Here is a 115343-nt window from a genome sequence, read left to right as displayed (position 1 = left end):
ACAACGCACTGCACCCTGACCAAAAATAATCAAACTGCGGGTCAGGATATTAGCCCCTTCTACGGTAATACCAATTGGAGTGCCCTGATAACCTCTGCCTAAATAATTATTAGGACCAAGACAAATCCCTTTTCCACCATGAATGTCCATACCATCACATGCCAGTTGTCGAGCACGCTCGGTGGTATGATATTTTAATATTGCTCCAGCAACGGAAGGTTTTGCACCATGATCTATTGCCGCTGCCGCCATGGTTAAAGACGCATCAATAATATAAGTATTCGCCGCTATCCGAGCTAAGGGTTCTTCTATCCCTTCAAATTTGCCAATAGATTGATTAAATTGTTTACGAATTCGTGCATAGGCCCCCGATGCTAAAGCAACTGCCTGAGCACCACCACTAGCACTGGAGGGTAAAGAAATAGCTCTACCCGCACTAAGACATTCCATTAACATGCGCCAGCCATGACCGGCCATTTCTTCTCCACCGATCAAATAATCCATAGGGATAAATACATTCTTACCCTGCGTAGGACCATTTAGAAATCCAATATTTAAGGGGAAATGTCTACGCCCTTTAGTGACACCCTGGGTATCTGCGGGAATAAGAGCGCATGTAATACCAATATCCTCACCTTTGCCTAACAAGTTTTCAGGATCAAACATTCTAAAGGCTAAGCCAATAACTGTAGCTACAGGGCATAAGGTAATGTAACGTTTATTCCAGTTTAAACGCACCCCAAGAACCTGCTCGCCATTAAACTCCTGACGACAAACAATCCCTTCGTCGGGAATTGAAGCAGCATCAGAACCTGCATTGGGTCCAGTTAAAGCAAAACAGGGAATTTCACGTCCATCTGCCAGGCGAGGCAAATAATAATTTTTTTGCTCTTCTGTTCCGTATTTAAGTAGTAATTCACCTGGGCCCAAGGAGTTAGGCACGGATATGGTAGTCGCCGCAGTAATTGAGCGACCATAAATTTTAACCAGGATAGACATTTGAGCAGTAGCAGAGAATTCCAGACCACCATAGCATTTAGGAATAATCATCCCTAAAAAACGATTTTCTTTGATAAACTGCCAGACTTCCGGAGGCAGATCAGTTCGATTATGAGTAATATCCCAATCATCAAGCATCGCACAGAGTTCATTCACGGGCCCTTCGAGAAATGCTTTTTCTTCCTGGGTTAAAGAAACAACCGGCGCTTTTCTCAACAATGAAAAATTGGGGGCTCCACTAAATAAATCTCCTTCCCAACTGACAGTGCCCGCTTCCAAGGCCTCTCGTTCAGTTGAAGACATTGCAGGCATTGCTTTGCTCACTACTTTAAACAAATGCTTGGATAATAATTCCCTTCTTAGTGGTTTTATGGCACCTAAGACTAAAATAATTTCTATAGACCATATCAGTATCTCGGTAAACAATCCGGGTGAGCCATAGCGCATGACCAAAGCAGTAAATAACGAAAAACTGATTGCCCATATTGAAATTGAAGCTTGCCGGGTTAATAAAATCCCTATAGCCACTATTGTCGCAAGTATTAAAATAGCGTGTAACACAGCCCTCTCCTTATTATCTGCCAACCCGATTTAACACCAGGCATTTATTTAAATTATAGTGCATCCACAGCAGCTATTATCTGTTGAGCAACAGCTTCCGGGTACTCCATTGGGAATAAATGAGTGCCCTTGGTTTTAAAACATTTTATCTTAAAATGGTTTTTCATATAACGCACATCCATTCTATCAACCACAGAACTTTTGTCACCATATATCAATACAGATGGGGTTAATAGTTTCCCTTTATATTGGGGAATAATATGGGGGATGGTGCGGTAAATTTGATATTCAATATGTCTATCAAAACGTAAGTAATACCCGTTTTCTTTATACTCCAAACCATACGTGATGTAATCATTCAAACATTCATCGGTAAAAGTTTTGAATAAGTCACGAGTCCTTAGGTAACGAATCAGTTGATCGTGATTTTGCCAATAATCCCTTCGTCCTTTAGTTCTGAGTGCTGGAGTAATACGATCGATAACACCTAGAGATTTTGCCAGTTTCACCATATTGGATTTAAAAGGACCAATAAGCGGAGAATCCAACATAATCACGCCTTTAAATAATTGCGGCTCTTCTATTGCAGCCAATAAACTTAATACTCCTCCTAAAGAATGCCCCACGGCGATTACAGGTTGTTGTGCTTGTCTTTTAATACTGGCAAGAACTTCTTTAACTAGATTATGCCAATTTTCACTTACAGGATACAAAGGATCATGGCCTATCCTATCTATATAACAATAATTAAATCTCGCCTCCAAATGATCTAACATTTGCTTATAGCAGAGTGAGGGAAATCCATTGCCATGAGCAAAATGGATTAGCTCTCTCATAAGTTCGCCATCCGAGTACTTTCTGCTTTCAATGAATACACGGCAAAACTAAAGTATAAGGTAATGAGGACCAATAAAATAAAACCAAGTCCAGGGAATATTGCATCAAGAGTTAACAACGACATTAAAACCAAGAGCATGGGCGTTGTAGCAACAAGGAATAATCGACTGGACTGCATAAATGAAATTTTAAACGAAAAAAAGATATTCGAAAAAACTTGTCCCAAAAATGCAAGCACTAAAAAAATCACGACAAACATGGAATAAAACATGGCCACGACTATGGGATAAATCATCAATTCCGATGCATATTTCAACCCCATCATATTATTTTCTTCGACTATTTTTTTACCACTGAATACAAAATTCGTTCCTTCGCCAAAAGATTGAGATAAAGGAACGCCTGGATTAAGTTCCGTCGTATTTGAGCCAAACAGTTGGGGGGTTGGTATTTTAAAATAAATTTTGTCTTTATTAATGAGAATATTAAGATAAGGATATTCTGGGCCAAATTTATCTATTTTTCCCGTCGTATCTACAATTAAAACTACCTGATTTTTTTTATTTTTAACAAGGTAAGGCATGGGTTTATCCAACGATGCTTTTCCATTTTGGACATAAACGGGGGGCAATAACAGCAAGGGTTCAATAATTTGATCATTAAAAGATTGATTTAAATTAATACTCATTCTTACCGCAAATGGAATAGACAGTACGGCAATGGCTAATAGAAGATAGAGTATTCCAAGACCGCGCCAACGCTTGCCTACATCAACATACAAACGTCTTGAATAAAAGGACATATAAAGTGCCTCCCAATAACGATAGACAGGAGCATCAATTAATTTTAATTTATTCTTTGCTTTAGCCACGCCATTCTCCAATACGTTTACCTGTTTTCTGATGAAATACATGCAATTTTAATTTAGGTAGTTCAACATGTATTTTTCCATTTGCCAAAGGATGATCTGCTGGAATACGCAAACTAAGTCGTTCTTCATTTTTAATGCACTTAGCCTGGATCAACTTATCTGCTCCCATATCATCAATAAATTCAACTTGAAGCTCAATACCTTGCTGATTGTTCTCAGAACAGAGCTGAACATGTTCCGGTCTGATGGCCAAAATTAACTGGCTATTATCTGCAGGATCTTCTGTCCATTCGGGAGCCGCATAATGAACTCCTAAACTGGATTGAATAGTGTTAGTCTTTTTATCAAATGTCCCATTAATAAAATTAATGGGATAATGCCCTGTAAATCCTGCCACAAAAAGAGTGGCAGGATTTTGATAGAGCTCTTGCGGTGTTCCAATTTGCTCAACCAGCCCCTGATTAAGCACTAAAACCCGTTCCGCCATAGTCATTGCTTCTGTTTGATCATGGGTCACATACAGACTGGTTGTATTAAATTGTTGATGTAATCTTTTTATTTCATGACGCATTTCTGTTCGCAATTTTGCATCTAAATTAGATAGTGGTTCATCAAATAAAAATACTGCAGGGGAACGCACCATAGCTCTTCCCATGGCGACTCTTTGTTTTTGACCACCTGAAAGAGCTTGGGGTTTCCTCTCCAGATAAGGAGTTAACTGAAGTAATTTAGCCACATCTGTAACCCGCTGGTTAATCTCTTTATTGCTAAAACGTCTCATTTTTAATGCGTAAGCCATATTGTCAAAAACAGTCATATGCGGATAAAGAGCATAATTTTGAAAAACCATAGCCATATCTCTTTTGGCTGCAGGAAGCTCATTGACGCATTGATTATTGATCTTGATTGTTCCAGAACTGATTTCATCAAGTCCCGCGATTAATCGTAATAAGGTCGACTTACCGCAACCAGAAGGACCAACCACCACCATGAACTCACCCTTTTTGATGCTTAAACTTAATTTATTCAAAATGGTTGTTGGTCCAACATGTTTTGATACGTCTATTAAATCAACAGTTGCCATGCTACTTTAATCCTTTTTCAAACCACCGTTGCATCACCATAACCACCATACAGGGTGGAATCAGAGCAATCAATGCGACGGTCATAATATAATGCCATTCTGGAACTTGATCCGCGACCCCCGCCAAATATCGAATGCCCATCACTATAGTAGCCATTTTGGTTTCTGTAGTAATGACCAGAGGCCATAAATACTGATTCCACCCATAAACAAATAAAATGACAAATAAGGCGGAAATTTGAGTTTTGGATAAAGGCAAAACAATATCGAAAAAAAAGCGTACGGGGCCTGCCCCATCCAATTTTGCTGCATCAACCAACTCCTTGGGAATGGTTTTAAAAAACTGCCGAAATAGAAAGGTCCCTGTAGCTGATGCGAGAAGAGGCAAAGTTAATCCTGAAAATGAATTCAATAATCCAAACGAGGCAACCACTTGAAAAGTAGGAACAATCCTTACTTCTACGGGTAACATCATGGTGGCAAATATAAATGCAAAGCACCACTTCTTAAAAGGAAAATCAAAATAAACCAAGGCAAAGGCAGAACCTAAAGCCAGGATGATTTTGCCAAAAGCAATACCAAAAGCCATCAACAAGCTATTCAATAACATAGAGGTAATCGGTTCGCCTCCAGTAACCGATAACCCTTCCGTCAATACGGTTTTCATATTTTTAAAAAAAGAAGAGCCCGGAAGAAGTGGGAGTTGCGATTGCATCATTGCAGCACCTTCATTACTCGCAGCAACTATTGCTAAATATAAAGGTAATAGCATGAACATAATAAATAAAACTAATAATCCATGTGATAACACGCGATTAATAAATAGTTTCATTCGTAATGAACCTTTTTTTCCAGATATCTGAATTGCAGCAAAGAGACTACCCCAACAATGGCCATTAATAATACTGATTGAGCAGATGAACTGCCCAAATCCATTCCTACAAATCCATCTTCATATACTTTATAAATTAGATTAGTAGTACTGTTACCCGGTCCGCCATGAGTCATTACTTGAATAATACCGAAGGTATCAAAAAAACCATAGATGAGATTCATAATTAAAAGAAAAAAGGTGGTGGGAGATAATAGAGGCATAATGATTTGCCAAAAACGTTGCCTGGGAGAAGCACCATCAATAATAGCTGCGTCAATTAGGCTCTGTGGCACCGCTTTAAGGGCGGCAAAATAAAATAAAAAATTATAGCTAAACTGCTGCCAACTGGCCGTCAAAATAACGACCAACATGGCTTGATGTGCATTATTTACATAATCAAAATGAATACCTACAGACTGTAACGCCTGAGTCATCCATCCTAAGGTTGGGTGACATAAAAAACGCCACAGGATAGCGGCCACGGCCGGGGCGATGGCATAAGGCCAAATCAACAAGGATTTATAAATACCTTGGCTTTTAACCCGATTACGTACTAAACACGCCATAATGAGCCCCAGACTCATGGTAAAAAATGTAACACTAATCGCGATAACGAAGGTAACCCAAACTGCTTTGGCATATGCGGGATCAAGGAATAAATCAAAAAAATTGGTGAGTCCAGCAAAATGCTGATGCAAGCCAAAAGCATCGCTATAAAAAAAAGATTGCCTCAGAGCACTGCAAGCAGGCCAAATAAAAAACACGACAGTGATAAAAAGTTGTGGAACTATAAAGAGCCAAGCATAGAGACTTTGGTGATTAAATTTAGCCATTAGCCAACCATATAGCGATTAATGATGTATTAGATTAGGATTTACCAACCATTCAATCTTTTTAAGAAATTTCTAATTCAAATAGTTAATTAATCTAAATGCTTATAAAAATTTTCTGCTTCTAGTTTGGCAGGTTTCGTAAATTCTATTCACTACAGCACTTCAAAATAAGATTATATAGCGATTTTCGATAATTATGCGAGCTCTAAACGAGTTAATGTAGTATAAATTATTTAAGATATCTTATGCACCTTCTCGCCTAATAGCTCATGTTTTTTACAATCGAGTTTCTGAGCCTTTAAGGTAGCTAATTTAAAAGTAATGGCTTTGTCTCTGTTCAAATAGCTTCGAACTTAACCGGAGGAACAAATTTTGCGATACATACACATAGAAAATCCAGGTGCGCACAGCCAATTAGTTATTGCTGAAGGACCTTCTCCTAAATACAGTGATTCGCAAATTTTAGTACAAGTCAGAGCAACGGCATTAAACAGAGCAGATTTAATGCAACGATATGGTAAATATCCGCCACCAGCAGGTGAATCAGATATACCTGGCCTTGAAGTAGCAGGCGATGTGATAGAGGTAGGTAGAAAAGTCAGTCAGTTTAAACCCGGAGATAGAGTTTATGGTCTCGTTGGCAGCGGGGCCTATGCTGAATTGTGCCCTGTTGATGAATCACTGGCTCATCTCATTCCACATAACTGGGATTATACGCTTGCGGCGGCTTTGCCTGAGGCACTAACCACGGTTTACGCCACTCTTTTCGATCTGGGCTCACTGCAACCCGGACAAATTCTGTTGATTCATGGAGCAGGGAGTGGTATCGCTTCCCTGGCAATTCAAATGGCAAAGCTCACTAAAGCAACAGTGATTACCACTGTAGGCAATAAAAACAAGATTGATAAAGCCTTGGCTCTTGGCGCTGATCAGGTAATCGATTACAAGGAAAATGATTTTGAAGACTTAATCGAGGAGCAAAGTATTGATCTGATCCTTGATTTTATTGGTGGAGACTATTTTAATAAACACCTTCACCTTCTAAAACCTCAAGGTAAATTGATCCAAATTGCCTGTCTTAAAGGAAGTACTGTTGAATGCAATCTGGCCTTAATCATGCGTAAAAGGCTGCAGATTACGGGTTTTGTTCTCAGGCCACAAAGCATGGAAGAAAAAAACAGACTGTGGCGCTTAGCCCATCAACACTGGTTTAATGATCTAATAAATAAAAATTTTGCCCCTATTATTGATCGTGAATTTAAATTTGAGGAAATCGAACAGGCTCATCAATACATGCAGTCCAGCGAGCATTTCGGAAAAATTGTGGTTCACATCAGTTAAATAAAGGAAAAAACGGAATCCAGCTCCATTTTACTGAGTAGATACTGTCTTTTAATGGAAATTTCTCTTACATTAAAAGACAGTATCTACACCTTACCCTAATTTTTATTTCTAGGTTGAAGGCGATTACTTCTTACCTTAGCTGGTTCTTGTTCAAATAACTCAGGGTGTTGCTCTTTATATGTAATATAGGTAGCTAAACTTGGCGATCCCGCTAAAATTTTATTGATACTAATATCATCTTTAATATGAATTTTTTTGCTTTGTTTTATTACCTCAATAACTCGTTCTTGTACGCTTTTTAATAATGTTTCGTTATTTAAATGTTTAAAGAAATCCGCAAAAAAGAATAAAATGTCGAGTTTTTTGATTTTAGAAATTCGGGCCTGTATCTCAATCACTGTCTCTTCATATGAGCCACTTTTATCGTTATATTTCGTATAAATATCTATAATCGACCGCCCTATCTCATTATCTAAGAATTGCTTCGCTTGATCCCCTATACCTTTAACAGGTAACAACTGCAATAAGAGGAATATGCCATGAGAAATATCCTTTGGATAAAATACTCCATGTATAAAATCTACTGCCTGATCGAATTTTGCTTGTAAATGACCTTGGCGAATTGCCGTTTCAAGATGTTTGTGGTAGTTGTCATTCTCAAACTGAAGTTTTGCGTTTCTAGCCTCTTTATATGAATCTTCACCGGCTAAAAATCCGCGATGGGTTAAGTAATATTTTGCATTTTGCATCGTTCCGTGTGGATGATCTTTTACGTTAACAACGGTGAGATCAACTCCTTCTTCTTCTAATAATGCTAAAAATGCCAATAGTTGTTTCTTATCGGGTTTGTAATGTCCACTGAGCAAATTTATTTCAATAATCTTACCTTTCTCAATTCTAAGTGCCCCAGCACATAAAACTGGCCTCCCTCGAAAAAAAGATGAATGATGAAAATTGGGGTCTAATACGGTATTCGGATCGCTTGCATATAACTGTAAATCGGGGGATAGCGCAAATATAGAGTAACCAGATTGGATATTTAAACCAATTGACCTCCGGGTATTAAATAAAAGTCCATCATTACTATAAACAAGACCGTCCTTAAAATGGAGTTGATAGTGGATTATGTTATCTAAATAGATAACACTGGACATGCTCTGTAAAAACTCTCTTAAGCTTAACACGCTACCTTGATAAAAAGGCTCAGGTGCGCTTATCCATGATGCTTTCTCTTCAGCTCCTGCGTATTTAAACTCCGGGAAATACTCATCCTCGAGTCGCTTGACCGGTAACTTGGTAGGATTAGCTGGATTCGATATGAAAAACATACTTAGCAATTTCCATCGTGCTTTCGCCACGGTTTGACCGTATTTAGATAGCTCCAATAGTTCTGATGCATTTTTTTCTAATTGTAAAATTTGATGAAGGGTGGGAAATTTCGTTAAAAGTTGCAAATAGCGAGGATCTTGCTCATTAAGAAAAGATGAGCGCTCTTCAATTGGTATAGAAGTAATATAATCCTCACTAAGGTCAATTATCTTTTCAAGAATATCAACATTAATAATTGTTTTATCCGCACCGCTATTATCTTCATTATAATCATTGCTGTTATTATATTGAATAATGAGCTCATTTAATCTAACACTGATTTCAGGTCGATCCTCATTAATCGATAACATTTTTAAATTCTTTGGCATATTTTCTACCCTTTCTACAATTTATATAAATTATATACCAAGTAGAGCCAATATTAACCACAGAGATAATTTTTGACTATATGAATATTTTAGGCTTTTATTTTTAACTTTAACTTTAAAGTTCGCTCCAATAACTGGGTATAGATAGGCTGATTCCTGGCTAATTGCATCACCGTTGTTGAAGTGATACAGGTAATCATCAAGGGTAAAATTAATAAATAGTTTTGGGTCATTTCCACCACTAGAATCACTCCTGTAATCGGAGAACGTACTGTAGCCGCGAACAAGGCTCCCATGCCAGCAACAGCAAACATTCCAGGCTGGATAGAAAAATCCATAGTCATCCAGTGAAAGAGGTGAAATGCAGCTAAACCCAGCAAAGTACCTAGAGACAGCATAGGAGCAAAAATACCCCCTGGTACACTGGTCGAATAAGAGAGCATCGTAGTAAAAAATCTAATGACCAATAAAAAACATAAAACGTTAACACTGGGTGACAAAGTTAATGCCTGATTAATAATACCGTAACCGGCACCAACTGTTGGCGGGTACAAATACGCTAAATAACCAACCAAAAGGCCGACCAGTAACACATAAGCTAAATGGTGCCTGGGCTCTAATTTATCTAACTGTCTCAGAGTCCACATTAATACTATATTAAACATCAGCCCCACCAATCCTACTACAATACCAAAGACAAAAAACAACCAGAGTGACGACAAACTGGGTAAATCAAATAATTCCATTTTAATGGCAGGTTGTGAGCCAACACAAAGATTGAGCGTTATGGTGGCCGTAACACAAGTAATAACGACCATTTTAAAATTGGTAAATGAGTAATTAAACTGATTTCGCATTTCCTCCATGACAAATAATACTCCCGCTAAAGGAGCATTAAATGCTGCAGCCAAGCCCGCTGCTGAACCTGCAGCGATTAAAGTATCGCATCGATGGCGCGTCAGATGAAACAGCTCGCCAATCATTGCTCCTAAATTACCGCCCATCTGTATTGTAGGTCCTTCCCTACCCACAACCATTTTGGAAGAGATGGCTAAAATGCCTGAAAAAAACTTTACCGGAATTAAACGCCTCCAAAAAATAGGCCTGAGATGTAACAAAGTACCCTCAATTTCAGGAACACCGCTTCCCGAGGCTTCCGGAGCTATATGCTTCACAGAAAGCCAGGCTACCAAGACCATCAACATGGTTAAAACTGCCGAAATCAGTCCTACCGGCCAGCCATGATCCTGAACAAAAGTGAAAAAAGAACTCAATAAGACATCAAACTTTGCAATAGCTAATTGAAATAAAGAAGCGATTAAACCGGTTAATACTCCCAATAACACCGAAAGAGTATACAGCATCAAGACTTTTTTCCTCATTTCACCATCCGCATCAAATTAGTAATGATTTTTATCCCAGCCTGGTTGAGTAAAGACAATATGGTTTCGGGATGAAATTGAACAGCATGTATTGGTAAATGATGATGGGAAATAGCCATTACCACTCCATCTTCACTCATAGCGGTGACGGATAACTCTTTAGGCACTGTTTCCAATCTGGCATAAAGAGAATGATAGCGGCCCGCCTTAAACGTTTTTTCTAACCCGGCAAATAACCCATCGGAATCCAAAACATTGATCATTGAAGGTTTACCGTGCATTGGGTAATCAAGTACGTCTAAAACCCCGCCGAAATATTCAACAATCCCTTGCAATCCCAGACATACCCCGAATAAAGGAATACCTTGCTGAATTATTGCATCAATGGTTGCGGATAATTTAAAGTCACTGGGCTTACCAGGACCAGGAGATAAAACCACTAAATCGTACTGATTTTCTTTTAAATAATTTAATGCTTTATCAAAGCGGATTGTAGTAACGTCAGCGCCGGTCTGGCGAATATAATTCGCCAGAGTATGCACAAAAGAATCTTGATGATCGATAAGTAATACTCTTTTACCCTTTCCTGTTAAAGGTAACGCAGCAGCATTATCCAACCGGCCTTTTGGCTCGACTTTTTGGAGCATATCTAAAAAAGCAGAGGCTTTTAAGCGAGTTTCTTGTTCTTCGGCCTCAGGAATTGAATCATAAAGCAAGGTGGCCCCGACACGAATTTCAGCAATTCCTTTCTCTATACGTACTGTTCTTAAAACCAATCCTGTATTTAAATTACCATCGAAGCCAAACCATCCCACGGCCCCTGCATACCATTTACGTGGTGATTTTTCATGCTGCTCTATAAAATTCATCGCCCAAATTTTAGGAGCTCCGGTAACGGTGACTACCCACATATGCGTTAAAAAAGCATCAACGGCATCAAAGCCCTCTCTTAAAATACCTTCCACATGATCAACGGTGTGGATCAAACGAGAGTACATCTCAATCTGGCGTCTGCCTATCACTTTAACACTGCCTGCCTCACAAACTCGCGACTTATCATTTCTATCCACATCGGTGCACATAGTCAGCTCTGATTCTTCTTTGGGCGAATCAAGTAAAGTTTGGATATTAAAAGCATCCTCAATTGCATCAGCACCGCGTTTAATGGTTCCTGAAATAGGACAAGTTTCTACTCTTTTTCCCTGCACACGTACATACATTTCAGGTGAAGCACCAACCAGGTACTCTCCTTCTCCTAAATTAATAAAAAACCCATACGGCGATGGATTAAGACGACGCATTTGACAGAATAAGCCAGAAGGCTGCTCCGTATAATGGGTATAAAAAGTCTGGCTGGGAACTACCTCGAATAAATCGCCACAAGCAAAGCGTTCTTTCGCTTTATGCACTACTTCAGCATACTCACCCGGGGCATGATCGCAACTCTTATCAGGCCTATTGGATGGCTGATAAGGTTGATAAATACCCTCTCTTGCCAATGATTGAGTTGATTTACCTTGATATTGAAAATCATATCGCCTAACAAAAGCCTCTTCTTTGCGATGATTCACAATAAAAATCTCATCAGGTAAATAAAGAACCATTTCTCTTTGTGCCAGCTCTCTCTTCTTGTGTTGAGGCAAATCTTCAAATTGATGGATTAAATCAAAACCAAAAGCGCCATATAAACCTAAATGAGAGTCCTTTTCCGATTTTAAAAAAGCAAGTAATAGTCGAATAATACTGAACACAGAGGGTTGATGACTTCTTTCTTCTTCACTAAAGACTTGTTCTGAGGCTTTAATTTTAATCTGGCAAAATGCGGCGGTGTTCTCGAGTATTTCTAATCCTGTCTGAGCAATCAACAAGGGATAAATAAAACCCAGCAACACTTCACCACGTTGATTTAAAGCTTCCAAATTAACGAGATTCTGCTTACAAACAATAGCCAACGGCGGATTATAAAATCCCAAGTCCCAACAAGTATAACGCCCTGGATATTCAAAGCTGGAGGCAAAAAGAGCACCTCGTTGTGAATCAAGACTCTCAAGAAGAGACTCTATCCCCTGTTGATAATCCAGAGACTCCTGAGATAACTCGACATGAACTCCACCTTGCGTTTTATACTGTTGCAGCATAGATAACATACTCTATTTAATTGTTAATAACTGCCAATCATTCTACTGAAAAACCGGTCTAGTGCAATGTACTACTTCATTTTTAACGCGATCTCGATATAATGAGTCACTTTCTCTTGGAATGCCACTATGACTATTTCTCAAAAAGACTTAGAAAAAATTGCGCGTTTAGCTTATTTGGATACTGAATCTTCAGACTCTTCCCGGTTAACCCATGAAGTCAGCGCCATCATGGATTTTGTGGATCAATTACGATCAGTGGAGACCAAGAATGTAGCGCCACTTTTTCATCCTTTCGCTTTACATCAGCGCCTCAGAACAGACGAAGTAACCGAAGAGGATTGTATTGCTGAACTGGAAGCCATGGCGCCGGTGTTTGAAGACAACTTGTATTTGGTGCCTAAAGTCATAGAGTCGGATAAATAATTATGGAACAACTTTCGCTTACTCAATTATCCAAAGCCTTACATCAAGGCGAAATCTCCAGTACTGAATTAACGCAACACTATATTAATAAAATCCATGCCAATAGCGATCTCAATGCATTTATCAGTGTAGATGAAGAGTATGCATTAACCCAAGCTTATCAGGCAGATAAAGATCTAAAAAACGGTCAGGGAAAAGTGTTCACTGGAATTCCCATGGCTCTTAAGGATTTGTTTTGCACCACAAAAATGAAAACGACTTGTGGCTCCAAAATGTTGGCTAATTTTTATGCCCCTTATGACGCAACTCTGGCTATTAAATTAAAAGAAAAAGGAGCAATACTTCTTGGTAAAACCAATATGGATGAATTTGCTATGGGTTCTGCCAATGAAAACAGTTATTTTGGCCCAGTAAAAAATCCATGGGATAAAGAGCGCGTTCCAGGTGGTTCTTCAGGCGGTTCCGCTGCTGCCGTTGCGGCAGGTTTAATTCCCTTTGCTATTGGTTCTGATACCGGGGGATCTATACGCCAACCCGCGGCCTTTTGTGGTATCAGCGGCATTAAACCGACTTATGGCCTGGTCTCTCGTTATGGCATGGTTGCCTATGCATCAAGCCTGGATCAAGCAGGCCCCTTCGCTAAAAGCGCTGAGGATCTTGCTCTTGTTCTTCAAGCCATAGCTGGTTTTGATAAACACGACTCTACTTCCGTAGACACCTCTATCCCTGATTATAGTGTCGAAATCAATAAACCTTTCAATAAATTACGCATTGGTTTACCTAGCTGCTTTTTTCAGCCAGAGGTAGATCAAGGAATACAAAAAGCCATTCGTGAGGCCGTGAAACTCTTTGAGAGTCTAGGCGCTGAAATTGTTGAAATGGAACTAAAACTTCAACCATTATGGGTCCCCTGTTACTATGTTATTGCCTGTGCTGAGGCCTCCTCCAACCTTTCTCGTTATGATGGATTACGATTTGGTCATCGCAGCTCCAAAGCATCCAGTTTAACTGAATTAATCACTAGCTCCCGTAGTGAAGGCTTTGGTATTGAAGTCAAACGCCGAATTCTTACCGGAACCCATGTTTTATCGGCTGGATATTTCGATGCATATTACCTGCAGGCTCAAAAAATCAGACGCTTGATTCAAGAGGAGTTGGCAGAAAAACTGAACTCAGTAGACGTTATTTTAGGACCTACAACCCCAACTGCCGCCTTTAAACTGGGGGAAAAAATAGCAGATCCCATCCAAAATTATTTAGCTGATGTATTTACTGTAGCAGCAAATCTGGCGGGTTTACCAGCCCTGTCCATACCCACAGGACATGATAATAAGCTACCCGTAGGACTGCAATTAATGGGTAAGCATTTTAGTGAGGGTCGCTTGCTCAATATAGCTCATCACTACCAATTACACACCAGCTGGCACTTGGCCAGTCCAAACGAATAAAGGTGATTTTATGGAATGGGATACCGTCATTGGCCTTGAAGTTCATGCCCAATTAAAAACAAAATCCAAACTTTTTTCAGGCGCCTCAATAGCCTATGGTGCTTCTCCCAACACACAGACTTGTTTTATTGATGCCGGTTTACCTGGGGTACTTCCGGTATTAAATCAGCAAGCCATTGTAATGGCCATTCAATTCGGTTTAGCCATTCATGCAGATATTAATGACCTATCTATTTTTGAAAGAAAAAACTATTTTTATCCGGACTTGCCTAAGGGCTATCAAATTAGCCAGTTTCAGAAACCGATAGTCAGTAATGGCCAATTAATCATTAAACTTGATGATGGCAGTGAAAAAGCGGTTGAAATTGTCCGCGCTCATTTAGAAGAGGATGCAGGGAAATCCTTACATGAAATGCATGCTAATTTTACGGGTATCGATCTCAATCGAGCCGGAACTCCACTTCTTGAAATAGTAACGGCTCCCTGTTTGTATTCTGCTGAAGAGGCAATTAAATATTTAAAAACCTTACATCAATTAGTGCGATTCCTGGGAATTTGCGATGGCAACATGCAAGAAGGATCTTTTCGTTGTGACGTTAATCTTTCATTAAAACCAAAAGGTTCACCTGTACTGGGTACCCGAACGGAACTTAAAAATCTAAATTCTTTTCGCTATATTGAAAAGGCAATAGCCTTTGAACGGGCAAGACATGAGGATTTATTGGAAAGCGGTCAGCAAATTATCCAAGAAACTCGTTTGTATAATCCTGACACCGACTCCACTCACTCCATGCGCGATAAAGAAAATGAAAATGATTACCGCTATTTTCCTGATCCTGATTTATTACCCATCCAGGTCACCCGATTTCAAATAGCAGAAATTAAAAACAGCTTGCCTGATTTACCTGAAAAAATTTACCGTGAATTAAAAAACACCCCTTCATTAAATGATGAAGACATTAATTTTATCCTGTCCTCGCCAGCCGCTTATCAATTTTATAAAGAAGTAAAATCATCCAGTCATGCCACTGATAAAATAATTATCAACTGGTTGAAAGGCCAATATGCCGCTGCTTTAAATGAACATAATTTAACTTTTGAAGCTCCGCCAATATCCGCAAGAACCCTGTCTAATCTCCTGAATAAGGTGCAAGACAATATTATTTCTTCCAATATTGCCAAAAATATCTTTACTATGCTTTGGAATGGCGAAGAAGATGTTGATGCAATCATCAAACGCGAAGGCTATCAACAAATGAATGATAGTTCTGCTTTAGAAGAAATGATTAGAGCGGTAATTCAACAATACCCCGAACAGGCTGCTGAATATAAAGCAGGAAAAGAAAAACTCCTGGCATTTTTTGTGGGGCAAATAATGAAGCAAACGAAAGGACAAGCTAATCCTGAACAAATTAATGTCCTATTAAGAAAAAATCTATTATAAAGTATTCTTATCAAAAAATTACAAGACTTATGAACGAAATGGCTCGAAGCGAGCCATTTCCGCCCATGAACTAAAAAATTTGCCCAAAAACATCTATTTAACTGGTGCTTTTAATTTTGATACCCCCAAGTCTCCCTATCTTCAAATAAAATACTCCAATATGACTATAATTAATACAGCTTATTTCTTTATAAAAATGCTAAGTGAGCTACTGTATGACTGAGAAAAAGCATATCAATTTAGCAAGCTTGAGTGAGGCTGATGAAAAGTTATTACTATTACTTTTCGAGCAACATAATGAAACAGTAGGACGCCAAGTTTTTGGATAAGGCAACAGAAGCCCTTCTTTTGGATTAGTAATCCTGAACAAGAATTTAGAAGTGCATTGGTCATGAATAAAATACCGGGTAAAAGACTTGATGAAGTGATGGCAAAAATTGGTGATTTAACCAATAAACAAAAATTAAATCTAGGCAGATCTTTATTAGAATGTTTAGTGGAACATGTGCATACCAAAGGTAACGCGCACCGAGACTTGCAAAATCCTGATAACATACTGACAGATATCCAGGATCATGCGATTATCAATTTTATTATTGATTTTGGTGTAGGTCGAAGAAATAGCCATCGAGAAACAATAGATTCATTACAAGTACAAGATACATTTTATATTTCACGGTATGTGAACACTTGCCTAGAGTCGTATCTCAATAATGTAGATGATAAGAAATTGAGTCCCGCTCTTCGAAAAAAAGCCGATGAATTTCTTTTGATTACCAAGGACTGGGATCAAGTTGAAAATTTATCAAGCCAGGAAATATTAGATATGTTTGTGGATATATATAATGAATTAATTCCCCCAGCAGAGACGATGGGTTTAAATTTTTAAATGTCTACTAAGAAATCACTGGCACCGAGACCTATATTTAACCATCACTTGTACCAGGAAATTTTTTGAAAAAAAAGAGTCGGTCGATAAGCCGGGTTCTGTCGTGAGCAACCATTCATCTGGGACATACGTCACCATATGCCTCAAGCAACCTACCCGAATCCCGTACGGGCCGCACGTTATGACTTTGCAGTCAAATGGATTCCTATTTGGTCTTGCTCCGGGTGGGGTTTTCCCTGCCACGACTGTTACCAATCGCGCGGTGCGCTCTTACCGCACCATTTCACCCTTACCCGCTTGTTACAAGAACAAGCGGGCGGTATATTTTCTGTGGCACTTTCCGTAGGTTCACACCTCCCAGGCGTTACCTGGCACCCTGCCCTATGGAGCCCGGACTTTCCTCCCTTTGTTTTGAAACAAAGAGCGATTGCCTGACCAACTCTGGGAACGATAGTAACAGAGTGCCCAGCTAAAGACCACAAATAACGTTGAATTAATGCTGAAAAATTTCTGGAAGAAACCCAGGCTTAGAGATAATCACTAACTTAGAAATCACGAGTACCAATAAACTCATCATCAAAATAACGCTTCAATTTAGTACGTAAAGTACCGCGACTTACACCAAGAACTCGAGCAGCTTTTGATTGATTGTAACGAGTTAATTCCATAACTGTACGAAATAAAGGCGCTTCTACTTCTTCAACAATTAATTGATATAAGTTCAAATTGGCATCTTTATTACCAACGCTGGCTAAATAACCTTTAACCGCGCTAATAACTTGATGCGAAAGTGCCTCGTTACCTTGCACCACTTCTTGCATTACTGCATTCATTTTAATCTCCTAGTACAAATTAATGAATAATTATTAGGCCCAGTAATAACCCGCACCGAACACCATGTCCGATATAATATCAAATATTCCAAAGAGTGTAAACATTGTTTCAATGATATTCATTTATTAAGGGAAGATTAAGGAAAATTATTGTATCATTTTCGAGAGGATTGTAAAAATAATTGTATGATTTTTTTAAATATTTTGACTAAATAATACTATAAAATAAGAATGAATTAATTATTGACTATAAAGGTAAAGATTTAAGCAGAAAACATCAAAAAACGCATTGAAATCTCACGATTATTCTTAAAATAATCTTTATTGAATGTTAAGTTGAGTCCTGTAGTCGTCAAGCCTGAAATATTGTCAACTTTCTCAAATATAGTCCATAATCCTGGCTCAGGAAGACACCGTCATCCTGAGCGAAGCGGGGGTTCTCCATTTGTGGGTACAGTGTTCCTCCCAGGAGATCTCTCGCGAACGCTCGAGATGACGTGGTGGGGTTCCGGATTATATGACTCGTTCGCGATAGAAAGGATTGGGAAATACACCGTCATCCCGAGCCAAACGAGAGATCCACTTGCGGGCACAGTGTTCATCTCTGGAGCCCTCTCGCGAACGCTCGACGACTTGGTGGGGTTCCGGATGATATGACTCGTTCGCGATGGAAAGGATTGGGAAATACACCGTCATCCCGAGCGAAGTGAGGGATCTCCACTTGCGGGCACAGTGCTCATCCCCGAAGATCTTCGCGAACACTCGAGATGACGCGGTAGAACTCGGGATGGCGTGGTAAGGTAAATGCAAACGTTTTAACAATCATCCAACAGTAAAGCTCTCGCCACAACCACATTGACCTGTTTGATTTGGATTATTAAAAATAAATTTAGAGTTAAATCCCTGCTTTACATAATCAACCTGCATATCCTTAAGAAATGGATAGCTTGCTTTATCAATGCACACCAGATAATCCCCGGATAAAGGCATGATCATATCTCCTTCCAGAGGAATTTTTACATAATCAACAACATATGAAAATCCCGAACATCCTGTTTTCTTGACGGATAAACGGACACCCACATGTTCTGCATTTTTAGCTAAATACGAAATCAAGTGGTTTTTAGCTGACTCACTAAAACTAATTCCAGGTTTTTCTGTAGTATGCTGTATTACGACGCTCATGATTTATAATCCTCTAATTTCTTCTTCATTAAAGTCACCACTTCTTTATAAGCATCCTCAACTTGTAATGCAATGGGATACTGGTGAGTCGGTATTTCCAATTCTTTAATCAATGTCTGGTAGTTGATTAAAATAAGACTTCCTAATTCCTTGCCCTCGGTATGTCGACACAACCATTCAAGAGCTGCAATGACATAGGGATTTCCCGTTGCTCGGAAACAAGCCTTATTAACCAATGCGTTTTTAGTACATTGCAGATACAATTCTATTTTAGTGACACTCTGATTGTTTTGACTGCTTCTAAAATGCACCGTTAAAGGAGAAGCTAAATCAATGACGCCTACATGTTTCGGCAGAAAAAAACAATCCTCTACTATTTCATTATACATCTTTATTATACATCATCGTGGTGATATTTCATGCAATCGCTTTACTTGTGAACAGATTATAGCAATAGCTTGCTGAATTTGCTTCTCCTCGGTAAAACGTCCTATTGCTAATCGGATTGAACTTTGCGCCAATTCGTCAGACAATCCTAATGCTTTTAATACATAAGAAGGTTGAATACTGGCAGAGGAACAGGCCGAAATTGTCGATAGAGCTAATTCTCTTAAAGCCAACAGTAAAGAATCCCCATCAATCCCCGCGAAGCTCATATTCAGATTACCCGCAAGTCTCTGGTGCCCGTGTCCATTCAACTGAATTCCCGGTAAATGTCTAATGCCTTCCCATAATTGATTGCGATAATTTAAAATGCGGACTTGTTCTTCCTTGCGTTCACTTTCCGCTAAAGAAAATGCCGTCCCCATACCCACAATTTGATGAGTGGCCAAAGTTCCTGAACGAAAGCCACCTTCATGGCCTCCTCCAAAAGTCTGCGCTTGTAAACGAATTCGTGGTTTACGACGTATGTACAGTGCGCCTATACCTTTGGGGCCGTAATTCTTGTGGCCAGAAAAAGACATTAGATCCACCGAAAGCTGATGCAGATCGATCTCGATTTTGCCAGCACTTTGCGCAGCATCTACGTGAAAAATAATCCCCTTATTACGGAGTAATTCACCTATTGCAGCTATATCCTGAATGACGCCGATTTCATTATTAACATGCATAATGGATACTAAAATTGTATCTTGACGTAGCGCCTGTTCCAGTTTTTGAATGTCCAACAAGCCGTCGGATTGAGGATCAAGATAGGTCACTTCGAAGCCTTCTTTTTCCAGCTGATGAAAACTGTCCAGTACCGCTTTATGTTCGGTACTCATAGTCACTAAATGCTTTCCTTTATTTTTATAAAAATGGGCAGCACCTAAAATCGCCAAATTATCCGACTCAGTCGCACCCGAAGTAAACACGATCTCCTGCATGGATGCGTTGATTGAATCAGCAATTTGCCCACGAGCTCGTTCAACAGCCAAAGCCGCTTCTTTACCGTAAATATGGGTTGTCGATGCGGGATTACCAAAATGTCCCTCAGGTCCTAGATATTTTATCATCTGCTCCACTACGCGTGGATCAACTGGCGTTGTTGCCATATAATCAAAATAAATCGGCCTATTGATCATCCTAATCGCTCCTGCCCTTTTTGCTGGCCCACTCCAATGATTTTTGCACCTGACTTAACATCCCTCTTAAAATACTGACTTCCATTTTTTCTAAATTGGTTCTATTAAATAATCGTCGGACCCTTTGCATTAAACGTCGTGGATGTGCAGTTTTCAAAAATTTAATTTCAATAAAGACTTCTTTTAAATGCTCGTAAAACTGCTCTATCTCATCTGCAGTAGCATATTCATCAGAACGCATCGTCACTTCTGCTTTAGGTGATAACAATTTCATACGCAACTCATAAGCAACAATTTGTACGGCCTGGGCCAAATTAAGAGAGCTGTAGTCAGGATTACTCGGTATATGAATATGATAATGACATTTTAGTAGTTCTTCATTAGTTAGACCAGCATGCTCTCGACCAAAGACAATGGCGACCTGGGTATGATCTGATTGTTGACTCACCAATTCAGCACTGGAGGATGGAAGTAAACCGGGCAAAGACAAACCACGAGGTCGTGCGCTGGTTGCCAATACTAATTGACATCCCGCTAATGCTTCTTCCAAAGTCCCAGTGACCACAGCCTGTTCTAAAATATCATCAGAGCCAGCTGCCATTTCTTTAGCTTTATAGTCAGGAAAAGATTTTGGCGTAACCAGGTATAGAGAATTCAAACCCATGGTTTTCATTGCTCTTGCTGTTGAACCGATGTTACCAGGATGAGAAGTAGAAACTAATACGATACGAATGGAACTTAACTTCATAAAAAAACTTATATTTAATACAATATCTAACTATATCACAGCATTTATTGATTAGACTTCTCTCTGAATAAAAAAAATGTGGTAGAATCGCTGGTTTTTTAAATAAAGAGTATATTCATGGAACCACTTTTAAATATTGCAGTGAACGCCGCACGGCAAGCAGGCGAAATAATTATCCGTCACATGGAGCAAGTGGACCGTCTAAAAATCACCGCTAAAAACGGTCATGAGTATTTTAGTGAAGTGGATATCAAAGCAGAGCAAGCGATCATCAATTGCATTCATAAAGCATATCCGGGGCATGGAATCCTTGCCGAAGAAAGCGGTGTTCAAGATGGTGATGGAGAATCAATATGGATTATTGATCCTCTTGATGGAACCTCCAATTATTTACATGGCTTCCCTTTTTTCTCAGTATCTATAGCCTTGAAAATTAAAAATAGAATTGAACATGGAGTAGTTTACGATCCGCTTCGTCATGAATGCTTTGCTGCCAGTAGAGGTAGAGGAGCCCGCTTAAACGATAGAAGGATACGCGTCTCAAAACAAACTCAGCTTAGCGCCTCCCTTTTAGGTACAGGTGTTCCATTCCGAGATGTGGCTTTAGCTCAACGGTATTTACCCACTTTTGAAGCCTTATTGGGTAAATGTGCCGGGATAAGAAGAACAGGCTCTGCAGCCCTTGATTTGGCCTATGTTGCAAGCGGTCGACTGGATGGATTTTGGGAGTTTGGTCTGCGTCCCTGGGATATAGCTGCAGGTTCTTTATTAATCAGGGAAGCTGGCGGATTGATCAGTGACTTACAAGGAGGAGATGATTTCCTCAAAAACGGAGATACAGTTGCCGGAACACCCAAAGTATTTAAATCGCTCCTGCAAACCATCTCTCCTGCTCTAAAATAATCTACTTATTAGCAGGTGGCTTGGCCGCCTGCTAATGAATAACATTAAAAAAAATTTTAATTTGCTCTAGTAGACCATGTATATGGTCTTCATCCTGCGAATCCGTTAACCCGTTGCAAACTCCCAAGCACTCCATTCTCCTTAACCCTGACTATGATTTAACTGCTACACTCTACTAAAATGAGTCTATTGAATTTAATATTATTTTTCTTTCTTAACACACAGGACTAATTGGAGGAAAATTCCAATGAAGAAATCTACTTTACTTTTACTCGTCCTATTAGGGATGTATGATTATAAAATTTTTGCAGCCAATTTCACCCTTGAAAGTCCTGCATTTAAATTAAATACGATGATTCCGGCGCGATATACCTGTAATGGGGATGACCAGTCGCCACCTTTAACCTGGCAGAATGCTCCGGCTAATACTCAGTCATTTACTCTTGTTGTTGAAGATCCGGATGCACCCTCCGGAGTATGGACTCATTGGGTTTTGTTTAACATACCCCCTACTGTCACTCAACTGGTCGCTGGAAGCTCGGTTCCTGAAGGCTCTTCCCATGGACAAAACAGTTGGGGCAGTCCTAATTATCGTGGCCCCTGCCCTCCTTTTGGAGCGCATCGTTATGTTTTTAAATTATATGCTCTGGATACTTTATTAAGTCTTGATAATGGCGCAACCAAAGATGAAATACTGCGAGCAATGACGGGACATGTTATTGGTAGTGCCGAATTGGTCGGGCTTTATCAAAAATGAAATGGTACTGGTAGCATAAGCCATGTGGTAATGAGAACGCCACCGGACTGTTTTTTATCGTCAAACAAAATTGCGGCATACGCGTTAAAATAAAAACAGCGTATGCCAATCAAAGAATTTAAGGGGTAATTGCGCGAACGCAACGCACACCACGTTGCTCAAACTTATCATCAGGCCCCTGCTGAGTTAGACCACCGGTAGCAAGTATTTGTACCCATGCCCCGCCAGTAGGATTAGAGGAAGCCTCTGTAGAGGACCAATAGACACCCAAAAGATTATTGATAGCACCATTGTCGATCAAGTTTGATTGCATGTTTTGCAGCGTCGGTGTGACCTGCGTCCCACAACCGCTTCCACTCGCAGTAGCATCGTATCCCATTTCACAAATAGCCGGTAAATACCAGTCCGAATAGCCGTCAATTGGAATCTTACACTGCCCAGCTGCATAAAAAGATAAATTAACAGCAGGATAAAAAGCCACAATTACCCCAGTATTACAAAAACCCTCTGTATTCCCATTACAAGGTGGGGCAACGGAGGTTTCCAAGATGCCGGGTATATTATCGTTAGCTACATCACCGCTGGTTCCGCCATTCCCGTTAGAACTCCATATAACTCCTGTCATAGCAGAAACCTGATCCTGAAGTGTCGCAACTTTCCCACCAATACTAGTAGTATTTGGGGTAGAATCATTAATAGCAAATACATAACCCGATTGATACATACTGCCATAAGTGAGAATATTTATTGTCTCTGTTAATGTATTGGTATTATCGCCGGCAACAGTAAGTGTAATGGGCGTCGGGTTATTAACCCCCGGTGGAGCGCTAGGTGTTGAACCTGGTGTAATCATCAACACGCACGTATCACCCGGTGCAATCGTGGCGCAAAAACTGGGCGCTATAGTGGTGCCTGCTGGAAATGCTGGTGATAAATTTAAGTTGACATTGATTGCGGCATTCGGGCCGGTATTTGTAATGATTATTTTTCTTGGCTCACCATTGGTTGCAAGTGCCAAAGTTGATACACTAGCGGTTAGTGTCGCTGCACTCAGTGCAGCTGTCCTAATGTCCAGATTCTCGCGAGAATCGGGTTGATAGCATTGGAGTGGGTTACCCTGTTGGCAGATTACTGGACCACTAGTAACGTTGTGCTGTAACGCATTGGCGGTTACAGTCAAAGTAAGGATGCAAGATTCGTTATACCCGATTGGAAACTGTTGAGTCGCATTCAAACATTGCCAACTTGCACTAATACCGGGAATAGGTGTCATTACCAAGGTATGAAGTTTTCTGGAATTATTGGTGACCAGGTACTTAATAATTGCACTGCCATTGGCTGAAAGTAAAACATGGGAAGGAAAGTGTTCTTTATCTGCTTGGGTAATGGACCATAGAGGAGTTCCTGCGTTACTAATCGTCATAAAAGAAAAAACCACCACGCTCATCAACAGCTTAATTATCCATCGACTCCGGCTCATTATTGTTTTCTTCCTTGTCAGTTTTTATTTAAAAATTATTACTTATGACCTCGTTAAACTATATTAATAACATGGCCATAAACAGAATTTATTACTGGCCTTTAGTCTTTTTTATAAAGCTAATAAACCGTTTTTCTCTAATTTTTAAAAAAGGCTAAAGTCCAACAGATTATATGAAAAAATAAATAAAGAATAGCCCCAAACAACAATCACTTAGGTATAATTATTCTGTAAAAATTCTTATAAATTACAAGAGGGAATTAATGGAGTTAAAGTCATGGAGCAACAATCCTTAATCAGATTATGGCCCCATCGAGAATAGACTTATTATCTTAATTATCTTAGTCCTGGTTTAATTCCCAGACTTAGCGGCAGTTCATCGGCCAGAGCAGTGCCCAGATTTTTAGTGACTCGCTCAAAAAGATTTTGTTTGTGAGTATAATTAACAAGACTGTCTATTTTAATTTTTTCACGAGCTAACTGCCCACTACTGGCCAACCCATCAATTAACCCCATGGTCAACGCCTGCTCACCAACCCAAAAAAGTCCTGAAAAGGTATCCTTATCAATATGCAACCGGTCCCCTCTTCCTTCTTTGACTCGATTAATAAATTGCTGATGGATTAAATCAAGCATGACCTGGAGTTTTTGTTGCTGTAACCCATTAGGAGGAGAAAAAGCATCTAAAAAGCCTTTATTGGCTCCAGCAGTTTGCAATCTCCGAGTTACACCGACTTTATTCATCAAGTCAACAAAACCAAAACCGTTATAGACCACTCCTATAGACCCAACCATGCTGGAAGGACTGGCATATATTTCATCGGCGGCAACAGCAACGTAATAGGCTGCTGAAGCACACAAATCCACACAAACGGCATAAGTTTTTACTTCAGGGTGTTGATTTTTATAGTATTTTAAAGTGCTGTACATGTATTCAGCTTGCACAGGACTACCGCCAGGACTATTAATACGAATGATTAATGCTTTTAATCCTGTATTTTTATATGCGCTATCTAGCCCCTGGGCAAAGTCATCAGCATTTGCGCCTTTAGTATCAAAAATTTCGCCATTAATATCGATGAGACCTACATGAGATTTTGAATTGGAGCCCGTATCTTCATTTCCTACAAAAAATAAATAGATGCCCACGTAAGCAATAATTAATAAAAAAATAATTCGCATCACCCAACGCCATCTGCGCTTTCTTTTTTGCTCCTTCATATAGTCAATAATAATTTGGTTTAACAAAGCTTGGGAATCGGTATTCGAATTCGGAGGTAATTCATTATTCATGATGATCACTTGAAATTTAAAAAATAATCCTCATTTTACGGTAGGTAGACAAGAATTAATACCCTAATAATTATAATAAGGCTTAAGCTATGAGAATGGATAAACTGACCTCAAAATTTCAAATGGCGCTCGCCGATGCTCAATCCCTGGCACTCGGAAGAGATAATGGGTTTATAGAACCTGAACATTTAATGAAAGCCTTGTTAGATCAACAGGGTGGAAGCTGTAGGCCATTACTTAGCAAAGCTGGAGTCAATATACCTTTACTAAGAACGCTTATAGATCAATCCTTAGAGAAACTTCCCAAAGTATCTGGTACTGGAGGTGATATTCATATTTCGAACTCCCTGAATCGCTTACTTAATCTCACCGATAAATTATCCCAACAAAGAAAAGATAGTTTTATCTCTAGCGAGCTATTTGTTTTGGCCGCAATCAGCGAGGACAGTTCTCTTGCTAAGATGTTAAAGCAAAGCGGCGGGGATACAAAAGCCATAGAAAAAGCAATTAATGAATTGCGCGGTGGTGAAACCGTTAACGATGCTAATGCAGAGGAGCAGCGACAAGCCCTGGAAAAATACACTCTGGATTTAACAGAACGAGCTGAACAAGGGAAATTGGATCCGGTTATTGGTCGTGATGATGAAATACGACGCACCATTCAAGTCTTGCAAAGACGGACTAAAAATAATCCTGTGTTAATTGGTGAGCCTGGCGTAGGCAAAACAGCGATAGTCGAAGGTTTAGCCCAAAGAATTATTAATGGAGAGGTTCCTGAGGGACTAAAAAATAAACGGTTGCTTTCCCTGGACATGGGCGCACTTATAGCAGGGGCAAAATTCCGTGGTGAATTTGAGGAGCGATTAAAAGCGGTCCTTAATGATTTGGCAAAGCAGGAAGGTCAGATTATTTTATTCATTGATGAGATTCATACCATGGTTGGGGCTGGAAAAGCTGAAGGCGCCATGGATGCAGGCAATATGCTTAAACCCGCTCTGGCACGCGGCGAGTTACATTGTATTGGCGCGACCACCTTAGATGAATACAGACAATATATTGAAAAAGATGCAGCCCTTGAACGACGGTTTCAAAAAGTTCTGGTCGATGAACCTAGCGTTGAGGATACCATAGCCATCTTACGTGGTTTGAAAGAACGTTATGAAGTCCACCATGGAGTAGAAATTACCGACCCGGCAATTGTAGCTGCTGCTACTTTATCACATCGATACATTAGTGACAGACAATTACCAGACAAAGCCATCGATTTAATTGATGAGGCGGGAAGTTTAATTCGCATGGAAATAGATTCTAAACCAGAAAGTATGGATAAGCTGGAGCGTCGATTGATTCAATTAAAAATAGAACGAGAAGCGCTTAAAAAAGAAAATGATGAAGCTTCCAAGAAAAGACTTCAGGATTTACAACACAGCATTGATGAGCTGGAACAATCCTATTCTGATTTGGAAGAAATATGGAAAGCTGAAAAAGCAACCATGCAAGGGTCTACTCAAATTAAAGAAGCCCTTGAGCAGGCAAAACAGGAAATGGAAACGGCCAGAAGAGCAGGCGACTTAAGTCGTATGTCTGAATTACAATATGGGCGTATTCCTGAACTTGAAAAAAGACTAAGCCAGGTTGCTGCAGAAGATGCCATGGAAAACAAATTGGTGCGCAATAAAGTAACTGAAGATGAAATCGCAGAAGTAGTTTCCAAATGGACTGGAATCCCGGTAGCTAAAATGATGGAAGGGGAAAAAGAAAAACTGCTTAAAATGGAGGAAGTGCTGCATAACCGACTCATTGGCCAAAATGAGGCAGTCGATGCTGTTGCCAACGCCATCAGACGTTCAAGAGCCGGGTTATCCGATCCTAACCGCCCTATTGGCTCCTTCCTTTTCCTGGGACCTACGGGGGTCGGTAAAACGGAATTATGTAAGGCATTAGCTTCATTCCTTTTTGATACTGAAGAAGCCATGGTGCGTATTGATATGTCCGAATTCATGGAAAAACATTCCGTTGCTCGATTAATCGGAGCTCCTCCTGGATATGTAGGCTACGAAGAAGGCGGCTATTTGACCGAAGCCGTAAGACGCAGACCCTATTCTGTTATTTTACTGGATGAAGTAGAAAAAGCTCACTCAGATGTCTTTAATATACTTCTCCAGGTAATGGATGACGGGCGCTTAACTGACGGCCAAGGACGTACTGTTGATTTTCGCAATACAGTCATTGTCATGACCTCCAATTTGGGTTCTCAGCTTATTCAAGAAATGGGTAGCAAATTCAACTACGATCAAATTAAAGAAGCGGTTATGGAGTTGGTCAGCCAACATTTTAGACCTGAATTCATTAATCGTATCGATGAAACAGTGGTATTCCATTCCTTAGCAAAAGAACAAATTGCCAAAATAGCGGCAATCCAAATAGCCTATTTACATAAACGTTTAAAACAACAGGATATCCATCTTGATGTCTCCCCTGAAGCTCTTGAACACTTGGCGGAAGCGGGATTTGACCCTGTTTATGGAGCAAGACCGTTGAAACGTACTATTCAACAAAAACTGGAAAATCCATTGGCTCAGGCCTTATTAACAGGAAAATTTAAATCTGGAGAAACAATTAAAGTAACTTATAAAAATGGGGTATTGGAGTTTAGCGCTCATTAAGCTTGGCTATCACCATGAGGTATCGTCAGTGGTACCTACTTCTTCTCTCCCGCCGCAGGCTTGTGGCGGGATTGCTGCTCGAGGCTAAAGCTTGATACCCTGAGCATCCAAGTCATCCTCCAAATTGTGAATCGGAGTGTACAGTCGCTCTATAAGTGCAGGCAAGTCGACTCCAGTCCGCGTTTCATCCAAGGCTGTCAAGGCTGCCAAATTCGATGCGATGCACTTTTCTACGTGCATGGTTGGCTGCCCCACGCTTAGCGCATTGTGCCACCTCATCTCAAAGCCCACCGCATGGTAAATTCCAAAAGATGATCCAAGACCAACCAATGATTCCGACCAAAGTTGCAATTCAGTCGAGTCCCAGCTATAGACTCCAAGCAGACGCGTCAACTTGGGTTTCGCAAAATTTGTATTATCCCAAAAGGCTTCTTCAGGATCGCAATAATGATGGCGTATGTGTGCCGGAATCAGAGTCTGAACCAAACCAACGACAGTGCACCAGTGCTCTCTTCGCTGTTCCTCTGACCAATTATTATGATTCGTTACATAGGTGTTAAGAGCTGTTTTTAAGGACTGTAAATTAAAGTGACGTTCATTCTCATGCCACTCTCCCTTTAATTTATAGACCAGGCCTTTGGCCATTAGCTCTTCATATTGGCGCACCAACTCAAGTCGAATCTGTTCGCCTTGTTCATTTTTAGGCAGACAATCGAGCATCATATTGGCCATATAGCGTACGTCTTTAGCCCACATCGCATGTTGCAATAAAGTGATGCTGTTAAATTCTGCTCCTGAAATATCTCTTAAACGGCGAGATACGAGTAAGTCTTCAGGATGGTCTTTTAGTATAGACTCCATCTCCTCTTGTGCCCCCCAAACCAGCCAGAGTGAATAGTACTTGTATCCTTAAATCAGGACGTATTTTAAGTAGGCTCCTGATTTGTGCAATATTCCCTTCAAAAGCGTACTGGGTTAATCTGGCCAGGATGCGATTGGTTTGTATGACGTCCGTACGAAAGAGTGGAAAGTATCTCCTGCGAAGACTTTTTGTTTCTTGAAGCTCATCAGTTTTATCTAAATGACACGAAATAAGCGTTACGATGTCTTTAGGTAATATGTCGTCTAAGGAAAACTCTGTTGTCTCTTTTGTCATAAAACAACTCCGGTAAAATCAACCTCTAATTGTACATTATTTATACGCAAATATCGAATTCTTGTGTGATGGACGGTAGCGTGCGATTCCATTAGCTCGTTACGTGCTTGCTTGGAGGAAACCGGTTTTACAATGCTGGCTTGCAATTGGGGCATATAATTGCTGGTATTGAATATCATTAAAACATTACGCGACAACTACAAGTTATCCACAAATTGTGTGTATATCTTTGTGAATAGCCTGTATAACTACATGTATAATAAGCCTCAAATAGCCTGCTTTATTAGTTATCAAGTTGCTTATAGTCCTCAATTTCATGACCATATAAATTCACTGTGAATTTTACTGGTAATTAATGATTAACTGTTTTAAATTATTCGAGTTTTAACAATAATAATTAAAATGGAATGATTTACTCAATTATGAAAAAAATAACCCTGCTCTCTCTAATTTCTGCCTTATCTTGTAGCGCTCTTGTCCATGCCGGTGGTATGGGAGATCAACCTTATTCAAATGCTGGCTTTATCGCACTTGAAGGTGGTTACACCATGAATACAATTGATAATTATAATTTTAATATCGTTGGATTCAATCAGGCTTTAGCATCAATTAAAAGCTCCCAACATTATACTGGAATCCTATCTGCCGGAATGCTTTTTATGATGGACGATCTATTTGCTGTGACTAGTGAATTAGGTTGGGGCTACTATGGTCGGACTACTCTTAAACCCGATTTCACAGGATTTGGTGATTTAACCATGCAGCATACTTTGACCGGTTTTGATGCGCTTATAGGCATTGGCTACATCCAACCCAATTATAGCCTTTTCCTAAAAGGAGGCGCTTTAATACAAAACATGCAAATTAAAACTTCAGTTGCATTCGCTGATCCAGCCTTTCCGCTGATAACTGGCTTTACCTCAAAGGTCAATCATACCGCGGCGTTACCTGAGATAAAACTAGGCGCTTCTTACAATTTTGATAGTAATTGGTCATTAACTGGCGCCTATATTTTTGCTTTGGGTTCTACTCCTAAAACTACAGGATTCCTTGACGCCGCTACCTTGGCCAGCAATTTGAATTCTAATAATTTGAATCCGACTATAAATGCCTTAGTCTTAGGAGTTCAATATACTTGTTAATTTGAGGGAATAAGATCGAAATCCGGTGATCTCAGCTCACCGGATTTATTTTTTATTGACCACTTCCCATTCAATTACTAGTGCCTGTTCCATTACCTGAGCCAGTACTGGTAACTCCACCTAAACCATTAGCCGTACCTGTTCCATTGCCCGAGCCAGTGCTATTGAAGCCGCCCAATCCGTTAGCAGTACCTGAACCATTACCAGAGCCCGTACTATTGAAACCGCCCAACCCATTAGCAGTGCCTGTGCCATTGCCTGAACCAGTACTAGTATTATCGGCTATTTGATAGTTTATCTCGTCAGAAATTCCTCTGTCAGGGGCAGCCGCACTTACAGAAGATAAAGCAAATAGTGCTATTAAAACTAAAAGGCTTTTTTTCATAATTGCTCTCCTTATTTTCCTATTATGAATAATGCGTATAGTTTTCATGAAGTATGAGACTTACTCATAATAAAATCTCCTTAAGCTTGGACATTTGAAGACATGGGCAGTTGAGTTTTCAAAAACTTCCACCTCAATTGTTTTTTGATGTAAACCAAGCATCCCTTATATTAAGAATAGTCAATTTTGAGGATGCAAGAAGACAAGATTGGGCATTTATTAAGATCCTCATGACTCATGCTGAGTTTTCAATTTTTTTTGAAGTAGCTTATCAAACAGAATTCGTTTTTCTTCTGACAATTCAGAACGACGTAGTACCATCATTTCTTCCATAGTACCTTGCACACAATCTGGCGACAAACGATCAACGATTAATACGCCATTTAAATGATCGATTTCATGTTGAATGACCCGAGCATAAAACCCCTGCTCCACTCGTTGGTGATGCTGTCCCGACTCATCAAAGTAACTCAATTTAATTTCGTCAAATCGAGGCACCTTACCTGCTTTATCGGGCACAGAATAACAAGCCTCAAAGTCATATCTAATACGGGTACCTGGAACGGCCTCATATGAAGGGTTAATCATCACATGCATTGGATAAGGACTGACATTCTCTCTTAAAAGCGCGGCGTCCTCGGGTATATAAATAGCGAGGATCTGCTTTGGGTAATTGACTTGGGGAGCGGCAAGCCCTACTCCGCTTAATTCATTCAATTTATTTTTCATCGCCTCAATCAAATCAAGATCGGTTTGATTGAGAGGAAAGTGAACGGGTTGCGCTTGCGATTTTAAAACATGGAGATACTCAGGTTGTTCTATATTGACTATAGTTAAAGCGGATACAGTTGAGTTGCTCATCAAAAAGCCTAATATTAAAAAATATAAATACTTCATAATTTAATCGACTGTTACTCTTATTGCAAACAAACCAGACCTACAGTTAATAATGCCACCTCACCACTGCCCAATATTAGGTGCTGACATCCATGGTTCTTGCCTGGGTAAGGATTCGCCCTTTTGTAATAATTCAATGGAAATATTATCTGGTGAGCGAATAAAAGCCATATGGCCGTCTCGAGGTGGCCTGTTAATTACTATACCAGCTGCTTGCAGCCTTTGGCACGTATCATAAATATTATCCACGCAATAAGCGAGATGACCAAAATTACGCCCACCGGAATACTCCTCAGGATCCCAATTATAAGTTAACTCTATCATTGGCCCCTTTGAGCGCTTTACTTGCTCTATATCTCCTGGAGCTGCCAAAAATATTAAAGTATAACGTCCTTGTGCATTTTCAGTTCGCTTTACTTCAACTAAACCCAACTTATTACAATAAAAATCAAGAGAAACTTCAATATTTGTAATTCTGACCATAGTATGTAAATAATTCATTGCTTTTCCTTAATACGAATTAAACTTTTATATTTGAAACACCTTAAACAGCAATTTTTCGTTCCCCCAAGTCTCTTTACGTTGATACTGGATGGTAAAACCAAGAGTCTCTGTATAAAAAAAGAGGCTTTTTTTAATGTTTGAGCAAGAAAGTTCCGGCGTCAAACAGGTAGTCAAACGTTTATCACTCATGACAATCACAATCTATGGCTGATGAGACCTTATAGTACACCTGACTATTATCATGAATCAATTTACAAAATACCGATGTTAAACTAGTAAAATACTGTAGTAAAAAATTTACCAGGCAAAACTACCCTAAATCAAAATTAGCATCTATACTGTTAAGGGTTTTAAACTTAACTAAGGATAGTATCATGAAAAAAAATCTATTATGGATTGTTGCAGTTACCTTCTCTTTCGTACTCGGTCAAACAGCCTTTGCCAACCACTGCGGTGAAGGAATGAAGAAAATGGTTGCAAGTTTTCAACTTGACGCAACTCAAAAAGCTAAAATTATGCCAATTCTTGATCAATTGAAAACAACTATGCAAGCAAATTGGGCTCAAATTAAAGATATCCGTATGCAAATCAACCAGCAAATTCAATCTGATAATATGGATCAAGCAACTGTTGATGGCTTAATTGATAAGAAAACAAAATTGATGAGCGATATGATGAAAGCGAAAGTTAACGCTAAACATCAAATGTATATGCTTCTTAACCCACAACAAAAAGCTTCCTATCAAAATATGGTTAAAAAATGGCAAGATAAAATGGCCAGTAAAGCTGAAAGTTGCAAAGAACAAAGCCAAGATCAGGATCAAGAATAATTTATTAAAGCCCGCAGGTAGAGAGAGCTTCCCTACCTGCATCTCGATTTAATAATTATGTATAATTATTTTTCTGCCTCGATAAATAAAGCCGTAACACCACCTTTTCACATATTTAATGTTTGCCTGTCTTCAGGAGTGCCGGCACGCTCCTCCAGAGAAGCCGAATTAGTTTCTTCCGCACCAGCAAATTTCTGAGATGAACATATCTTTCCTTTCATTCTGATGATCTGAGAAATCTTATCCGCGATTAACTCCATACTGGCCGCGCCTTTCTTAGACTCCATTATCTGTTTTACTATTTTATCCCAATGCATATCCTCAATGTCTTTCTGACTGACAGATGATTTTTTAGACACCTCTAGATAGGTTGCTATTTTACCCCAAGGCATATCCTTAATGTCGTCCATACTAGTTGATGTTTTTTTAGACAAATCCAGATCTTTTGCTATTTTATCCAAAGACATATGCCAAAGATGACTATCAATTTCACCAGTCCAATCCTGATTTAGATAGAGATCATTATCTGAGCTTCGAATTTTAGCTGTATGAGGAACCTTATTAAACTCAGCATCTGCAATTAATGATTTAATTACTTTCCATACAATTTGTTGAGCAATTTTTTGGTATAAGGCATCAGGCACTGTATGTTTTTTGCCAAGAGATTGATTTGCATTGGTAAGGAATATTCTCACTGTATTGCAAAGCGAAGAATAATCGCCAATATTCATTCTTTTGTCAGCAAGTTGGACATGCAACTCATCAGTTAACATTTTATTGTCTCGTTCCACCTCACCTGATTTAATCAATAATGCTTCCAGGCAGCCAAACAATTCCGTAAGACGTTGAACGCACTTAGGATCTTTTGTGAGACATTCCTTAAATGAGGCCAGCATCTTAATGGCTTTAGCAGATAAGAAGTCTATGGAACCTAACTCCAAGGGCTGGGATTCATCAAACAGAACCAACCAGTCCAACATCATTAAACGAGCTCGGTCTTTTCTTACTTCATGATTCGCAGCATGGTAACGAGGCATATTGGCACGGAATTTACGATGCCGCTCTTCGTCAGATAAGACCTCATATTCGGTTAGTTCTTTATTAAAAGACTCATTAGTCATCGCATTTAATACAGCACCACGGAAATATTTAAATAACTCCTGCAAAATTTGGGGAGTTAATTTATCACCCTGTTCTTTTTTCCACTGCTGATATGCGGGATCCAGTTCCTCTTTAAGTACTTGCTCTATAAGGATAATGATTTCTGATTTAATTGGGCAAATATTATCGTTAAGAAGGTACTGATTATTTTTATAAAAAGAAGATTCATTTCTTAAATAGATTTCCGCTCGCTCTGAACGATCTTGCTCGGTTTTTTCCATAAAATAACTCTTATATCCCACCGTATCGCCCCACAGGCCAGGATCTTCTCGTTTAACGATTAAATCTTCCAAGAGTATGGATTCATAAGAGTTTTTGGATTGTCCAAACATAGAGTAAGGCGAATGACTTGGTTTTTCAGAGACTTGAGATTTACTGGAATTTAAAGTCTTACTTGATGTGGAGCGTGGCGGTTTCTCTTTTGGCACTACAGACGCCCCTGCACTGGGAGAAATAGGCACAACAGGATGCGTCTCATTAATCGAACGCACACTGATTGCTCCTCCCCTGTTTGGTTCTTTTGAATCAGAATTGTGAAACGGGGTATTACGCGTCGCCTCCCGATGCGCATCCAATAAAAGCTCTCTGCCAAACGATTTAGATTTAGACAGAAGCCGCTTTGATTGATATGTTTGAACAAAAGAAGCAAAGTCTTCAATAATTGCCGATTCTGCAGTAAGCGTTATTCCAAGATATTGTTTGCCGTTTAATTCCCGTAAAACAGCGTGACTGTTTTCAACTTTTTCTGTAGTGAGAAACGTGCATATGGCTCTATTGGTTTTTTCATCATAGTCCCAAACGAGTGGGGCACTATTAAAAGTTATATCAGGAAAATAGATCTTCATAGGAATCAACGGTATAAATTGGGGGATTTAAAAGTATTCTTTAACTGCTATATGGTCAAGCATTTTTTATAGTATTAATACTCATTGTATTGAAATAATTTTTTCTCTATTTTTTTCAAACATCACTTTTTTTTGAGTTACAAGCACGAGTTAGCAACTATAAATAAGGCCTAAAATCATGGGCCCTCAAAAAGTGCAAAGACAGTACAAATAGGCTCCTCTTTTTCCGAGAGGAGCCTATTTCAAGGATTAAGAGCGATCATAATACAAAGCAATCAACTCCTTACTAGAAGAACAGCCCAAAAGCTCCATTGTTTTTGCAATAGTACCTTCTACTGTTCGATAAGAAATCTTCAAATCACGGGCAATTACTTTGGAAGTTTTTCCTTGGGCCAATAGTTTAAGACATAGAGCCTGCTGCTCAGATAAATGCACAGGAGTGTGCAGCTTTTTATGAAAGTGCACTAAATCTTTTTTATCTAGAGTTAAATTGACGTCTACTGTTTTTGCCTCTTTATCCTTTAATACGCTGTCGATAATACTAAGTACATGTTTTTCAAGGGCGCTGTCGTCACTATCAACAGTCATGCTGCTAAGATCTTCATAAAAACCATCGCGCTCCTTATGGAATTTATCAAAAAATACCTTAAGATCGGCTATTGGTAATAGTGACGCCGAATTGCGCGCGGTGCGCTCTATTTGAATGGGTGTACTGACATCCAAAAAAACGACAAACTCCGATGATAATAACTGGCGATTTTTTTCACTACAAGCAATGCTGCCATCAGTTGCTACAACAATATTCTCTTTTTTCAATAGAGCAGCCAATATTTCAGATTGACACTCATAAAAAGCCTCTTTCCCCTGATTACCCAGTATTTCATTCAAGTCACGCCCAATATTAAATTCCAATCCAAAATCAGCATCAATAAACTGCCAGTCAAGTTTTTCAGCTAAGGTCTTAGCAACCAGTGCTTTGCCGGCTCCAGTCTGTCCGACAATAAAAATACGTTTATAGTGACTCATGTTAGAATGCTCCTGATACTTGGTAACAGTACTGAGATTAGTAATGTTTGTATTACGATTAACGATACATTTATTATACAAACACACACAAATAACAACAATACGTATAAATACTCAGCGCTAAGCAACAAAAAATGTACAGAATGGGTTGCAATAACTAACAGAATCTACTCAGAAGACAAACGATAATTAGCTCTATAAAATAGCAAATCTTGGATAATGTTCCCATGGTCCATTTTCACGAGTACATTCACTTACTTTAGCGAGAGGCGGCCCCTGTTTTAACCAGTCATAAAATTGCTCCAGTTGACTGTCTATCCCACATGCAAACACTTCTACCCTACCATCGGATAAATTACGCACCCATCCATTGATGTTTAGTTTTTCGGCTTGCTCTTTAGTAGTGGCTCGAAACCATACTCCCTGAACTTTACCAGAAATATAACAGTGCATACACAACTGTTGCGTCATAGAAACGTTCCATTAATTTGGGTTATGACACAATAATATAAACTATGGTATAAATAATCCAGAAACTAATTCCCTGATGAAATGATTATTGCTATTGTTGTAATTTTATACTTCCCCATTAAAAGCGCCTATGACTTACCAAATATCATTTGAAACGAACCCAAATCCCGATGACCTCCAAGTGCTGGGCAGGGGTATTATGGACTATGCTCTACAAGTAAAAGGTCATAATCCTATTGATTTTTTTACTTTTTTTATTCGTGATGAGCAAAATAAAATTTTAGGGGGATGTTCGGGCTGTAACCTTTACGGTTGCCTGTACATTGATCAACTCTGGTTAATCGAACACCTAAGGAATAAGGGTTTAGGCACAAAACTGGTTCATGCCGCCGAACAATTTGGAAAAGAAAAAGACTGTACCTTTGCAACGGTGAATACTATGGATTGGGAAGCGCTTGGTTTTTATAAAAAACTAGGTTTCAAAATTGAATTTGAACGTCATGGATTTAAAAAAGACTCGGTTTTTTACTTTCTAAGAAAGCCTCTTCTTTAGAAAAAAAACCAGGATGATGTGCCCCCAAATCCAGGGTAAAACCGTAGCCTGGCGGCTTGCAGCCGGGCTACATTGTAAAACTTATAGAAAACATTTATTTCAATTGAACTGGAATTCGCTGCCCCATAATCTTTATTTATTTTTGGAAGGTTCTTAATGAAGTTGTTCAAAAAAAATTTCTATCCATTGTTGCTATTGGCAATACCTCTTACCCTGACTGGTTTGCTTCAATCTTCCACCTATTTTTTTGAAACTATATTTTTGGCTCGTTTAGGTTCTGAAGTATTAGCTGCAGGGGCACTGGTTAGCTGGTTATTCGGTACCTTCCTGGTCATCCTCATTGGAATATTAGGCTCCATAAACATCCTGGTTGCCCATAAATATGGGGAAAAAGACAATGAAGGAATCTCATTAGTGGTGCGAGATGGTATATGGCTAGCTATTATACTGGCCATTCCTTCATTTATTTTATTTTGGAATTTATCCCCTATATTCATGCTACTCGGACAAAATCCTGCTGTAGTTCAGCTTGCCGAGGCTTATTTGCACGCCTTGGCGTGGGGGCTATTACCCAATTTCCTAATGTTTGCCCTACTGCAATTTATTGTGGGTTTAGGACATGCACGAGTCCTTTTAGTGTTTAGCATTCTTTCTGTCTCGCTTACTGTTTTTCTGAGCTTCGCGCTTATTTTCGGTAAATGCGGATTTCCCTCCCTTGGAATAGCAGGAGCTGGATGGGGAACCTCCATCAGTTACTGGATTTCCTTTTTTTTCTTGACCACCTATGTTGTATTTAACAAACAATATAGAGCCTATCTACACTCTTTATTAACTCCGACGAAACAATCTTATGTAATGGAATTATTTAAAATAGGTACCCCTATGGGGCTCATGTACTGCGTTGAAGTAGGATTTTTCTTCGCCTTAACGCTAATAATGGGTTCTTTAAGCAGTCAATTACTGGCGGCGAATCAAATTGTTTTACAATACATGGGCACTTTAATGTCGCTCATTTTCTCTATTGCGCAAGCAGTAACGGTACGTATGGGGCATTTATTAGGGGCCCGGGATATAGCGTCAGCAGAACGAGCCTGCTATGTTGGTATTTGCTTGTCTGCTTTTCTCATGATCATCATAGGCATTTTATATTGGAGTATTCCTTCGACGTTAATTTCAATTGATTTTGATGTCCGCAATGCTAATAATTTTGAACTGGTACATCTCGCAACCCAGCTGTTATCTGTGTGTGCGCTATTTCAACTATTTGAAGCCATGAGGATAGCTCTTTTTGGTGCCCTGCGCGCGTTGAAAGACACTCGTTTTACTTTACTCATCTCTATTATTAGTTTTTGGGGTATTGCCTTACCTATTGGATACCTGCTAACAACTCGTTTGAATTTCTATGGAACAGGCCTTTGGTGGGGAATGGTATTAGGTGCCAGCGTCAGTGTCCTATTACTTTTCTGGCGATTTAAATTAAAAATTAGAAATAACTACCCTGAACAATTCACTTAAACAATCTTCTATACAATATAATTCGGATTAATGTCTTTGGGTGCTCTAATCAGCCCATCCCCAGAAATTTCCAATTCAGATTCTTTTGGAGCAATTTAATGAATAATAAAATCAACATTGACATTTTTCAGCAAGATGAATTTTATGATATTAGCTTTTCAGATTTAAAACTGGATGCAGCAGAGCTAAAAAATAAACTATTTGAAAATTGCACCTTTACCCGATCCAGTTTCATTGAAACACTGTTTCACTCCTGTAAATTTGTTGATTGTGAGTTCAAGTTATGTAATCTAAGTTCTGTTCAATTTAAATATACTTCGTTTTCTGATACTGTTTTTGATGAATCTAAATTAATTGGAATTAACTGGACCCAAGCCAAGTGGCCTAATATAAACTTAACCAGCCCAATCAAAATTTATAAATCCAATATAAGCCACTCGAGTTTCTTTGAATTAGAATTGAGAGAAATTATCATTGAAGAATGCAAAGCTCATGACGTCGATTTTAGGGGATGTGATTTATCCAATGGAATTTTTATATTAACCGATTTCCAAAACAGCTTGTTCATGCACAGCAAACTATACGCGGCAAATTTTATGGAGGCCATTAACTATAACATCAATCCCAAAGAAAATGATATTCGTAAAGGAAAGTACTCCATGCCTGATGTAATAAATTTATTACATCACTTTGAAATTGAAATAGAGGGTATTTAGAACAGACGTCGAAAGCCCCTTTACCACCGGGTCCCACTGCGCCTTTTTTGGGAGTCCATTTATATTGACAATGACATTATTGTTCACTTAAGCTAGCAACGTATAAATTTTGTTATTTATATAAATATCAGAGAATAAACAAGTATGTAACCCTGCGTGTACCCGCTTTACTTGGAGTAATCTCAGTCTGAGCATAGAGTGTGCCTGATAAGAAGCTTAAAGTGCTTAACAGGAGAATGTGTTTTAAGTACAAAACAGGGAAGAGTATGAAAAAATTAGTTTTATTTTGTTTTATATTTGCCGCCACTAATATTTTTGCCCAGAAAGTGGCCACCGTATTATCTACATCGAATAGGGTCGTTGCTAGCCACAATGGCACTACCCGTACCCTCTCCCGCGGTTCTTCACTAGAACCTGGTGATGCAATTCAGACTTCTGAAGGTGCGCAAGCTAACATCAAGTATTTAAATGGTACTCTGGTCAATATTGGCCCAAAGAGTAATTATAAAATTCTGGCCTACTCCCCTAATCCAAAGGATGTTCAAATTAAAGCGGAGCTAAGTACAGGCGTCATTTTTTCAAAAACAACAGGAAAAACCAAAGAAACACTTAAAACTCCGGTGACGGCTCTTGCAATACTAGGAACAAAATATGCTGTTGATGTGAAAAGTAGACGTCAAACCTATGTAAATGTGTCTGAGGGACACGTGAAAGTAGGCGATGCGATTTTCGGCCCAGGTAGCAGTATTCTGGTAACACCTCAGGGTATTACCAATGCGCAATTCCCTCCGGACGTAAATCTGACAGACGAAAACAATAGCCTGGATTCGGAGGATTCAGGTGACTCAGGCGAGGCAGGTGATTCAGGCGAGGCAGGCGAAGAGACAGCGGAAGTAGAAGCCGGAGGGATAGAAGGAGAGGACGCTGTTGGGATGGAAGAAAATGTTGGTCTTGAAGACGTAAGCCCCCCATCAGGTGGTGAAGAAATAGTTGGATTATTGGATACAACTCTCGTTGTACCGGAAATAGGTGATGAGGAGTTACAAACTGAGCATGGTAATGAAATCGTTTTTCATTAAAGAAAAATAATTCATATGAACCAGTCACCAACGTAAAACGCGGATACTCGAAAAAAAGGAACCTGGAATTTATGAAAAAACAATCCATAGTGCTATCGATTCTTTTAATATGGAATTGGACGTTTACCTATGCAGGCTCCTCATCTTTATTGCGTAATGATTCGCCGCAGAAGAATAAAAAAAGCTCTTCTGAAAAAAACAAGGGTTTTGTAAAACAAATAGTTCCCAAATTTTTGTATACTTATTTAGATTTTAATTTTGATTCAACACAGGGAGATAATTTTAATCGTTTTCAAGGATTCTCAAACCTTTATGCTGCCGGAGCAGATCATATTAAGTTAGCTCATAATTTTTTCGCAGGTCTTTATTTATTCAGGATTGATACGTATGTTCAATCTCAGGTGGTCTTAGCTCCTGCTGATCTCATACTATCAAAACAGGACATTAAAAATAACACCCTTTTTGGACACCTGCTGAAAGCCTTTAATCAACATTTTTATATCGATTTAGCCGGTGCCTATGGACAAAACAATATATCCAGTCAAACATTATTAACGCCCACACCTCACCTGGGACTATCCCATAGTGTGAATCATAATTGGTTTTCCAGTATCAATGGGATATATAAATACAATTGGAAAAAAATGACAACGAAATTAAGCGTTGGAGGTTTGTATAACCAAGTAGTTTCTGATAAAAAATATATAACCTATCCCGATCAAGACATCCCAGTTCAAACAGTAAAACCATTAACAAACAAGGTGGTTTATATTTTAGAAAGTTTAGAGTTGGGATATAAATTTACCCCTGCAATGACCCCTTTTATTAATGGTGGATTAATCCAGGTAGCCTCTTTTAAAAACAGTCGCGAAACGATTAACATTGCTAACATTCTCGGCGCAGTTCCCCAACTGCAAATGAATAAAAATGCATTCAGAATAGGGGCTGGTATCTCATTTAAACTCAAACAGCTCACGCTGCGACTGGAACAAAAATACTATAATGCAGCGGGAACCTTTACGAGCAATGACACCTTGGTAAGTTTTAGTTATCAATTCAGTTAAACGATAAATTCTCTCAAATCAGCTATATTAAATTAGAGGCTGTTGAAAATTGGTTTTTCGACGGCTGGGAATTGAGACAGTCGAGATCGAGGTATTACCTGGATCCGTTCGGCCTGAAGAGCACTGCCATAGACTTAAGCCACTTTTCCGTCATCCCGAGAAGTTTGCATGAGGGCTCTCCTGAAATTGGCATGAGCCACATTTTGGAGATCCTTCGCTTCGCTCTGGATGACGTTTCTTAAATCAATGGCAGTGAGCCTGAGGATGAGGTAAAGCCCCTTCTCGGAAGCAGTGTACTGAAGCAGAACTGATGGTTTTATTTAAAAAAGGATAATTATTCGTGTCGAGAAAACTTCCTTTGGGAATTAAACTGACGAATACTCAATTCATAGAGATTTTCCTTGGTCTTTTCTGCACTGTTCTTTTACTTATCGTAGCCCTCTTTAACATCCCGTTTATTTCAACTTTTATTAAACAAATGGATGGTAAAATTTATGACCAATTTGTCAGCTTGAATTGGCACTCTCATCAGCAAAATCCACGCGTGGTCATCATTAATATTGACGAATACTCTGTACAAAAAGAAGGGAGATGGCCTTGGCCTAGAGATAGAATGGCGCTCTTGGTTTCCAAATTGAAACAAGCTGGGGTAGTAACCATTGGTCTGGACATAGTGATGTCTGAAGCTGAGGTCAATTATGCTCTTGGACTAAAAAAGAAGCTAGAACAGTTAGACCCAATACCCTCACCAGAACAAAAAAAACTGATGTATACCCTGGAAACAATTGCGCCTAAAATTGACAATGATCAAATTTTTGCTCAAACATTATTAGATCACAACGTCGTATTAGGCTTTTTATTTCAACATGAAACCGATGTAAAGAAGGGAGTACTGCCCCCTCCTCTAAATTATCAAAGCAATATCCCAATTAAGGAAAATCAGCCTCCTTTATCTACATTTGAAGGGTACAACGGCACCTTGGATTTATTTCTCAAAGCCTCCACTCAGGCCGGATTTGTCACTAACTTTCCCGATACCGACGGGATTGTGAGACATGCGCTAGTCTTGGCACGTTACAATAATAAAATATATCCCAGCCTGGCCCTAAAAATAGCAATAAATTATCTCCTGGTGGAGAATACTGAACTGTTAATCCATGACCAAAAAATTTATGGCATACAACTGGATGGCACTTTTATTCCGACCAATTCGCGTGGTCAAATCCTTATTCCATTTTTTGGGGGGCCGGGTACTCTGGATTATTATTCAGCAACAGACATCTTACATGACAAAGTAGATAAAAAAGAACTGGATAGTTCAATCGCAATCATCGGCTCGTCCATGACATTACTGGCTGACCTCCATGACTCTCCGGTTGCTCCTTTGTTTCCAGGTGTTGAAATGGTAGGAAATATAGTCCAAGGCATAGTAGGACAACAATTAGCATCCGAGTATTCCTGGCGTACCCCACAAGGCATAATTCTGCTAATTTTTTTCGGGGTTCTTTTTTCTCTTATTTTTCCTTTTGTAGGAATACTCGGCAAATTGCTCGTCACGCTAATCAGTATCTTTCTAATTTTCAGTGCTACTTTATTGTTATTTGTATTTAAAAGCTTTTATGTTTCTTCAACCTTATTGATAACGCTAATAATTCTTCAAGCCCTGATTAATTATGCCTACTCTTATATTATAGAACGGCGACAAAAACGCCAAATCAATCAGCTATTCGGCCAATACGTCCCGGAACAATATGTAAAAGAACTTATCGAGTCCCCAGAACAATACAGTATGGAAGGCCAAACCCTTAATATGACCGTGCAATTTGCCGACATACGAAACTTTACCAGCATCAGTGAAAGCCTGGATGCCGTGGGAGTGAAACATTTATTAAATACGTTTTTCACCCCTATTACCGAAATCATTTTCAGTTATCGCGGTACTATTGATAAATACGTGGGTGATATGATCGTAGCTTTTTGGGGAGCGCCCATCGCTGATGAACATCATGCCTATAATGCCATTATGTCATCTCTTAGCATTTTCCAGCACTTGCCAGAAATTAATGCCAAAATGAAAGAAAATAACTTACCCCAAGTGAATATCGGACTCGGTTTGGCAACAGGACTAATGAATGTTGGCGATATGGGCTCAGAGTTTCGTCGCGCCTATACGGTGCTTGGAGATACAGTTAATCTGGCCTCTCGTTTGCAAGACCTCACCAAGTTCTATCAAGTAGATATCTTGGCGAACGATACTGCTCGCTTCGAAACTGATACCTTTCTCTGGCGAGCCATCGATAAGGTCTCTGTTAAAGGTCGAAAAACCGCATTAACCATCTATCAACCATTGGGTCTTCTTTCAGAAGCCTCTCCAGAAATACTTAATGAACTGGAAGAATATAATAAAGCGCTAATAGATTATTATGCTCAAAACTGGCTTGCTGCCGAAATAAAATTTACTGAGCTTCACTCCCAAAACCCAGAACTTTATCTCTATCAGCTTTATCTTGAACGAATTTTAATTTTTAAAAAGACCCCTCCACCTAAAGACTGGGATGGAGTTTATGCGCACTTGCATAAGTAATTAAATTAAGTATACGCATTCTAAAAAACCTCTTTTTTCCAACGAAAGATCTCCCTGACGGCTATTTCAAAAAACAAGCAGATCCAACTGGAACGATTATATCGATTGTTAACTTAAAGATGGTACTACAGCAGTGAGATCCCTCACTTCGTTCGGGATGACGTGTGTAAACTCCGAGATGGGATATGAAGATTCCGGAACGTACGCAATTCCGAAAAGACGTGAAAAGTTTCCCATTGCTAGTTCACTTGCATGCCATCCTGAAGCCTCACAACTCCCTTGGAAATAGCGGTTATACGAGCCCCAGGCAATATGAAGCCTACGACATTTAAGGGATCTACTGCGGACAGAGTAATAATTTCTTCGCTGTCTTTTTTACTTTTCATAGCCCGCAATGAATCAATTGCATAAGGTAAAGCAAATTGTTCCCCTAAAAATCCCTGAACAAAACGCCCTCCTCTGATTTCACCACGATCTTCCAAACGACGAAATCCGATTAATAAATCTCGCCAGGGAGGAATAATTTTTTCTCTTGCCAGTAAATCACGAAAAACCACACCATATCGTTTTAACAATAACCAGCATGTAGCCTCAATTTGTTCATCAGAATCCTTAGGGGATAGGGTTCTTAATAATGACCAACGACCTGTGCTGAATTGAGGTCGTATGGGACGTCGTCTCTTTCTGCTTAAACGACGACGTGGATCAATTAAAGAACGTAGATTATCAAAGGCATCAGCAGTTGCAAGTCCGGCGGTTACTAATTCCCACAGTCCCATTTCCACTTCTGATTTTAGAAAACCTACCTCATTAACAATATCGGTAAAAAAAGAAGCACCATGCTTTTTTAAATAAAGCACAATGCTTTTTGCACTATGACTTAAGCTGCTTAAAATGTTTTCATCCGTTAAATGAGGATTATGGGGCATCCATTGTGATGATTCTCGAATAAAAAAAGTAATAGGGGCAATACTGGTAGGCATAATTCGTTTACTCTCTGTAAGCTCTGTATTGTTTTCTACCCCAGCCATTGAAGAGAGCCGTCCCCAGCCAATAACGCCCATTAAACATAGCCTATCTAACCATTGAGGATCATAATGAATTAATCGCTTGGCCAGGATGCTTGTTTCCCAAGCTTTGGCAGGAATCTCAAAACCTTGCAGTTGTTCGATGACAGTCAGAAGTCCTTGCTCACCACTCAATTGAGTACCTGGTGCCACATGCTGCCAGTTTAAGAGCCATCGAACGAATTGTCTGGCACTTACCGGCTCAATTTCCTGGCGTAATCGACTTAAAGTGAGCTGATGAATACGTGCTAATAATCTGCGCTCACACCATTCTTGCTCATTCGTATGATTAAAAGTGCCACGCAAAATGAGTCCCATCGCTTCCAGGCGCAATAATGACTGTTCCACATCAGATAAGCTTACAGTTAATAAATGACTCAATTTATTACTTGTTATAGGACCAAGACATAACATCCAGTGTCTAATCATATTTAAAATGCTATCTTCCACCGCCAAAGGATGTTCTTCTATATCTTGCAATTGATGATTCAAAATGGCTTGAGGATAAATAATAGAAAACGTTTTCGCTTTCTCTACTGAAAACCAAAAGAGTTTGCTGTTGACCAATGCAGTACCGGCATGCCCGGTGGAAACGAGTTCATTAAAAAAAGGCTCCCAAAGTTTTTTGGACTCTTGATAGTCAACTTCACTAGCAGGAAAAGCGATCAATGTTTGTAAGGTATCGTGTAATTCATCGCTGTTTCTTACGTCAGGCCAGGCTTGCTGTTGCACAGTTTTAATAGCCTCAGGATCCAGTTTCCCAAGATTTTGTAACAGATTTGCAGGTAATATTCGACGCATTTCTACGGCACGAGCCCGTCTTTCCTCTAATGGAGCATCATCTAAAAATGCATAGGGATTGGCATTTAAAATCTCGTGGGAAAAAACAGAAGGTGTCGGCGTATCTACCGCGATACATTCGATCTCTTTATTTTTTATCCCATTTAATACTTTAATTAATCCATCAAGATCCAGCGCTTCAGTTAAACAATCTTTCATTGCCTCATTGATTAATGGATGATCGGGCGGTTCTATATCCTGCCCATTAAGATTATCCTGACAAGCTGCTGCATCTGGAAAAACTGCAGCAAGCAGATCTTCGGAGCGCATACGCAGAATATTGGGTGGAATTTTTTTACCATTTCTAAAGCGCACTAAAGCCAGGGATCTTCCCGCGTCCCAACGCCACCGTGTTGCAAATAAAGGAGATTGTAAAACGGCCTGAATTAAAACATCTTTAATAGTATTAACATGTAAAAAATTAAATACATCCAATAAAGGGAAACTATGTTGTTCTGTTAACGCAATATTGATGCCATTATCTGTGGCGGAGGCTTGTAATTCAAAATTAAACGTTCGGCAAAAACACTTACGTAAAGCCAAGCCCCATGCTTTATTAATGCGCGCTCCAAATGGAGTATGAATGATTAACTGCATACCTCCGGATTCATCAAAAAATCGTTCTGCAATTACCGTTTTTTGGGTCGGTACGGCGCCTAAAATTGCTCTCCCTTGCAAAATGTAGTCAATTATTTGCCCTGCCCCTGCACTATCTACCTTACACTGTTCTTTTAACCAATCTTGAGCATCAAAGGTAAGCGGATTATTTTTTATAAACTCCGTATCTGTGGAGGAAAAATCCAGCGCCAACTTATCGCTGATTATTTGACGCAAGTCAGCAACAACTAATGAAAGTTCATTCGTTCTTGCAGGTGCTTCACCTCGCCAAAAAGGTACGCTCGGAGGAGAGCCATGGGCATCCTCCACAATAACTCGGCCAGTAGCACTTTCAATACGTCGAATATTCCAGGAAGTACTTCCCAGTAAAATAATATCGCCACGGTTACTTTCAACAGCAAAATCTTCGTCCAATGTTCCAACGACGGTGTTAGCGGGCTCTGCTATTACCGTGAATAAACCATTTTCAGGTATGGCACCACCGCTGGTTATGGCCGTGAAACGACTCCCGCGACGCGCTTTAACTATCCCGTTAATTCGATCGCGAAAAAGATAAGCGCCATAACGTCCGCGAGAACCAGAAATACCTTCTGAAAGCATTTCAATAAGGGTATTAAAAGTCTCCCTTAATAAATCTTTATAAGGAAAACTATTTTTTACTAAATTAAATAAATCATCTTCATGCCAATCATTGGTAGCACAACTTGCTACGATTTGTTGCGCCAAAATATCAAGAGGTTGCTGGGGAAGGATTAATTGATCCAAATCCCCGTTTTGAATTGCATAAACTAAAGCAGCACACTCTACTAACTCATCTCTGGTGGTAGCAAAAAGTCGCCCTTTTGAAATCGCACCGTGCCAATGACCAGCCCGACCGACTCTTTGCAGCATTACGGCAATTGAACGAGGAGAGCCCAATTGACAGACTAAATCCACAGTCCCGATATCAATTCCCAGCTCCAGAGAAGCAGTGGCTACTAATGCCTTTAGCTCACCATTTTTTAATTTTGTTTCAGCTTCTAATCTTAATTTTCTAGATAAACTGCCGTGATGCGCAACTACTTGATCCTGACCTAGACGCTCTGCAAGATGATGTGCTGTTCTTTCTGCTGTCCTGCGAGTATTAGCAAAAATCAAAGTGGAACGGTTTTGCTTGGCTAATTCAGCAATACGATCATATATTTCTTCCCATTGATTGTTGGAGGCAACTGCTCCTAATTCGCTGATGGGAACTTCCACCCCAAGCTCCAGATGCTTGGCATGACCAATATTGATAATTGCAGGTCGGGAACGATTAGTTCCAGTTAAAAAACTGGCAATGAGATCAATAGGCTTTTGAGTAGCGGATAAACCAATACGAATAGGAGATTGTAAGGTAATGTCCTCCAGACGCTCTAAAGATAAAGAGAGATGAGAGCCGCGTTTATCATTAGCCAGGGCATGAATTTCATCAACAATGATGGTTTTAATAGTGCGTAAAGTCTCTCGACTTTTTTCCGCTGTAAGTAATATATATAAAGATTCAGGGGTGGTTACCAGAATGTGAGGTGGCTTTTTTAACATTCCCAAACGTTCTTTAGCAGGAGTGTCCCCCGTTCGCACAGCAACATGGATTGGAGCCATTGATACATCTTGTACTTTGGCCAGCTCAACAATTGCATTAAGTGGTTCCATCAGATTTTTTTGCACATCATTACCCACTGCTTTTAATGGGGACACGTAAAGAACCTCTGTTTCATCATTAAGTGTACCAGCAATGGATTTTCTGACTAAATGATCAATACACGCTAAAAAAGCTGCAAAAGTTTTCCCAGAACCTGTTGGAGCTGAAATTAAGACACTCTCTCCCGCTAGTATATACGGCCAACCTGAGCGTTGGGGTGCGGTTGGTGAGCCGATGTTATTAATGAACCATTCACGTACTAGAGGATGTGCCCAATGAAGACTGTTATCTGTTTTCTCGGAACTTGTCATAATATTTATAAAGAAGAAAGAAGACTATTCAATTTCATTCTTAATTATACACCACCACGGATAGGTAAGAGGTAAATTGATCGTTTTAGCAGCTCCCTCTACCCTCACGGCCATTAAGGTAAGGATTTTATTTCGATTTGAACAAAAAATTCTTTATTAAGACCATTTTCGGGTTGGGAGCAACCAGGCTACTTTGCTTGATCTGGAAACTGACTGAGCCGTAGCCTCAAAATAAATTATCTATGCAATGTGTTATTTCGCTCACGATCAAGATGACTACAGGCTAAAATATGCTACTGGAAAAAAGTAGCATTTAATGTCACTCTTATACTAATACTCTAATTAATATAGACATTATTTATAATAATTTTTGCGTATGTTATTAAATTTCAAAGGACTGATAAATTAACATCATGAAAACAAATCATCTAAAAAGCTACGCCCTGGAACTGTTAAATTGTGCTGGAATACATTTAAACGGTGATAAACCATGGGATATCCAAATATATAATGAAGATTTTTATAGTCGTGTTTTAAAATATGGCTCATTAGGGCTTGGTGAAGCCTATATGGATAACTGGTGGGACTGCAAAAGTCTCGACCAATTTTTTGATCGAATAATTCAAGCAGACCTTGAAAGTAAAGTAAAAACAAATGCCGGAATGCTATTAAGATTTGCTTTGCTAAAACTCATTAATCATCAAACAAAAAAACGCTCTTTAATCGTAGGAAAAAAACATTATGATTTAGGCAATGATTTGTTTCAGGCCATGTTGGATAAACGCATGAATTATACCTGCGGCTATTGGAAACGTGCAACGAACCTGGATGATGCCCAACAGGACAAACTTGAATTAACCTGCCAAAAAATGATGTTAAAACCCGGCATGGAAGTATTAGATATTGGCTGTGGTTTTGGAGCATTAGCAAAATATGCAGCTGAAAAATATGGTGTCAGTGTAGTAGGTATCACCATTTCCAAAGAACAATGTGAATTTGCACAAAAAAATTGTGCTAACTTACCTATTAAAATTCTTTTTCAGGATTATCGAGACATACAAGGTCATTTTGATCGCATCGTTTCTCTGGGCATGTTCGAGCACGTCGGTCAAAAGAATTATCCTGCTTACATGCAGAAGGTTCATCATTGCTTAAAAGACGATGGGTTATTCTTATTGCATACTATTGGTAATAATATTACTAATCTTTCCGTTGACCCATGGGTTACTAAATATATTTTCCCCAATGGCAGTCTTCCTTCAATTATGCAAATAGGAAAAGCCACAGAAAAGTTATTCGTTATGGAAGATTGGCATAATTTTGGTGCTGATTACAATAAAACATTAATGGCATGGTACGCCAACTTTAATCAAAATTGGAACACATTAAAAAACCAATACGATGAACGTTTTTACCGTATGTGGAGTTATTATTTACTCTCGTGTGCCAGTACGTTTCGCTTACGTCAAACACAACTTTGGCAAATTGTATTTTCTAAACACGGGCTCAAAGAAGGTTATCAGGCCCCCAGACTTTAAATAATCCAAGTAAACCGAGAATAAAAGCAGCCCTTTCTCGAGACTACCCCACTGATTCATTTTTTGTACGCCGGTAGTCCTCAAGCACTTCGTCAATGATGTGCCAAGATTTAGCGGCCTCAAAATTCATGGTAGTCAACTCGGAAACGAGGCAGATCAAGGCCTTCCACAAAGTCCAGGCTCGACCACGAGCCCATGTACCTGCGTCAAGTAAAAGCATTGAACGAAAGACCTCTCGGCTTTTACCTTCAAACAGTGTCCAGGCGATGGCCAGATCACAAGCAGGATCCCCGACCGTCAGCTGTCCAAAATCAATGACCGAGCTTAATCGCCCCCCTTGTACTAATAAATTGCCAGCACTAAGGTCACCATGCACCCAAACGGGTGAACCATGCCAGGTAGTTGCCAGTGCTGTTTCCCAAACTTCAGTCGCCGTAGCAACATCAATTCGCTCTTTCAGAGTAACAATCGCTTGACGCGTTTCCGCATCATATGTCGTTAATGCTCCTCCTCGATAGAAGCTATGCGGCCCAGGCAGCGGACCTTTTGTCGCATCAATGCGTTGCAAAGCGAGGAGAAATTGCGCGAGATGTGCTGAAAAATCGCATAGATCGGCTATAGGCGCAGATGCAGCACTTTCGCCCTCAAGCCAGCGATAAACAGACCATTTCCATGGATAACCATCCGCCGCCTGCCCGAGCGCCAAAGGTACTGGAATCGAAAGAGGCAACAAGGGTGCAAGTCTGGGCAGCCATTTTTGCTCTTTTTCTACTTGCCCGGCATAGTCCTCACCACTGGGCATGCGCACCAGCATATGCTCTCCCAAGTGAAAGGTCCTGTTATCCCATCCGCTAACCGCAACGGGTCGAACTGGGAGATCTTGCCATTGGGGAAATTGTGCTGCCACCAAACGGCGCACGAGGGTATCATCGATTGTTACTGGTTCATTATCCATGAAATGCAATCTCAATTCAGATAAGAAAGATTAAATCCTCATTTTACAGAATGATACACAGCAAATACAAAGAACTCTTCATATTTAGTCAAAAAGAACTCCTCCCCCGGGTTACAGCTGCGGCTTTTCCAGGTTTATCTAAATTTCTCCAGATGAAAAAAACCTGTAATTAACTAATTTTTCGAAGAACGTCATCTCGAACGTAGTGAGAGATCTACTGATATAAGCACGTTGTCCACCTTTGGCAGATCCCTCACTACGTTCGAGATGACGAAACTCTTGAGAACCCTCTTAGGGTCTAATATAAAGAGGTGCTCCCAAGGAACACCTTCTTATAAGTATTGATCAACATCGCCTCTATTATAAAGAAGTAAATTAATTGGTAATAGCCCGAACACAACGAATAGAAATAGGCCCCGCTTTACTGTCTTCATCTTGGAAATTCACATTGGGGGTGGCAGAGAAGAACTGATCCCAGGCATTGGTTGGAATAATGTGTGTGCTTTCTGTTGAACTCCAATAAGGGCCTGAAAGAGCACCAATATTACCATTTTCAACCAAATTGGACTGCATGTTCTGCAGCGTTGGCGAAACCCGCGTGCCACAACCCGTGCCCTGGTTGGCTCTGTCATATCCCATTTCACAAATGGCGGGTAAATACCAATCAGTAAATCCACCATCAGTCAGCTGTCTGCAAAGCCCGGCTCCATAAAAGGATAAGTTGACTGCTGGATTAGTTGTTGGTGGAGAATAATAACTCACGATGACATTAGTATTACAAGCACCATCACTATTACCCGTACAGGCATCAGGAGGGTTAACCGAGTTTTCATAGACTCCTGGTACGACATCAAAAACAGGGTTGTTCGTGTTATCAGCACTCCAATACACACCATTAATTGAGAAAGTGGCTTGGTCAACAAGCGCGGCTATTTTTCCCCCAACACTCCCAGTATTAGGTGTAGCATCGTTTAAAGAAAAAACATATCCCGATTGATACACACTACCATAGGTCAAAATATTCAGGGTAGGCATTAGTGTATTGGTATTAGCTCCCGCGATAGTCAAGGTAATCGGTGTTGGATTTTGATCGCCAGGCGTAGCGCTCGGTGTTGCACCGGGAGTAATGGTTAATACACAGGTACCTGCTGGTGCAATCGTTCCGCAACTGGCAGGAGTGATGGTAGTTCCTGCAGGCAAGGCAGGTGATGGAGTATAAGTCACGCCGGTTGCAGTAACTGTACCATTATTGGTAATGGTAATAATCCTTGGTATACCATCTATCTGAAGCGCCAGAGTACTGACACTGGCAACAAGATTAGCCACCGCACCCTCAGTAAGCTGGATATTCAAACTATTGATAGAACTTGGTTGATAACATTCTGCTCGATAGCCCTGTTGGCAAACTTCAGGCCCCCCAATTACATTTCCTTGTAACACACTTCCATTTATCTGCAAGGTTAAAACGCAAGACTCCTGATAACCCAAAACAAATACGCTGGCACAATTATTAAAAGGTACCAGGGCAATATTGGAAATCTGCTCAATCCCACGAATAGGAGTCATCTTTAACGTGTGTTTTCTTTTTGATTGATTTGTTATTCTGTATTGAACAATGGCCGTTCCACCCACTGGAACGGATAGAGAGGTTAACGTCAGTGGCTCAAAAGTCCAGACGGGTTTCGCTGCTTGGGTGGACGTCAATAGCAAAAACGTGAACGCACCAATCAATAGTTTATTAAACCAAATGAGCTTCATTATTATGTCCTTATAGTAAGAGAGATATTTTCAGGCGCATGAAGTAAAAATTAATTTTTACTCCTTGTATTCCGGTAAAGCTTAAATTAAAGCCGATGCTAAATAGGCTGTAGAAAGGATACTGCCTGCATCGTCATTAACCTAAACATTCTATCTGGTTGATTTTTTTTTGGAAAGAAATTAACTAACAATTCTATTGATTGAACCCCTCATTAATTGCATGCAATAAAGATTGGGGATGAGGAAAAGGTAAGTCCTGTTGTAAGCTCCAAAACGATACTCCGCCGAGCTTAATGATTTTTTGTGACCCTTTGCTCATTGGATTATTGCCTTTAACATAGGCGACTTTATCTAATACGGATTGAGGCCCCTCACAACTCATAAAACGGCTTATTTCAGTATGCTCGATTGGGATCAAACCATAAAAAGAAACAGCATGAAAAGCGGAGTTACCAGGATTAAGAGTATAAGTGTATAGTTTATCGCCATAAGCAGTATAAGCGTCCATATAACTTACTTGACTGCTGATGTTCGGATCCAATACTGGCACATGCAATCCAGGAGCATCAGCCTGCGCCACAATTGTGTTGTTATTGATAAAATAAGAATGACAATAAAAGGGGATTCCCAAAATAATTTTATTCGCTGCTAATCCCTGCTTATAGTAATGTTGAACCGCTTTATTCCCCGATGTATTAGGATAAGGATAGCCTTCCTCATTGATTCGATGTGGCTCATAGAGAGCTGCTGCATGTTCGGTTCTTGGACCAAAAGTTCCGTAATTGTCATACGCCATCACCGTCGTCCAATTCACATAAGCCTGCCATAACGATGCATCAGGGTATTGAGTCCAATAAGCTTTTGTTCCAGGTACCGCATTGGTTACGCAATAACCACTTTTTCCAATTTGCTCATGAAGTAGTTTAAGTAAGGCCGCCACTCCGGATATCTCCTGCTCGCTGGCCAATAGTTCATTTTCCCAGTCAACATCTATACCATCAAGACGGTATTGAGCCAATAACTCTTGTACTGATTTTACAAAAATGGTGCGTTGATACTCATTTTCCAAAAAAGGCTTGAATCCTTCGCGCTCGCCCCAACCACCCACAGCAATCATAATCGGTAAATCCGGTTTAATTTGGCGTAGTAATTGAATATTTTCAATGTCCTGCGCCGTGGGCGCAAGGATTGTATGGCCATTAGTATCTTTTGCCAAACGAATAAATGAGTAATTGATCACACTGACATGAGACAATTGTTCCGCTAATTTTACCTGATCGCCATTTTTTAATTTCCAGGAAGAGTCGGCTCCTAAATAACCAATAACCATAGGGTAATTGCTTTGTCCATTAGCACAGAAAGGTTTTCCCCTCGCATTGCCCGTACTGACAATGCTTAAGAGGACTAAACCCAAGAACAAATTAATGAATAGCGTCTTCATATTTTCTTTCGCACACTTTGCTAATTACAATGTTTTTTATAGGTAGCCACTAAACTGTTGGGATTGGACACAGGCAAATCCGTGTCCGCACTCCACATGATGGCTCCTTGCAATTGTTTTGCTTTCACAAACTCACATAAAGACCTGATCACTTCTGGTGATTGATAACCAATAAATTGTTGTGTGGCAGGATTATAAAGATATGCTCCAGAAACAACGGGTTGGTTATCGTCACCGATGGTATTGATGGAGTAAGTCTTATAATTCAGCTCGTTGATTACTTTATCAACCGAATTATAGGGTAATAAACCATCTTGCTTGGTATAGGCTGGTGAAAAATGACTGGCACCTGTCCATGATTGCTCAAATCCTGGATAATTGACATCGTCACCAGGAGTAACACCTGAAAAACCTCGACCGTACGCTGCAATACCAACTTGCAATTTAGCTGCGGGCATACCGTAAGATAGTACTTGGGCAGTGATTGAATCGGTTGCATAATTAATTGCAAATTCATCTTTATGATTGGTATCAGGCTGCTTTAAATAAGCGTGTACTGCCGTATAAGGATCGCTGCTTTTGCTCCATGGACCATGAAGATCATAAGTCATCAAATTTACACTGTCGACAAAAGGAGCTATTTCTTTAAACCACCCGCCCTCAACAGACTGATTGATTTGCTCCAAATATTCTTTGTTAACGGTAATTGTTACAGAAATATATGCATCTTTGCCTAATGTTTGCCTACTCGCTTTTACCAGGTCGAATAAGTGCCTATAGTCTGCACTTGTTTTTTCATCAGGAGGCAATTGTCCTCCTGTTTGCAAATCGATGGGAGGTTCAAAATCATAATCAACTCCCCGTAAATTTTTAAAATGGTCCATCCATGACTTAAATTGAGTTAAGAATTTATTTTGATTGGCAAAAATAGCCTCGAAGGTAGAAGTACTGACTGCTTTATTTTCAACAGTATTTGCACCACCGATAGCAATAATCCGTTTCGCAGTGTATTTATTGGAGTTAATAAAAGCGCCAAAACTATTCAGCTGGCCCACGCCCCTTTGATCGGTATAAACAAATAATTCTTTGCTGCCAGTATTCCCATTGGTTTGTATGGCCGCACAAGCCCCATTATTAGCACCGCAAAAGGTTAAAAAATCTTTTGTTTCTGGTGGGAGTGGTGATATCCATGATCCCTCTAAAGGCAACTCACCCCATAAATCATCAAAGTGCATGAGACCATTCCACGAACCTGGAACTTGATATTGTGCCTGATTCGGATCCTGGCTATTCCATACTTGTAAAAACCCCCAGGCAATAACATCTGCCTTATTAAATTGAGCAACCATTTCAGGATTGTTCACGTAAGCTAATTTTCCATATGGCTGACCATTTTTATAAGCGCCATCGTATTCATAAGGATTTTCACCATACATGGACCAACTTGTAGTATACAAAGTCAATGAGGCCTGAGCGGCTAAAGGTACTAATGAGGCAGCAATAATCGGTAACACTATTTTTTTTAAAGTCTTCACTTTGTTTCTCCAATAGAAGCAATGATGAAATTTTAACTTCTTTGATAATTACTAAACCACTGTCATTTTTAACAGGGGTAATACGTTAAGATTTTTTGCGGTTCATAGCGTTAATAATTGATAATCTAAGGCCTTGGCTAAAGACTGATATTTATTTTTCATGCCTAACTTTTTATTGATTTTTTGAATATGAAAATTAATGGTTCGTTCACTGACTTCAAGTTGCTGCGCCATTTGTTTTACCGAATAATGCTTAGCTATTAAAAGCAAACATTGGATTTCGCGCTGGGTTATGCCAAAAAGTTCTTTTTCTCCTACCTCATCCAACAGGTGCGACTGAATGTAGTGATAATAACAATGAGAAGCAGCAAAAAACTCATATTGAGCTTGAGCCAGCTGTACATCACATGATTCATTTTTCATTTGAACCAGCAATAAAATAGCAAAATTATTATGTGGCCCATGAATAGGAATGGATAAACCTGCTTCAGCACCAAATGCGATAGAGTCCTCGCGCATCTTTCGTTCTGTGTCACTGGTTGCCTGGGCAAGTTGTTGTTGTAAATTCCAATAGATCGGTAAACTATTGTTATAAACAAAGCTCAGTGTGCTATCAATATCGTTATACTGCTCTTCCAAATAATGTTGATGCCAAGTTCGGAAATTAGAAGAACACATGTCATATTTTAATTTATTGGCAGAATTAGGATGATAGGCGTAATAAGTAAATGAAAAAGTAGTAATTCCTCTCTTATTCAAATAAGAAGTTAGGGCTTGATCACAATCTGCTATCTTACTTGCTTGCACCAACGCATTTTCTAATTGTTCAAGATAATTAATCATGCTTATCTACCATCCAGTAAGTCAGGACAATCAACAACAGATTAGCAATAAAAATATAAGCAAAAAAAACTGTGTAACCGGTGTATTGTTCTACCAAACCGCTTAACGCGCCAAAAAACACGTAACTCAAAGCCATAATAGCCGTACAAATTGTGTACATTGACATGGGGTAGTCACTTTTATTGGCAATAGAAAGCAAATAGCTCATGTAAGCACCGTTAACCAGACCCGCGACAAATTGACTGAATATTATTGTGGCATAAAGTAAGTAGGCCTTATTTTCATACCCAAGAAGCATCAAATAAAATAAGTGCCCCAAACAGCCTAAAAGAGTTAATTTTTTTATACACCCTTCGATGGAGAAATGAGTAAGCAAATAAGCAGAAATGGATACTCCAAACATCATCGATAAACTGCCCGCAATGCCGTATATTTCACCTACCTTTGAGAGAGGCAAACCTACCCCTGTTTCATCTAATAAAAACACAGGAATAATTTTTTGCATTTGCGCTTCGGAAAAATTATACAAAAAAATAAAAATTAACGCAGGGTATATAGAATGGTTACCTAACAACTTCTTGAAAATTAAAAAATAATTTTCTTTAACAGATACTGCTTTTTTCTCAATCTCAGGTAGTTTAATGAAGTGATAAAGGGTCAATAAAGATCCCATCAGGAATAAACTGAGAAAAAAAGCTTGCCATACATTTATTTCATAATAAATAGCGAGTTGTGCCATTAATGCCAGCAGCCCCCCTTTAATAACCAAGCGCCCTAATTGGTAGAAAACGGTGCGTAACCCCACATAACGCTTCTGACTTTGGCTATCCAAATTGAGCAAATAAACCCCATCTGAAACAATATCATGAAGGGATGAAATCAAAGCTAAACCAGCAAATCCCAGAATGCTGATCATCAGGAAATAATGATGATTGACGCTAATAGCCAATAAAAGAAATAAAATTGATACTAATAATTGAGTCAAGACCGTCAGCCTTTTTTTGGTGGACCAAGATTCCAATAGAGGCGCAAAAACGGGCTTAATAGCCCAGGGAAGCGTTAAAAGACTGGTTAGAAAAATTGATTGGGCATTTTTCAGACCATACTGCTGATACATGAGTGTGCCAATTAAGGTCACAACGGCAAAAGGCATACTTTGAAAAAAATATAAACTGGCTACCCATTGATATGCTTTTTGAGGTTGAGCTGTAGACACACCTTTCCCGTGATATGGTCATTAATCGACATATTGTACATCAAAAGAACAAAACAGGGAATGCTTAGTCAAATGTCACTGAGAGTGATGGGCCGTGTAGGGATCGAACCTACGACCAAGAGATTAAGAGTCTCCTGCTCTACCAGCTGAGCTAACGGCCCCCTAATGAGGGATAAGAACAATAAAGTCTTATTATAATATACATTTTTCGACTCTGGTAGATATAAATTTAGAGATTGTTGTTCATTGAACTTTCTGTGGAGCTTTGTATCTCGTCATCTCGAGTACCTTACGTTCATCTCGAGCACCTTACGTTCATCCCGAACGCCTTACGTTCATCCCGAACGCCTTACGTTCATCCCGAACGCCTTACGTTCATCCCGAACGCCTTACGTCATCCCGAACGCCTTACGTCATCCCGAACGCCTTACGTCATCCCGAACGAAGTGAGGGATCTCCAAATGATGACCCGGTGCTCATTCCAGGAGATCTCTCGCTATGCTCGAGATGACGTAAGGTGCTCGAGATGACGTAAGGTGCTCTAGATGAACGTAAGGTACTCGAAATGACGTAAAGAGGGACTCAAGAATTAGGGATTGAGAATGGATTGAAGTCATGTATTCATTTTACGGACTGACGATATTAGAAATAATAAAACCTTTTGCCAATCATTTGCACAAATTGAAAAATAAAATCTATACTTAGGGAGGAAAAACAATAAAATCTAAGGAGCATGTCATGAATAAAGATTCTATGTGGTTTTCAAGAGTATTACGTACTCTTGGCATAATAGGTCTATTATTTTTTGCGGTAAGTTTTACATCAACTGCCAATGCAGCTCAAGGCTGTGGCTACGGTTACCACTATACTTATCATGGATGTATATTAAATCATCCTGGTGCAGGAGCCACTGCAGTCCCCAATCATCCACATTGCTGGCGTAATATGTGGGGTCAATTACGTTGCTACAGATAATCATTTAGAAGCTACCGGATCAGACCTGATGTTTTTCAAAGGCCTGATCCGTCGACTACTGTCCTATTCGCCCGAACAAAATTCTAAGCAGATGCCATTGAGCCAATAGTTATCACAGGAAGTGTTAAAGGCAATTTATGAGTTGTTTTTGCATTAATGGGTTGGGTAAATAATCCGCATCGACCTGTTGTCCCATGAATACTGGCTAAAGTTATTATTGATGATAAAGCCTTATTAATATCCCCAATTGCCCGCATCCAACCATGATGTTCTAATAATACCGCTGGAACAGTCTCAATTGCATTAAGACAATTTTTCTTAAATTCAGCTGTATTTTTTTCTTTAGGTTTACCTGAATTTAAGAAAATATACTGTGCTGTTGCCAATGTATTGTAGAAATTACGTCCTTTTTCAGCAATTTTCTGATAATTTTTATTGTTTTCTGCCTTACCCTCTAAAATTTCAACCAGTTTGCGTACACTCTCTAAGTAAGTTGCAAATTTGATATACTGAATGGTTTTGAAGGCTTCATTTTTGGAAGTGATAGCATTTTCAGTCATACCTGCTTCCAGCTGAATCGCTCTTTTTTTATTATTAAGCGCATCCGTTATTTCAGGATGTTGCCCAAAATACCCCAAGGTAAGCTGTGCTTCACTCAAATCTTTTCCTTTCACTATATCTTCAAGCTGACGCATTAAAAAGGTACGTGTTAATACTACCGATTTAGTAGTAACCACATTAGAAAATGAAAATGGAAAATCATTAATTTGCTTTACATAACTCTGCACTGCACTTTCAGCACGTTCCAGACTAAGCTTTTGTTGAGACGCAGCCCCCTTGATCAACTCTATTTTATTCGTCATAGCAAGGATTATTTGAGGATGCAGATCTTTAAGACCCAGGATTTGAAGTGCCTGATTCAATAAAGGATTAACCTTAGTGAGCTCATTAAGTTTAGCTATCAGAGAAGTACAATGTAATTCAATGGCTTTACTGGTAATAATTTTCTCAAATGAAAATGGAAACAAATTAATTTGCTCCACAATATTCATAATTACTTTTTCAGCTTTTTTTTGCTTTATTTGTTGAGCAGCAATTTCTTGTATTATTCGTTTTTTATCTGCCAGCACGTCACTGATTTCAGGATGTAGAGATATAAAGCCCAAGACTTTTGTAGCTTCTCTCAAATCAGGATTTCTTCTTACTTTATTTTCGAGTGTGAGTATTAAGTTGGCACACCTGAGTTCAATACTTTGAGAACCTAAAGAGTAATCAAATACTACCGGGAAATTTTTGATTTTTTCGACATAAGTACTAACTACCCTTTTAGCCTTTTGGATTAATAAAGATTGAGGGTCCGGATTATCAACAGGCTTTGATTGCGCAACACGTGTCAAAGATATAAACCACCATTTAAATTCGCTGGACTTTTCCAATGCAACATCTGTAGTAAGTTGGGTCATCGAGACGTTAAAAAGCAATTTGATTTTTTTAATAGCCAACGGTAATAACGCCTGTGCTAATTCAAGGTTAAGTTGGTTTAATGCATGCAAACCAGCAAACAATTCTCGAGGATTTTCACAGGGACAATTAAAGAGAATTTCATTCAAGAATACCTCATTTACCAGAGAAGCATCGCTGGATTGAATGTGCGCAATCATGGCTAAAGAGAAGTTTTTTGCGCTAATAAATTTAGCCACTGCATATGCTAAGAGAAATCTGGGAGTATACTTTTTCTCTATCCATGCATTTGAGAAAATATTTGCTATAAAAAAATCTTGTAAACCAGCATGTTGAGCCAATTTGTTTCTTTTATGGTTATCAAAGTAATAGTTGATTATTCCTGATTCAATTTTTTGTTTGGCATTCTCCACACTGCACTTCAGCTTTTTTGAGCGCTGATAAATCGCAGCATCCACTATCAGGTTAAAAAATGATAGTTTATTGAAAAGATGGCTTGCGGGTGAGCTTTTTTGTTTTTTTGCTTCAATAGCCATGTCCACTAGGACTTTTACTGTTTGATCTTGAAGAGTTTCCGACTGAAGGATAATTTTAATTAAATCTTTTTGAGGTACTTTTGTTATAAGCAATTTAATGAACCTTTCCATATCGCCACCGCTTTCAACCACGGACTGAATCAATTTTACTCGTCCATCGACTAATAAGACATTATATAGTGACATCAAATAAGGCATTTGTTGATGCAAGCTGATGCAAGACAATATCGGTTTGGAATCCCTTAACAAATTCATTGTTTGTATTTCAAGGAGCATATTCACCAGTTCCGGATGCTCGAAAATATATTTTCCCCGCTCCACAGGATTTTTTAATAGAATCCTGGTCAGTTCATACTCCTGTTGATTGGTACTAAAAATACAAAAGCGACAATCTCTTTTTTTCAGTTCTTTTAAAAAATATCGCTCTCGTTTTTGGTTATCCCAAGGATTTACTAAAATTACCTCATAATCACCGTGGGGTTTAGGAACAACACTATCAATTCTTAAGCTGTGACGCTCATGAATTTTTCCCATTACATCCGCTTCCCCATACGCCATACTCATATAAACGGGTTCTTGGGGCTTCATTAATTTTAATTTGAGGATTTCATCAAAGTCTTCCCCGTCATAAGCCTGGATGCCTATTAACTTGCCAACAAAAACAGTAGATGTTTCGCTATGCCTTAATTTTATGCTATGGGCTTTAATACTAGCCATTTCATCAAGATGATCCCACTCCTCAACATAATAGTAAGAGCTGATTCGTTCTAAAATTTTGACTGCAAGGGAATTGGTTTGGACGCTTTTTTCTGAATCATCAATTTCTTTTAATACTTTTTCACTTAAAATAAAAACATCTTCATTAGTTAACGTGTCTTGAAAATAGGTATATTTGCCCTTCATTTTTTCAGGTTTTAAATAAGCACTCTGGTCTGTGCGTTTGATTCTAAGCGTAACCCCATCTTTAGTACGAACAAATTTTGACTTTAACAACTGAAGGTATTCCGCACCACCATTAAAAATACAATCTAGAGAGGCTAAAAGGTAACAATCATCCACCTCCCCTTGTTTTAAAATAAGCGGCTCATCAGCATTAGGAAATAAAGGGGTCACATTGAACTCCATGAAATCAACAAAAAGATCAATTAAAAAACAACTTAAGACCTATACGTATACAGTAAGTTTTATATTACTTCAATAAATTCCATGAAGAGAATATTTCACTGTTCATGCGGGCCTTGGCATGCTGGTGGGAACGATTATTCGGTCCAAAAATTCAGGTTTTATGACAATAGTTGGTTTTGCTATGGTACCACGGCTTTTATTCTTATAATGCCCGACTTTTAGTACAGTAGGATTTAATAGTCTCAGGTTAGAAATTGCTATCTAAACGCAATATCTAAAACATAAACAACTTTTATAATGTGGTTTACTTCCCAGCCATTTGCGTTAATTTTTTGCAAATCACAGTATATTTTACTAGTCTTATAAGATAATCAATTTCATATAGGAAATTGGGCAAACTGAACTGCTAAGTGAATTGGATGTTAATCAACTGGTATTTCTCATTATTAAGTAATGGAATATTAAGGAGAATATTATGAATGCAATAGATTTTCTTATTAAAGAACATAATCATGTAAGACAGGCATTAGCTGAGATTGATAATCCCTCTCATCAAGAAGAAACCAAAAGAAAAATGTTTCAAACTTTATGCCAGGACCTCATAAGACATGAAACCATGGAGCACCAAGTTTGGTACCCTCATTTTAAAAACGCTCAACGATTAAATCCCACCGTAAAGCACTTATTATCTGAAGAAAAAATTGCTGAAAAAATTATCAAGCAATTTGACCACATTCATGCACAACAAGAATGGGAACAAAAATTTTCTAAGTTAAAACATGACGTAGAACACCATGCTACGGAAGAAGAGCAAAAACTTTTTCCTGAAGTTAAAAAACTTTTAACTGAAGATGATTTGGAAAAAATTGGTCTGGACATGTTCCATTTTAAACAAGATTATCAGTCCCATTAAAAATCATTATCCTACACCCTGGGAGAGTATAAAGGGGCAAACGTAGCCTGGTTGCATGTAGACAGGATCTGTTCGAAACCGGAAATTGGCAGACCCCGGTTGCAAGCAACCAGGCTACGAGCACTTAACTTAAGACCAACCTCCATTCGGCTACATGGCATCTCAAAGAGAAATGCCACAGCCGTTGAGTCGCGAGCACTTGTTATTGATTACAGAAGTTTGTTTCAAAACTCAGAGAGAATAAAGTCTCTCTGAGCTTCAAATAATTAATGACCGGTGCTTGTATCTATGCCCGTACCAGTGCCTGTACCGCTATTAGTACCCGTACCTGCTCCAGTATTAGTTTCAGGATCCGTACTTATGCCTTTGTCTTTATTATTAGTACCGGTATCTGTGCCAGGATTAATACCCGCACCAACACCTGAGCCAGTATTAGTACCAGGGTCAGTACTTACACCCGTATCTGTGCCTGTGTTGTTAGTATTTCCAGTACTTGTCCCAGTACTAGTGCTTCCGTTAGAACTTGAGCCAGAATCAGTACTTCCACTCAAAGCATTTGCTGAGGAAAAAGCAAAAATTGTTAATAATGCAATTATTATTTTTTTCATCATTTTCTCCTTGAAGAGTACAAAACTATATTTAAAAATTATCAGATATTAAGACCCGAATTACAGCTGTGTGATATAGAAACACCCCAGAAATCGTGTAGTTTTAGCTCTGTTTCGACCTTAAGGTAATACTCATCTGATTTATCTCCTTATTTGATGATTATTCTATAGGGATAGGACAATAAAAAAGTTTATTCAACTCCCCTACTCTTTTTTTTCACTAACTTATTGAACATAATAAAAATATTTTTTCGACAGCCCTTAGCTTGTTTTACTTTTTTTAACAGGTTTTGATACCTTTTTATTTTTTAGGCTATTTTTTAATAAAGACATAAAATCAATCACGTCATCATTTTTCTGTCGTCGACTGGCTGTTTTTTTAGTTTGAGTCTTAGTATTAGACTTATATTTACTTTCAATCCAATTCATTAATGCCTCACGATATTCATCATGATATTGTTCAGGCTTCCATGGATGACTCATTGCCTTAATCAAATCTTCAGCCATTTCAATTTCGCGATCGACAATTTTATAACTTTTTAAACTTTCAGTTGGTAGATCAAGCTCTTTTTCCGAGCGAATCTCTTGCTGAAAACGAATCAAATTAATAATTAACGCATGATTATGAGGAAGAATTAGACTTAAATATTCTTTGGTCCTAATAATGACCTTAGCCACTCCGACTTTTTTAGTTTTTTTTAAAGCTTCTCTCAATAAAACATAGGCTTTCTTATTTTTACTGTCAGGAACCAAATAATAAGGTTTATCAAAATAGAGCGGATCGATGTCTTTAAAATCTACGAATTCCTCAATATCAATCGTTTTAAATGCATCAGGACTGGCTTTTTTAAAGTCCTCTTCAGTCAATACCACATAATTATCATTATCAAATTCATATCCTTTAACAATTTCACTCCAGGGAACCTCTTTTCCAGTCTCGCTATTAATACGCTGATAACGAATTCTTGATTTATCTTTAGAATCCAGCAAATGAAAATGTAATTCATTTTTTTGTTCAACGGACACAATGGTTACCGGAATAGCGACTAGTCCAAAGGAAATGAATCCTTTCCATAATGGTCTTGGCATGATTTGCCCTCTAAAGTGACACCCTATGATTAAGTATAGAACTTACTCACTACTTTAGATTTATTCCAGGTCATCTAAAGGTAAGGACTGCTTCATTTTCAAAAAATTCTGCCAGGGATCTATTTTTTGAGTATCGAGACGGGCAAATATATTTTTCAGAAAAAAATCGGTATCGCTTTTGTCATGACTCAATTCATCCCACTCAATGGGAATAGAAAGGGGAGCATGCGGTCGTGCTCTGGTAGAATAGACAGCGATTGCGGTGGCGCTCCGTTGATTTCGTAAATAATCAATAAATATTTTTCCTGTTCGTTTGGATTTGCTCATTTTACCGATGTATTCTTTCGGTTTTAATTGCTCCATAAAACGCACAAAGACATGAGTAAAATTTTTTATCGCATCCCAATCGTATTTTGGTTTAATCGGAATTACTACATGTAATCCTTTACCCCCTGTGGTTTTAACAAAACTGGTTAATTTATATTGTTCCAAATTCCGTTTGACATCGAAGGCAGCCGCTACTACTTTTTTCCATTCCACATCAGGGGCTGGATCTAAATCTATCGTTATCCAATCAGGATACTCAAGGGTTTTAATCTGACTACCCCAAGGATGAATTTCTAATACCCCCATTTGCACCAGGCTCAAAAGTCCTTTTTTATCATCTAAATAAATGTATTTTTCGCGTTTTTTTTTACTTTCAATAGTAATAGCTTTCAGTTCTGCAGGAGTACCCTCATTATAATGACGCTGATAAAAACAGTGCTGATAATCTTCGGGACAACGAAGTAACGTTAAAGGACGATTTTTTAAATACGGTAACATTAAATGACTAACAAACTCATAGTAATGAAGCAAATCTTCCTTAGCGATGTGATCCTCAGGATATATGATTTTATCAGGATGACTTATTTTAAAGGACGACGATTTTTTCTTTATTTCAGGTTTTGATTGAGACTTCAAGAGCTTCTCCGGTTTCTCCAATGATTGTGCTAATTCTTTTTTAACCGATTTTGCTTTTTTATCAAGACGCAATCCTTGAAAGCTTGGATGACGCAAATATCCTTCTGCTGTCCATTCAGTAAATTCAACTTCGGCTACAAGGGTTGGTTTTACCCAAGTGGCGCCGCGTGATTCAGGGGGTAGTGTATTAAACGGATTGTCAGGTTGGACGTACTTTTGTAACAGAGTACCGACCTCTTGTAAGGATGAATCACTAAAACCAGTTCCTACCTTTCCTGAATAGACTAACTCGCCCTTGTTATTATAAAAGCCAAGGAATAAAGAACCAAAATAATGACGCCCGCCCTTAGGCGGCGTATAGCCACCAATAACAAACTCCTGTCGTTCGATGCATTTTATTTTTAACCAGCCTTTACTGCGTTTAGTGATGTAAGGGGCATTGGCTTCTTTGGAAATAATTCCTTCCAACGACATATGGCAGGCTTGTTTAAAGACCCTCGGGCCTTGAGCTTGAATGTAATCGCTATAATGAAGAGAGGAGGATTGTTTTTTCAATAAGGTATGTAACCACTCTTTTCTTTTAATTAAAGGCAGAGGCATTAAATCGTATTGGTCGTAATAGAGAAGATCAAAAATATAATAAATATAAGGGGCTTCACGATCCTCTTTAATGGAGTTTTGCAGTAACTGAAAATCCGACTTCCCCTCTTTATTTAATAGCACTATTTCGCCATCGAAAACCGCTTTTTTTAATTTAAGTGCTTTAATATCCTCAACAACACCCGGAAAATAGTGCGTCCATTCTTTATTATTACGTGACTTCAGAATAATACGGTCTCCATCAATAAAAGCGAGAATCCGATAGCCATCAAATTTCACTTCATGCAACCAATCATCTCCAGTTGGTGCTTTACTTGCCAAAGTAGCTAATTGAGGAGAAATGAATTCAGGGAAAGGGCTGGTCTTTAAATGTTCCATTCCTTTCAGCTTAGGGGTTTTAAATTGAGGGGGAGAGTCACTGGAGGTTATTTTTTTTGATCCTTGTTTCATCCACACTTTATTATAATGTTCGCTAATTTCATCAATAGATTGGTTGGTAAGTACGCTATTAGGCTGTTCTTCGGTGATATCATAATCACTTAATGGCTGACATTGCTCATCCTGATGTTTAATTAAAAACCAATGCTGTTCGTCTTTAAATCGAATCAAATCCCAGCGTCCCTTTAACTTTTCAGCATCTAATTCAAAACGAAGATGGCCTTTTTGGTATGCTTCAAGAGGATGGTCATCTAATGGCTTCCAGACTCCTTTATCCCAAAGCATGACCGTACCGCCGCCATATTCACCCTTTGGTATAATGCCCTCAAAAAATCCATATTCCACCGGATGATCCTCCACATGCATCGCCAACCTTTTAACGCTGGGATCCAGACACGGACCTTTAGGTATTGCCCAACTTTTTAAAACACCATCTAATTCAATACGAAAATCATAGTGTAAATGACGCGCTGCATGTTTTTGAATGATAAATAAATGATGATATTGATGAGAGATTTTGCCTTTCGGCTCCGATGTTTTTTTAAAATCTCTTTTTTGATGGTATTTTTTTAATGTCATAATTTTATCCAATACGTCCTGTATAGATAAGGTCATCATGCTACTACTATTGATTATAGTAAAATTAACCAGGCAAGGTACTCGCAAGGATTACGACAGTCATGGTGGGGGTTGCACTTAGCAAAATGAATGCACTATGCTCCTATGAACTCGGTCCTTTACTGATAAGCAAAACCTCTTATCAAAAACATTTCTATCTTCTATAGCATCAAGCAATTCGCCCTCCTTTTTTGTACAAAAAAAGATCTATACTATGCTTAAAAGGTAATCATATGAATTAAAAAATGATATTTTTTGTCTGAACATGATTGTGAGGGTCTAAATTATGAGGAGTAAAGGTAGCCAAGTAAGTGCAAGTCTATGTCGACGTGTAATTTTAAATCAGGTTGCAAGTAGTGGTGAATTAATAGGCCTTTTTAGCCAGCCCAAAGTTGCATCATTGGATGAGGAGAATATATCCGTTATAAAGAAAAAGATAGATTATGAGCAAATGCTTAACGACTTACCAAATGAGAAGGGCATTGTTTATCGTGGGATGGCAGGCTTCGAGGAGGCATCAAGTCTTGCAACAGAGGGAAAATTTGGTGCTGGTAAATATTCAAGAAGACCTTTTACACTAAATCTTGCCCAATTTGTGGATAAGCCTAACAGTTCCGCGTTTCTTTCAACTTCCCCTCACGGCCATACAGTGAAACAATACATGATGGGGTTTCAGCTTATTATTGCGAAGGGAGCGATTGCATCGATGTGTTACCCCGCGGTAATTATTCGTCCACAAACAGCAATGCTCGTCGATCCCCACCTGTTTAAAATTTATCAAGATACTCTCGATGATGCAGTAGGACTTGGGAACCGTACAGGCTCAGAGAATATTTTTACTCTCACTCAAGGAAATAATGAAATAACAGCAGTCTTAGGAGCAACTGAAGAAGATGACTGGCGCCCTATAGTGGATACTGATCTTCACAGTATAGTACTTGTGCAGGGCGCTGGACGTATTTTGAGTGGCTTTACGAAAGCTGAAACAGTAAATACTACAACGATTGTGAATCCATTTTATCGTAAAAGGATAATGTCGATAGAACTTTTATCAATTGTATCTGGTAAAGGGGGGATGGCTGGCGAAATCCTTAAAACAGTCAATGAACGAGCCCAAGAATTGGGATTAGTCGAGGAGACTGATAGAGGTTTAACATTAGCCGATGTTACTAAGTTAATGGAGTCTCCTAAATATCAAGAGCTTACAAAAAAATATACGACAACTGGCGAAACAATGATATTGCAAAGTGTTCCGAAGAATATTCCTGTTGGCTCTGAGGAACTCGTTGAATATGTCGCTTTTCTCATTGAATCAAATCCCTTAAAAGAACTAATTACATCCAACGATTTCGATAGCTCGCTGCATGTATAAAATTTTAAGTATTTGAACAAAAATACCGTTCTTAGCTGCCAATATGTTGGCAGCTAAGAAAACTTTATCTGTTGACTACGTCTCAAGTGATTTAAGCCCAAGCATGTGTGCTTTTTTACTCATAACATAAATCAAATATTCATTTGATAAACGAGCTTCTGGCATCACTTGCTGAATCCATTTATTTATTGAACTCACGCGAGGAAACCAGGAAATATCACCATAAGCAGCATTACCACTACCGTCTGAGTTAACGCCAGCAATAGCCCAACCGTTATCGGTTTTAATCCACGCAGGACCACCGCTGTCTCCAGAACCAAGAATTCCCGCAAGGGGGGAAACAGGTTTAGTAATACCCTCCTCATTAAGAGGATTGGGCAGCGAACCATCTTCTTTAGGTAGCCAAATTCCCAGGTAATTACCCACATCCCCTGCTTTACGTCATCCAGAGGAGTTTACGACGAAGGATCTCCTGAGAATAGGCAGGAGCCACATTGGCGAAATCCTTCGCTTCGCTCTGGATGACGTTCATTAAGCTGCTTTACGTCATCCAGAGGAGTTTACGACGAAGGGGCTCCTGAGAATAGGCAGGAGCCACATTGGCGAGATCCTTCGCTTCGTTCTGGGTGACGTTCATTAAGTTAATGGCTGATAATAGAATTTTATATAGGAAGTTTCTTATCATCAGGAAGCGGTGGGGCGGAGGTGTATATCGATGTAAATAATAATACAAAAAACAGCGCTAAAGAAAAATAAAAGATCATTTTTGCTAGCAAAGTAACCGTAGATTTAGGTCTTCCAAATGCAAAAAATGATGAAATAACGGCTAAAATTAAAAAAATAAAAGCTCCTATTAACATTATTTTTCCTTTTAATATAACTTCCATTTGATCGGTAAAATTTCCTGACTTGGAAGAAATTTTATTAAATATAGTACAGCTAAATAATTTTTTATATGAAATTTTAGTTAACTATTTTAAAAATCCCGGCGTACCGCGACTTTCGCGTGACGTCGAAAATCAATTACTAATCCCCCAGAATACAGAAATAAAGTCCGAACTAACTTTATTTGTCTTATAATTAATCTAAATGGTCATCGTATAATCAGAGAACTTCATGAGAAGGTTGTCATTTAAAAAATCATCTGTTTCCTCAATTGGAATCGAATTAGAGCTACAACTTGTAGATCCTTATTCCTTTACTTTAATTTCCCGCGCCAAAGATATAATTCGTGGTATCAAATCCAGTCTGGATCAACTGAGAATAAAACCTGAGATAACGCAGAGTATGATTGAAATCAACTCATCCATTCATCACTCTCCACAAGCCATGATTAAAGAGTTGTATGAATTAAGATCCTATTTAATACAGCAGGCAAATAACCTGAACCTTGCCATTTGTGGCGGCGGAACTCATCCGTTTCAAACATGGGCAATGCAAAAAATATTCCCCACCATGCGCTACAGAAAGATTGCACAAAAATTTACTTATTTATCTAAAATGGCAACCGTTTTTGGTCAGCATATACATATTGGTTGCGCCAATGCAGAAGACTCCATTTATTTGACTCATGCACTTTCACGATATGTGCCTCAATTAATTGCATTAACTGCTTCATCTCCATTTTATCAAGGAGTGGATACTGGTTTTTATTCTTGTCGCACTACAGTTTTTAATGCTTTTCCACTAAGTGGCGTCATACCTTATCTAACCAATTGGAATGAATTTTCAGATTATTTTCATAAAATGCGTCGTCTTGGCATCATAACAAGTATGAAGGATTTCTATTGGGACATCAGACCAAAACCTGAATTTGGAACGGTTGAAATCAGGGTTTGCGATACACCATTAACCATCAAGAAAGCAGTGTTAATTACTGCTTATATTCAAACCCTGGCCCTTTATTTATTGGAAGAAAGACCTACTCAAGCTAATCATGACTTATATTACCTTTACAGCCAAAATCGTTTTGAGGCGTGTCGATATGGTTTCGAAGGAAATTTTATCAATCCTTTTACGATGAAATCCTGTTCTATTAGCGAAGATATACTGGTCACCGCTAAAATTATTGAGAAATATGCTCAACAACTAGGCAATACTGATTATATCTCACAGTTACTTGATGACGCTGTACGGGGTATTAACGATGCATTCATTTTAAGACAGACATTGAAGCAAGTGGGGTCCTTACCTGAATTGGTGGCAAAGCAGTGTGACATATGGTCGGAAGTGGTTGAACAATAAATTTTCATTATTGAGATGCTGATGGATAACAAAATACTAAGTAACAATGAGGCAATGGAACAAACATTAAATATTAATAACCAGATAATTAATACATTAGGTGGTTATCTGGACCTGGCTGAGCTGGGTCTTTTACTAAAACACAGTAAGATATCTTCATCCATGCGTGGAGAGGTACTACTTCATCAAGGAGAAAAAATAGACGCCGTCTATCTTATTCTTAAGGGACAAGTTTTGGTTGCCGCAAAAATAATGTGCCAAGGGATCACTAATTTGGAAATACTGCAACCAGGAAGTTTTTTATCGCCCATTGGCTTTATTGGAAGTGGCCCTTGCCCTACCTCGTTTAAAGCCCAAAGTCCTGTTCTCTATTTAACAATACCTAACAGTTATTTTGAATTGCTTGCTGTCGATTCGCCTGAAACAAAATATAAAATATTTAGAGTGATTGCAGGACAAATCTGTAGTCGTTTAAAAATACTCCATGACAGGGTCACTTCTTTTATTTCAAATTCCAATATGACTAGCCTATCGTTTTTTGGAAAGGTTATTGATTCGTTAAATCAGCCTAAAAAAACTGATATTGAGGACACAAAAGAATTACTTGAACGTTTTATTTTATTTAAATCATTTACCAAGGATGAGTTTGAAACGGTATGTCATCATTTCATTATTTTGGATGCACCAAAGAATTGTAAATTAATCAATGAAGGAGATAAAACCCCCTCATGTTACCTGGTTATTTATGGCGCGATTCAATCATGCATCCTGCAAGACAATAAAAGAGCGAAATTGTCCATAATTGGTCCTGGAATATTACTGGCCAGTATGGGATGTATCGAAAGTAATTTATCGTTCAATGTTTCTTATATCACTTGTGAACAGACTATCCTTTGCAAATTATCGGAATCGTCTCTGAGTTTAATTAAAGAAACTCAACCACAACTTTGGTATAAATTATTCAATTTATTTTGTGGGTCACTGGCAGCGCTCAAAAAATCTGTTGATAAGCTAGACATACGACTTAATATTGAAAATTACAACAGGTAAAATATTATGTGCAGAATATTGACCTATCTTGGCAAACCCATTGTGGTTGAAGAGCTCCTTTACAAACCAGATAACTCCTTTATCCAGCAAAGCTATAATCCCAAATATATGTCATATTTACTTAATTTGGCAGGATTTGGCATAGCTGCATGGGATCATACTTCCCATAATCCTCAATGTCCTTACTTGTATAAAACGCCACAATTACCCTTTTATGACGTCAATTTACGTAATCTGGCCTCTAAAATATCACCTTATTGCCTGCTGGCTCATTTGCGCGGCGTTTCTTACCACGAACAACAGGTAGTTTCCATTCAGAATGTACACCCCTTTATTTTTGCCCAATCCAATGTAGTACTTGCCCATAATGGTTCTCTTAGCCACTTTGAGATAATGCGTTATGACTTACTGGAATACATTAAGCCGGAATATAAAAAACAGATTAATGGAACTACTGACAGTGAATGGATTTATGCAGTTTTTTTATCACAACTCCCCAGCCCAATTGGAATTTATGAGACGGAAGATATTATTCAAGCAGTTCTGGAAACTTTAAAAATACTTCAACGAGTTCGCCAAAAAAGAAATATAAAAATTAACTCTCCCGTGAATTTATTTATAACTAATGGTGAGTTCATTGCAGCTACCCGCTTTGTGCTGGACTATGGCTGGCCTGATGCAAACGCCCCCCCCTCCTCTCACTCAGGCTATCATTCACTTTGGTATACTTATGGTGACAGTTACGGGTTTTACGATAATGAATATAAAATGAAAGAGAGTACTACTAAAAAAAGCATTATTATTGCTTCTGAACCCCTTACTGAAGACACCACTACATGGCTCGAGGTTCCAGAGTACACGCTTATTGTAGCCAGACAATTTGAAAATGAAATTAATATCACGTCACAAGATATTAATTTATAAAATCTGGCTTATAAAGCATCTTTTGTTTTGGAAAACTGCTCCCATTCAAAATCAATGTACTCTTCAATTATTTTTTTTATTCCTTTTTTTACCCCCGAGATTGTAGAGAACTCTGTTGAGAAATCCACAATTTGATTTTTTTTATTCATATTTATCAAGCACATAACAGAACCCGATGCATTATATAAGCCATGAGCGTTTTTCTGATCTGTAATTTCATAAAAAACGGTAAATTCCCTATATATATATTGGGGCATTTTAACTCCACTATTTAGTTTAAAAAATCAATAATATAAAAGGCTGCTGATCATCCAGCTTTTAAGACACGTCACAACTGTTCGGCATTGTTGTCTCCTACGTCCCGCGGACAAGCAGCGGGACGTAGGTACTTGATACAACCTTTCATTCATTAGTACCTTTCGCTCGCAATCGAATTCCATTCGATTCAATGTTTATCTTACCCTGTTTATAGAGCTGGCCAATCGCACTCTTAAAACTTTTTTTACTCTCCCCTAAGACACGTTGAATATCTAGAGGTGAACTTTTATCATGCAGAGGTAAGAAACCTTCTTTTTCATGCAATTTGGTAAGGATGCGTTTTGCCAGCTCGTTGATGCTCTCTTGCCCTGCTTTTCTTAACACCACATCAATTTTGCCATCTTCTCGTATCGTTTTAATATAACCTTTCATCCTTTTTCCATAACTCAACTTCTGGAAAATATCCCCAGAATGAATTAGCCCCCAGTGACGATCATTAATAATGACCTTACTTCCCAACTCGGTGGTTTCTGCAATCAATAAATTGACCTCTTCCCCTGGTTTATAGTGAGCTGGGGATTTATCCAGGAAGTAATCGAGTTTAGAACTGGCAATGATACGTCCTTGATTATCTTGCTTCACATAAATGATATAGGATTTATCTTTTTCCATGGGGCGATGCTGTTCTGGCCCAGGTACCAGCAAGTCTTTATCCAACCCCCAATCAAGGAAGGCTCCTACACGATTTACATCAATTACCTTTAAAAAAGCACAACGTCCCAGCATGACATGAGGACGTAATGTGGTAGCAATAATTTTATCTTCCGAATCAAAATAGATAAATACTTCCAATATATCATCGAACTGAGTGCCGCGAGGGACAAACTTATTAGGCAATAAAATTTCACCCCATTCATCACCATCCAGGTAAACACCAAATGGAACCTCTTTTATCACTCTTAATTTGTTAAACTGCCCTACTCTAATCATTTATCTACTCTCTTTGTAATCATCTCCAAGCTTACCATAGAAAGGAAATCTATGCTTATAGGTCATTCTATTTTGACTTCAATTAATGTTATTTTTTTATTCATTATTTTGCAGCATGACCAAATAAGGTCTATATTAATATATGGGATTCTTAAATTGTGCGATGCACTATAAAAGGAGATTAACATGAGCATGCCGTTTGAACAGTGGCGTGACACCTTTAATAAATCACAAGAACCTTTTCACGAGATGGCTGTGTTAAATATAAAAACCCTGGAGGGTTTAACTTATTTAAAACCAGAAAACCTGACCAATTTCAAAAATCCGGAAGAACTATTAAATAAGCAAATTGACATAACATTTGAAAATGCCCATAAACTTCTAGATTATATGCAAGAGTCATTTCAAATTATTGAAAAAGCGATGATTTCTTTGGTACCTGAATCTAAAGATAAAATCCGGAGTAAGTAGTCTGACATAAAGCTTGAAGCCTGATTGGTTCGGACAAGAGTTTTGTATTTGAGTAGATGCATAAATAATATCCCTTTCATTAAAATTAAAGGATATGAATGATGAAAAACACAGGAAAAAAGGATGTTTCAAATCCGCAGCCCCTTATGCATCAAACGGACTATCCGGCATCAAAAGACGAATTAAATAATTTTTTTATGGCTTTTAATAAAATCTTTCAAGCCAATCTCGCCAAGGTAAGCATGGGTGTAAGTCCTGCCGCCCTGGCAAGTGCCTATTGCGCATGGGTTTTTCAATTGGCTCAATCACCAGGTAACTTATTAGCTCTGGCTTTTTATCCCATAACCCATCTGAAGGATAATCTCAATCAAATGTTATGCGATAATCCAGCAGATATTCGTTTTTGTAAAAAAAGCTGGCAATCCATGCCTTGGCGTTTTTATGCTGGAAATTTTCTTCAAGTTGAAGATTGGTGGCGGCAAGCTACAACAAATGTTCCTGGGGCATCAAGTCGTGTTGAACGTACTGTTTCTTTTTGCGCACGTCAAATACTCGATGCCCTGTCTCCTTCGAATTTTGTTTGGACTAATCCTGATTTATTCAATAAAACCATTCAATCAGGAGGGATCAATTTAATTGAAGGTACTGAAATCGCCATCGACCATATGCTTAGAAGGACAGCAGGCTTGCCTCCTCCTGGTGCTGAACATTTCGTACTGGGCGAGAACATTGCGATTACCCCAGGAAAAGTAGTATTTAAAAATTATCTCATTGAGTTAATTCAATATGAGCCACAAACCAAAACGGTGTTTAAAGAGCCCGTGTTGATATTGCCGGCCTGGATAATGAAATATTATATTCTGGATTTATCTCCTCACAATTCACTGGTCAAATGGCTGGTTTCAAAAGGTCATACAGTTTTTATAGTCTCATGGCGTAATCCTGATAAAGAAGATCGCGAGCTCTCTATGGATGATTATTATCGGCAAGGTGCAATGTCAGCAATAGATGCGGTACATGGCATTGTCCCTCATGGCATCCATTTGATGGGATATTGCCTGGGCGGAACATTAGCAATGATTGTGGCTGCCGCAATGGGAAAAGATAAAGATAAACGTCTCAAAAGCTTGTCACTTCTTGCAGCGCAAGGTGATTTTACCGAAGCAGGTGAACTCATGCTGTTCATTACCGAAAGTGAGATATCATTCCTTAAAAATATGATGTGGGAACAAGGTTATTTGGATACAAAACAGCTCGCTGGCTCTTTCCAGATGCTTCGCACTTACGATCTAATCTGGTCCAAAATGATTGATGACTATATGACGGGGACACAACGAGGCATGATTGATCTGCTTGCCTGGAATGCTGATGCGACACGCTTACCCTATAAAATGCATACTGAATACTTGGAAAAATTGTTTCTTAAAAATGATTTTTATGAAGGGCACTTCCAAGTCGAAGGAGAATTGGTCGTTCCCAAAAACATTCATTTACCGATTTTTTCTGTAAGTACTGAAACAGACCATATAGCTCCATGGAAATCGGTATATAAAATACACTTAATGACCCAAACTGATATCACTTTTGTATTAACCAATGGTGGGCATAATGCAGGAGTTGTCAGTGAACCCAAACATAAAGGTCGTTTTTATTTTATTGATGAACATAAACCTACCGAACCCTATAAAGGGCCAATAAGCTGGCTGGAATCAGCAAAAAAACGAAACGGCTCCTGGTGGATTGCATGGCATAAGTGGCTAGTCCAACACAGCACTGAAAAGAAAATTCCTCCTCCTGGTATTGATGCATCATTACCCGACGCTCCAGGAACCTATGTGATGCAAAAATAGCTTGCCTTCTGGCAAGAATACCAGAGCGACACTAATTAGGCTGCATATTTAGTAATGTGTGTAATTCAATTTTATTATCCAAGATATCCGCTAACGTATAAAGCACAACGATACTTCCTCGCTTGCATGGCCAAGCCTGGATCAAATATAGAACTAGAATCTCCTGATACAGCTGAGTGTGAACTCGTTATATTGCCAAAATGGCAATTTAACGAGATTCAATGAGGCGCTCCTTCTGATTTCTATAATCCTTTGAGAAAAAGAATTTAAACTTCATTCCGAAATCATAAGCCATTAATAATGCAGCTATGGCAAAGACAACATCACCTGGTATTCGTAACCACTGCCATAATAGTGTTGTATTATAAAACTCCATGCTGCGTGCGAAGGTAAGTCCATGCTCATAAACTGCTTGCAATTGGGGCCAACCGATAGGAAAGAAATTCAGGAAAATCCATAAAACTACTCCCAGGTTATACAACCAAAAGGCCCAGGTTCCCAAGCGATCGCTCCACTGCACTCGCTCACCCGCTGCGTAGCGTAGGCAAAAATAAACCATGCCCAGCGCCAGTAGTCCAAATGCCCCAAATAGTGCGGTATGGGCATGATTCAAAGTTAAAAAAGTACCGTGTTCATAATAATTCACTAAAGGAGCATTCAATGTGCCGCCGCCAAATACACCAGCGCCAACAAAATTCCAAAAAGCAGCCCCTAAAATATAAAGATAAGCCAAATGATGTTTAAACTCCTTTTCTCGTTTAATTTTTTGTTGTTCCTGAATTGCATTGATGATCAGAAGTGCAAGAGGCAATACCTCAATAAATGAGAACATTGAGCCTAGAGGTACCCACATATCAGGTCCACCTGTCCAATACCAATGATGCCCGGTACCAATGACCCCGCCTAAGAAAATAAGAATTGCTTCAAAGTAAACTGTCCGCTCGGCCAATGGCCTTGATACTAATCCAACCCCCATTAACAGGTAGGCGGTGGCACAGGCTGCAAAAAACTCAAATGATTGTTCAACCCAAAGATGTACAACCCACCAGCGCCAAAAATCGGTGATCGTAAATGATTTTTCAATTCCGGTTAACGGGATCATTCCAAAACAATACAAAACGGCAATGTTAACGGTACTGGCCCAAAATAAGTGTTCCAGTTTAATATTTCCAGTCCAAAATTCGACAGTCGCTGTTTTTAGATTGCTCCAAGCAGGCCACATGCCTCGGAAAACAATAAAACTCCATAAAAAAAGTCCCAAGCAAAATCCTATCTGCCAAAGTCTACCCAATTGGAGATAAGATAATCCTTGATTCCCAATCCAGAACCATGCCGTGTCAATAACGCCCATAATACCAAGATAATCTCCGATTATGGCGCCAGCTACAATAAACAAGGTTACCCAAAATAATAAATCAACGAGAAAACCCTGTCCTTTCGCTTCCTTACCACTAATGATAGGAGCAAGAAACACTGCTGAACTAATCCATGAAAGCGCTATCCAGACTATTGGTGTTTGTGTATGAACGTCACGCAAAAAATTAAATGGTAATAATGCATTGATATCAATGCCATAAAATCCTGTACGTTCCGTATAGTAATGGGCGAGTAACACACCTACTGCAATTTGAACTAATAACACGACGGCTACAATTAAAAAATATTTTCCTACTTTTATCTGGCTGGTTGTCAAAGGTTTGAAAGCCAACAAAATGGGAGTCATTAATTGATCATCAGGACCGTTTAAGTAACGATGATATATATAAAGAATTACCCCAAATCCAAAAAACACAAAACAAAAAGACACCCATGTCCAGTAAAAAGTTGCTGGCGTAGGCACGTTCCCCATAGTTGGCTCATAAGGCCAGTTATTAGTATAAGAAAAATCTTTCCCTGGTCGATGTGCGATAGTAGTTAATGAGGAGTAAATTAAAAAATCAGCAACTTGTTTTGCACTTTGCGGGTTTAAGCTATAGGCCTTCGTCCAGCCTTTTATAGGGTCATGATTTAGTACCATGGTCGCTATTTCTGCTTGAAGTTGGGTAATTGCCGTAGCGATCGCCTCAGGTATTACCGAAACATCATGGGCAAGATCAATATGTTGAAGAGCCTCCTGCATTTCTTTTCGAGTGAGGTACTGATCGCCTTCTGATAGGTTTTGAAATGATTTCTTAAACTTTAAATTCGCAATGTTTTCCTCTGTTTTACGACCTAATTCTACAAGATATCGAGCAGTATAATCCTCACCAAAATAGGATCCCATCCCATAAATACTGCCATAATCCATAAGATCGGCGCGTTGAAACCCTGCTTTTCCCGCCACAATGTCTTCTTCGGTCATGAGGATTGCTCCAGAGGAAGTGACCAATTTAAGTGGTAAAGGTGGTGCTAATTGATAGGTCTTAACAGTGCCCCAAATCATAACGATAAAACATACTATTGCAGTTAGTAACAAAATCCATTTTAGAACATTTGAAACAGGATCAACTGGCGTATTAGTGTTACTATCCATTGCATTGCTCTTTATCATCGGGCGCCATCCTTAGTATAAACCTTGTAATTGTATTATTTCCGTCCAAATTACGCGTATATAAATATATGATTATTCTAGAGAAATGAAAAGAAAAACATAAGCAGGGCTGTAAAATACTGCAATCAACTATTCCAACCTCTATTGTTTATATTTCATACTGCCCCTCCTAGTTGTGAACCAATCCCTGCACTGACAATCATTGCTAATGTACCCCAGACTGCCACACGAATAGATCCGAACAATACTCGAGATCCTCCAATTTTTGCAGCTATCCCGCCCAGAGATGCCAATAATATAACCGTCATTAGGGACACTGACGTAATAAAGAATGAACCCGGAACAACAAAAAGAATTAAGAGCGGAAAGATTGCACCAAGAGCAAAGCTACCAGCAGAGAATAGTGCTGCCTGTAAGGGGCGCGCGCTCAATATTTCTGTAATACCAAGTTCATCGTGTGCATGTGCACCTAAAGCATCTTTAGCCATTAACTGCTTTGCTACTTCTTTTGCAAGCCCAGGTTCTAACCCTCGCTTAATAAAGATAGAAGTTAGTTCCTCAACTTCTCCTTCTTTATTCATTTCTAGCTCTTTCTTTTCACGTAGAAGCGCAGCTTTCTCTGCATCAGCTTGAGAGCTTACTGAAATATATTCACCTGCAGCCATCGACATAGCTCCAGCAATGAGACCGGCCATGCCTGCGATAAATATTCCATGGTAAGAGGTATGGGCTGCAGCAACACCAATTAGCAAGCTTGCTGTAGAAATAATGCCATCGTTAGCGCCTAAAACAGCAGCACGCAGCCAGCCAATTCGTTCTACTCGATGAAATTCCCGATGTTGGTTTTTATACATTAGAATGTCCTTATTTATAGTGCGGGCAATTAATCACCGTTATCAAATAGTCTCCAGACGAAGAATGACTCCGTTAACCTGTTTCAGGACTCTGGAGTTTTGTAATAATTTTCTTTTAACTTCAGGATGTCATAAAAATAGTTTTTATCAATGGTCAGATCATATTTTTTGATTAAATGTGCGTATGCCGCTTCTTCATCCGCCTCCAGCATATTGTCTTTATGCAGAAATCCCAGAATATCTTCGGTCACGGCCCATTGATACATAAGCCACTTCCACTCAGTTATTTTCTCAGCTACAAAATCAACTTGAGCTATAGTGTTTGGTTTTTCATGAATCACTGCTGTTTTGAGTAACATAGGGTGCAGAGACTGGATATAATCCCGCGCGACTATCAGTGTTTTTCCTGAGTCGTTGACATCGTCAATAAGTAATATTTTTCTTCCAGCAACTTCAATATTAACCGGAGCAATAATTTCAGTTTTTCCTTGCTCTCTGGCCCCAGCCAGATAGTGCTTTATTTGAATAGCTCCCATCGCTTTAATGTTTAAAAAATCACAAATAAAACGAGCAACAGGAAACCCGCCTCTTGCAATAGCTATCACCGTATCAAAAACATGGTGCGAGTCCATAATAAGTAAAGCAAGCTTGTAGCTTGCTGCATATACTTCCTGCAGGGTAACTATTCTTGCCGAAAAGGATTGTTTCATAGAATCTTTTATTAATTTTGCTTAATTATTAGTATAGGCATATTTTTGACAGACATAGCTTACTGCATTGACACAATATTCTAAAGATTAGAAAAGTTTGATGCGAGGCATATCGGCACTCTCTGCTTTTCCACTACAATCAAATTTAAAAAGTGTATTGGATGAAGTAACAAACTGAAAATCAGAGTCCTGCTCTTTTACATAGCTCACTGTTTTGGTTTCTTGAACCTGTTTTTGTAATTCGTCCAGAATCTCCCCAGATGTAAAAGTATCCATAACCCATGATCTTAACTCGGAAATATTCAATTTCCAGGTACGTTCCAATCGACCTGAGCTTGAAAATTCATCTGCCAGAAGAATTTCAGGCAAGACGAAAGGTAACGAGCTTTCATTTAAAACAAGTATTGTAATAAACCATTTTAACGAATCAAAAGAAGGTCTGAAATCACCACTTTTATTATTAACTCGTTTTAGAACCTTATAATCACTTGAAAAAAACAGGTTGCCCGCCGTTCTACAATTAGCTTGACTCTGTGGTAAACCGGTCATTTGATAATGTGCAGGGGCTGGAAAATCGTTATGAGTCTCTCGTGCGAACCAGGCTTGACCATTCGTATCCACCAAAAATCTTAAATCAGTTTTTTCACGGTTTAGCTCCTTTTCCTCTAATAAAGAAGAAACTGTTACCAGTGAATAGACCGGGTAGTTTTCGTTTCCCATAATTTTTTTAAAATTATTTGAAGAAAACCGTTTAAAAGGGTTAATCTCAGAAGAAAAAGGAATGGATTGATATTTTGCGGTACAAGGGGTTCTGGATAATGGTAAATCAGAAGATTCTGGTGTTGAAGCGCAATCCGATGATAATTTTCGTTTTTTTTCTAACTCTAAATTGACTCTCTCCGCTTTAGGATCAGAACTATCCTCAATAGCTTTTGTATCTGATTCAAGTAGAGTTTCAGTTACTGATCTTAGTGGACACTTTGCAAATGATGCAACACTTCCCACATCTAAACCGCATAAGTCGGCATTCGAAGAACTGCTATCCTCATCATTAATCGAGGGTACTGACGAAGATTGAAACGGTTTTATTGGCAAAATAATAGGTTTTTTAGACTTAATTTGAGTTTCATTAAATCGACGTTTCATAAAGACAGTGGGCCTCATGAGGTTTTTATTTGTACAATTGTATCATATGTATGCTTAACGCCAGATTAAATAGCAAGTCAGGTAATCGCAGCTAATTTTTAGGTGAGCTTTTTTTCTTCTTTTCTATCGAAAGAATACCTTGCATTATATGTTTTTCAATTTCTTTCGGAGTTAATGGCTGACTAAATAAAAACCCCTGTACTTCATCACAATTTCGTTGTTTCAAAAAATCCATTTGCTTTTGAGTTTCTACCCCTTCGGCCAGCACTTTGAAATTGAAGCTACGTGCCATAGCAATAATCGCTTCAATGATTACCTCATCACTGCGTGAAGTCGATATATTTTGAACAAAAGACTGATCTATTTTTAGACAGTCAATATGGATCTGTTTCAGGTAATTAATACTGGAATTTCCAGTTCCAAAATCATCCAGGGCAATTTTAATCCCGATTTCCTTCAATTGATTAATCATTTGAATGATGTCCCAATGAGTTATCACCACATTCTCTGTAATTTCAAACTCCAGGCATTGGGGGGCAAGTTGATACTCTTTTAAAATTCCTTTTACCATATCAACAAAATTGGTCTGCCGTAATTGATGCGTCGCAATGTTAACAGCGACTCGAATTAAAGGGAGCCCTTTTTTATGCCAGGCTTTTATCTGCCGACACACTTCACGTAGAACCCATTCACCCAGAGGTATAATTAACCCAGAATCCTCGGCTATTGGAATAAAATCCAAGGGAACTAACAATCCTCTGGTTGGATGATTCCAACGAATTAAGGCCTCTGCACATAATAAATTTTCCGTATCAATACTAAATTGAGGTTGATACAACAAAAAAAACTCATTGTTTTTAAGCGCCATACGTAATTCAGCTTCCATTTTAAAACATTTGTTGGTGCGTTCATTAAGGTATTTGGCATAAAAATAAAACTGGTTTCCGCCCCTCTCTTTTGCTTGATACATTGCTAAATCTGCGCTTTTTAATAATTCATTCACCGTTTTCCCATCTTTGGGGAAAAGACTGATTCCTATTGTAGTATTGATGTTTAATTCACGGCTGTCTATTTGAAAAGGCTGATCAAGTGATTCTAAAATTTTATTTGCCACTAAAATAATATTCTCAACTGAGTTAAATTGGTTAAAAATCATTACAAATTCATCACCACCAATCCGGGCTAGAGTATCCTCTTTGCGGATTAAAGAGGACCATCGTTGTGCAACTAAACGTAATAATTTATCACCAGCCTCATGGGACAAACTGTCATTTATTAATTTAAAGCGATCGAGATCGAAATATAAGATAGCAAATTGTTGATCATTTTCCAGAGCACTATTAATAGTGTTCTGTATTCTATCAATTAATAAAGCCCTATTGGGTAATCCAGTTAATGAATCATGTGTGGCTTGATACTCAAGTTTACTTTCAAGCTTTGCACGTTCAGTAATATCACGAAAGCTCCAGACTCGGCCAACAGTAACGTCGTTTAATCGGTGGGGCTGAGAATAACACTCTAATATCTTCCCATCCTTAAAAATAACCGTATTTTTACTTACTTCATCAATGTGTTTATCAAGATAGTTAATTTGCTTAAAATAAGATCGCGAATTATCCAGCTGATTAAGCATATAATCGATGATTAATCTTACATTTTTACTCTTAAACATAGAATCAGGTATATTCCACATACAAAGAAATTTGGAATTACAATCTATAATAATTCTATTTAAATCGACCACCAAAATACCATCCGTGGATGATTCAATCGTAGATCGTAATAATGACAGTGATTGTTGTAACGACTCCGTTCGTGCTTCAACAGTTTGTTGCAGTATTTTCGTATGATGTTTGGAATCTTTATGTAAAATCCATTTTTTAGTTAATGCGCATGCAAGCTGCTTTACCGCGATTACATCAAAAGGTTTTTTCAAGATAAGATAATTATCACCCATTCCTAACTGTTTTACTGTTTCTTCCCAACTGTAATCGGAGTAAGCCGTACAAATGACTATCTGAATATCAGGGTCAACTTCCCAAATATGCTTAATAGTTTCAATACCATCCCATCCAGGAGGCATTTTGACATCAACGAATGACAAAGCGTAATGCACATCATGTTCCAAAGCTTTCTTTATTTTTTCTACCCCTTCACGTCCCTGATTGGCTGTATCAATAATAAATTTAGGCAAAGAATAGTCCATTTGATGCTTGCTTGCCTCATCTAATGCAAACTCATCTTCATCAAATAATTGCTTATCCAAGTTACTGAACTCATCCATACGATTTGTCGATGTCAAAACCTTTATAAAATCCTGATGAATAGCAGGATTATCATCAATAATCATAATGTGAAGTTCTATATCCCCCATGAACCACTCCCATTGAGCCTAAAATAGTTCTATATTGGCAAGGTCAATATAAATTGCGCCCCACATCCTTCGCCTGCGCTTTCTGCAAAAAGTGCCCCCCCCATAGCCTCTGCAGATAAGGCAGAACTGTGTAAACCAAATCCATGCCCAGTTAGTTTTGTAGTAAATCCAAACGAAAAAATTCTATTTAAATTATTATGTTTTATCCCTATACCATTATCTATTATCTTGATTTGTAATGAATTATCATGGTTTTTATTGATCACAATCTTGATTTTTTTTATTGAGTTCGTTGTATTGAGCAGCACGGCTTCTTTTGCATTTTGAACTAAGTTCACTAATATTTGTAATAATTTTGATTTGTCATTAACAATTAAAGGACATTGATCCAATTCTTTAATGACTTCAATAAACTCACTCTCTGATTTGCTAATCGTCATACTTAATACAGTTTCTATAATTTCAGGAATATAAATTTGTTCATTGATGCTTGACGTACCACTAAGAGGTTTTTGCATCGCCACTATTTCATTAATGTGTTTTAAATCATTAATAAGATTGTCCACTTCAATCATATTGTTCTGACTGTCTTCTAATATTCGTTTCGAAAGTACAACTAAATATTCCGGAATTAATCGACCCTTAGAATCATTTGTTAAAAAATCAGATAGATCCTCTTTATGTTGAGACAGCATTTCAATAATTTTGAATAGTTTCTTCATATAATTTTGATTAAGATTGTTTTTTAACAGATTAATTGATGTGTTTGAACTGTTTAAAATATTTCCAATATTATGCAAAATAGTGGTAGCTACTTCAGCCATTCCAGCACGACGGGCAGTAGAGGATATTTGTTGGTTCAGGTCTTTTATTTTTTCTTCAGCTATTTTATTTTTGTGAATATCGATAAAAATTCCCTCAAGCTGTTTCTCCTCCTCCAAGCAATGACCTATTGTTTTATACCAACGATAGGTTCCATCGGCATGCCTTACCCGTAATTCACATTCATAATTTATTTTCTTTTCAAGAGCGGTTTCCAACTTCTGTTGCAGCTCGTAACGGTCTTGTTCATAAACCAGTTCCATGAACTGCTGAACATTCGGAGGGTTATTAATGGGATTCAGCCCCAACATACTAAATAATTCGTTTGACCAAATTGCACGGTCACATTTTCCATCATAGCTCCAATAGCCTAACCCAACAATGTGTTGTGCGTTTTCCAGCTTTTGATTTAACTGCCGCATTTCTCGAGAGGAAATCTCTATGGATCGATCTTGCATGTAGCGCTCTTGATCGGCATCAATGTAAGCCTGATTAATCCGAGCAAGAAACTTCTGCCACATCTCATCGTTTTCAGGTTTTTTATCAATACTTATATTGCATTTTTCAAGTTGTCGATATAAAAGCTTATGAATATCCATATGCCCTCTTATTCCAGTCATTAAAAATAACTTTTCATGTTTCATAAAAAGTGGTAATGGTCATGGTTTGATTATGTAATTCGCATTTTCCTGCAGTAAAAGGTGATAATTCCCCATAGGAGTAAAAACCTGTCTGGATAGAGCCTTCGGGTAAACTTTTCAAGGTAGAATCTGTTTCTTCCTCGGTTCTTTCCCCTAACAGTAATCTTCTGCCCACACAACTAATACAAATAGCAAATACTGGATGAACTTTGTTATTGTCATCAATCGACATTCCATTATTAGCCAATAGGCTGGCTTCACTGGCACTGTCAATCAAACGGTCAAAGTTGGCGCGCATTAATTGCGCATTGAAGCCAAATGGAATGTCGCCAGCAAAAATCAGGGATTGATCTTGTTCATCAACAGATAAGATGGTTCGAACTAGTTGAGTTGATTCGTTCGATGAAGGGTCACTAATTGATAAGGGGTAAAGTAATCCAGAAGCCGGTAAATCTACAGATTTTTCACCTAAATATTCTTTATAAAGCTGCAAGGCCGGTTTGTAATCCAATTCATAAAGTACATTAGCTTTTGAACGAGTAACTCGACGCACCGGGCCAAAAATATCCCAGCCTCCTTGTGATGCATGCCCCACACGCAGATTTTTACCATAAAAACCAATCGCTACAATACAATTATCCTGCAATTCGCCGTTAATAATAACCCATGTTTTTTTAAAATCACTTCCATCACCAGCTAGCCCACCTGTAATAATAACGTCCGCATTCTCATCAGTAAGAGCTGTATTCAATCCTTTTACCAATTCAGAACCATTAACATTTAATCCGTCAGAGAGTACGAAGATAGAACAAAGATCATCTGCTTTTAGCTGATGGGAAATAGACTCACCTGCAAGGCGTGAGTCGTCTATATTGTTAACGGTGCTTTGTGCGATTTTTAAATCAGTGTGAACAAATTTAACCACCGCTACGGAAAGACTTTCATCATAAATATAATTATCGCAAATCTCACCAGCAGTGGAGCAACCAATTACTTTTGAGTTGGTATAAAACTTTATTAACTGCCTTATTGGTTCCTGTTCATTTAAAAATAGCGGTGCGGCAAATATTAAAACCAGCGTATTTTCAGAATCTACATCAGGAAAGCTCTCTATATTCCACCCCACGCTTCTCACATATTGAAAGGTATGTGTTTCCATATTTATTCCTTAGATAAGAACATTCAGCGTATTTATCAGGAAATTTTTGAATTTATTAAGAAGTATAGTAGATTTTTAGGGTATTTAATTTACTTAATGTTCAACAAATAACAAATAAGGATGCAAATTAAAAGGATTTTTGTCCGAGGAGATCTAACTGGGGCCAGAGAATTCGTCGGAGTTGTTACTTCAATTTCCGTACCCTCCTATGTCCCGCGGACAAGCCGCGAGACATAGGAAAGCTCATTATCTGCAGCCTCGTACACTTCAACTTTTTTTGGGGTTTTTATAATGTAACCAAAGCAATATAAAACCTATGATGGGCATGAATATATCGGTCCAAAAAATAACACCTGCATTGCCCGGGGCAAAATTATGAGCGAGGATTATTTGATAAATATGCCCACCGGCAGCTCCCCACAAAAATAAAGCGGGAGCTATAACAGTTGCAGCCCGAAAACCCACGTTACCCCAAAAACTAATGATCCCCACCACTGCGAAACCTAAACTGGCAAACCCGACTTCGAGTTGAAATGGACTTTGCGGCCAGCCAATAAATTGAGCAGTCATATCGCCCCAAAAAACATGCATCAGAAAATTATAGAAATAGCTAATACCTATATTAAATAATAAAAAATAGGAAAAGAGCACCTCAATACACGCCGCTTTATTTATTGGCTTAGGCTTGAATGCTATTGCAGCCCCTGCACATAGAACGCTTAAAACGAATAAACTCAGGGTAAAATTACTAAGGACAAAAACGATTACCTTTTCCATGATGCTCCCTATCTTTCCTATAACATGAAGACACTAAGTCTCATATTTAGATATAACTGATAAGCCGGTAAATAGTCAAATAATGAGTTTCTGAACTATAATTTAAAGAATGAAAGGTCAATCCGGATAAGATTAACTTGCAGCCAAAGCCTGGAGGCATTATGAAAATTGGTGAATACTGTAACCGGGATGTGATTATCATCAATGGCGATGAATCAGTCAAATTTGCAGCAGAACTGATGCGTACGCATCATGTAGGTGATGTTGTTTTGGTTGAAGAACACGAAGGGGATCGCATTCCAATTGGCATTGTAACGGATCGCGATCTGGTGTTAGAAGTGATGGCATTAGGACTCAATGCCAATGAATTAATAGTTCGGGATATTGTGACCCGCTCTGTATTAGTTGTTTATGAGGAAGACAGTTTATTCGATTGTCTGGAACTCATGAGAAATAAAGGCGTACGTCGTCTGCCCGTTGTCAATGAGGATAACTCACTGATCGGTATTATCAGTATGGATGATATAACTGCTTTATTGGCCGGTATGTTATACAATGTGGTCAGAACAGTAGATCATCAGCAAAAAAACGAGATAAAACAAAGACCTTAATAAACATATCTGCCCCATTAACACCCCCTAATTAAAAAGTCTTTTGCTTCTTTCATGCACCAAATTTTTGTATTTTTCCTTCATCTCTATTGAAAGAAAACTGTGATCAATGAATTGAAACCAGGAGGGAATTTTTTGTATTAAGTCACAAATCACTTCATCAATGATGATTTGATTCAGCCTTAAGCGTTCATTGGCAAAATAGGTTAAAAAATCTTTTTTTGTCAGATTATTTTTCTTCCCTTTTAAAGGCAAAGCCAGCTCTTCTTTAGGATTCATCATAACGATGGTCGTATTTAATAAATCGTAAGCTGGAGACAAGTAATTTTTTTGATTTTTGGTAATAATGGAAAAGTTTTTTAAATGCATGTCTTCGTTACCAACTAAATAATTAAATAAAGTCAATTTAAACAGCTTAATAAACTCTATCTTGGGAAAAGTACAAAATTGAGCAATAATATCAATGACTTGCTCCATAGAACTTTGATATTTTGTATCTCGGCTGTTTCCTGAAAGTTGAGAAAAATCCTCCAGGGCCAATTTTTTATTACGCCCCACCCTGTCAAATCGCTTGATAAAATAAGTCATGCTGTTGTCTTTGGCATATACTAAACCATGCACAGGAACTTCGATGCCAATCGTTGCCGCCAGGCCCATTGTCACCGCTTCATTTTCGGGTAACTCAGGATAATGAGCACTTTGTGTTTTTAAAATGTATTGTCCTTGCTGATCGACAATTTTGAAATACCCTTCCTTTATCTTTAACTGCGCACTTAATTTGGTTTGTACCCCCTGAATAGACATTTTTCCCGCACGGCTTACCGCTTCTTGGCGTTGTTCCTCAGCGCTCAATCCTAATGGATCCAATTGTTGTAATTGGGGGGAAAGTAATTTTAATCCATTTTTGGAATAAAACTCGTTATCGCTAATCAATTCATAAGTTATTGGGCAACGTTTCATTCAATTGACTCAACAGTTACAGCACCAACCAGATCATGCCCTACCTGGATTAATTGACCAAATAAATCATTTTTATCCAGTTTGTATTTACGTAAAAGTCCATCAAGCATAATACCTTCAGGCAACAACCCTTCAAAAAAGGAAGGAAAATGTTTAAATTCGTAAACTCGTTTAGTTAACGGCATGGTCAATGAAACAGGAGCATTATGGTAGTGCTCATGATAGGTAAATTTATAACCACCTTGCTCCAGCTCTTCGAGTAGTCCTGCGTCCACCCCATTGACCAGCACTGTTGCTTTTCTCATTCTGCGCTCTTAATCTGTTCAGGAAATGGAGTATCAAATTTCATTTGAATATTCAGTACATCCAAGACCTTCAATAAAGTATTTAATTGTACTGTTTCTTTACCCTTTTCTATATCAAATAAAGCCGTTTTACCAATACCTGCAATTTTGGCAAAATCCTTTTGTGAAAGACCACTTTGTTTTCGGTAATAGCGTACCATGTTGGCAATATCGGTGGAGTTCATAAGTTTATTAAACAAGAAATATATTACTGTTATAGCAGTACAAACAATTAAAAATCAATCCTTTTTATCAAAATTTTACTATTATGATGGGAAGTTACTGCTAAAACGGTAATTTTATGTGTTTAATAAATTTAAATCGATATTTTCATAATAAATCAAGATTAATTACTGCTATGGCAGTATAAAGATATGGACTAAATTGAGACATGGGACAGAGATTCCTGCCCTAAGGCCATTAAACGTCATCTCGAGGACAGCCAGAGATCTCCTGAATATTAGAAGATCTTTCGTCGTAAGCTCCTTCAGGATGACGAAAAAATTCCCATGCCTCAAAAAGATGAATAATTTTAGTTTTCTTGATGACAGTTTTTAAATTGAGCAGCCATCTGACTATCTATTTTTTTCATCATCATGTTGAGTTCTGCTTTCTGCTTAGTATTCAAAATAGCAAAAATTTGATTTTTAGCCACAATTTTGGCTTTGATCATGTTACCAATTAGTTTTGTTTTTTTATCAACCAAACTATCGATTGTAGCTTGATCCATAGTCGCTGAATCAGCTTGCTGATTAATTTGTATATCCACGTCCTTCATTTGCGATCCATTATCCTTCATCTGGGCTTTCAATTGCTCTAAAACAGGTTTTATTTTTGTTTTTTGAGCATTATCAAGCTTTAAAGAGCCAACCATTTCTTCCATTCCTTTCCTACAGCCCCAGGAATCAGCAGCAGCAGTTTGGCTCAGTATAAATGAGAACGCGAGTGCAACTATCCATAAAAATTTTTTATCCATGATTCCCTTCCTTATTTAAATCACTCGAAGGTAATTATAGACGCTATTTGAGTATTCAACATATAAACTTCAACTAAAGATTCCTGCGTTAATCTATTGATTTTGCGCTTATTCGCCTGCCTGACGGCATTGATTTTGAGCATTTTCCTGGCAAGCTTGAGTGCAATTAATGTCATTTGTTTTTTGACACCTATCCATACACTGACTCAAAAACTGTTGTGCGCATAATTCTTGAGCCTCTTGTGAGGCCACTGCGGCTTGAGTAAGGAGAAAAAATAATCCCATCAGCATACTTATTGTAATTTTGTTCATATATTCATATCCTTTTGTCCCAATTAATTTAAATTTAGCACATAATAAGCAGCTTTTGAGATATGCCATACACCTTTCAGGAACGCTTTCGATCAATGACTAGACTGATATGAGTCATCCCTGTTAAACCAAAGGAGCCGATTTACTGGCTCCCTTTAATAAATCATCCTCTGTTTTGGAAGGCGTATCCGTTAAAGCAGGAAAAAAATGAGAACGATTGGGTTCCTTTCCCAGTTTCAGACCGTTCAAGCACTCTCTAAATACGTTAAAATTCTCCGAAGAGCCTGCATTAATAATGGGAAAGACAATATGATCAAAAAATTTAGCCCTCTTTTCAATTTCCTCACGATATACTTCAGCAACGAAGTCAGGCTTATTTTTAAAAGCGCCGCAACCCCATGCACCTAAAATGACATGAGACTTTTCGTTAAGAATTAATGTATCCAGCTGGCCAGCGACACGACGTCGCATATCTTTTTTATATCGCTCTAGTAAAAGCGCATCACTCCAATCCATTTTATTATCAGAAAGATCGGCAGCAGCTGATCTTAGTTCATAAAAAGGAAATATTTGCTGGGGATGAAGAAAAGGGAAACTCATAGTGCTTTCTGCGATGCGCATTGGTTTTCCTCCTTCAGAACTGTCTGTCTCAATAAACAGTTCAGCTCCTCGAAAACAAATCTGCAGTTTCTTATTCAAAAAAACGTGATAGGCTTCAGCAATTGTTTCTTTTCGTCGTTGACTTAAGGTATTAAGTTCTTCGCTAGTCATTTTTTTCATGGCTCTTAGAAGATCTCTTGTCTCATCCTCGTATCGAAAAGTATTACTTTCCTTATCGAAATAAATACCTTTATCTAGTAATGACAAGGAACAGGTAGTTCGAAGCCACATATTTTCTTCCTGAGCACTTCCTCCCTCCAAAGAAGCACCGCCAGGAAATTGAGAGTTTGCCATATTAAGGACAGCATAAGGTGTTCCAGATTTTTTAGTTGCTTCCAGAGTTGCATCGCCCCAATCCTGATTGATGACTTCAACGACACACGGGAGCTTAACTTTGGTCTTCTGCCAAAGCTTTAAATTAGCTGTCGCATGTGACTGTAAGACTTCATACTGCGAAGGGTCAGTAATATATTTTAATGTCATTCTCATGCTTTTATGACGCCAAAGCCGTTCTGAGTAAAGACCAGAAAGAATGCTTGGCTGGTGTGCGGCATGCACCTCTTTGAGTAAAGAAAGATTAGTTTTTCCAGGTCTAATCCGCTCGTACAATGATTTCATAAATTAATTCCCTATAGCATAATGCACTATGCTCTCATAGCGGGTCTTAATATCATATCCATTTGGGTTAAACAAGACCTGTATGGTTTAATTTTAACAAAAAGTGCCCTATAAACGATACATTATTCAATCACAGATGGCTTAGTTGCAGCAATTTCCTCCAGTACATTTTGGGCGATAATTTCTTCCTTCATATACTCAGCAAGACTACTTGCATCACCAATAGCAATCTCACTGGGTACTTGGGTGAGTGTGTGCGTTTTAGCTGCATTAAAATTATCATTTAATGGATCTAAAAGTCCGGAGCCCACTACTTTGCGCGCGTCTTCTAGTGTAATCAATCTATTACCCGCTTTTAACAGCAGCATTTGACGTGCTACATCATTCATCTTTTCAAAATCAGCCATATAGCGAGGCCCCGTGGACAAAGCCACTTCAATAGACCAGACTCTTTTTTTGAAATCCGGATTGGTCCAGTCCTTAACATGTACAACCTCATTTGAAGACATAAATTTGCCTAGTATATTACCGGGTCCAGCTACTTGAATAAGCTTCATTACATCTCGAGTAACATCTTGACGCCAATCATTATTTGGCCCTCCAAGAATAACAGTTACTTCGTTATTATTGGCAGTCATGTCGGTGATGGGATAATATCGGGTTGGAGTCTCTGGGTCTTGTTCCTCGCGTTTCCTCCTATCATACTCCAAAAACATGCCTCGATTTAGATGTAAAAGCTTTTGGGGAAGCGTGTAAACTTTGGGTAATCCAGTAACCCAAATAAAACCTTTACATGGAATTACTGATAATCCTGCGGCATAAGGTTTAACTGTTTGCGAACAAGGTGAGAAAGAAAGAAAATATTTACTGTGATTCTCACGAATAAAAGCCACAATATCATAGGAAGCATCTTTTTTACTCTCTTTAAAATCTTTTCCCAAAAAACCGCTTCTCATCGCGTCATCAATTTCATCATAACCCTCAGTACCTCGATAAATAATACCCTCACCAACTGGCAAACTGTCACATAAATTCTGAACTCCTTCATCTTTTTCCTGACTGGAAAGCAAAGGCTGATGCATATCTAATTTGCGAGCAAAAAATGAGGCCCTCGGATTAAGGCTTTTGGTAACACTTGCACGAAAAGATCCTATGTTTCCTAAAAATATATTCGCTTTACCTTTCATGTTTTAACCCTTAATGACTGTTATTGGATATAGAAAGTCAATAAATGTCATTTTTGATCTTTTATTACCGACTCTGCGCATAGTTTAATCATAGCAGGTTTGTTAGTTTTTGCTATACTTTGTAGAAAACTAGGTGGAGAGAATATGCGTATCCCAATCTTAATCCCCACTTTACTCATACTCTTTTTATTTAGTTTCCCTTCCTTATATGGCTATTCAGAAACCACTGTAGTTACAGATTCGCAATTGACTATGGAAAAAGCGTGCATCACGAATGGGCAGGACGAGTTAAGAATAAAGTACTCTTATATAGCAGAAGAAGATGCTAAATATATTACGCTTTATGGGTGTTCTTGTGCTTATAAAGAAGCACAAAAGAGTTCTCTTTCCATTGTAGGAACAAATTTTAGAAATGCGAGAAATTGTATTTATTACGCGGTACTGAGAAATGCAATGAGATACAAAGCAGCCCCTTCTTCGGAAGAAAATAGAAGTGCAGGAATACTAAAAAGTTGCGTGTCCAGTTTTCCCCGTGATTTAAAGGATGACAGCATCAACGAAGATATCTCCATTTTTTGTAAATGTGCTTCAATACCCACCGAAAAAATTAGTGAGGAAATAAAGCCTTTAAAATTAAACGAAGATCAAATTTATGAGAAGTTAATTACGGTGATCAGTGGATGCCGTTAATCAAATTGATTAGGCAAATTTCCCCTATCCTATTGGATCCCGGTTGCAAGCAACCGGGCTACTTCTAAAAAAGCGCGCTTTCCGGGGCTATGAACTCACTGGAGAACTCACCGGACTTTGTGCAAAAGCAATATGACTTTTGATGGTACTGGCTAAAGTAACCATGAGATCTTCTGATCGGGTTGTAGTTTTTAATGCAAAAAAGTCATAAACAGGTCGATAGTGAGTTCTTAATGTCCCTACATTGGTCTTTTCCATATGGAATGTAGAGATAACTTCATATAGTTTTTCCAAATCTCCTTTTTGGCATTGCAGCTCAAAAAGAAATCTTTTTAATAAAACGCCTTTTTCTCGATAGTTTGGATAGCTTGACTCACACATGCTCTTAGCATTTTGATGCAGTGTATCAAGTATTGCCTTTACATCTTCAGGAAGCGTAACCCCGGACTCTAAACTTACATTATCTTCAGAGAAATTCTGGATTTTCTGTTGGAGGGCAAAATCATCTTGAACAGATAGGGTCCGAGGATATTGGGGAGGGACAAAATTATAAACGGTACCGTATCTTTCTTTGAATCGCTCTACTATCGCTTGATGCATGAGCATTGTGGGATGGACATCATCCCAAAACATATACCCTTCGGCTGGAGAAATTTTTCCTGCGACAAATTCAGGATTTATTTTGTTTTTTTCGAATTCCTCTGAATCAGTGTACGGTTTTTTTAGTTTATCTTTCTTAAACCCATACTGTTCCGGATTTTTATAGACTTCCTCAAAGTGAGAATGAACATCAAAAACAGAAAGATTAAGGGGAGTAGATGAATCTTTATATTTTTTATTGAGCTCTTCGCATCGTGCAGCCAGTTGCTTGTTAAAATAGACACAACACTCGGCTGCATTGTCTCGTTCATCTTGGGTTTTAGCTTGAAAGCGAGGAGTTAAGGAAAGATTAGGTAAATTAAATAAAACAAAATTCCGATATCCATTTTGAATTAATTGCTCAATATTATTAATTCGCTCTTTAATTGCATTATCTACGGCTTGATAGGTAGGACTTTCGTTGACCGTTAATAAATCATTGGCACCTGACCATTCCATTACTAATGTCTCTGCTTTCTCGAGGCTGGTGACATGATATTTTTTATCATCCTCTAAAAGTTCTGTGCGTTTTTTTTCTAATGTTGCCAATATAAGTCTATAAGCTTCTACGCCAGGATCTAGAGAGAGGTTATAAGAATAATCATGAGAGGTTAATCCCCCTTCACAGTAGAATCTGGCAAAGCGCCTCTTATCGAATAAAATATGCGTATCATCATCTAAATTAAAAGCAGTTTCATTTTTCCTGCGTCGTATGGTACTCGTTAGAAACTCGTCCCCGATATCGGCATTAGCTCTAGCATCGTGTTTTAATTTAAGTCGCTTGCGTTCGAACTCTATTGCAAAGTCTTCTAAGACGGTAGTACAAAGGTAATCGGCCCAAAGATAACCATTAGTAAATCTGCCCCTGGGCGCTCTGCCACTCAGACCGGTGACATAACTCATAGGAAGAAGACCTAGCAACTTACGTCTATCAAGAGTCCCTCTATCTGATAAACTGTCGCCGAGTACAACTAGCTGAGATATCCGTATCATACAATCTCCTCAAAAATGAAAAACAGCAATTAGTTTAAAATCATTGGAAATTATTCTTATTGAAACCAGATTGATTATTTTTTAGCATATATTTTCATCAAATAAAAGAGATGATGACGCAAATGTTTGTTGGTATTTTTTATTAATATTCATCACCTAATGCCATCTTTTGAAATAATGATAAGCGGCGTAGATTAATTCAATCTTTTCGAATATTTTATATTTATAATAGCCATTTTTTTTGAACTTGATATAGATGATTTAGAATAAACTTGAATAGTATAACTCACCGTTTGCTTAAATTTATTTAGAGTTCAGACAATATTCATTTTACGCGCCCAAAGCGCTCTGAAGGCTTCAAAACATACCAATCAAAAAAATTAATTTTGCTATTTGCTATAATCCCATCATAATCCGGTTATTTTTTATTGCCCTAAAAGATTTATCTACAATGACAAACGGACTTATCAGTACAGTTGAGCGGATCGATGATATACCTCTGTTGCTAGCGCAGATGGAAAAAATTCAATTGGCAACATTATTGGACAAACACTTCCCCATGCATGGGTATTTGGAAAGGTCTTGGTTTAGGTCATATTGTCCAAGTCTGGCTTGCCTATATACTCAGTGAAGGCGCTCATCGTCTGAACCATGTTGAAAGTTGGGCTGGTAGCTTACTGATAACGCTTGAAAAATGTTTAGCAAGGCCGGTGTGGTCTTTAGATTTCACTGATGATCGTCTTGCGATAGTGCTCGGTTCATTGGGCTATGATGATGATTTTGAGGCATTTGAGAGCAATCTTAATCAAGGCATCATACGCGTTTATAATTTAAGGACAAAACACGTTCGGGTTACAATGAGTCTAGTTACATGCTTGCATTGGAATGTAGCGGAAATGCTGGGCGTTGGTAAGAAGCTTTTCGCAAAAATTCACAAGCAAAAATATCATGCCCATCATAACCATGAGCTTCACTTCATGGCACGAGAAATCAATGACTGGCTGCCGCAAGGTATTCAATCCATTGTGGGGTTCTTTTCAGGAAGGTACGGAATTTCTCAGCCCCCCTAGAACCCTTTGCTAGTCTAAGCTATAGCCAATAAATCGATTTTTTTATCGCTCATCAACATGTATATAACATCATGTAAATTAATGTATTTTATATTATTTGAAACATATTAATTTCTTGGGATACTTTTCGTTTATGTTGCCGAAAGTTGTGTCAGAAGGCCAATTGAGACCATTAAATGTTGCTGAAAAGCTAGATCTGGCTTAATGATTTTTGCTTAGAGTACCTTTTCGTTCCATTGCTTGTCACACCCCTTATATTTCCGCATTGAAAATAAATGATGTTATTCAATAAATTACTTAAGTAATACTTGCTCCATCCTGATTTGAACCATAAAATAAAAAGTAGCTTACTGAATAGAAGAGCCGGGCTTTTGAGTTGGCTGACTGCAAAAGTCACTTGAGAAAGGCTTTGCTGAATCCCTTGCAAAATTCTTTCGAACCCCACCCAGGCAACTTAAGGACATGACCATGCGCCAACACTACAGAATCATTCTGATAAAATTTTTTTTGCTGTTATCCCCGCTCGCTGCCGCAACAACTCAAGCAGCAGCCCCTTTGTGGACCTTAACCCCAGCCCCAGGCTCCAATCCCACCCAGGATGTACCCCAAAACAGCACAGCCACCGTGAACTACATGGTTAAAAACCAATCAAGACGCTCCAAAAACGTGGTACTTTTACCCATAGCAGGCATTCAACAGACCACACCCTGTCGAATGGCTCCGAACGGACAACCGGGCAGCAGCTGCACACTCACCCTGCTGATTACCAGCAATGCCTTACCGCAAGGCGGAGTCCACGGTGGCCCTGCACTATGCCAGGCTAACACCGATGGCAGTCCTAATCCCAACCAGTGTTATCAACCCGCACAGGGACATCAATTGCAGGTGAGCCAAACTACAGAACAACAGACCACGCTAACCCTTACACCAACCAATCTAAGTTTTGTCGCCGGCACAATAAGCAGCACCATTACCTTAACCAATACTTCCACCTTGGTGACCGCAACAGGCCTTAGTCTTACACCCTCAACTAATTTAATGTTGGTCAATAATGCCTGCGGCAACACGCTCTTACCTCAGGACTCCTGTACTTTTGCATTGACCTCTTCTGTCGTGAGTACAGGAAACACCGTAACTGCTAAAGGAAGTAATACCCCCACCGCGCAGCTAACCGCTTCAATTACTCCCATTCCTTTACCCTTCGCCGCAGTGGGGTATTATCACAATGGAAGTCAGTCTGCCCCCTTAAGTTATACCTCCAGTGATCATGGCGCAACCTGGAGTCTCTCCACTATCCTCCCTCCGGCACAAGGAGGCTACAATAATTATCTTCAAGGTATTTCCTGCGACAGTGCGAACCATTGTGCTGCCGTGGGACATTATTACAATGGAAGTCGGTATCTTCCCTTAATTTATACCTCCAGTGATAACGGGACAATCTGGAGTCTTTCCACTACCCAGCCCCCGGCACAAGGAAGCAACAATAATAGTCTTTATAGTGTTTCGTGCGACAATGCAGGCCATTGCGCTGCCGTGGGATTTTATAACAATGGAAGTCAGGATGTTCCCTTAAGTTTTACCTCCAGTGATCGTGGGGTAACCTGGGGCCCCTCCACTACTCTGCCTCCAGCACAGGGAAGTGCGCCTAATTATCTTTATAGTGTTTCCTGCGATGGGGGCAGCCATTGTGTGGCCGTGGGACATTATTACAATGGAAGTCGGTATCTTCCCTTAATTTATACCTCCAGTGATAACGGGACAACCTGGAGTCTTTCCACTACGCCGATACCAGGAAGTGGCAATAATAGTCTTTATGGTGTTTTCTGCACCAGTTCCGGTCATTGTGCTGCCGTGGGATATTATAACAATGGAAGTCAGAATGTTCCCTTAAGTTATACATCCAGTGATAACGGGGCAACCTGGAGCGTTTCCACTACTATGCCCCCGGCACAAGGAAGTAGCGATCATTTGCTTTATAGCGTTTCCTGTGACAATACTAACCATTGTGCTGCCGTGGGATATTATAACAATGGAAGTCGGAATGTTCCCTTAAGTTATACATCCAGTGATAACGGGGCAACCTGGAGCGTTTCCACTACTATGCCCTCCCCGACACAAGGAAGTGGAGCTAATGTGCTTAAGAGTGTTTCCTGTGACAACACTGACCATTGTGCTGCCGTGGGAACTTATAACAATGGAAGTCAGTCTCTTCCTTTAAGTTATAACTCCAGTGACAACGGAGCAACCTGGAGTCTGTCAACTACCCCGCCTCCGGCACAAGGGAGCTCTCAGTTTACTTATCTTACAGGTGTTAGTGGTAATGGGCTTTAGTGGATGAATGACACGGTTGTGTGCCAAAGCACACAACCTGTGAAACAGGCTTTGAATCGCCCCAGAAAATATTGCTTATTACTGAATCAAGGTCAATGATTTTATCAACCGAAAAAATAAAGTGTCTTTGAAAATGAATGTGTTGCCAAGCTACCGGTGAAAATTTTTTCAATCTAGCTAATGCCTTCTGATTTCCCTCTGCGTCATATTTCAATTTGAGTTTGGATAGTATTGCTGAACTGTAGGTAATCCAACCCAAAACGATATAACAGATTCAGAGGATGAACATCCTGAACCTATTACACCTACCTCCGTCAAAAGGAAAAAGGTAGAGCTCGAGGGAGGATCTTCAGTTTATTTAAAGGATGAGAGCGGATTATTGCCCAACAGGATAACCACTGAGGTAATTTACTATTGGCAGCAATTATTTGCTCCTTATGGTTTATTTTTGGTAAAATAAGTCCTCATCTATTTTAGAGAAGATTCAACATATGCATTAATAACCCTAGGTGTTCGTGCCACCATTTGGAAATGGCTATTAAGCAAGATAAGACAAAAGAGTTAAAAGCAATTCTTAATAGTTATTATATTGGAGACCAGTATAATTTCTTATTGGATGCCTATAAATTGCTCGAAATACAGGATGGTCATAAATTTGCAACTGGGTCTAGCACTCCGGAACTTGCGCCCTGATGCAAAATCTAAAATCGCATATCGCAAAATCACCAATTACATCAATATGTTAATGATTCAGCAAATTATAGAAGAACATGGTTTAAAAGATATACTGACAAAGGAGGATAAACGAGCATTACCCCCTCTTATTTACGAACATGTTAACCCGTATGGTTTATTTCCATTGGATTTATCAACACGCCTTCCTCAGATCATAATTCAATCAAATTATGAGGGGGGGTATAAAAATACCGAGTTAGAGGATGGTCATGCGTGGTTTATTTCAATCAATTATTCCAGTAAATATACAAATATTAAACAAGGATACAAAGCTTGACTCCGACTTATCTCATAAGAGATTTAAGCTTTATAGGGCTCAGCATATAGATAAACAAGAAAATACAGCAACAATTATAAAAACGAATGGAACCCATGAAAATTTGAGCGAACGACAAGGTATAATGAAAAATAAAATCACCTTTCGACCATTAGATTTTTCTGATATACCATTAATGCATCAATGGTTTAACGAACCTCACGTTCAACAATTTTATTCATTCCGAACATGGGCTGAAGATGAAGTTTTAAACAAACTCACTCCCTATATTACCCATACCAAACCCGTCTCAGGTTTTATTATTGTGCTCAATGAATCGCCGTTGGGCTATTTACAGTTCTATAAAGTCAAAGACTATCCCTGGCCTAATCAAAATCTGCCACAAACTATTATTGATAATGCTGTAGGCATGGATGTGTTTATAGGAAATAGACAAATGCTTGGCAAGGGACTAGGAAGCAGGATCATTAAAACGTTTATTCAAAGTAAAATACAACCTGAATTTCAATATTGTATTGTTGATCCCGATATAAAAAATGAAGCCGCTTTAAGATGCTATGAAAAGTTAAAGTTTAAAGAGCACGCCATTATTGAGACCTTTGATGCCCTGGAGCAGCCAACAAAATTAAAACTGATGATACTCCACTGCCCAAAATAACCTCATCCCGAACAAATTACGCCATCCTGAACGTAGTGGAGAAGCAGGCGCAATACCACTGAAAGGAGATCTCTCACGTTGTTCGAGATGACGTACAGTTCTCACATCATCCCGAACGTAGTGAGGGATCTCCTGCCATGAGCACCGTTCCCTCATCGGAGATCCCTCACGTTGTTCGGGATGACGTGAGATTGTTCGGGATGACGACATTACTCAGGATGACGGCATTACTCAGGATGACGTGAAATTTCAGTTATCCCACTTTATTAAAGACACACGTTGGATGTGATTCATCAACTCGTTGTAAGTCTTCATAATCTGCTGTGTTCATCTGTATTTTTAATTGTTCATTATCGAGTGCAAAAACCACATGATTCATTGTTAAATACATGTGAGTATCAGCTCCGCCATTAGCAGAGTCTTCATCCGTAAACGATTTATTGATGCTTATGTTTTTAATAATTAGCTGAGTTTTAGTCGCATTCCATTCAATAGAGGTGGTCTCATTACCAGTCATAATTGATGCCCCACTCTTTATTCCCGAATTGGATTTTGTCATCATGGTTCCGATGCTCATTGGCTCGTCATCATTTACTGTAAGTTCAGTAGGTGAACTTACAATTTTTAGAGTAAGCGAACTTCCCAAACATCTAGAGGATTCCCATGTTCCACTGAAATCAGTATAAACTTGGTTCGATTGATTTTTTTGAGCCTTTTGTGTGACTGAAGTTAATGCTTTAGGAGAAATTAAGTTTCTAAGCAAAGGGGTTGCATATACAGAATTAGCGATACTGACACCCAACAGAAATGTTGCTACACCTTTATGAATCATATAAAACTCCAGTTTAATAACCATCAAAAATTTAAATAAGGCTTAATTTAAATTGGAATCTATACAAAATTGTTTATTGGGTCAATCCATTAGATATAGACTTCTGTTACTTCCAAGACCTAATCACAAAAATTGAAGGTGGATATTGTTTAGACAACCATATGTTCTTTGCCAGAAGATTTATTTTTCAACATAGCCCAGGTAACGCCACCGATCACAAGCATTGCACCAATTATTTGTAGTCCGGTAGGCGGTAATCCATGGAGTGAAGATAAAATCATAGTCACCACAGGCATAAAGTTAAAAATCAAATTCGGTTCTGAAACACCAATCCTCGCTATTGCTTGAGTCCAACAAATATAGGCAATGACAGTAGAACCAATAACCAGACCAACCAGAGCCCAAACAGGGGTCATCGTTGAAGGAAGTTTCGGCTTTGGACTAAACCCTATACTTAAAAGAAGCAAAAAAATAGCTCCAATAGTGACTACAACGGTTATATTGATTAGCGATGATATATGGCCAGGTAACCATCGACGTGAGGCTACTGTATAAAATGTAAAACAAAGAGCAGAAAGGACAGCAATTGCGTCTCCCCAACTAAAGCCTAAACCAGGAGAATGTCCAACACCGGAGCCAAGAACAGCTAATACCGCCCCACCGACCGAAACAATAATAGCGATAATCGTATGAATACCAGGAATTTGTTCGCTCACGATACTCTCGGCTATTGCCGTAAATACAGGAGATAAGGCCATAATGACTGCAACATTAATAGGAGAAGTAACATTTATAGCGAAAAATAACAAAACCTGAAAACAACAAATTCCTATAAAACCGAGTAAAAAATAATGCCACCAGTGGCCTTTAAAGCTATATTTTGGAGGCCTTTTAATAAAGATAATCAGCAACAGAAGAACCAACGCACCGAAACCAAATCGAGCTGTAGAGGTATCCAGAGGAGATAGCCAAGTCATGGTTATTTTACCCCAGACATAGGCAGCCCCCCAAAAAAACACCGCAATAATTGCGAGTAAGCGCCCTACTCCCATTTGAAATCTATCCTTAATTCAGTACCTCAGTTTTTTAATCGTTACTGCAATTAATCTAAAAGTCAATTCTGAGTCTCATTCAACAACCACAGAAACTCGAATTATTTTGCCTCATAAGGGTCAATCTAAGAGAAGTGTAGCTATTTAATAAATTTCTATTCAGAAAACGTAGACTGAATTGTAAAGCCCAGTATGTTATCCATACGATATTAATCTTATTGAATGATTTTTTTAAAAATATTTTTTTCGGCTAATAACTTGGCGAATTCGCCAGCCGTTAATGGTTGACTAAATAAGTAGCCCTGTATTTGATCACACTGATAAGCCTGAAGGAACAAGAGCTGATTAGCGTCCTCAACCCCTTCTGCAACACACTCTAGTCCTAAAGATTTAGCCATGGCAATGATTGTTCTTACCATCACGGCATCATGTTTATTTGAAACAATATCTTTTATAAAAGAGATATCGATTTTTAATGTTTTCAGGGGCAGATTCTTCAGGTAAGAAAGTGAGGAAAATCCCGTACCAAAATCATCTAACGAAAAGGTAACCCCTGCTTTAGAAATAATATTTAAATTGTCAATTACCTCTTCCATGTTAATGAAAAAAGACTCCGTTATTTCCAGATCTAAATATTTTGCAGGCAATTTTGAGTTTTTTAATATTTTATGGACATCATCAGGGAAGTCTTTATTCATTAATTGTTTTTTAGAAACATTAACTGAAATAGGTATACGCCTTAACCCTTGGGCTTGCCATTCTTTATTTTTTTTGCAAGCTTCCCTTAATACCCATTCTCCTAATTTGATAATTAAATCGGATTGTTCTGCAATCAAAATAAACTCTTTCGGTGAAATGGAACCGTAGGTTGGATCAGTCCATCGACACAATGCTTCAACCCCACAAATTAATCCAGATGATATATTTACTTTAGGTTGATAATACAGCTCAAGTTTTTTTGTTTCTATTGCCTCTATAAGTAAATGTTCCAGCTCAAATTGCAGAGTTAATTTGGTAGTCGCTTCTTCAGAAAAGAACCGATAAGGAGGCTTACTATCAGGTGCAAGCAACCGCATCGCATAAATTGAATTCTCTACTAATTGATTTGCATCATGACTGTCTGTGGGGAAAATACTAATGCCAATATTGGTTGTTAGTGAATATTTTTCTTTATTAAACTCAAACTTCTCCTCTAATATGTTCAATATATTTTCCAATTTTATTAGAAGAGACGAGGTCTGAGGATTGATAGTAATAAAGAGAATGAAATGATCCTCCTCCCATAAAGAAATCCCATCAGACTTCATAAGAATTTTTTTTAGCCGTTTGCTTGTTTCATTAATAATAAAGCTGATTATTTCAGCTCCAGAAGAGCTTTTTAACTCTTGAAGTTGGTTAATTCTTAATGAAATCACGGCAATTTGCTGAGGAGATTGCGCCACCTCAACAGCTTGTTCTAATCGTTCTTGTAATATGTGGCGATTGGGCAGTCCTGTTAAAAAATCATTAAAAGAAGCATTCTCAGTAGCGATTCGAGTTTTATTAATGTAATAGGAGTACCATAGTTCATGTTCAACTAACCGAGCAAAATGAATTAGTTGTTGTTGCTTACGAGAACTGAATCCTCTGGGTTTATTATCAATAATAGATAATGCCCCTATTGGTTTCCCTGTTGGACTCCGTAATACAGCCCCGGCATAAAAAGAGATACCGGGCTTATTCAAAACTAAACGATTTCCGTCAAAGCGACGATCCTTTTTTGCATTCTTAATAACTAAAATTTCTTCTTCATATAGTGTATGGGCACCAAAGGATATGTTCCGAGGCATTTCATTTACTGATAATCCTTTATAAGACTTAAACCATTCCCTATGGCTATCAACCAGACCAATTAAGACAATAGGCATATCAAACACATCTGAAATAAGATCAGTAAATCTATCAAAACGTTCTTCCTGACCTGTATCTAAAATATTTAATTCGTAGAGCTCTTGTAAACGAGCTACCTCAAAGTCAGGTTTTGCTATAAAGGGCAAATTCTCCATATTAATCTTAATCCCCTAATAAAGAAGGAATATTTTCCAGCTTTATTAATAAAGCATATCATCAGCTCCCGAAAATTCCAGGTTTCATCCGGTTTAGATTGCTAAAGAGGCCCTAAAGACTCATTGTTTCTGTAATAAAAATGATCAAAAAAAATGAATACCCCCCCTTTTTTTTAGATCATATTTTAAACAGATAGGTTATGGATAATCTATACTTTTACTGTTCCATACGTGATGCGAGATATTGGCATGAAATCAAAACTGACAGCGGTACATACGGTGCATTCGGTTGAAGATTATAAAAATTTTCTTTCAGGTAGCAACGCCCCCCCCCCTCTTTCAGTAGAAGTGATTTCCTTTAGATCGGCTCTTGAAAAAATGCTTATGGACGATACCAGTGATCTGACTCAATATTTACAACGATTGAGTGAAGAAGATAAAGTTTTATTAATTATGGGCTTACTAAAAAATGATCACGATTTATTGAATAAAGTACTTTCCCCAATGTTCCTTTCCGAACCCGATACACTTTCTAAACTGCAAGATATTGTGAAGCATGGTGAACTAGACGGAGATGGGCAATGGTTAAATAATACCTGTCTCGCATTAATTAAACGACTATTGGAAAATGATGAGGGAGAGCAACTGCCAAAGGCCTATTGCCAACAGATAATGACGTTGGCTATGAAAAAAATACCTGACACCTTAATTGATCTTCCCTCTAAATTAGCCCTATTCGTAGCAATTATTCCTGGATCTGAAAATCTCCGTTTGGCTTATAAAGAAATACCTAATCCGTTGAAGGAAAATAAATTTCCAGGAGACATTAAACCAGGTGAGTTTCTCTTCGCAATTCATGCACCTGATTTGGATAAATCTGAATATCTATTTTTAGTTTTGGCATTGCTCCAAAAACATGCTTTAAAAAATGAGCATATAAAGCTGCAGTTGAGTTTATGTCGCCAATTGTATATGGAAACCCATTATGAAGAAGCGATTAAGCTCATTACTGATTTATGTAAGGAATACCAAAATGAGATAGGTGGAGAAGAATGCGCTGCAATCTTCGATGTCCAAACTAAATTGTTAGAAATCTCTATAGATAAAAATTACAGTCGCCGTTTTTTTGAAAATAGAGTAGCTCTTTTATATCGAGGACAAGGTATAGGCCAGGATGTTATAGAGGGCATTAACAGAATTGCTATAGAATTTTTCGGACATAAAACTCAACCTGCTTCTAGCCCGGAAGAGGCTCAAGCCCTTATTTTAAATTTAGCGGATTTGGAAACTGAAGAAATAACAGAAAAAGAATTACAACTAAAACAGAACTCTACAGAGTGGGAAAACCGTGGATATTTTAGAAGAAGAGGATTTATATCAGAATATCAAAGAGCCCTGGGTGAGAAAAGTGAAATCGTGATGACTAGAAATATGGGCGTAATGCGATCTTCCCAACCTAATTTTCCCGATGAATTAAGTGAGCATTCTGTAGAAAATAAAGGACCTGATATTAATAGGACTTCAGAGAATTCTTATGCATTTAGACGTGCGCGCTCTGCCTATATTGCGTCCATATCCGGCCATGGATTTACTGCTGCGGCTCTTCTTCTGGTTTATCTTGAGCGAAATCCCTCTTGCACTACTAATAATCAAGACATCAATCATTTTTTGAAACTGTATGCTTCGGTATATGTCAGCCATAGTTTTCATAGTTTATTAGAGGTAATGGATGTTTTTACTCAACCGCATATTAAAAAAATGTTTGCAGACTATGGGGTAACTATTGATACTCAATGGCCCGATTTTATTTTGGAACAAGCGTTTAAAGACACTCAAGAGTATACAAAAAAACTTTGTAAACAAAGGATTGTCAGAGAACAATTAAATTCACGCCTTTCGGTTACTGTGGAGGAGGGAAATCTCAGTGAAATGGAATCCTTACTCGAACAATATCATGAACCCAATACAATATCTCCGCAAGGACTCACACCCTTGATTCTTGCCCTTAAAAGAGGGGAGCAGGCAATTGTAAAAAAATTAATAGAGGCAGGCGCTGATCCTACCCAGTCTATGTTTATTGCCATCAAAGAACAGGATGGGGAATTGGTAAAAGCCCTACTTCAATACCCAATTGATATTTCATCAAGTTTTGAGGGATATAATCTATTAGAATATTCACATCAATATGGAAACGAAGAAATTATTGAGGAGATGTATCTATTTCTACAGTTTCGAGAGGATATATGTAAGAAGAGAATTGCTCGAATCAAGGAAGATCCTTCTAATACAGGACGCCAACAAGCCATTGAATCTCTAAAAAAGTTCGAAGTAGATATTAGTGAAGAAATAGAGCCACTTATTTTATTCGAGAAAAGGCTAAAAGAGTTTCTTTTTTTAGATTCAATTCCATTACCTCTTTCAAAAGAACAAGCAGAGCAAGAAATTGAGGGCAGACCGTTACTTTTTGTGGCAATAGATAATGCTCGCGATGATCTTGTTGAAGCTGCTCTTGAGGCTGGTGCAGATCCTGATGTAAGACTTGAGAATGGCTATACACCTTTATGTATCGCTGTAGAAAATAACAGTTGCGAGCTAATGAAGAGACTTATCAGCGCAGGAGCTGGGGTAGGTCAAGACAGTGAATATTGTAACTCTCCTCTTGCCATAGCAGTTATAAATGGGCATAAAAAAGCCGCCAAAATTTTAATTGATGCTGGAGCAGAGCCTAATGGGGTAACTATTGAGGGAATAAATCTCATTACCTTGGCGATACAAAATCGTGATGTCGCTATGGTTAATTTACTACTGAAAAAAGGAGCCTCCTTAAGCCAGCAAGATAAAAACATTATGTTACTTAATGCGCTATATGATAATAATGAGGATGACCTACAGTTCCTTTTAAGTATAGGCGCATCACCGGATAGTCAAGATTCTGGCGAGCCGGCTCTTTGTATTGCTGCAAGTCAGGGATTTGCGGGTGCGGCAGAAGCATTACTCAAGTATGGTGCAAATCCTGATGCCTATCGTTATTATGATGAGGAGCGTCAAAATCTTAATGCGCTGCAACTGGCAATCAAAAAAGGATACCCTGCTATAGTGGTTACTCTATTAGAGCATGGCGCAAATCTTGCGTATAGGGATGTGAAAGAATTAACTATGGTCCAATTGGCAAGAGAACACCACCATCCCTTAATAGCTCAAATAATTGAAGAGTTCCAGGCTCAAAAGATATCTATGCTACATGAGCAAATCAATAATATTAATGAGGAGCCTGCTAATCCAAACAGGCAGGTCGCGCTCATTGCCCTTAAAGAATTTGCAGATGAAATTGCCCAAAAAAGCGAACTATGGGAGTTCCTGCAGCTTAGAATCCAACTGTTTACTGAGCTGGATGATCAATATAAACGATTTTTAAAACTCCTTACTGAAAATAAAATACAAACAAGTAAGATAGAGGAGGTAAAAAATTATTTTGAACAAGAATTTACAAACTTCAAAGAAAATAAGAATATTCTTAGTGCGCCACAAAGGGCGGAGAAGACCATTAATCAAGCTATTTTTCAGGCCAATTTAAGGTTATTCGAGCAGAAAGAAAAAAAACCAGACTCATCGCCATCTGATCCTGGTATAAAAAATGATCCGTCGAAGATATAACACCATCAGTTATCAATGGTGTTCACGGCACAAATCATTCTATGAGGGCCGGATAGTCATTGCGAACAAAGTGAAGCAATCCGACTCAGATTTTCAACGAAGCATCGTTCTGCTTCGCCAAGGCTCGCAACGACGAAACAGGCATACTCTCCGTGAACGCCATTAAATGCCCACCGCTTTCAGGGTCTAGAGTGGCCCTAAAGACTCATTGTTGCTGAGTAAGGTTGTTGCGGTAATAAAAGTGATACCGGCCATTAAAATAAGATAATAAGCTGGTGCAATAAGGCTCACATTTTGTGTTAGCAAGCTAACCACCAAAGGAGTGGTGCCACCGAATAAAGCGTTTCCTAAATTATAAGAAAAGGCTATGCCGCTATAACGTACATTCTCAGGACAGTTTTCTACAACTGCAGTTAACGTATTTCCTTGATCAAAGGAACTCAGAATCGTCGCGATACCTAAAGATAACAGTGCCAGGGATAACGATTTGGCTTGCAGTAAATAAAAGCAGGGAAACACCAACAGAATGACAGCTATTGAAGTGAGTAGCAGCATTTTTTTTCGAGTAAAATAATCGCCGCAAATGCCCGCCAAAGGAACGGTGAAGAGCATTGTAATTAATAAATAGCTTTCCATGGTTAACGCATCCGTCAATGAAAACCCAATATAATGCTCTAAATAAGTGGGCATATACCCGACAAAAACATAATAAAAAGTGGAACCCATACAAGTAAGTCCCAAAATTTTCAGTAATTGGTAAGGGGCGAATTTAATGGCCGTAATAAAAGGTCTGGACTCAAGGTGATGCGTTTGTTGTAAATGAGAATAAACTTTTGTTTCTGATAATTTAAAACGATAATAAATGATTAATGAACCGGGTAAACCGATAAACAGAAACGGCAGTCGCCATGCCCACGCTTTAATCACTTCCTCAGAAAAAAGGAAATGAAGAAGTATCAAAGTAACGGTCGCCAGTAAAAAACCCAAGTTGGCCCCTGTTGCAGCAAAACTGGTGATAAAACCTCGTCGGCTACGTACTGCTGACTCAGCAAGGTAGATCATTATTCCACTGTATTCACCCCCTATAGATAGACCTTGTATCAAACGCAGTAAGATAAATAAGACAGGGGCAATGATTCCGGCCTCTTCATAGGAAGGAATAACGCCAACTAAAAAAGTGGATATGGTAATAATTAAGATAGAAATTCTTAATGTTTTTGCGCGACCGCGAGTGTCTCCAAAATAACCAAAAACAATACCCCCCAATGGTCGACAAAGAAAACCAGCCGCGAATACGATTAAAGCCTCAATGGTTGCATTACCCGCAGAGCTTTGCGGAAAAAACTTGGCACCAATTATAGGTGCCATGAAAATAAAAAGTCCAAAATCAAACCATTCTATGGTATTACCCAGACTTGAAATGAGTATTTCTTTTTTTATCAATTGATAATCGCTTCAGTAGTATTATTCAATTTAATATACATCACTTGCAGAAAATATAAATGCTCTTTTCTGCAAGTGATGTGTCCCATATTAAATCGTCATTTTCGACCTAGGCCACTAGCTACCAATAACATGAATACTCACTGTATTGTGAAATTTTTATCAGCTTTTTCAATAAACATTGATTGATGAAAATCACAATTCATGTGGCTAAAGACTGTTAATCTACTCAGCTCCTCCACGAACTCTTTCCCCATAACAAGATGCATTTCACTTTTACTCATTTGATTAAGAGCTGAGATAAATTGAAGCAAGTTCTGATCCTTGCTAAATTGGTTAAATAATTTTTTTATTTCATCGATCATCGCAGTATTTACACTCGATGAAAACATCCCTGGAGCAGTTGTAGCTGTATTTGAGATGATTTTTCCAAGAGTGCCGATACTTTCTTGATATTGATGAGTAAGCTTCATAAGCACGTCATTCAATTGGCTTGAGATTTTTTCATAGTAACTCTGACTAGACTTATTGTTAGCCAAGAATGAATCATTTATTTTAACTAATTCTCCAGCATTAGCCTTCACATAATCATAACGATGCATTCCTTGCTTCACCTGCTCTACCAAATCTTCGACACTATAGCCGTCCAAGCGATTAGGATTGTAAAGGATAGTGGGTTTAAGACCATGTTTAATTAACTCTTCATTGAGTAAAAAATAATTGGTCCGGCAATTAACATCGTGGAATACATGTAAAATCTCTAATTCATGAACCAGAGTCACGATACAAAGAATTACCTCATCGGGTGTTTTTGTTTTACTGACATCAAGATTATATTGATTAATTGCAATTTTTGCCTTTTTCTCAGCAGAAACCGGATCTGGCGTTAATAATGATACAGAATTATCTTTAACAGAAGTGACCAGTTGCTCTGCTATGGTTTGTAATTCTTCATCGGTCTTATTCTTTAAGGTGGCATGGTTAATCGTGGCTTTCTGACGTGCAACAGCCAATGCAAAAGCCATTTCGTCCTTAGTCGGGATTAATTGTGCTTTCCCAGCTAACTGGCCTATATAAACAGAGAGAGTGTCTATTAGCCCCCACGAGGTATATTTATCCCTATTCAGAAATTGTTCATCAAATTTATTTTCTTTTAAAAATGAATCAATAATGTGCTCCACTGCATCTGCCGAAACATGAGGATGTAATTGAGTCACTTTTTTAATTGTTTCTTGTAAGGCAGCAGCTTTTACTCCTGTAACAATTGTACTGTATTCCTGAAATGGTACCGGATTTTTGCGTTTAAAATAGCAATCACCTGCCATAAAAGACAATTGCTTACAATATTGATGAACAATTTCAAAATGTTTCACTTCCCCAATCATGAAACCATTCTCATCATTATCATTTTTAATTCGTTTCAATAATTCAACGGCACCTTTAACATTTATGGCATCACGGTTAATTGGAAATGAATTATATCCGTCGCGGAGCTCTCCAGATTTGGATTTTGTTTCTGCTGAAAATAAACTGGAGCTTAACGAGGCCTGTAACTCTCTAACGTGTTCAAGCGATAATGGCTCAGGATTTTGTGCTAAAAAAATTGAGTTACATATATTGGCCTGTGTATTAAATAAATCCAAAACGGAACGAGGCTCACGAGCATTATAAGCAACCCAATTTTCAAGATAATGATAAAACAAGGCATAGTCAATGAAACCCAGAAACCATAACTCACGAGGCATTTTTAACAAAGAGCATGGATAAGGTTCAGTAAGCAACATGTCATGAGGTTTCATTCCTGGATAATTCATTTCTACTAATTGTTGTTTTTCATGCTGATCTGCTTCGATCATTTGCGCATCGATTCTTTTCCCTTTAACTACTAATCCATTCACCGCTTCCATTAATTGTTTTGGCTTTGATTTAATTGCCGTAAACGTGTCTTTATCGGTATTCAACACAACTAATCCATAACTCGTCCCTTGCCGAAGTTCATGATTCAGAAAATTTAATTCTGACTCAATATAATGCCCTGCTTTTTCCTCATTAAGGAACACTAATTTTGGTTTTGCATTTACAAGTGCATCCTCAATGAGCTTTAACGGGTTATTTGTTTTTAATAAATGGGGCAGATTTTTAATGACTACATAAATCATGTTTTTATCCTATGTATATTAGATAACTTAATTTTAAGCATCAAAAATTATTCTGCAACATATTGTACAATATGCAAGCACAAAAACCAAATAGAGATTTTAACGTCTCCTTATTTTCTTATTTCTGCAGCATACCAAAATGATGTTATAGAAGTGTTAGACAAATGTTTAACCAGATATTATTCTGTCTACGAGCTTGTTTAGTTCAGGTATGACCCAGCTTTTATGCCTGAAAAATAATGAGCTAAAATTCAGTTTCAAAGCAGGAACAACAAAACCTAACTTTGGTAATGATGAATTTAGCCTTATAGTCTGGAGATACTGGACACGTTCAAAAATCCGAACTACTTTACTCTATTAACAATTTTAAGGAGCAAACAATGGGAGCTAATGGACAGCCCAAAAAAGAGAAAGAATCATTGGGCGGATGGCTTTATGGTCTTTTTAGTGGTCAGACTCACCCAGGAAATTACTGTACCCCAGACCAATGTTTCATCACCAATCAACAAGCCTTTTCCAGCACCAATTTAATTGCACCTGTTGGCTCGGATCACCCAATACCTCATATTGAATTGAATAACTCCACTCGCCTCTTTGATATTGCCAGCTCCATTAGTTTATCCGAGCTTTTTCCTCCAGAATTAATCCAATTAATTACCGATGCGGCGCAACAAGGTCTTTTGGTATCTACATTAATCACTTTGGCCAATGAGGGTGTAACGGATTATTTGAAGGGCTTACATTATCAGCCCAATGATATTTATTGGATTAACCAAGGGGTTCGAGCCCTTTTGCTTATCGCCCTGGGGACTTCACCTAGTATAGCAATTACAGTACCTTTAGCTGGATATGTTCTTAATTCACGTTGTGGTCTTAGTAAAGAAAAGTCAAATTATGTCACTACAGGGCTCGCTCTTGGTGTTAATTTGTTAACCACCCCGATGAGTTTTATGGAGGCATCGCTTGCTATAGGGATCTCAGTAGGCAGCAGTTTGATGGGCAGCAAGATAACCAAGTCTGGCTATAATTTTGTCCGCGATACTTTTTTTAGTGCTAAAAAAGTTGAAGAGACTAAAGAACATGCTCCTCAAATAACAACCCAGTTATCTTAACAGCCACGTCATACCTGTTTGACAATTATAGAGCCAGGAAAACGACGTTAAAATCCAAACCTTCGTGCCGCGACGTGTTTGCGGCATCTACGCCCGGCCTTTAAGGATTATTAATAATATCCCCGTATGTATTATCTTCATCAGGGCCCTCTTCAACAGGACGCTCATATTGCACGATATTTTCCATTGCCGATTTATAATCTAAAACTGCTTTTGCTAATCCTCTCTCCTCACCGTGCTCATATGCGGCCATCCCCATCACACCGGCAACAGCACCAGCTCCTGCAGCACCCATTGCAGCGAGTATAAGGCTGGAGCCTCCTGTTGGAATTGCAGCCAATACACCAGCAACAATCAATGCGATGCATGCAAACATTAATAATCCCATGCCCAATCGCTTCCAACCAGGAGACGGTTTGCCAGAAATGTCATGAGCAAGAGAGGTCAATTTTGCAGTGATTGGAGTGATATCCCCACCTTTATCAAGAGTATCGATCGCTTTCGAGGAGTATTTTAGCACCCGACTCAGTTGAGATAAGCTGTATGGATCCAACTCTTTGACTTTAGCAGAATCAGGAACAATTGCTTTCATCTGCATTAAAATTTCCACTCCTTGCTGACGAAAATCTCTACTGTATAAGGGGTCTGCCTCATATTTCACTAACTTATAACCTAATTCTGCATACAAAGAGAAATATTCACTAACTTGCAATGCTTTAAATTTATCAATTGCATCTTGGGCTTTGTATGTCTTATCCTCAACTTTTTGTACTTGCTCTTTATAGAGAGCAATACGTTTTTCTACTTCTGATTTGCTCGGACATTGATTTAATGAGGTGAGCAGTAGATGCATCAAATCCTGTTTTTGCTTGAATTGTTCTGCCGATTCTGCCGAATTAACTACATGAGCCCCTTCAAACCAGGAAGAGGCGGGAAACAGCGTTTCCGAGATCAGTTTTTTTATCTTATCGTCTTGTAAAAATGAAGAAGCAGTTAAACGATCAAAACAGGCTAATTTCTCTGTGTGTTGTGCAATGGCATTGTTTAACAAACCTTTAGGACTTAAAAACTGTTGATATACTTGAATTAATTTATTTTTGTTCTCATCATTATCGGTTAATTCCCTAATCTCTCTAGCCAAGTCAGGAGCCACACGCTCCAAACGCATAGCCATTTGTCCTTTGACCCTGGCAAAATCATTTACTGGTAACTCATATTCTTTAAGTGGACTAATAATTACGTCGTGATCTCGTCCAGAGTCCTTTTTATCAGATGGAACTTTAATCACACCCTTGACTGTAATCTCAGCGCTTGGCTCTCCGCCATCAGCAATGCCGATAAAATCAAGCGTTCCGCCACGCGCATAGCCTGGGCGTTTTTCATCTTCTACCGTAGTTATATCCTTTAATTCTGTTTTATAAGTAGAAAGATCACTAAACTGTTGCCCTCCAAGAGGAACTTGATGAAGCGCTTGTAATTCTGGCGTGTTGGTACCACCGGGGGCCATCCATAAATTAACCGCTTGGCCATTGCCAGTTAATTTATTACGCGTATTGGCATCATAGCCAGACAGCCTTAAGTTAGGGCATGCTGCAACCAAGTCCTTCCAATTAGTTACCTCTTTGGCTATAGATTGATTAATATTATGCCAATCTTTAGTCCGCTTTTGGGTATCATTTGACTCTAAATGCCCACTCACTGACTGTATCTGAATTTTCTCTTCCGCAGCCGTCCCTTTATTTTTTGTGACCGTAAATTCAGTGATTAAACCACCTTTATTATAGGCGCTGCCTCCGCGATTTTTGCTGCGTCTTGCCGCCTGAGCGGCCTGAAAATCAACATCTACATCGTTTTTATGAATGACAAAGCTTGCAATTCCTGTACCTTTGTGAAATTGAGTTGATAATTTAGTATGAGTTGGCATTTTTCCTAAACAAACAACAGTATAGCCTTCACCAATGGCTTGCTGTAATTGTCGTCTAGTCGCTTCAAACGAAACTTCCTGACAGTGAATGACATAAACATCCGCATCATCTTGATGAATCATCTTCGCAATCTGTTTACTGGCGTTTTTACCTATGACATCGTTGCCGCAATTAGCGGTGATAGCCCGATATTTAACAGTCATGATACCCCCAGACCCAATTTTAGCTAAAGGAGCTCTGAATCAGTATGCTTTGATATTATTATAGACTCAATGTGTCACAGTACGTTCATTATCAAATCAATTATAAAGTTTTGCAGTGTAAAAGAGGAGCAAATAAAATGAAGGTTGTAATTTTAATAAGAGAATTGACTCATTATGCCCCCAAAAAGGAGAGCATTACTCACTTTATGTCGTTTTGTCTCATAAGACTAAACTATTGATTTAATCATTGAATTAATTAGCCTTTTCTATGATTAAGCCTGCATATTTGTTCTCATGCCTACGTGCCGCGACCATATCATTACCCATAAGTAATTAAGGAAATAGCGCTGTATTAATTTTTCCTTACTTTTGAGATAATGCTGCCTTTC

General features: G+C 38.6%; 93 protein-coding genes, 1 tRNA gene and 1 other RNA gene (1 of these 95 running past the window's edge). 32 read left to right on the top strand and 63 right to left on the bottom strand.

Annotation, left to right across the window (positions count from 1 at the left end):
* The 6 genes in view from LOX96_RS06275 to LOX96_RS06250 are tightly spaced (at most 53 nt apart) and all read right to left on the bottom strand, a layout consistent with a single transcriptional unit that may run on beyond the window.
* Positions 1-1560, bottom strand: partial view of an acyl-CoA dehydrogenase gene (locus LOX96_RS06275; protein ID WP_250421606.1) — the 5' portion only. 924 nt of this gene lie to the left of the window's left edge; the window shows 1560 of its 2484 coding nt (coding positions 1-1560); it begins with the start codon at positions 1558-1560; its stop codon lies beyond the left edge, outside the window.
* 53 nt (positions 1561-1613) lie between these two features.
* Positions 1614-2396: an alpha/beta fold hydrolase gene (locus LOX96_RS06270; protein ID WP_250421605.1), complete on the bottom strand. Its 783-nt coding sequence runs from the start codon at positions 2394-2396 to the stop codon at positions 1614-1616.
* A complete protein-coding gene (locus LOX96_RS06265; RefSeq protein ID WP_250421604.1) occupies positions 2393-3268 on the bottom strand; it encodes a DUF1189 family protein in 876 nt (291 codons plus the stop codon). The genes LOX96_RS06270 and LOX96_RS06265 overlap by 4 nt, the downstream gene beginning before the upstream one ends.
* The gene (locus LOX96_RS06260; protein WP_250421603.1) at positions 3261-4352 is read right to left on the bottom strand and encodes an ABC transporter ATP-binding protein; all 1092 of its coding nucleotides are present in this window, start codon (positions 4350-4352) and stop codon (positions 3261-3263) included. Before LOX96_RS06260 ends, LOX96_RS06265 begins: the two co-directional genes overlap by 8 nt.
* Before the next feature lies 1 nt (position 4353).
* Entirely contained in the window at positions 4354-5184 is an 831-nt protein-coding gene (gene ugpE / locus LOX96_RS06255) for a sn-glycerol-3-phosphate ABC transporter permease UgpE (protein WP_250421602.1), read from the bottom strand.
* The gene (locus LOX96_RS06250; RefSeq protein ID WP_250421601.1) at positions 5181-6059 is read right to left on the bottom strand and encodes an ABC transporter permease subunit; all 879 of its coding nucleotides are present in this window, start codon (positions 6057-6059) and stop codon (positions 5181-5183) included. Before LOX96_RS06250 ends, ugpE begins: the two co-directional genes overlap by 4 nt.
* Before the next feature lie 372 nt (positions 6060-6431).
* On the opposite strand from LOX96_RS06250, the gene LOX96_RS06245 reads away from it, so the two are divergent.
* Positions 6432-7400: an NAD(P)H-quinone oxidoreductase gene (locus LOX96_RS06245; protein WP_250421600.1), complete on the top strand. Its 969-nt coding sequence runs from the start codon at positions 6432-6434 to the stop codon at positions 7398-7400.
* Positions 7401-7498: 98 nt separating this feature from the next.
* Here LOX96_RS06245 and LOX96_RS06240 read toward each other — a convergent pair whose 3' ends face one another.
* From LOX96_RS06240 to LOX96_RS06230, 3 genes are all read right to left on the bottom strand, one after another.
* Positions 7499-9100, bottom strand: a complete 1602-nt coding sequence (locus tag LOX96_RS06240; protein ID WP_250421598.1) for a hypothetical protein — start codon at positions 9098-9100, stop codon at positions 7499-7501.
* 89 nt (positions 9101-9189) lie between these two features.
* Positions 9190-10482: a H(+)/Cl(-) exchange transporter ClcA gene (gene clcA / locus LOX96_RS06235; protein WP_250421597.1), complete on the bottom strand. Its 1293-nt coding sequence runs from the start codon at positions 10480-10482 to the stop codon at positions 9190-9192.
* Positions 10479-12620, bottom strand: a complete 2142-nt coding sequence (locus LOX96_RS06230) for an anthranilate synthase component I (RefSeq protein WP_250421596.1) — start codon at positions 12618-12620, stop codon at positions 10479-10481. The genes clcA and LOX96_RS06230 overlap by 4 nt, the downstream gene beginning before the upstream one ends.
* A gap of 129 nt (positions 12621-12749) precedes the next feature.
* Here LOX96_RS06230 and gatC point away from each other — a divergent pair, with 129 nt between their 5' ends.
* From gatC to LOX96_RS06210, 4 genes are all read left to right on the top strand, one after another.
* Positions 12750-13046, top strand: a complete 297-nt coding sequence (gene gatC / locus LOX96_RS06225) for an Asp-tRNA(Asn)/Glu-tRNA(Gln) amidotransferase subunit GatC (protein ID WP_250421595.1) — start codon at positions 12750-12752, stop codon at positions 13044-13046.
* Positions 13047-13048: 2 nt separating this feature from the next.
* Positions 13049-14494 (top strand): Asp-tRNA(Asn)/Glu-tRNA(Gln) amidotransferase subunit GatA, encoded by a 1446-nt coding sequence (gatA, locus tag LOX96_RS06220; protein WP_250421594.1) that lies wholly within the window; start codon positions 13049-13051, stop codon positions 14492-14494.
* Positions 14495-14504: 10 nt separating this feature from the next.
* On the top strand, positions 14505-15938 hold the full coding sequence (gene gatB, locus LOX96_RS06215; RefSeq protein WP_250421593.1) for an Asp-tRNA(Asn)/Glu-tRNA(Gln) amidotransferase subunit GatB: 1434 nt from the start codon (positions 14505-14507) through the stop codon (positions 15936-15938).
* A gap of 391 nt (positions 15939-16329) precedes the next feature.
* Positions 16330-16827: a protein kinase family protein gene (locus LOX96_RS06210; RefSeq protein WP_250421592.1), complete on the top strand. Its 498-nt coding sequence runs from the start codon at positions 16330-16332 to the stop codon at positions 16825-16827.
* 71 nt (positions 16828-16898) lie between these two features.
* Here the strand turns inward: LOX96_RS06210 and rnpB are convergent.
* From rnpB to trmJ, 6 genes are all read right to left on the bottom strand, one after another.
* Positions 16899-17270, bottom strand: an RNA gene (rnpB, locus tag LOX96_RS06205) — RNase P RNA component class A.
* Positions 17271-17372: 102 nt separating this feature from the next.
* Positions 17373-17660: a helix-turn-helix domain-containing protein gene (locus tag LOX96_RS06200; protein ID WP_250421591.1), complete on the bottom strand. Its 288-nt coding sequence runs from the start codon at positions 17658-17660 to the stop codon at positions 17373-17375.
* Between the two features lie 822 nt (positions 17661-18482).
* Positions 18483-18845: a HesB/IscA family protein gene (locus LOX96_RS06195; protein ID WP_250421874.1), complete on the bottom strand. Its 363-nt coding sequence runs from the start codon at positions 18843-18845 to the stop codon at positions 18483-18485.
* Complete coding sequence (locus tag LOX96_RS06190) at positions 18842-19234, bottom strand: iron-sulfur cluster assembly scaffold protein (RefSeq protein ID WP_250421873.1); 393 nt, start codon at positions 19232-19234, stop codon at positions 18842-18844. Before LOX96_RS06190 ends, LOX96_RS06195 begins: the two co-directional genes overlap by 4 nt.
* A 12-nt stretch (positions 19235-19246) precedes the next feature.
* Entirely contained in the window at positions 19247-20410 is a 1164-nt protein-coding gene (locus tag LOX96_RS06185) for an IscS subfamily cysteine desulfurase (RefSeq protein WP_284498323.1), read from the bottom strand.
* A 1-nt stretch (position 20411) separates the two neighbouring features.
* Positions 20412-21158, bottom strand: a complete 747-nt coding sequence (gene trmJ / locus LOX96_RS06180; protein ID WP_250421872.1) for a tRNA (cytosine(32)/uridine(32)-2'-O)-methyltransferase TrmJ — start codon at positions 21156-21158, stop codon at positions 20412-20414.
* A 117-nt stretch (positions 21159-21275) separates the two neighbouring features.
* Between trmJ and LOX96_RS06175 the strand changes: the two genes are divergently transcribed.
* Both LOX96_RS06175 and LOX96_RS06170 read left to right on the top strand, forming a co-directional pair.
* Positions 21276-22061, top strand: a complete 786-nt coding sequence (locus LOX96_RS06175; protein WP_250421871.1) for an inositol monophosphatase family protein — start codon at positions 21276-21278, stop codon at positions 22059-22061.
* A gap of 247 nt (positions 22062-22308) precedes the next feature.
* Entirely contained in the window at positions 22309-22818 is a 510-nt protein-coding gene (locus tag LOX96_RS06170; RefSeq protein WP_250421870.1) for a YbhB/YbcL family Raf kinase inhibitor-like protein, read from the top strand.
* Between the two features lie 118 nt (positions 22819-22936).
* On the opposite strand, the gene LOX96_RS06165 is transcribed toward LOX96_RS06170, so the two are convergent.
* Positions 22937-24298, bottom strand: a complete 1362-nt coding sequence (locus LOX96_RS06165) for a DUF1566 domain-containing protein (RefSeq protein WP_250421869.1) — start codon at positions 24296-24298, stop codon at positions 22937-22939.
* 336 nt (positions 24299-24634) lie between these two features.
* On the bottom strand, positions 24635-25591 hold the full coding sequence (locus LOX96_RS06160; protein ID WP_250421868.1) for a S49 family peptidase: 957 nt from the start codon (positions 25589-25591) through the stop codon (positions 24635-24637).
* 89 nt (positions 25592-25680) lie between these two features.
* Between LOX96_RS06160 and clpB the strand changes: the two genes are divergently transcribed.
* Positions 25681-28257: an ATP-dependent chaperone ClpB gene (gene clpB / locus LOX96_RS06155; protein ID WP_250421867.1), complete on the top strand. Its 2577-nt coding sequence runs from the start codon at positions 25681-25683 to the stop codon at positions 28255-28257.
* Positions 28258-28341: 84 nt separating this feature from the next.
* On the opposite strand, the gene LOX96_RS06150 is transcribed toward clpB, so the two are convergent.
* Together LOX96_RS06150 and LOX96_RS06145 are read right to left on the bottom strand one after the other, a co-directional pair.
* On the bottom strand, positions 28342-29118 hold the full coding sequence (locus LOX96_RS06150; RefSeq protein WP_250421865.1) for a hypothetical protein: 777 nt from the start codon (positions 29116-29118) through the stop codon (positions 28342-28344).
* Complete coding sequence (locus LOX96_RS06145) at positions 29090-29413, bottom strand: hypothetical protein (RefSeq protein WP_250421863.1); 324 nt, start codon at positions 29411-29413, stop codon at positions 29090-29092. The genes LOX96_RS06150 and LOX96_RS06145 overlap by 29 nt, the downstream gene beginning before the upstream one ends.
* A gap of 422 nt (positions 29414-29835) precedes the next feature.
* Here LOX96_RS06145 and LOX96_RS06140 point away from each other — a divergent pair, with 422 nt between their 5' ends.
* Positions 29836-30555, top strand: coding sequence for a hypothetical protein (locus LOX96_RS06140; RefSeq protein ID WP_250421862.1), 720 nt, complete (start codon positions 29836-29838; stop codon positions 30553-30555).
* A 70-nt stretch (positions 30556-30625) separates the two neighbouring features.
* On the opposite strand, the gene LOX96_RS06135 is transcribed toward LOX96_RS06140, so the two are convergent.
* The 3 genes from LOX96_RS06135 to LOX96_RS06125 all read right to left on the bottom strand — a co-directional run bounded on the left by LOX96_RS06135 (position 30626) and on the right by LOX96_RS06125 (position 32338).
* Positions 30626-30940, bottom strand: a complete 315-nt coding sequence (locus tag LOX96_RS06135) for a hypothetical protein (protein ID WP_250421879.1) — start codon at positions 30938-30940, stop codon at positions 30626-30628.
* A gap of 228 nt (positions 30941-31168) precedes the next feature.
* Positions 31169-31801, bottom strand: coding sequence for a peptide deformylase (gene def / locus LOX96_RS06130; protein ID WP_348645841.1), 633 nt, complete (start codon positions 31799-31801; stop codon positions 31169-31171).
* A gap of 96 nt (positions 31802-31897) precedes the next feature.
* Entirely contained in the window at positions 31898-32338 is a 441-nt protein-coding gene (locus tag LOX96_RS06125; RefSeq protein WP_250421860.1) for a VOC family protein, read from the bottom strand.
* A 377-nt stretch (positions 32339-32715) separates the two neighbouring features.
* On the opposite strand from LOX96_RS06125, the gene LOX96_RS06120 reads away from it, so the two are divergent.
* Positions 32716-33171: a Spy/CpxP family protein refolding chaperone gene (locus tag LOX96_RS06120; RefSeq protein ID WP_250421859.1), complete on the top strand. Its 456-nt coding sequence runs from the start codon at positions 32716-32718 to the stop codon at positions 33169-33171.
* Positions 33172-33278: 107 nt separating this feature from the next.
* Here LOX96_RS06120 and LOX96_RS06115 read toward each other — a convergent pair whose 3' ends face one another.
* The 3 genes from LOX96_RS06115 to LOX96_RS06105 form a co-directional block, all read right to left on the bottom strand.
* The gene (locus LOX96_RS06115) at positions 33279-35177 is read right to left on the bottom strand and encodes a hypothetical protein (RefSeq protein ID WP_250421858.1); all 1899 of its coding nucleotides are present in this window, start codon (positions 35175-35177) and stop codon (positions 33279-33281) included.
* A 249-nt stretch (positions 35178-35426) separates the two neighbouring features.
* Complete coding sequence (locus tag LOX96_RS06110) at positions 35427-36203, bottom strand: shikimate kinase (protein ID WP_250421857.1); 777 nt, start codon at positions 36201-36203, stop codon at positions 35427-35429.
* Between the two features lie 195 nt (positions 36204-36398).
* Entirely contained in the window at positions 36399-36674 is a 276-nt protein-coding gene (locus tag LOX96_RS06105) for an acylphosphatase (RefSeq protein ID WP_250421856.1), read from the bottom strand.
* A gap of 199 nt (positions 36675-36873) precedes the next feature.
* On the opposite strand from LOX96_RS06105, the gene LOX96_RS06100 reads away from it, so the two are divergent.
* The 6 genes from LOX96_RS06100 (at position 36874) to LOX96_RS06075 (ending at position 44185) form a co-directional block, all read left to right on the top strand.
* Entirely contained in the window at positions 36874-37227 is a 354-nt protein-coding gene (locus tag LOX96_RS06100; RefSeq protein ID WP_250421855.1) for a GNAT family N-acetyltransferase, read from the top strand.
* Positions 37228-37383: 156 nt separating this feature from the next.
* Entirely contained in the window at positions 37384-38742 is a 1359-nt protein-coding gene (locus tag LOX96_RS06095) for an MATE family efflux transporter (RefSeq protein WP_250421854.1), read from the top strand.
* Positions 38743-38840: 98 nt separating this feature from the next.
* Positions 38841-39458: a pentapeptide repeat-containing protein gene (locus LOX96_RS06090; protein ID WP_250421853.1), complete on the top strand. Its 618-nt coding sequence runs from the start codon at positions 38841-38843 to the stop codon at positions 39456-39458.
* Between the two features lie 266 nt (positions 39459-39724).
* A complete protein-coding gene (locus LOX96_RS06085; RefSeq protein WP_250421852.1) occupies positions 39725-40537 on the top strand; it encodes a FecR family protein in 813 nt (270 codons plus the stop codon).
* A 71-nt stretch (positions 40538-40608) separates the two neighbouring features.
* On the top strand, positions 40609-41601 hold the full coding sequence (locus LOX96_RS06080; protein WP_250421851.1) for an autotransporter outer membrane beta-barrel domain-containing protein: 993 nt from the start codon (positions 40609-40611) through the stop codon (positions 41599-41601).
* A 340-nt stretch (positions 41602-41941) separates the two neighbouring features.
* Positions 41942-44185 (top strand): CHASE2 domain-containing protein, encoded by a 2244-nt coding sequence (locus tag LOX96_RS06075; RefSeq protein ID WP_250421850.1) that lies wholly within the window; start codon positions 41942-41944, stop codon positions 44183-44185.
* Between the two features lie 239 nt (positions 44186-44424).
* Here the strand turns inward: LOX96_RS06075 and LOX96_RS06070 are convergent, their stop codons facing one another.
* Entirely contained in the window at positions 44425-48684 is a 4260-nt protein-coding gene (locus tag LOX96_RS06070) for a DEAD/DEAH box helicase (RefSeq protein ID WP_250421849.1), read from the bottom strand.
* 413 nt (positions 48685-49097) lie between these two features.
* Between LOX96_RS06070 and cfa the strand changes: the two genes are divergently transcribed.
* Complete coding sequence (cfa, locus tag LOX96_RS06065; protein WP_250421848.1) at positions 49098-50222, top strand: cyclopropane fatty acyl phospholipid synthase; 1125 nt, start codon at positions 49098-49100, stop codon at positions 50220-50222.
* A 43-nt stretch (positions 50223-50265) separates the two neighbouring features.
* Here cfa and LOX96_RS06060 read toward each other — a convergent pair whose 3' ends face one another.
* The 7 genes from LOX96_RS06060 to LOX96_RS06030 all read right to left on the bottom strand — a co-directional run bounded on the left by LOX96_RS06060 (position 50266) and on the right by LOX96_RS06030 (position 58131).
* Positions 50266-51141 carry an aminoglycoside phosphotransferase family protein gene (locus tag LOX96_RS06060; protein ID WP_250421847.1) on the bottom strand — a complete coding sequence of 292 codons (876 nt, stop codon included), beginning with the start codon at positions 51139-51141 and terminating at the stop codon, positions 50266-50268.
* Positions 51142-51552: 411 nt separating this feature from the next.
* On the bottom strand, positions 51553-52935 hold the full coding sequence (locus LOX96_RS06055) for a DUF1566 domain-containing protein (protein ID WP_250421846.1): 1383 nt from the start codon (positions 52933-52935) through the stop codon (positions 51553-51555).
* 193 nt (positions 52936-53128) lie between these two features.
* A complete protein-coding gene (locus tag LOX96_RS06050; protein ID WP_250421845.1) occupies positions 53129-54376 on the bottom strand; it encodes a glycoside hydrolase family 18 protein in 1248 nt (415 codons plus the stop codon).
* 20 nt (positions 54377-54396) lie between these two features.
* On the bottom strand, positions 54397-55911 hold the full coding sequence (locus LOX96_RS06045) for a glycosyl hydrolase family 18 protein (RefSeq protein ID WP_250421844.1): 1515 nt from the start codon (positions 55909-55911) through the stop codon (positions 54397-54399).
* A 102-nt stretch (positions 55912-56013) separates the two neighbouring features.
* The gene (locus LOX96_RS06040) at positions 56014-56754 is read right to left on the bottom strand and encodes a helix-turn-helix transcriptional regulator (RefSeq protein WP_250421843.1); all 741 of its coding nucleotides are present in this window, start codon (positions 56752-56754) and stop codon (positions 56014-56016) included.
* The gene (locus LOX96_RS06035) at positions 56747-57970 is read right to left on the bottom strand and encodes an MFS transporter (protein WP_250421842.1); all 1224 of its coding nucleotides are present in this window, start codon (positions 57968-57970) and stop codon (positions 56747-56749) included. The genes LOX96_RS06040 and LOX96_RS06035 overlap by 8 nt, the downstream gene beginning before the upstream one ends.
* An 88-nt stretch (positions 57971-58058) precedes the next feature.
* Positions 58059-58131: transfer RNA gene (locus LOX96_RS06030), tRNA-Lys, on the bottom strand.
* A 577-nt stretch (positions 58132-58708) separates the two neighbouring features.
* Here LOX96_RS06030 and LOX96_RS06025 point away from each other — a divergent pair.
* Positions 58709-58945: a GCG_CRPN prefix-to-repeats domain-containing protein gene (locus LOX96_RS06025; protein ID WP_250421841.1), complete on the top strand. Its 237-nt coding sequence runs from the start codon at positions 58709-58711 to the stop codon at positions 58943-58945.
* A gap of 83 nt (positions 58946-59028) precedes the next feature.
* Here LOX96_RS06025 and LOX96_RS06020 read toward each other — a convergent pair whose 3' ends face one another.
* Positions 59029-62055: a hypothetical protein gene (locus LOX96_RS06020; protein WP_250421840.1), complete on the bottom strand. Its 3027-nt coding sequence runs from the start codon at positions 62053-62055 to the stop codon at positions 59029-59031.
* A gap of 487 nt (positions 62056-62542) precedes the next feature.
* Here LOX96_RS06020 and LOX96_RS06015 point away from each other — a divergent pair, with 487 nt between their 5' ends.
* A complete protein-coding gene (locus tag LOX96_RS06015; RefSeq protein WP_250421839.1) occupies positions 62543-62980 on the top strand; it encodes a hemerythrin domain-containing protein in 438 nt (145 codons plus the stop codon).
* A gap of 266 nt (positions 62981-63246) precedes the next feature.
* Here the strand turns inward: LOX96_RS06015 and LOX96_RS06010 are convergent, their stop codons facing one another.
* The 3 genes from LOX96_RS06010 to ligD all read right to left on the bottom strand — a co-directional run bounded on the left by LOX96_RS06010 (position 63247) and on the right by ligD (position 67257).
* Entirely contained in the window at positions 63247-63588 is a 342-nt protein-coding gene (locus LOX96_RS06010) for a hypothetical protein (protein ID WP_250456354.1), read from the bottom strand.
* Between the two features lie 261 nt (positions 63589-63849).
* Positions 63850-64677, bottom strand: a complete 828-nt coding sequence (ku, locus tag LOX96_RS06005; RefSeq protein ID WP_250421836.1) for a non-homologous end joining protein Ku — start codon at positions 64675-64677, stop codon at positions 63850-63852.
* A 60-nt stretch (positions 64678-64737) separates the two neighbouring features.
* Positions 64738-67257 carry a DNA ligase D gene (gene ligD / locus LOX96_RS06000; protein ID WP_250421835.1) on the bottom strand — a complete coding sequence of 840 codons (2520 nt, stop codon included), beginning with the start codon at positions 67255-67257 and terminating at the stop codon, positions 64738-64740.
* Positions 67258-67582: 325 nt separating this feature from the next.
* Here ligD and LOX96_RS05995 point away from each other — a divergent pair, with 325 nt between their 5' ends.
* Complete coding sequence (locus LOX96_RS05995) at positions 67583-68668, top strand: hypothetical protein (RefSeq protein WP_250421834.1); 1086 nt, start codon at positions 67583-67585, stop codon at positions 68666-68668.
* Positions 68669-68743: 75 nt separating this feature from the next.
* On the opposite strand, the gene LOX96_RS05990 is transcribed toward LOX96_RS05995, so the two are convergent.
* Both LOX96_RS05990 and LOX96_RS05985 read right to left on the bottom strand, forming a co-directional pair.
* Positions 68744-69094 (bottom strand): hypothetical protein, encoded by a 351-nt coding sequence (locus LOX96_RS05990; RefSeq protein ID WP_250421833.1) that lies wholly within the window; start codon positions 69092-69094, stop codon positions 68744-68746.
* A gap of 236 nt (positions 69095-69330) precedes the next feature.
* Positions 69331-69528, bottom strand: a complete 198-nt coding sequence (locus LOX96_RS05985; RefSeq protein WP_250421832.1) for a DUF1328 domain-containing protein — start codon at positions 69526-69528, stop codon at positions 69331-69333.
* A gap of 256 nt (positions 69529-69784) precedes the next feature.
* On the opposite strand from LOX96_RS05985, the gene LOX96_RS05980 reads away from it, so the two are divergent.
* The 3 genes from LOX96_RS05980 to LOX96_RS05970 are packed head-to-tail and all read left to right on the top strand — an operon-like array spanning position 69785 to position 72886.
* The gene (locus LOX96_RS05980; protein WP_250421831.1) at positions 69785-70912 is read left to right on the top strand and encodes a YbdK family carboxylate-amine ligase; all 1128 of its coding nucleotides are present in this window, start codon (positions 69785-69787) and stop codon (positions 70910-70912) included.
* A gap of 21 nt (positions 70913-70933) precedes the next feature.
* On the top strand, positions 70934-71962 hold the full coding sequence (locus tag LOX96_RS05975; protein WP_250421830.1) for a Crp/Fnr family transcriptional regulator: 1029 nt from the start codon (positions 70934-70936) through the stop codon (positions 71960-71962).
* A 6-nt stretch (positions 71963-71968) separates the two neighbouring features.
* Complete coding sequence (locus LOX96_RS05970; RefSeq protein ID WP_250421829.1) at positions 71969-72886, top strand: class II glutamine amidotransferase; 918 nt, start codon at positions 71969-71971, stop codon at positions 72884-72886.
* An 8-nt stretch (positions 72887-72894) separates the two neighbouring features.
* Here LOX96_RS05970 and LOX96_RS05965 read toward each other — a convergent pair whose 3' ends face one another.
* Together LOX96_RS05965 and LOX96_RS05960 are read right to left on the bottom strand one after the other, a co-directional pair.
* A complete protein-coding gene (locus LOX96_RS05965) occupies positions 72895-73143 on the bottom strand; it encodes a hypothetical protein (protein ID WP_250421826.1) in 249 nt (82 codons plus the stop codon).
* Between the two features lie 145 nt (positions 73144-73288).
* Positions 73289-74134 (bottom strand): CvfB family protein, encoded by an 846-nt coding sequence (locus LOX96_RS05960; protein WP_250421824.1) that lies wholly within the window; start codon positions 74132-74134, stop codon positions 73289-73291.
* A 186-nt stretch (positions 74135-74320) separates the two neighbouring features.
* Between LOX96_RS05960 and LOX96_RS05955 the strand changes: the two genes are divergently transcribed.
* Both LOX96_RS05955 and LOX96_RS05950 read left to right on the top strand, forming a co-directional pair.
* Entirely contained in the window at positions 74321-74605 is a 285-nt protein-coding gene (locus LOX96_RS05955) for a phasin family protein (protein WP_250421822.1), read from the top strand.
* 101 nt (positions 74606-74706) lie between these two features.
* A complete protein-coding gene (locus tag LOX96_RS05950) occupies positions 74707-76455 on the top strand; it encodes a PHA/PHB synthase family protein (protein WP_431606637.1) in 1749 nt (582 codons plus the stop codon).
* A 208-nt stretch (positions 76456-76663) separates the two neighbouring features.
* Here LOX96_RS05950 and LOX96_RS05945 read toward each other — a convergent pair whose 3' ends face one another.
* The 8 genes from LOX96_RS05945 to LOX96_RS05910 all read right to left on the bottom strand — a co-directional run bounded on the left by LOX96_RS05945 (position 76664) and on the right by LOX96_RS05910 (position 87468).
* On the bottom strand, positions 76664-78967 hold the full coding sequence (locus LOX96_RS05945) for a nitric-oxide reductase large subunit (protein ID WP_250421820.1): 2304 nt from the start codon (positions 78965-78967) through the stop codon (positions 76664-76666).
* A gap of 173 nt (positions 78968-79140) precedes the next feature.
* The gene (locus LOX96_RS05940) at positions 79141-79839 is read right to left on the bottom strand and encodes a VIT1/CCC1 transporter family protein (protein ID WP_250421818.1); all 699 of its coding nucleotides are present in this window, start codon (positions 79837-79839) and stop codon (positions 79141-79143) included.
* 83 nt (positions 79840-79922) lie between these two features.
* Positions 79923-80549: a phosphoribosyltransferase gene (locus LOX96_RS05935; RefSeq protein WP_250421817.1), complete on the bottom strand. Its 627-nt coding sequence runs from the start codon at positions 80547-80549 to the stop codon at positions 79923-79925.
* A gap of 87 nt (positions 80550-80636) precedes the next feature.
* Complete coding sequence (locus tag LOX96_RS05930; RefSeq protein ID WP_250421816.1) at positions 80637-81695, bottom strand: hypothetical protein; 1059 nt, start codon at positions 81693-81695, stop codon at positions 80637-80639.
* A 91-nt stretch (positions 81696-81786) separates the two neighbouring features.
* On the bottom strand, positions 81787-84069 hold the full coding sequence (locus LOX96_RS05925) for an EAL domain-containing protein (protein ID WP_250421815.1): 2283 nt from the start codon (positions 84067-84069) through the stop codon (positions 81787-81789).
* Positions 84070-84098: 29 nt separating this feature from the next.
* Positions 84099-85490 (bottom strand): ATP-binding protein, encoded by a 1392-nt coding sequence (locus tag LOX96_RS05920; protein WP_250421814.1) that lies wholly within the window; start codon positions 85488-85490, stop codon positions 84099-84101.
* Positions 85491-85524: 34 nt separating this feature from the next.
* Complete coding sequence (locus LOX96_RS05915) at positions 85525-86691, bottom strand: FIST signal transduction protein (RefSeq protein WP_250421813.1); 1167 nt, start codon at positions 86689-86691, stop codon at positions 85525-85527.
* 267 nt (positions 86692-86958) lie between these two features.
* The gene (locus LOX96_RS05910) at positions 86959-87468 is read right to left on the bottom strand and encodes a DUF6790 family protein (RefSeq protein ID WP_250421812.1); all 510 of its coding nucleotides are present in this window, start codon (positions 87466-87468) and stop codon (positions 86959-86961) included.
* Between the two features lie 161 nt (positions 87469-87629).
* Here LOX96_RS05910 and LOX96_RS05905 point away from each other — a divergent pair, with 161 nt between their 5' ends.
* The gene (locus LOX96_RS05905) at positions 87630-88079 is read left to right on the top strand and encodes a CBS domain-containing protein (RefSeq protein ID WP_250421811.1); all 450 of its coding nucleotides are present in this window, start codon (positions 87630-87632) and stop codon (positions 88077-88079) included.
* A gap of 27 nt (positions 88080-88106) precedes the next feature.
* Here LOX96_RS05905 and LOX96_RS05900 read toward each other — a convergent pair whose 3' ends face one another.
* The 7 genes from LOX96_RS05900 to LOX96_RS05870 all read right to left on the bottom strand — a co-directional run bounded on the left by LOX96_RS05900 (position 88107) and on the right by LOX96_RS05870 (position 93136).
* Complete coding sequence (locus tag LOX96_RS05900; RefSeq protein ID WP_250421809.1) at positions 88107-89039, bottom strand: HipA domain-containing protein; 933 nt, start codon at positions 89037-89039, stop codon at positions 88107-88109.
* On the bottom strand, positions 89036-89344 hold the full coding sequence (locus tag LOX96_RS05895; RefSeq protein ID WP_250421807.1) for a HipA N-terminal domain-containing protein: 309 nt from the start codon (positions 89342-89344) through the stop codon (positions 89036-89038). Before LOX96_RS05895 ends, LOX96_RS05900 begins: the two co-directional genes overlap by 4 nt.
* The gene (locus tag LOX96_RS05890) at positions 89341-89568 is read right to left on the bottom strand and encodes a helix-turn-helix transcriptional regulator (RefSeq protein WP_250421806.1); all 228 of its coding nucleotides are present in this window, start codon (positions 89566-89568) and stop codon (positions 89341-89343) included. The genes LOX96_RS05895 and LOX96_RS05890 overlap by 4 nt, the downstream gene beginning before the upstream one ends.
* Positions 89569-89915: 347 nt before the next feature.
* Positions 89916-90359: a Spy/CpxP family protein refolding chaperone gene (locus LOX96_RS05885; protein WP_250421805.1), complete on the bottom strand. Its 444-nt coding sequence runs from the start codon at positions 90357-90359 to the stop codon at positions 89916-89918.
* Between the two features lie 108 nt (positions 90360-90467).
* Entirely contained in the window at positions 90468-90671 is a 204-nt protein-coding gene (locus LOX96_RS05880; RefSeq protein WP_250421804.1) for a hypothetical protein, read from the bottom strand.
* Between the two features lie 123 nt (positions 90672-90794).
* Positions 90795-91949, bottom strand: coding sequence for a poly(ADP-ribose) glycohydrolase domain-containing protein (locus LOX96_RS05875; RefSeq protein WP_250421803.1), 1155 nt, complete (start codon positions 91947-91949; stop codon positions 90795-90797).
* Positions 91950-92071: 122 nt separating this feature from the next.
* Positions 92072-93136, bottom strand: coding sequence for a hypothetical protein (locus tag LOX96_RS05870; RefSeq protein ID WP_250421802.1), 1065 nt, complete (start codon positions 93134-93136; stop codon positions 92072-92074).
* A gap of 144 nt (positions 93137-93280) precedes the next feature.
* Between LOX96_RS05870 and LOX96_RS05865 the strand changes: the two genes are divergently transcribed.
* Positions 93281-93826, top strand: coding sequence for a hypothetical protein (locus LOX96_RS05865; RefSeq protein ID WP_250421801.1), 546 nt, complete (start codon positions 93281-93283; stop codon positions 93824-93826).
* 87 nt (positions 93827-93913) lie between these two features.
* On the opposite strand, the gene LOX96_RS05860 is transcribed toward LOX96_RS05865, so the two are convergent.
* Positions 93914-95458, bottom strand: coding sequence for an SGNH/GDSL hydrolase family protein (locus LOX96_RS05860; protein WP_250421800.1), 1545 nt, complete (start codon positions 95456-95458; stop codon positions 93914-93916).
* A gap of 563 nt (positions 95459-96021) precedes the next feature.
* Between LOX96_RS05860 and LOX96_RS05855 the strand changes: the two genes are divergently transcribed.
* From LOX96_RS05855 to LOX96_RS05845, 3 genes are all read left to right on the top strand, one after another.
* Positions 96022-96528 (top strand): hypothetical protein, encoded by a 507-nt coding sequence (locus tag LOX96_RS05855; RefSeq protein ID WP_250421799.1) that lies wholly within the window; start codon positions 96022-96024, stop codon positions 96526-96528.
* Positions 96529-96996: 468 nt separating this feature from the next.
* Complete coding sequence (locus LOX96_RS05850) at positions 96997-98859, top strand: sialidase/neuraminidase family protein (RefSeq protein WP_250421798.1); 1863 nt, start codon at positions 96997-96999, stop codon at positions 98857-98859.
* Between the two features lie 944 nt (positions 98860-99803).
* Positions 99804-100529, top strand: a complete 726-nt coding sequence (locus tag LOX96_RS05845; protein WP_250421796.1) for a GNAT family N-acetyltransferase — start codon at positions 99804-99806, stop codon at positions 100527-100529.
* 253 nt (positions 100530-100782) lie between these two features.
* On the opposite strand, the gene LOX96_RS05840 is transcribed toward LOX96_RS05845, so the two are convergent.
* From LOX96_RS05840 to LOX96_RS05830, 3 genes are all read right to left on the bottom strand, one after another.
* Positions 100783-101361, bottom strand: coding sequence for a hypothetical protein (locus tag LOX96_RS05840; RefSeq protein ID WP_250421795.1), 579 nt, complete (start codon positions 101359-101361; stop codon positions 100783-100785).
* A 149-nt stretch (positions 101362-101510) separates the two neighbouring features.
* Positions 101511-102413 (bottom strand): DMT family transporter, encoded by a 903-nt coding sequence (locus LOX96_RS05835; RefSeq protein ID WP_250421794.1) that lies wholly within the window; start codon positions 102411-102413, stop codon positions 101511-101513.
* 215 nt (positions 102414-102628) lie between these two features.
* Entirely contained in the window at positions 102629-104458 is a 1830-nt protein-coding gene (locus LOX96_RS05830) for a sensor domain-containing phosphodiesterase (RefSeq protein ID WP_250421793.1), read from the bottom strand.
* 249 nt (positions 104459-104707) lie between these two features.
* On the opposite strand from LOX96_RS05830, the gene LOX96_RS05825 reads away from it, so the two are divergent.
* Complete coding sequence (locus LOX96_RS05825) at positions 104708-108112, top strand: ankyrin repeat domain-containing protein (RefSeq protein ID WP_250421792.1); 3405 nt, start codon at positions 104708-104710, stop codon at positions 108110-108112.
* A gap of 186 nt (positions 108113-108298) precedes the next feature.
* On the opposite strand, the gene LOX96_RS05820 is transcribed toward LOX96_RS05825, so the two are convergent.
* Both LOX96_RS05820 and LOX96_RS05815 read right to left on the bottom strand, forming a co-directional pair.
* Complete coding sequence (locus LOX96_RS05820) at positions 108299-109555, bottom strand: MFS transporter (RefSeq protein ID WP_250421791.1); 1257 nt, start codon at positions 109553-109555, stop codon at positions 108299-108301.
* A gap of 140 nt (positions 109556-109695) precedes the next feature.
* The gene (locus LOX96_RS05815) at positions 109696-111714 is read right to left on the bottom strand and encodes a hypothetical protein (protein WP_250421790.1); all 2019 of its coding nucleotides are present in this window, start codon (positions 111712-111714) and stop codon (positions 109696-109698) included.
* Positions 111715-112094: 380 nt separating this feature from the next.
* On the opposite strand from LOX96_RS05815, the gene LOX96_RS05810 reads away from it, so the two are divergent.
* The gene (locus tag LOX96_RS05810) at positions 112095-112826 is read left to right on the top strand and encodes a hypothetical protein (RefSeq protein WP_250421789.1); all 732 of its coding nucleotides are present in this window, start codon (positions 112095-112097) and stop codon (positions 112824-112826) included.
* Between the two features lie 100 nt (positions 112827-112926).
* Here the strand turns inward: LOX96_RS05810 and LOX96_RS05805 are convergent, their stop codons facing one another.
* Positions 112927-114954 (bottom strand): exonuclease/endonuclease/phosphatase family protein, encoded by a 2028-nt coding sequence (locus LOX96_RS05805; RefSeq protein ID WP_250421788.1) that lies wholly within the window; start codon positions 114952-114954, stop codon positions 112927-112929.
* Between the last annotated feature and the right edge of the window lie 389 nt (positions 114955-115343).

This window comes from Legionella maioricensis (assembly GCF_023618015.1).
GTDB lineage: Bacteria > Pseudomonadota > Gammaproteobacteria > Legionellales > Legionellaceae > Legionella > Legionella maioricensis.
Note: the sequence above shows the minus strand (reverse complement) of the source record. Positions and strands in the feature narration are given on the sequence as shown.

Coding starts and splice junctions, on each gene's coding strand:
- gatA (WP_250421594.1), top strand. CDS start 13,049: ATGGAACAACTTTCGCTTACTCAATTATCCAAAGCCTTACATCAAGGC.
- LOX96_RS06140 (WP_250421862.1), top strand. CDS start 29,836: ATGAAAAAAATAACCCTGCTCTCTCTAATTTCTGCCTTATCTTGTAGC.
- ligD (WP_250421835.1), bottom strand. CDS start 67,257: ATGACATTAAAAAAATACCATCAAAAAAGAGATTTTAAAAAAACATCG.
- LOX96_RS05915 (WP_250421813.1), bottom strand. CDS start 86,691: ATGGAAACACATACCTTTCAATATGTGAGAAGCGTGGGGTGGAATATA.
- clcA (WP_250421597.1), bottom strand. CDS start 10,482: ATGAGGAAAAAAGTCTTGATGCTGTATACTCTTTCGGTGTTATTGGGA.
- LOX96_RS05835 (WP_250421794.1), bottom strand. CDS start 102,413: ATGGGAGTAGGGCGCTTACTCGCAATTATTGCGGTGTTTTTTTGGGGG.
- LOX96_RS05880 (WP_250421804.1), bottom strand. CDS start 90,671: ATGAACAAAATTACAATAAGTATGCTGATGGGATTATTTTTTCTCCTT.
- LOX96_RS05950 (WP_431606637.1), top strand. CDS start 74,707: ATGAAAAACACAGGAAAAAAGGATGTTTCAAATCCGCAGCCCCTTATG.
- LOX96_RS06170 (WP_250421870.1), top strand. CDS start 22,309: ATGAAGAAATCTACTTTACTTTTACTCGTCCTATTAGGGATGTATGAT.
- def (WP_348645841.1), bottom strand. CDS start 31,801: ATGAGCAACTCAACTGTATCCGCTTTAACTATAGTCAATATAGAACAA.
- LOX96_RS05900 (WP_250421809.1), bottom strand. CDS start 89,039: ATGAAACGTTGCCCAATAACTTATGAATTGATTAGCGATAACGAGTTT.
- LOX96_RS06185 (WP_284498323.1), bottom strand. CDS start 20,410: ATGATCAATAGGCCGATTTATTTTGATTATATGGCAACAACGCCAGTT.
- LOX96_RS06115 (WP_250421858.1), bottom strand. CDS start 35,177: ATGAAGATCTATTTTCCTGATATAACTTTTAATAGTGCCCCACTCGTT.
- LOX96_RS05865 (WP_250421801.1), top strand. CDS start 93,281: ATGCGTATCCCAATCTTAATCCCCACTTTACTCATACTCTTTTTATTT.
- LOX96_RS06270 (WP_250421605.1), bottom strand. CDS start 2,396: ATGAGAGAGCTAATCCATTTTGCTCATGGCAATGGATTTCCCTCACTC.
- LOX96_RS05935 (WP_250421817.1), bottom strand. CDS start 80,549: ATGAAACAATCCTTTTCGGCAAGAATAGTTACCCTGCAGGAAGTATAT.
- LOX96_RS06055 (WP_250421846.1), bottom strand. CDS start 52,935: ATGAAGCTCATTTGGTTTAATAAACTATTGATTGGTGCGTTCACGTTT.
- LOX96_RS06090 (WP_250421853.1), top strand. CDS start 38,841: ATGAATAATAAAATCAACATTGACATTTTTCAGCAAGATGAATTTTAT.
- LOX96_RS05955 (WP_250421822.1), top strand. CDS start 74,321: ATGAGCATGCCGTTTGAACAGTGGCGTGACACCTTTAATAAATCACAA.
- LOX96_RS06010 (WP_250456354.1), bottom strand. CDS start 63,588: ATGAAAAAAATAATAATTGCATTATTAACAATTTTTGCTTTTTCCTCA.
- LOX96_RS05845 (WP_250421796.1), top strand. CDS start 99,804: ATGCGTGGTTTATTTCAATCAATTATTCCAGTAAATATACAAATATTA.
- LOX96_RS05970 (WP_250421829.1), top strand. CDS start 71,969: ATGTGCAGAATATTGACCTATCTTGGCAAACCCATTGTGGTTGAAGAG.
- LOX96_RS05805 (WP_250421788.1), bottom strand. CDS start 114,954: ATGACTGTTAAATATCGGGCTATCACCGCTAATTGCGGCAACGATGTC.
- LOX96_RS05860 (WP_250421800.1), bottom strand. CDS start 95,458: ATGATACGGATATCTCAGCTAGTTGTACTCGGCGACAGTTTATCAGAT.
- LOX96_RS05925 (WP_250421815.1), bottom strand. CDS start 84,069: ATGGGGGATATAGAACTTCACATTATGATTATTGATGATAATCCTGCT.
- LOX96_RS06240 (WP_250421598.1), bottom strand. CDS start 9,100: ATGCCAAAGAATTTAAAAATGTTATCGATTAATGAGGATCGACCTGAA.
- LOX96_RS06145 (WP_250421863.1), bottom strand. CDS start 29,413: ATGACAAAAGAGACAACAGAGTTTTCCTTAGACGACATATTACCTAAA.
- gatB (WP_250421593.1), top strand. CDS start 14,505: ATGGAATGGGATACCGTCATTGGCCTTGAAGTTCATGCCCAATTAAAA.
- LOX96_RS06105 (WP_250421856.1), bottom strand. CDS start 36,674: ATGACGCAACAGTTGTGTATGCACTGTTATATTTCTGGTAAAGTTCAG.
- LOX96_RS06040 (WP_250421843.1), bottom strand. CDS start 56,754: ATGATTAATTATCTTGAACAATTAGAAAATGCGTTGGTGCAAGCAAGT.
- LOX96_RS06085 (WP_250421852.1), top strand. CDS start 39,725: ATGAAAAAATTAGTTTTATTTTGTTTTATATTTGCCGCCACTAATATT.
- LOX96_RS06250 (WP_250421601.1), bottom strand. CDS start 6,059: ATGGCTAAATTTAATCACCAAAGTCTCTATGCTTGGCTCTTTATAGTT.
- LOX96_RS06230 (WP_250421596.1), bottom strand. CDS start 12,620: ATGCTGCAACAGTATAAAACGCAAGGTGGAGTTCATGTCGAGTTATCT.
- LOX96_RS05905 (WP_250421811.1), top strand. CDS start 87,630: ATGAAAATTGGTGAATACTGTAACCGGGATGTGATTATCATCAATGGC.
- LOX96_RS05930 (WP_250421816.1), bottom strand. CDS start 81,695: ATGAAACGTCGATTTAATGAAACTCAAATTAAGTCTAAAAAACCTATT.
- LOX96_RS06100 (WP_250421855.1), top strand. CDS start 36,874: ATGGACTATGCTCTACAAGTAAAAGGTCATAATCCTATTGATTTTTTT.
- LOX96_RS06210 (WP_250421592.1), top strand. CDS start 16,330: ATGAATAAAATACCGGGTAAAAGACTTGATGAAGTGATGGCAAAAATT.
- LOX96_RS05810 (WP_250421789.1), top strand. CDS start 112,095: ATGGGAGCTAATGGACAGCCCAAAAAAGAGAAAGAATCATTGGGCGGA.
- LOX96_RS06120 (WP_250421859.1), top strand. CDS start 32,716: ATGAAAAAAAATCTATTATGGATTGTTGCAGTTACCTTCTCTTTCGTA.
- LOX96_RS05870 (WP_250421802.1), bottom strand. CDS start 93,136: ATGAAAGGTAAAGCGAATATATTTTTAGGAAACATAGGATCTTTTCGT.
- LOX96_RS05850 (WP_250421798.1), top strand. CDS start 96,997: ATGCGCCAACACTACAGAATCATTCTGATAAAATTTTTTTTGCTGTTA.
- LOX96_RS06080 (WP_250421851.1), top strand. CDS start 40,609: ATGAAAAAACAATCCATAGTGCTATCGATTCTTTTAATATGGAATTGG.
- LOX96_RS05995 (WP_250421834.1), top strand. CDS start 67,583: ATGAGGAGTAAAGGTAGCCAAGTAAGTGCAAGTCTATGTCGACGTGTA.
- LOX96_RS05975 (WP_250421830.1), top strand. CDS start 70,934: ATGGATAACAAAATACTAAGTAACAATGAGGCAATGGAACAAACATTA.
- LOX96_RS05910 (WP_250421812.1), bottom strand. CDS start 87,468: ATGGAAAAGGTAATCGTTTTTGTCCTTAGTAATTTTACCCTGAGTTTA.
- LOX96_RS06025 (WP_250421841.1), top strand. CDS start 58,709: ATGAATAAAGATTCTATGTGGTTTTCAAGAGTATTACGTACTCTTGGC.
- LOX96_RS06150 (WP_250421865.1), bottom strand. CDS start 29,118: ATGGAGTCTATACTAAAAGACCATCCTGAAGACTTACTCGTATCTCGC.
- LOX96_RS06070 (WP_250421849.1), bottom strand. CDS start 48,684: ATGACAAGTTCCGAGAAAACAGATAACAGTCTTCATTGGGCACATCCT.
- cfa (WP_250421848.1), top strand. CDS start 49,098: ATGAAAACAAATCATCTAAAAAGCTACGCCCTGGAACTGTTAAATTGT.
- LOX96_RS05965 (WP_250421826.1), bottom strand. CDS start 73,143: ATGCCCCAATATATATATAGGGAATTTACCGTTTTTTATGAAATTACA.
- LOX96_RS06015 (WP_250421839.1), top strand. CDS start 62,543: ATGAATGCAATAGATTTTCTTATTAAAGAACATAATCATGTAAGACAG.
- LOX96_RS05960 (WP_250421824.1), bottom strand. CDS start 74,134: ATGATTAGAGTAGGGCAGTTTAACAAATTAAGAGTGATAAAAGAGGTT.
- ku (WP_250421836.1), bottom strand. CDS start 64,677: ATGCCAAGACCATTATGGAAAGGATTCATTTCCTTTGGACTAGTCGCT.
- LOX96_RS05875 (WP_250421803.1), bottom strand. CDS start 91,949: ATGAAATCATTGTACGAGCGGATTAGACCTGGAAAAACTAATCTTTCT.
- LOX96_RS05920 (WP_250421814.1), bottom strand. CDS start 85,490: ATGGATATTCATAAGCTTTTATATCGACAACTTGAAAAATGCAATATA.
- LOX96_RS05980 (WP_250421831.1), top strand. CDS start 69,785: ATGAGAAGGTTGTCATTTAAAAAATCATCTGTTTCCTCAATTGGAATC.
- LOX96_RS05940 (WP_250421818.1), bottom strand. CDS start 79,839: ATGTATAAAAACCAACATCGGGAATTTCATCGAGTAGAACGAATTGGC.
- clpB (WP_250421867.1), top strand. CDS start 25,681: ATGAGAATGGATAAACTGACCTCAAAATTTCAAATGGCGCTCGCCGAT.
- LOX96_RS05985 (WP_250421832.1), bottom strand. CDS start 69,528: ATGTTAATAGGAGCTTTTATTTTTTTAATTTTAGCCGTTATTTCATCA.
- LOX96_RS06095 (WP_250421854.1), top strand. CDS start 37,384: ATGAAGTTGTTCAAAAAAAATTTCTATCCATTGTTGCTATTGGCAATA.
- LOX96_RS06190 (WP_250421873.1), bottom strand. CDS start 19,234: ATGTATAATGAAATAGTAGAGGATTGTTTTTTTCTGCCGAAACATGTA.
- LOX96_RS05945 (WP_250421820.1), bottom strand. CDS start 78,967: ATGGATAGTAACACTAATACGCCAGTTGATCCTGTTTCAAATGTTCTA.
- LOX96_RS06110 (WP_250421857.1), bottom strand. CDS start 36,203: ATGAGTCACTATAAACGTATTTTTATTGTCGGACAGACTGGAGCCGGC.
- LOX96_RS05830 (WP_250421793.1), bottom strand. CDS start 104,458: ATGGAGAATTTGCCCTTTATAGCAAAACCTGACTTTGAGGTAGCTCGT.
- LOX96_RS06260 (WP_250421603.1), bottom strand. CDS start 4,352: ATGGCAACTGTTGATTTAATAGACGTATCAAAACATGTTGGACCAACA.
- LOX96_RS05885 (WP_250421805.1), bottom strand. CDS start 90,359: ATGGATAAAAAATTTTTATGGATAGTTGCACTCGCGTTCTCATTTATA.
- LOX96_RS05895 (WP_250421807.1), bottom strand. CDS start 89,344: ATGAGAAAAGCAACAGTGCTGGTCAATGGGGTGGACGCAGGACTACTC.
- LOX96_RS06135 (WP_250421879.1), bottom strand. CDS start 30,940: ATGAAAAAAAGCCTTTTAGTTTTAATAGCACTATTTGCTTTATCTTCT.
- LOX96_RS05815 (WP_250421790.1), bottom strand. CDS start 111,714: ATGATTTATGTAGTCATTAAAAATCTGCCCCATTTATTAAAAACAAAT.
- LOX96_RS06125 (WP_250421860.1), bottom strand. CDS start 32,338: ATGAATTATTTACATACTATGGTCAGAATTACAAATATTGAAGTTTCT.
- LOX96_RS06195 (WP_250421874.1), bottom strand. CDS start 18,845: ATGAGCGTCGTAATACAGCATACTACAGAAAAACCTGGAATTAGTTTT.
- LOX96_RS05890 (WP_250421806.1), bottom strand. CDS start 89,568: ATGAACTCCACCGATATTGCCAACATGGTACGCTATTACCGAAAACAA.
- trmJ (WP_250421872.1), bottom strand. CDS start 21,158: ATGAAGTTAAGTTCCATTCGTATCGTATTAGTTTCTACTTCTCATCCT.
- LOX96_RS06160 (WP_250421868.1), bottom strand. CDS start 25,591: ATGAATAATGAATTACCTCCGAATTCGAATACCGATTCCCAAGCTTTG.
- LOX96_RS06175 (WP_250421871.1), top strand. CDS start 21,276: ATGGAACCACTTTTAAATATTGCAGTGAACGCCGCACGGCAAGCAGGC.
- LOX96_RS06165 (WP_250421869.1), bottom strand. CDS start 24,298: ATGAGCCGGAGTCGATGGATAATTAAGCTGTTGATGAGCGTGGTGGTT.
- ugpE (WP_250421602.1), bottom strand. CDS start 5,184: ATGAAACTATTTATTAATCGCGTGTTATCACATGGATTATTAGTTTTA.
- LOX96_RS05825 (WP_250421792.1), top strand. CDS start 104,708: ATGAAATCAAAACTGACAGCGGTACATACGGTGCATTCGGTTGAAGAT.
- LOX96_RS05840 (WP_250421795.1), bottom strand. CDS start 101,361: ATGATTCATAAAGGTGTAGCAACATTTCTGTTGGGTGTCAGTATCGCT.
- LOX96_RS05855 (WP_250421799.1), top strand. CDS start 96,022: ATGGGTATTTGGAAAGGTCTTGGTTTAGGTCATATTGTCCAAGTCTGG.
- gatC (WP_250421595.1), top strand. CDS start 12,750: ATGACTATTTCTCAAAAAGACTTAGAAAAAATTGCGCGTTTAGCTTAT.
- LOX96_RS06050 (WP_250421845.1), bottom strand. CDS start 54,376: ATGAAGACGCTATTCATTAATTTGTTCTTGGGTTTAGTCCTCTTAAGC.
- LOX96_RS06200 (WP_250421591.1), bottom strand. CDS start 17,660: ATGAATGCAGTAATGCAAGAAGTGGTGCAAGGTAACGAGGCACTTTCG.